Annotated in this window: 75 protein-coding genes and 2 tRNA genes (2 of these 77 running past the window's edge); 30 read left to right on the top strand and 47 right to left on the bottom strand. The window is 46.6% G+C overall.

The window, feature by feature from the left end; genetic code table 11:
* From GO493_RS08125 to GO493_RS08085, 9 genes are all read right to left on the bottom strand, one after another.
* Positions 1-345 carry the 5' portion of an eCIS core domain-containing protein gene (locus GO493_RS08125; protein WP_157305633.1) on the bottom strand. The gene continues 171 nt to the left of window position 1, outside the view, so only the first 345 of its 516 coding nucleotides appear in the window; it begins with the start codon at positions 343-345; its stop codon lies beyond the left edge, outside the window.
* Positions 346-484: 139 nt separating this feature from the next.
* Complete coding sequence (locus GO493_RS08120) at positions 485-784, bottom strand: hypothetical protein (protein ID WP_157305632.1); 300 nt, start codon at positions 782-784, stop codon at positions 485-487.
* Positions 785-892: 108 nt separating this feature from the next.
* Positions 893-2,032, bottom strand: a complete 1,140-nt coding sequence (locus GO493_RS08115) for a TlpA disulfide reductase family protein (protein WP_232538789.1) — start codon at positions 2,030-2,032, stop codon at positions 893-895.
* A gap of 1 nt (position 2,033) precedes the next feature.
* Positions 2,034-3,638 carry a S41 family peptidase gene (locus GO493_RS08110; RefSeq protein WP_157305631.1) on the bottom strand — a complete coding sequence of 535 codons (1,605 nt, stop codon included), beginning with the start codon at positions 3,636-3,638 and terminating at the stop codon, positions 2,034-2,036.
* Between the two features lie 3 nt (positions 3,639-3,641).
* The gene (locus tag GO493_RS08105) at positions 3,642-5,111 is read right to left on the bottom strand and encodes a TlpA family protein disulfide reductase (protein WP_157305630.1); all 1,470 of its coding nucleotides are present in this window, start codon (positions 5,109-5,111) and stop codon (positions 3,642-3,644) included.
* Positions 5,112-5,178: 67 nt separating this feature from the next.
* A complete protein-coding gene (locus tag GO493_RS08100) occupies positions 5,179-6,546 on the bottom strand; it encodes a RagB/SusD family nutrient uptake outer membrane protein (RefSeq protein ID WP_157305629.1) in 1,368 nt (455 codons plus the stop codon).
* 21 nt (positions 6,547-6,567) lie between these two features.
* Positions 6,568-10,134 carry a SusC/RagA family TonB-linked outer membrane protein gene (locus tag GO493_RS08095; RefSeq protein ID WP_157305628.1) on the bottom strand — a complete coding sequence of 1,189 codons (3,567 nt, stop codon included), beginning with the start codon at positions 10,132-10,134 and terminating at the stop codon, positions 6,568-6,570.
* Positions 10,131-11,177: a FecR family protein gene (locus GO493_RS08090; RefSeq protein ID WP_157305627.1), complete on the bottom strand. Its 1,047-nt coding sequence runs from the start codon at positions 11,175-11,177 to the stop codon at positions 10,131-10,133. The genes GO493_RS08095 and GO493_RS08090 overlap by 4 nt, the downstream gene beginning before the upstream one ends.
* Before the next feature lie 128 nt (positions 11,178-11,305).
* Positions 11,306-11,896, bottom strand: a complete 591-nt coding sequence (locus GO493_RS08085) for an RNA polymerase sigma factor (protein ID WP_157305626.1) — start codon at positions 11,894-11,896, stop codon at positions 11,306-11,308.
* A gap of 312 nt (positions 11,897-12,208) precedes the next feature.
* Here GO493_RS08085 and GO493_RS08080 point away from each other — a divergent pair, with 312 nt between their 5' ends.
* On the top strand, positions 12,209-13,813 hold the full coding sequence (locus tag GO493_RS08080) for a T9SS type A sorting domain-containing protein (RefSeq protein WP_157305625.1): 1,605 nt from the start codon (positions 12,209-12,211) through the stop codon (positions 13,811-13,813).
* Here GO493_RS08080 and GO493_RS08075 read toward each other — a convergent pair.
* Together GO493_RS08075 and GO493_RS08070 are read right to left on the bottom strand one after the other, a co-directional pair.
* Positions 13,785-14,531: a lysophospholipid acyltransferase family protein gene (locus GO493_RS08075; protein WP_157305624.1), complete on the bottom strand. Its 747-nt coding sequence runs from the start codon at positions 14,529-14,531 to the stop codon at positions 13,785-13,787. The two genes, GO493_RS08080 and GO493_RS08075, sit on opposite strands and share 29 nt — an antisense overlap.
* A gap of 98 nt (positions 14,532-14,629) precedes the next feature.
* Complete coding sequence (locus GO493_RS08070) at positions 14,630-15,667, bottom strand: succinylglutamate desuccinylase/aspartoacylase family protein (RefSeq protein WP_157305623.1); 1,038 nt, start codon at positions 15,665-15,667, stop codon at positions 14,630-14,632.
* A gap of 665 nt (positions 15,668-16,332) precedes the next feature.
* Between GO493_RS08070 and GO493_RS08065 the strand changes: the two genes are divergently transcribed.
* From GO493_RS08065 to GO493_RS08030, 8 genes are all read left to right on the top strand, one after another.
* Positions 16,333-19,818: a T9SS type B sorting domain-containing protein gene (locus tag GO493_RS08065; protein WP_157305622.1), complete on the top strand. Its 3,486-nt coding sequence runs from the start codon at positions 16,333-16,335 to the stop codon at positions 19,816-19,818.
* A gap of 28 nt (positions 19,819-19,846) precedes the next feature.
* Complete coding sequence (locus GO493_RS08060) at positions 19,847-20,824, top strand: PorP/SprF family type IX secretion system membrane protein (protein WP_157305621.1); 978 nt, start codon at positions 19,847-19,849, stop codon at positions 20,822-20,824.
* Between the two features lie 9 nt (positions 20,825-20,833).
* On the top strand, positions 20,834-22,813 hold the full coding sequence (locus GO493_RS08055; RefSeq protein WP_157305620.1) for an OmpA family protein: 1,980 nt from the start codon (positions 20,834-20,836) through the stop codon (positions 22,811-22,813).
* 207 nt (positions 22,814-23,020) lie between these two features.
* A complete protein-coding gene (locus GO493_RS08050; protein WP_157305619.1) occupies positions 23,021-25,477 on the top strand; it encodes a T9SS type A sorting domain-containing protein in 2,457 nt (818 codons plus the stop codon).
* A gap of 104 nt (positions 25,478-25,581) precedes the next feature.
* Positions 25,582-26,175, top strand: coding sequence for a Crp/Fnr family transcriptional regulator (locus tag GO493_RS08045; protein ID WP_157305618.1), 594 nt, complete (start codon positions 25,582-25,584; stop codon positions 26,173-26,175).
* Positions 26,176-26,257: 82 nt separating this feature from the next.
* The gene (locus GO493_RS08040) at positions 26,258-27,097 is read left to right on the top strand and encodes an MBL fold metallo-hydrolase (protein ID WP_157305617.1); all 840 of its coding nucleotides are present in this window, start codon (positions 26,258-26,260) and stop codon (positions 27,095-27,097) included.
* A gap of 1 nt (position 27,098) precedes the next feature.
* A complete protein-coding gene (locus tag GO493_RS08035; RefSeq protein WP_198315627.1) occupies positions 27,099-27,491 on the top strand; it encodes a nuclear transport factor 2 family protein in 393 nt (130 codons plus the stop codon).
* 128 nt (positions 27,492-27,619) lie between these two features.
* The gene (locus GO493_RS08030; RefSeq protein ID WP_157305616.1) at positions 27,620-27,997 is read left to right on the top strand and encodes a winged helix-turn-helix transcriptional regulator; all 378 of its coding nucleotides are present in this window, start codon (positions 27,620-27,622) and stop codon (positions 27,995-27,997) included.
* A gap of 3 nt (positions 27,998-28,000) precedes the next feature.
* On the opposite strand, the gene GO493_RS08025 is transcribed toward GO493_RS08030, so the two are convergent.
* Positions 28,001-28,876: an NAD(P)-dependent oxidoreductase gene (locus GO493_RS08025; protein ID WP_157305615.1), complete on the bottom strand. Its 876-nt coding sequence runs from the start codon at positions 28,874-28,876 to the stop codon at positions 28,001-28,003.
* Between the two features lie 455 nt (positions 28,877-29,331).
* On the opposite strand from GO493_RS08025, the gene GO493_RS08020 reads away from it, so the two are divergent.
* On the top strand, positions 29,332-30,330 hold the full coding sequence (locus GO493_RS08020; protein ID WP_157305614.1) for an RpnC/YadD family protein: 999 nt from the start codon (positions 29,332-29,334) through the stop codon (positions 30,328-30,330).
* Between the two features lie 52 nt (positions 30,331-30,382).
* Here GO493_RS08020 and GO493_RS08015 read toward each other — a convergent pair whose 3' ends face one another.
* The 8 genes from GO493_RS08015 to GO493_RS07980 all read right to left on the bottom strand — a co-directional run bounded on the left by GO493_RS08015 (position 30,383) and on the right by GO493_RS07980 (position 42,032).
* On the bottom strand, positions 30,383-31,633 hold the full coding sequence (locus GO493_RS08015; protein WP_157305613.1) for an RNA polymerase sigma factor: 1,251 nt from the start codon (positions 31,631-31,633) through the stop codon (positions 30,383-30,385).
* A gap of 6 nt (positions 31,634-31,639) precedes the next feature.
* A complete protein-coding gene (locus GO493_RS08010) occupies positions 31,640-31,987 on the bottom strand; it encodes a YciI family protein (RefSeq protein WP_157305612.1) in 348 nt (115 codons plus the stop codon).
* Positions 31,988-31,997: 10 nt separating this feature from the next.
* The gene (locus tag GO493_RS08005) at positions 31,998-32,351 is read right to left on the bottom strand and encodes a DoxX family protein (protein WP_157305611.1); all 354 of its coding nucleotides are present in this window, start codon (positions 32,349-32,351) and stop codon (positions 31,998-32,000) included.
* Between the two features lie 95 nt (positions 32,352-32,446).
* A complete protein-coding gene (locus GO493_RS08000; RefSeq protein ID WP_157305610.1) occupies positions 32,447-34,600 on the bottom strand; it encodes a hypothetical protein in 2,154 nt (717 codons plus the stop codon).
* A 12-nt stretch (positions 34,601-34,612) separates the two neighbouring features.
* A complete protein-coding gene (locus tag GO493_RS07995; protein WP_157305609.1) occupies positions 34,613-35,362 on the bottom strand; it encodes a DUF3823 domain-containing protein in 750 nt (249 codons plus the stop codon).
* 26 nt (positions 35,363-35,388) lie between these two features.
* Positions 35,389-37,329, bottom strand: a complete 1,941-nt coding sequence (locus GO493_RS07990) for a RagB/SusD family nutrient uptake outer membrane protein (protein WP_157305608.1) — start codon at positions 37,327-37,329, stop codon at positions 35,389-35,391.
* Positions 37,330-37,340: 11 nt separating this feature from the next.
* Positions 37,341-40,748 (bottom strand): SusC/RagA family TonB-linked outer membrane protein, encoded by a 3,408-nt coding sequence (locus GO493_RS07985; protein ID WP_157305607.1) that lies wholly within the window; start codon positions 40,746-40,748, stop codon positions 37,341-37,343.
* 132 nt (positions 40,749-40,880) lie between these two features.
* Positions 40,881-42,032, bottom strand: coding sequence for a FecR family protein (locus GO493_RS07980; protein ID WP_157305606.1), 1,152 nt, complete (start codon positions 42,030-42,032; stop codon positions 40,881-40,883).
* Positions 42,033-42,162: 130 nt separating this feature from the next.
* Here GO493_RS07980 and GO493_RS07975 point away from each other — a divergent pair, with 130 nt between their 5' ends.
* Positions 42,163-42,750, top strand: coding sequence for an RNA polymerase sigma factor (locus GO493_RS07975; RefSeq protein ID WP_157305605.1), 588 nt, complete (start codon positions 42,163-42,165; stop codon positions 42,748-42,750).
* 89 nt (positions 42,751-42,839) lie between these two features.
* Here the strand turns inward: GO493_RS07975 and GO493_RS07970 are convergent, their stop codons facing one another.
* The 8 genes from GO493_RS07970 to GO493_RS07935 all read right to left on the bottom strand — a co-directional run bounded on the left by GO493_RS07970 (position 42,840) and on the right by GO493_RS07935 (position 61,603).
* Positions 42,840-44,276 carry a TolC family protein gene (locus GO493_RS07970; protein ID WP_157305604.1) on the bottom strand — a complete coding sequence of 479 codons (1,437 nt, stop codon included), beginning with the start codon at positions 44,274-44,276 and terminating at the stop codon, positions 42,840-42,842.
* Positions 44,266-47,439: an efflux RND transporter permease subunit gene (locus GO493_RS07965; RefSeq protein WP_157305603.1), complete on the bottom strand. Its 3,174-nt coding sequence runs from the start codon at positions 47,437-47,439 to the stop codon at positions 44,266-44,268. Before GO493_RS07965 ends, GO493_RS07970 begins: the two co-directional genes overlap by 11 nt.
* A gap of 24 nt (positions 47,440-47,463) precedes the next feature.
* Positions 47,464-48,546, bottom strand: a complete 1,083-nt coding sequence (locus GO493_RS07960) for an efflux RND transporter periplasmic adaptor subunit (protein WP_157305602.1) — start codon at positions 48,544-48,546, stop codon at positions 47,464-47,466.
* A gap of 763 nt (positions 48,547-49,309) precedes the next feature.
* The gene (locus tag GO493_RS07955; RefSeq protein ID WP_157305601.1) at positions 49,310-51,052 is read right to left on the bottom strand and encodes an alpha-L-arabinofuranosidase; all 1,743 of its coding nucleotides are present in this window, start codon (positions 51,050-51,052) and stop codon (positions 49,310-49,312) included.
* 48 nt (positions 51,053-51,100) lie between these two features.
* Positions 51,101-52,348, bottom strand: coding sequence for a glycan-binding surface protein (locus tag GO493_RS07950; RefSeq protein ID WP_157305600.1), 1,248 nt, complete (start codon positions 52,346-52,348; stop codon positions 51,101-51,103).
* Positions 52,349-52,431: 83 nt separating this feature from the next.
* Entirely contained in the window at positions 52,432-54,078 is a 1,647-nt protein-coding gene (locus GO493_RS07945) for a RagB/SusD family nutrient uptake outer membrane protein (protein ID WP_157305599.1), read from the bottom strand.
* 20 nt (positions 54,079-54,098) lie between these two features.
* Positions 54,099-57,296, bottom strand: coding sequence for a SusC/RagA family TonB-linked outer membrane protein (locus tag GO493_RS07940; RefSeq protein WP_157305598.1), 3,198 nt, complete (start codon positions 57,294-57,296; stop codon positions 54,099-54,101).
* A gap of 221 nt (positions 57,297-57,517) precedes the next feature.
* On the bottom strand, positions 57,518-61,603 hold the full coding sequence (locus GO493_RS07935; protein WP_157305597.1) for a hybrid sensor histidine kinase/response regulator transcription factor: 4,086 nt from the start codon (positions 61,601-61,603) through the stop codon (positions 57,518-57,520).
* Between the two features lie 245 nt (positions 61,604-61,848).
* On the opposite strand from GO493_RS07935, the gene GO493_RS07930 reads away from it, so the two are divergent.
* Entirely contained in the window at positions 61,849-62,721 is an 873-nt protein-coding gene (locus GO493_RS07930; protein WP_157305596.1) for a helix-turn-helix domain-containing protein, read from the top strand.
* Between the two features lie 84 nt (positions 62,722-62,805).
* Positions 62,806-63,678 carry an MBL fold metallo-hydrolase gene (locus GO493_RS07925; protein ID WP_157305595.1) on the top strand — a complete coding sequence of 291 codons (873 nt, stop codon included), beginning with the start codon at positions 62,806-62,808 and terminating at the stop codon, positions 63,676-63,678.
* A 71-nt stretch (positions 63,679-63,749) separates the two neighbouring features.
* On the opposite strand, the gene GO493_RS07920 is transcribed toward GO493_RS07925, so the two are convergent.
* The 4 genes from GO493_RS07920 to GO493_RS07905 all read right to left on the bottom strand — a co-directional run bounded on the left by GO493_RS07920 (position 63,750) and on the right by GO493_RS07905 (position 71,346).
* Complete coding sequence (locus GO493_RS07920; protein ID WP_157305594.1) at positions 63,750-65,525, bottom strand: cellulase family glycosylhydrolase; 1,776 nt, start codon at positions 65,523-65,525, stop codon at positions 63,750-63,752.
* Between the two features lie 106 nt (positions 65,526-65,631).
* Positions 65,632-67,224 carry a GH39 family glycosyl hydrolase gene (locus GO493_RS07915; protein WP_157305593.1) on the bottom strand — a complete coding sequence of 531 codons (1,593 nt, stop codon included), beginning with the start codon at positions 67,222-67,224 and terminating at the stop codon, positions 65,632-65,634.
* A 30-nt stretch (positions 67,225-67,254) separates the two neighbouring features.
* Positions 67,255-69,342, bottom strand: a complete 2,088-nt coding sequence (locus tag GO493_RS07910) for a beta-galactosidase (RefSeq protein WP_157305592.1) — start codon at positions 69,340-69,342, stop codon at positions 67,255-67,257.
* Positions 69,343-69,690: 348 nt separating this feature from the next.
* Positions 69,691-71,346, bottom strand: coding sequence for an alpha-L-fucosidase (locus GO493_RS07905; RefSeq protein WP_157305591.1), 1,656 nt, complete (start codon positions 71,344-71,346; stop codon positions 69,691-69,693).
* Between the two features lie 149 nt (positions 71,347-71,495).
* Between GO493_RS07905 and GO493_RS07900 the strand changes: the two genes are divergently transcribed.
* A complete protein-coding gene (locus GO493_RS07900) occupies positions 71,496-72,368 on the top strand; it encodes a helix-turn-helix domain-containing protein (RefSeq protein WP_157305590.1) in 873 nt (290 codons plus the stop codon).
* Positions 72,369-72,385: 17 nt separating this feature from the next.
* On the opposite strand, the gene GO493_RS07895 is transcribed toward GO493_RS07900, so the two are convergent.
* From GO493_RS07895 to GO493_RS07885, 3 genes are all read right to left on the bottom strand, one after another.
* Positions 72,386-74,188, bottom strand: coding sequence for a serine hydrolase (locus GO493_RS07895; RefSeq protein ID WP_157305589.1), 1,803 nt, complete (start codon positions 74,186-74,188; stop codon positions 72,386-72,388).
* 75 nt (positions 74,189-74,263) lie between these two features.
* On the bottom strand, positions 74,264-75,322 hold the full coding sequence (locus GO493_RS07890; protein WP_157305588.1) for an AraC family transcriptional regulator: 1,059 nt from the start codon (positions 75,320-75,322) through the stop codon (positions 74,264-74,266).
* A gap of 102 nt (positions 75,323-75,424) precedes the next feature.
* On the bottom strand, positions 75,425-76,321 hold the full coding sequence (locus GO493_RS07885; protein ID WP_157305587.1) for a helix-turn-helix domain-containing protein: 897 nt from the start codon (positions 76,319-76,321) through the stop codon (positions 75,425-75,427).
* A gap of 246 nt (positions 76,322-76,567) precedes the next feature.
* Between GO493_RS07885 and GO493_RS07880 the strand changes: the two genes are divergently transcribed.
* Positions 76,568-77,569 carry a carboxymuconolactone decarboxylase family protein gene (locus tag GO493_RS07880; protein ID WP_198315624.1) on the top strand — a complete coding sequence of 334 codons (1,002 nt, stop codon included), beginning with the start codon at positions 76,568-76,570 and terminating at the stop codon, positions 77,567-77,569.
* Between the two features lie 97 nt (positions 77,570-77,666).
* Here the strand turns inward: GO493_RS07880 and GO493_RS07875 are convergent.
* Positions 77,667-77,740: transfer RNA gene (locus GO493_RS07875), tRNA-Arg, on the bottom strand.
* A 147-nt stretch (positions 77,741-77,887) separates the two neighbouring features.
* On the opposite strand from GO493_RS07875, the gene GO493_RS07870 reads away from it, so the two are divergent.
* Positions 77,888-78,172: a hypothetical protein gene (locus GO493_RS07870; protein WP_157305585.1), complete on the top strand. Its 285-nt coding sequence runs from the start codon at positions 77,888-77,890 to the stop codon at positions 78,170-78,172.
* Positions 78,173-78,247: 75 nt separating this feature from the next.
* On the opposite strand, the gene GO493_RS07865 is transcribed toward GO493_RS07870, so the two are convergent.
* Positions 78,248-79,177, bottom strand: coding sequence for a PorP/SprF family type IX secretion system membrane protein (locus GO493_RS07865; protein WP_157305584.1), 930 nt, complete (start codon positions 79,175-79,177; stop codon positions 78,248-78,250).
* A gap of 236 nt (positions 79,178-79,413) precedes the next feature.
* A complete protein-coding gene (locus tag GO493_RS07860; RefSeq protein ID WP_157305583.1) occupies positions 79,414-79,776 on the bottom strand; it encodes a winged helix-turn-helix transcriptional regulator in 363 nt (120 codons plus the stop codon).
* Between the two features lie 120 nt (positions 79,777-79,896).
* Here GO493_RS07860 and GO493_RS07855 point away from each other — a divergent pair, with 120 nt between their 5' ends.
* Positions 79,897-80,973 (top strand): alkene reductase, encoded by a 1,077-nt coding sequence (locus GO493_RS07855; RefSeq protein ID WP_157305582.1) that lies wholly within the window; start codon positions 79,897-79,899, stop codon positions 80,971-80,973.
* Between the two features lie 35 nt (positions 80,974-81,008).
* On the opposite strand, the gene GO493_RS07850 is transcribed toward GO493_RS07855, so the two are convergent.
* From GO493_RS07850 to GO493_RS07840, 3 genes are all read right to left on the bottom strand, one after another.
* Positions 81,009-81,926, bottom strand: coding sequence for a DUF1259 domain-containing protein (locus tag GO493_RS07850; protein WP_157305581.1), 918 nt, complete (start codon positions 81,924-81,926; stop codon positions 81,009-81,011).
* Positions 81,923-83,077 carry a chromate transporter gene (locus GO493_RS07845; protein ID WP_157305580.1) on the bottom strand — a complete coding sequence of 385 codons (1,155 nt, stop codon included), beginning with the start codon at positions 83,075-83,077 and terminating at the stop codon, positions 81,923-81,925. Before GO493_RS07845 ends, GO493_RS07850 begins: the two co-directional genes overlap by 4 nt.
* A 171-nt stretch (positions 83,078-83,248) precedes the next feature.
* A tRNA-Arg gene (locus tag GO493_RS07840) sits at positions 83,249-83,322 on the bottom strand.
* Between the two features lie 176 nt (positions 83,323-83,498).
* On the opposite strand from GO493_RS07840, the gene GO493_RS07835 reads away from it, so the two are divergent.
* From GO493_RS07835 to GO493_RS07825, 3 genes are all read left to right on the top strand, one after another.
* Positions 83,499-83,972, top strand: coding sequence for a 23S rRNA (pseudouridine(1915)-N(3))-methyltransferase RlmH (locus GO493_RS07835; RefSeq protein ID WP_317165410.1), 474 nt, complete (start codon positions 83,499-83,501; stop codon positions 83,970-83,972).
* A 41-nt stretch (positions 83,973-84,013) separates the two neighbouring features.
* Positions 84,014-84,637, top strand: a complete 624-nt coding sequence (locus GO493_RS07830; protein WP_232538786.1) for a rhomboid family intramembrane serine protease — start codon at positions 84,014-84,016, stop codon at positions 84,635-84,637.
* A gap of 245 nt (positions 84,638-84,882) precedes the next feature.
* Positions 84,883-85,335, top strand: coding sequence for a response regulator (locus GO493_RS07825; protein ID WP_157305579.1), 453 nt, complete (start codon positions 84,883-84,885; stop codon positions 85,333-85,335).
* A 1-nt stretch (position 85,336) separates the two neighbouring features.
* Here GO493_RS07825 and tilS read toward each other — a convergent pair whose 3' ends face one another.
* Positions 85,337-86,674: a tRNA lysidine(34) synthetase TilS gene (gene tilS / locus GO493_RS07820; RefSeq protein ID WP_157305578.1), complete on the bottom strand. Its 1,338-nt coding sequence runs from the start codon at positions 86,672-86,674 to the stop codon at positions 85,337-85,339.
* Positions 86,675-86,690: 16 nt separating this feature from the next.
* The gene (locus GO493_RS07815) at positions 86,691-86,999 is read right to left on the bottom strand and encodes a tetratricopeptide repeat protein (RefSeq protein WP_157305577.1); all 309 of its coding nucleotides are present in this window, start codon (positions 86,997-86,999) and stop codon (positions 86,691-86,693) included.
* Between the two features lie 52 nt (positions 87,000-87,051).
* On the opposite strand from GO493_RS07815, the gene GO493_RS07810 reads away from it, so the two are divergent.
* The 4 genes from GO493_RS07810 to ispE all read left to right on the top strand — a co-directional run bounded on the left by GO493_RS07810 (position 87,052) and on the right by ispE (position 90,534).
* Complete coding sequence (locus GO493_RS07810; RefSeq protein WP_157305576.1) at positions 87,052-87,792, top strand: electron transfer flavoprotein subunit beta/FixA family protein; 741 nt, start codon at positions 87,052-87,054, stop codon at positions 87,790-87,792.
* 54 nt (positions 87,793-87,846) lie between these two features.
* Entirely contained in the window at positions 87,847-88,812 is a 966-nt protein-coding gene (locus GO493_RS07805) for an electron transfer flavoprotein subunit alpha/FixB family protein (protein WP_157305575.1), read from the top strand.
* 104 nt (positions 88,813-88,916) lie between these two features.
* A complete protein-coding gene (locus tag GO493_RS07800; RefSeq protein ID WP_157305574.1) occupies positions 88,917-89,522 on the top strand; it encodes a bifunctional nuclease family protein in 606 nt (201 codons plus the stop codon).
* 205 nt (positions 89,523-89,727) lie between these two features.
* Positions 89,728-90,534, top strand: a complete 807-nt coding sequence (gene ispE / locus GO493_RS07795) for a 4-(cytidine 5'-diphospho)-2-C-methyl-D-erythritol kinase (protein WP_157305573.1) — start codon at positions 89,728-89,730, stop codon at positions 90,532-90,534.
* A gap of 219 nt (positions 90,535-90,753) precedes the next feature.
* On the opposite strand, the gene rplT is transcribed toward ispE, so the two are convergent.
* The gene (rplT, locus tag GO493_RS07790) at positions 90,754-91,098 is read right to left on the bottom strand and encodes a 50S ribosomal protein L20 (RefSeq protein ID WP_157305572.1); all 345 of its coding nucleotides are present in this window, start codon (positions 91,096-91,098) and stop codon (positions 90,754-90,756) included.
* 51 nt (positions 91,099-91,149) lie between these two features.
* Positions 91,150-91,347, bottom strand: a complete 198-nt coding sequence (gene rpmI, locus GO493_RS07785; protein ID WP_072357585.1) for a 50S ribosomal protein L35 — start codon at positions 91,345-91,347, stop codon at positions 91,150-91,152.
* Positions 91,348-91,785: 438 nt separating this feature from the next.
* On the opposite strand from rpmI, the gene GO493_RS07780 reads away from it, so the two are divergent.
* The gene (locus GO493_RS07780; RefSeq protein WP_157305571.1) at positions 91,786-104,631 is read left to right on the top strand and encodes a gliding motility-associated C-terminal domain-containing protein; all 12,846 of its coding nucleotides are present in this window, start codon (positions 91,786-91,788) and stop codon (positions 104,629-104,631) included.
* A 222-nt stretch (positions 104,632-104,853) separates the two neighbouring features.
* Here GO493_RS07780 and serA read toward each other — a convergent pair whose 3' ends face one another.
* A complete protein-coding gene (serA, locus tag GO493_RS07775) occupies positions 104,854-106,092 on the bottom strand; it encodes a phosphoglycerate dehydrogenase (RefSeq protein ID WP_157305570.1) in 1,239 nt (412 codons plus the stop codon).
* A 296-nt stretch (positions 106,093-106,388) separates the two neighbouring features.
* Here serA and GO493_RS07770 point away from each other — a divergent pair, with 296 nt between their 5' ends.
* Positions 106,389-107,579: a serine hydrolase domain-containing protein gene (locus tag GO493_RS07770; protein ID WP_157305569.1), complete on the top strand. Its 1,191-nt coding sequence runs from the start codon at positions 106,389-106,391 to the stop codon at positions 107,577-107,579.
* A 6-nt stretch (positions 107,580-107,585) separates the two neighbouring features.
* On the opposite strand, the gene GO493_RS07765 is transcribed toward GO493_RS07770, so the two are convergent.
* Entirely contained in the window at positions 107,586-108,566 is a 981-nt protein-coding gene (locus GO493_RS07765) for a cation diffusion facilitator family transporter (protein ID WP_157305568.1), read from the bottom strand.
* 279 nt (positions 108,567-108,845) lie between these two features.
* Between GO493_RS07765 and GO493_RS07760 the strand changes: the two genes are divergently transcribed.
* The 4 genes in view from GO493_RS07760 to GO493_RS07745 are tightly spaced (at most 26 nt apart) and all read left to right on the top strand, a layout consistent with a single transcriptional unit that may run on beyond the window.
* On the top strand, positions 108,846-112,232 hold the full coding sequence (locus tag GO493_RS07760; protein ID WP_157305567.1) for a SusC/RagA family TonB-linked outer membrane protein: 3,387 nt from the start codon (positions 108,846-108,848) through the stop codon (positions 112,230-112,232).
* Between the two features lie 26 nt (positions 112,233-112,258).
* A complete protein-coding gene (locus tag GO493_RS07755; RefSeq protein WP_157305566.1) occupies positions 112,259-113,722 on the top strand; it encodes a RagB/SusD family nutrient uptake outer membrane protein in 1,464 nt (487 codons plus the stop codon).
* A gap of 18 nt (positions 113,723-113,740) precedes the next feature.
* Positions 113,741-114,589 (top strand): zinc-binding metallopeptidase, encoded by an 849-nt coding sequence (locus GO493_RS07750; RefSeq protein ID WP_157305565.1) that lies wholly within the window; start codon positions 113,741-113,743, stop codon positions 114,587-114,589.
* A gap of 10 nt (positions 114,590-114,599) precedes the next feature.
* Positions 114,600-115,343, top strand: the 5' portion of a protein-coding gene (locus tag GO493_RS07745; RefSeq protein ID WP_157305564.1) for a DUF4302 domain-containing protein. 588 nt of this gene lie beyond the right edge of the window; only the first 744 of its 1,332 coding nucleotides appear in the window; the start codon lies at positions 114,600-114,602; its stop codon lies beyond the right edge, outside the window.

The following is a 115,343-nucleotide window of genomic DNA, read 5'->3' as shown; positions in this document are numbered from 1 at the left end:
CGGAGCTACATGAATATCGGTCCCCTGTGCATATGCCAGCGCATTCAGTTGGGCCGGCTGGGAAGAGTTGTAATGAACCTTCACATCAGACATATCCATACCGGAAAGCTGCTCAACACCCGATTTCAGCTGGTCTGACATACCAGTGTTATTTTCTTCCTTCTTTTGTACTATTGATTTGGTTTGTGCAGGAGCTTTGAGCTCTTCCTCTTCCAGGCCCGTTTCCCTTTGAGCAACATTGAAAGGGTCAATAGCCATACGTTGAATGCCATTTTGGGTGAAATTATCTGCAATAGACCGGCTGGATGTATTTTCTTCGTGAGAGGGTTTGTACGAACGTGACATAGTATAAGGGTTATTATTGTGTTAATATACAAAAAAAACTACAAAAAAAGCCTTTTATAGCCGGCGGCAGGCCCCTCTCAAAAAGATGGCTTGTACCGGAGGTGCAAGCCATCTTTTTGAGCAGTTAAAACCCCGGATATCAGGGAAATAATGTCCTTGCCTTACCTATCATATCCTTGATCCGCTGGTTATACGACTCACAACACGCACTGGTATGCTGATACAATACCACATCTCCTTCCTCAATTCTCGATTCTACCCTCAGCTCCACAACATGCTCCGGGTGAGACTTACAGTTCTCTCCGCCAAACTGGTGATGCAGGTAAGCTACTATCCTTTCGGCTTTTGAATTATTATACCTTGCCGGCAAATTGCTGATATAATCAGCCATAGTAGTGTCGGGGTGAAGATCTTTTTTAAATGCACTGAACTTTATCATAACGCAAGTATTAGAGGGGAAACAGTGCTACAAAGATACGCTGAATTTAGGGAACCGGCAGCAAATAGCTAACCGGTCCCCGGGGTTGGTTTATCACTCTTTACGCTCTTATTGTAACAGCGTTTTCAGCTTGTTATCAAGCTCTTCGCCGCGCAGGTATTTAGCAATGATCCTGCCCTGCGGATCTATAAGGAAATTCATAGGAATTGCATTTACATCGTATAGTTTGGCTGCCTCATTCTGCCATGCCTTCAGGTCAGAAACCTGCGTCCAGGTCAGACCATCTTTTTCAATAGCTCCCAGCCATTTCTCCCGGTCTGCCGGTTTGTCAAGAGATACGCCAAGAACAGTAAAACCCTTGTCCTTATAAGCGTTATAAGCTTTCACAACATTCGGGTTTTCACGGCGGCAGGGCCCGCACCAGCTTGCCCAGAAATCCAGCAGCACATATTTACCCCTGAAATCAGATAACTTAACAGGCTTGCCATTCACATCATTCTGTGTGAAATCAGGTGCAAGAGCGCCTTCCTGCGTTTTCTTCACCTTCAGGATCTTAGCCAGCACCTCCTCTCCAAAATCACTCTTCCTGACACTGCTGTCCAGCAGGCCGAAATTCTTCTCAGCTTCTACCGCATTGAACTCCGGAGGCAGCGTTGAATTAAACGCTAAAAGCGCCATATACTTACCCGGATTAGCCTTCACATATTTCATCTTAACAGCAATGATCTCTGCCTGTACAGCGTTAGCTCTGGTATCCAGGCTGGCCAGGTAAGCAGAATCATCTTTCTTTTCCTGTGGCTGCGCTTTAAACTCATCATTCAGCACCTGGTATTTATCATAGTAAGGTTTTAGCATGGCGGTAACCTTAGTATTTTCATCATTGGCAGGAGAACCCTTGATAATGGCATGCTTGACAGAATCTTTTGACACCAGCTCAATCGTCCTGTCCTCAATGAAAAGGGCAAGTATATCCTGCACAGGCCGCATCACCGGGTTATCGGGGGTATCACTGTGCTTAACAAGGATGTTCGCCTCTCTGATACCGCCGGATTGCCCCCTGAAAACAAACTGGCCTTTCCTGACATCAGCAGAATCCAGGAAGTCTTTCCCCTTTACTTTATAATAGAGGAACGCCTTCGCAGGCTTATCCAGCTTACCTACTTTTCCCTTTATGGTATAGGAACCCTGCGCATATCCCATCAACGGTGCGCATGCAACTGTAAATGCTATAATGTTCTTTATATTCATATCATTTCTTTTTAACACCTGCATCAGATTTTAAATAACCGGCATATTGCGCCGGGTTTTCCAGTATCTGCAGAGCGGTACGATAGCTGTCATTATCACTGTTCATTACCTGCAGGTAATAATCATTGCTGGCAAAGAGCTGACCCGCTATCTGCCCTTTTATATCAAGGGTGAGCAGGCTCAGCGTTCTGTCTTTACTGCCGGGTTGCAGCATAAGACCTGATTTCTCGGCAGTAGTAACGATTTCCTTTACCAGGTTGTCAGGAACAGTGAACTGCTTGTTGAAGGAATTGAAATCCTTGTATTGCTGCAACAGCATAGTGCGGTTGCTGTCCATATAATCGAACGTAACCTTGTTCACCAGTCCGCCGCCGGTAACTCTTTGCAGCCAGCCGGCGTATTCCGTGGTATCTATCGGAACATATTTGTCCGGCATGATCCCTCCCCCGCCGTAAACCGTACGTTTGCTTACCAGCGTAGTATACTTCAGGGAATCAGGAAAGTGAATAACATTGGCATCTGTCAGCTCCCCGCTGGCCAGTCGGGTATGCACATTATCCTCGTAATTTGCTCCCTTATAAGGCTTCTGGATAGACCTTCCGGAAGGAGTATAATAACGTGCACCTGTAAGCTCCAGCACTGAACCATCAAAGAGATTCACTGGTCGTTGCATCAGTCCCTTGCCAAAGCTCCTCCTGCCTACCACTACCGCACGGTCCCAGTCCTGCAAGGCGCCGGTAAGTATCTCACTGGCAGAAGCGGTATTCTGGTCAATAAGCACTACCAGCTTACCTGTCATAAAATTGCCGAACCCACCGGAGTAATAGTAGTCCTTGCCTTTATCCTTACCTACGCTGTAAAATACCAGCTGGTCCTTCTGCAGAAATTCATCTGCTACCCCAATGGCAGACTGTACCAGCCCACCGCCATTTCCCTGAAGGTCCAGTATCAGGTCTTCCATTCCCTGTTTCTTCAGGTCCTGGATAGCCTTGTCCATTTCTGTCCTGGTGGTCAGGTTGAAAATGCTCAGGGAAATATAACCGGTATGACTGTTCACCATATAAGCAGCCTTCACTGATTTATCAGGAATAGTACCCCGCTCAATCTCTTTGTTAATGACTCCCGCTATCAGCTTCCGCTGAATGGCAAGAGAAACAGTAGTACCTTTCTGCCCCCTGATCTTTTTCATGATACCATAGTTCCCTTCCGGTATGCTGGTCACAGGTTCATTGTCAATAGTGAGGATACGGTCACCCGCCAGCAACCCCGCTTTCTCAGCCGGCCCCCCGGCAATCACCTGCGTTACATAAAGGCTGTCATGCTGTAATATGAACTGTACGCCTATCCCCACAAAGCTCCCGCTCATAGCCTGCCGCATCCCGGCAGACTCTTCACGGCTGAAGTAACGTGAGTGAGGGTCAAGTTCCTTCATCATCCCTCTGATGGCAGCATCAGTCAGCCTCTCGTCTTCCATCGTGTCCACATAATTTTCCTGTATGGCTTTCAGCGCCTGCGCCAGCTTCTCGTTTGGATTCACCTGCGCACGTGCACTGAAGGACATGCCTATACAGGCGGCTATCACCGCAGAATATCTTATTCCTGACATACTTTACTTTTCAGCTTTTAAAAGTTCTATTGCATAGGAAAGCTCATCGGCCAGTTTACTGGGACTGCCGGAGTAACCTTCAGAAGTGTACCTCATTAAACCGTCTTTCAGGATGACCTTCCGTGGAATGGCGGACGACTGAAAGAAAGGCACAAATGTTTTGAACACCGCGTCCTGCCCGCCTGTTTCTTTATTAATACCATCATGCAGCAGGTTGAAACGATAACCTTCCTGCTTAATAAAACCGGTCGATTTCTGCTTGTAGTCACCCGTCTGCATAGTACCCACCAGGTAGATAGCCACCGCCGGGTCATTGGCATATTTATCCGTGATCATCTGCATGCCGGGGAACGCACTGATACAAGGCTTGCACCAGGTAGCCCAGAAATCCAGCACAACGATCTTCTCTCCCCACTCGCTGGACCTTACAAGCTCTCCGCTTGCATTCTCTATAGCAAAAGGCTTATATTCCTGGTTCACCAGATGCTCTTTCACATACTCCCTCAGCGCCTGCTGCTCCTCAGAAGAACGCAGGGAAGCCAGGTATGTGTCATACCCGCTCATATCCTTGTTCTTTGACTGGTAAATAGCCTTCAGCTTATCAAACATCACAGGCGTCATGGCATTGGCCTTTACACACATTTCCAGTATGGGTAGTATCTCCTTTTCCTGCCCCAGCTTTTCCAGTATGTTCAGATGAACATTGTTGAGATCAGCAGTAGCATATCTCCCCTTCTCAGACAGGTTTTTGAAATACTCCTTAGCCTCCGCATATTTCTGCAGGTCATTCAGCAGGGAGATGTGTACGGCAAGCTGGTTGTCCAGCTGCTCTCTTGCATTTTCCTTTGCCTGCTCCTGGTTAAACACCCCCTCTTCCTCATAAGACCTGTCGCCCGATTTTGCGATCAGCTCCTTTATCAGCGGAGAAGATATATTGTATAATGTATCCCTGCCCAGGGTTTTAAAAGTATAAGCCCTGAAGATATTCCACCGGTATACCTCATTCTCCGTTTTATAATCCAGTGGTGAAAGCATAGCAAGGAACTTGTTAAACTGCTTTGTTTCAAAATAGGCAGCACCCAGAGAACGATGAGTGTTGTAATAAATAAAACCCTGCTTTCTTTCGCCCTTCTGCCATTCCTCATATGGAAATTCTTTCAGGAACTTTTCCGAGCGTTCTATAACCTCATTATTGTCCTTCGCCCCCGAAATACGCTGAAATGCACTGAACCGGGCAAAACTGCCTTTTGGATTTTTCTGTATCAGCAGCTGCTCCAGTGTTGCCGCACGTTTAGCGTCTTTCACCTGGAACTGGTAATAGCGTTGTATAGACTCCAGCTCATCTTCGCTGATGTCTTTTCTCTTTATAAGCGCTGCCGGATCTGCATTCCTGTATTGCTCATATTTCTGTGCATGCACAGCCGACACGCTTAATAACAGGCATAATCCCAACCAACTGGATCTTTTGTACATATCTCGTGGTATTGATCATTAGATGGTCTTTCAGTCCGCCGCAGGCAGACTGAAAGACTGTTAATTATTATCTCTCATTTTGTTTTATCTCCGGGTTCATCACTATGTTTTTCGGACAGATAGGATAAACATAGCGGTTACCTGACAGTGTATAGGTAGTTCCCTTGAAAGTACGGCTGTCCGATTCGGCAAATACCGGGTCCTTACTAAGCCTGCGCTGGTCATACCAACGTATTCCCATTCCAAACAACTCTCTCCTTCTTTCATCCAGCACAACACGTGTAGCTTCCTCCGCTGTAGCGGCGCTCAGCGCCACATAATCCGCAGCTTTGAAACGCTTTTGCCTCAGCTTGTTCACCCATTCCATAGCAGCAGTTATATCATTCGCCCTGGCCAGCCCTTCTGCAGCGGTGAGCATCATTTCCCCTACAGATATGCCCATAGTGATATTATCTCCGGAAAAAAGACGGTGACGGTAAGAACCTCGTCCTGTATAAGATGGTGAGAAAGAGGTGCCCGCACGCATATAGAGCGTATACCTCAGGTCCGTTGCAGTAAATTTTCCCAGCAGCTTGTCACTCAACGGAAGGCTCAGATACCCGCTTGTTGGCAAACTTTGTTTGGCAAGTATAACCTCCGGGTTCAGGAAACGCCTGGGATAACTGGCCGGATTAGCAGCATAAACTGCCAGGTCAAGCAATGTGCTCTGGTACTCCAGTGAATGCAACGCATTTTCTGACGCCTCGCTGTAACGCTGCATATACAGGTAAGTACGCGCCAGCGTGGCATAAGCGGCAGCTTTTGCCGGATGTATGTTGTTACTCGGCTGATCAGGTAAAACCGGTATTGCTTCTGTAAGATCTTTGATGATCTGGTCATATACCGCCTGCACAGATGGTCTTGTCAGGTTGGCAAAAAGGTCCGGTGTAAGCAGCATGGGCACGCCCAGGTCTTTAGCTGCACTGGCTTCATTATACACCGGCGCATAGATATTCATCAATGTCAGGTAAGCATATGCCCTTTGTGCCTGTGCCTCCGCATATACTTTTTTCTTCTCTGCATCTGTTCCATTCTGGCTTCCCATCACACCCGCAATGATCACATTACAGTTGTAGATCTGGTCATACAGGAAATTCCAGTCTGCATCACTCTGATCAGCTGTATAGTAATCGGCCGCCCAGGTGTAGATATTCCCCAGCTCATTGGTCAGCAGGTTGTGCAAATTGGGGTTCTGGTCCAGGTTAATATCATCTGCAGATAAAAGCAGGTTACCCGGATCTTTTTCAAATGTACCGGTGTTATTTAAAAGATACTGGTAGTCTGAAGTATATTTTAACGTACGCTCACTGTACTGTTCAACTTCCACATATTTACGGCATGACGTTCCTGCAGCAAGCAGCAGGATCAGTGATATTTTAATATATTTTGAGATCATTGATTCAGATTTTAGCAGACATTAAAAGGACGCATTTACACTCAGGAAATAAGCTTTTGCCGGTGGCAGATTGCTATAGTTGTTTGTAACTATATAGTTAGGATCTACACCGGATTTATTCTTTCTCCAGATGATGCCCAGGTTCCTCGCAGAAAGGCTGATACTACCTGATTTCAGGAACAGACCGGACAGCATGCGGGATGGTATCTGGTAGCCCATTGATATCTGTTGCAGACGTACATGACTTCCGCTTTCAGTCAGCAGATCAGACCATTTATAACGGTTAAGATTGTTGGTAGACACATTCTCAAGACCTGGCACATTGGTAATTGCTTCATCACCGGGTTTCCGCCAACGGAGTGCAAGGTCCTTCTGCGTACCTACCATTCCCTGGTAAACGCCATTCCAGTCAGGATAGTTCTGTATGGAAGGACGACGGAAAACATGCCCCATTTCATAGGTGATACGTACCCCGAAAGTAAAGGCCTTGTAGTTAAAATTGTTGAGGAGCGCTCCGAAAAAAGGAGGAGTTGTACGACCTTCATATACCAGGTCCTCTGTTTTAATCTGGTTATTGCCTGCATCTGCATTAATGATCTTACCTTCTTTATCATATATCTGCGAACGGCCTTTATCATCCAGCCCCGCCCAACGGTAAGCATACATATAGTCAGTAGGCATACCAGCTATATAAGAGCCGCCATTCACTACCAGGACAGCATTCTCATTCTTTGTAAAACGGCTGTCTGTCACTTCATTGGTATTGTAAGAAAGATTGAATACGGAAGTCCATCCAAAGTTTTTACTACGTACAATTTCTCCCCTGATACTGAACTCATATCCATGACCTTTCATACTGGCAGCATTATATTGCAGCGAGCTCCATCCATAGGTTGTATTGATAGGGAATTGCCATAAGATATCAGTTGTTTTCTTCCCATACACGTCCGCACCTATACCCAGGCGGTTGTTCAGCAACGCAAAGTCAACACCAAGGTTCCAGCTCCTCGTCAGTTCCCAGCTAATCTTATCGTTAGCCGGACGTACAATATCCCCGTATGGCTCCATGGTAACAGAGTTAGGAGCATATATGCTCATTACAGCACTTTTACTGGCGCTGGTTGGAATAGAGCCTCCCGTACCATAAGTCAGGCGAAGGTTCAAAGCATCCAGCCAGTTCACGTGCTGCATGAAATCCTCAGATTTGATATCCCATTTCGCACCTGCACTCCATAATGGTTTTGCCCTTTGCGACCGGGAAGCGCCTACCAGTGTAAAATCATCAAAGCGCATGCTGCCGGAAACAGTATAACGGTTGCCAAATATGGATAAGGCTGCATTACCATAATAGGATAGCGCTCTGCTGATAGCATTCCTGATAGCGCCATCAGAATACCCCAAAGAGGAGCTCCATCCCTGCACGGTTTGATACGATGTCGTAGGGTTCCACGCAGCAGAAGTATAGGTCTCTTCATTGAAACCATAACGCGTCTGCTCGTAACGGCTCCCTTTCTCCTGCCTGATCTCTGTACCCGCCAGGGCGTTTAGATTGAAGATGCTTCCAAAAGATTTATTTAAGTTTACCTGCCCACGTAAAGAATAGCTGGTAGCAGTGCTGTTGGATGTCTGCATTTTGCCGCCAAAAGGAATACCATACACCAACCGGCCATTAGTGCCAACAGTAGTAGCTGTATTGAGCATAGTCCTGGTATCATAACTATTCGTTTCATTCAGAATGATCTCTTCCCCTGTGTTACGTTGCAGGGAACCGGAAAGATCTACATTCAGCCAGTTGGTAACTTTAGTATTGATAGCTGCATTGAAACGGAAACGGTTCTCCTTCGTATTGCTATTACCATAGTTCAGCTCCTGCAGCGGACTGTATGTCCAGGGCAGATAACCCTTGCTCAGGAAATCAGCCGCTACCTCATCACGGTAATCAATAGAACGGGCAATAGGATGGCCTGCCGCATCCTGCAGCATTTCGTATGGACGAAGCCCCAACCGGCTGCTGCCAATAGCATTCAGCGCCGCCTGGTTAGACGCACTGTTGGCAAAATTGTAATTTATACCGGTAGTAACCGTTACCCTGTTATTGAACAGATCGTTGGTAAGATTGGCAGTAACAAAGTAATTCTCACCCTTGTTATTTCTGAATACAGGAATGTCTTTGGAATAGTTGGTAGATACATAATAAGTGCTGTTCTGGCCTCCGCCGGAAAAAGACAGGTTGTATTGCTGCGTGATAGCATGCTGTAACAACAGGTCACGTATCTGCTTACGGTTATCCAGCTTACCCAGCGCTGATAATGCCGAATCCCGTTGCGCTGCTGTCGCCTGCCCCCTGTCAACCTTGAACATCCATTCAAGCGCTTCACTCACAGGCTTGTTCTGGTTAAACGTCATCCAGCTGTTATCCCAGTAATACGGATCAGAAAAATAACCTAGATCTTTCATTTCCCTTTCCAGGTCTATATAATCTGCACTGCTCATCCTGTCCAGGTGGCCCATATTGGCCGGAGCAGAAACACTGAGATTACTGCTGAAATTTATTTTTGATGAATTCTTCACCCCTTTCTTGGTAGTAATAACAATAACACCATTGGCTGCTTTAGCACCCCATATCGAAGTGGCGGCGGCATCTTTCAGTACCGTGATGGATTCTATGTCTTCCGGGTTATAACGGCTTAATATAGCGCCGGAAGAAGCATTGTCGTTCAGCCTTTCGGTCAGCTTTTGTTCTACTGCCGGAAAACCATCTATAACGATCAGCGGAGAACTGCCATCGGTTACACTAAGGGTATTCTTTCCCCTAATGCTGATTGTGTTATTCCTCACGTCAAAACGCACACCCGGAACAAGCCCTTCCAGCCTCTCCATCATGTTAGGCGCAGGCACCTCCTTTATCTGCTTTGCAGTGATCAGCTCAGCCGCACCTGTAGATCTTTCCTTAGGTAATACCTGGTAACCCGTAGATATCACATTCACCTGCTGCAACTGGCGAACATCACTTTGCATCCTCACATTGATCGTACTCCTTCCCTCCAGTGGTACTTTCTGCGGACTCATACCCACAAAACTGAACACCAGCGCCCCTGTAGCCTGCTCCAGCCTCAGTGTATACCTGCCATCACTGCTGGTAGTAACTCCATGCCGGATAGCATAGCCCTCCGGTATCACCGTAGCGCCTATCAGCGGCCGCCCATCAGCATCTGTTACTATACCCGTAATAGTCTGCACATAATTGGGGGCGGGAATATTCTCCGTCGCAATATCCGGCACAGGTACTGCTTCCTTGCGGTTGTCCTTAATGACAGTATAATAGTTCTCCTGCACATACAGGAACAGGTATCCACGTGCATATAATAATTCCTTTAATACTTTCTCCACAGACTCTTTCTTGTCCATGGGCGTTTTTACATTCACATATACGTTATCAAGAAGATGCTCTTCGTAAGAAAATTTTGTCCCATATACTTGTCTCACCTCATCCAGCGCCTTTTTTAAAGACATTTTCTGTTGACCGGAAACGGCCAGAGGAAACAGTGCGCACAGGAAACACATGACAATTAACCTTGTTCTGTTCATGGGTATTGGTTTGGACTGATAGTTAAATGATTAGATTTTTGATTGATCCTCAGATTAAATACTTTTTTCAGCACAAAAAGAATGTCTTCGGCATTATGCGCCGGTATTGTCCCGCTAAGTCTTTTTTGTGCCAGTTCAGGAGCCTGCAGGGTGATCTCGTACCCGTAAGTATCTTCCAGTATATGAAGGATATCTTCCAGCGTATAACCGTCCAGGTCTATTTCATTGTTTGTCCACGCTTTGTTGGCTACGGCCTTTCTCTCCAGGCTCTTCAGCTCATGGCTGGTGCTGTCATAAATAAATGCGTCCCCCGGTTTCAGCACCTTTAATAAGGCTCCGGTAGCTGTCTGGTTGATTCTCAGGCTGCCCTCCACAAGAGATATCTCCGTTGTAGTGCGCCTGTTCCTTACATTGAACCTCGTACCCAGTACTGTAATGTCCAGGTCCTGTACATGCACACGGAAGGAGTCCGATTGTTGCAGCCTGTTCTTCAACGCAACATGTTTGACCGTGAAGTAGGCTTCCCCCTGAAGCCAGATCTCACGCGGCTTATCAGACTTCCAGGTGCGCGCATAGCGGATAGTTGAGTTGCCATTGAGCGTCACAACAGATTCATCAGGTAACACTATCTCCTGCTGTGCGCCATAACCGGCATAGTGTTCCTTCTCTCCCTGCTGCGAATACTCATGTAGCATCCAACCCAGTATAAAGATGGCTGCTGCACTGCCTATCCACCTGGCTGCCCGCTTTATAGGCCTGATATACCTTAGCTGACGCCGGTCATGCGCTTGGATCTCTGCAGCGATCTTCTGCCATAATTCCGGTTTACCTGCTGAAGGCCTGTAGGCAGACTGCCCGTTAAGCGCCAGTATCCAATGACGTGCTTCTTCCATTTCCGGGACTATCCCCGGGAAGTTCTTTCCTATCAATTCCCAATAGGCCATATTCTCTTCATCCGGATGCAGTACATAACTGATGAACAGATCGTCCGTGAAAAAATCGATTTTGGTATATTGACTGTAGTCTTTCTGCTGTTTTTCCATTGGTCGTTGCTATTAAATACACACGTAAATCCGCTTTTATCCCAGGAAGCGGACAAAAAAGTTAAAATTCAATTTTTAGGGTTAAAATTGAATAAAATGCAAAACAGGAATCTTTTGATGGCTGGTTTTTATACTTTTTTCAAAGAAAGCAGGGATAGTAACAGCAGGAAGTCTGTGTTCGACAGGTTATTCCTTAGGGTTTCAATTGCTCTGTACAGCAATTTATAGGTACTGGAAACAGATAATTGCATAATGTCCGCAATCTCCTCATATTCCATCTCTTCGTAATAACGAAGATGAATGATCTCTCTCTGGCGGGGCGTCATCTTTTTAAGCGCGTCAGACAAGCTCTGACGTATCTGCTGTAAACGCTCCTGGCTGATCAGTGTATGGTCATGCCCCAGCTGGAAGTTGAAATCCAGCTTATCTTCCGGGCTGGAAAATCCCACTACCTGCGGGGCATAAGAAAGCTTACGCAGTAATACCCGCCGGAAGGCTTTGTAAAGGTAATTTTTGACGGAGGATGTTTCCCTGATACTGTCTTTGTTCTTCCATAGCTTTACAAAAAGGTCCTGTAAAGCGTCTTCAATAATGTGATCGTCAACCGTAAATTTATGTCCGTAGTTAAATAGTGGGGTGTAAAATTGCTCAAAGATCAGTTTGAAAGATGATTCATCACCATAGCGAAAAGTGTCCCATATATTTTTTTCATCAAACATTATTGCCCCTTGGTTGATACATTCTATTCGGGAACGAATGTGCGGAATTTTTTTAAAAATTTCATGCTTTAAGACTTTTTAGCCGCACTTTACGCAAAAATCAGCTTCCTGTAAAGCCATTTTTAATCCTCTGTCCGCGCATTGTCAAAGAAAAACTCCCCCGAAAAATGACTCTCCCTTCAGCTATAACAATTTTTCCATGAATTTCTTCTGATATGTACAATAATACAGGTCTTTTATCCGGTACAACGCAGTTAAACCAGGTATATTTGATAACCCTGAATATCTGTTACCCATAAAACCCACGTTACAATGAAAACATTTACACTTTTAACCCTTTCTCTTTTCCTTTCAGTAACTGTTCACTCCCAAATCCCCGCTTTTCCAGGTGCAGATGGCTTCGGCAAATACACCACAGGCGGCAGGACAGGCAACGTCTACATCGTCACAAACCTGAACGACGCCGGCGCTGGTTCCTTCAGAGACGCCGTCAGCCAACCTAACCGCATAGTCGTGTTTGAAGTAGGCGGCATCATCAGGATCAGCTCCCGGGTCGTCGTCTCCCCGAATATCACTATCGCCGGACAAACAGCCCCCGGAGACGGTATCGTGATCTACGGCAACGGCGTTTCCTTCTCAGCCGCCAATAACAGCATCTGCCGCTATCTGCGTGTCAGGATGGGCATAAACGGAGACAGCGGCAAAGACGCCTTCGGCCTTGCCAACGGCGCCAATCTCATTTTCGACCACGTTTCCATATCCTGGGGTAGAGATGAGAACTTCTCCATCAGCTGGGATAATAAAGGCAATGAACCAGCTAATATCACCATTCAGAACTCTATTATCGGACAGGGACTCTGGAGCCACTCCTGCGGCGGATTGATACAAACCAACGGCGGCGTATCACTATACCGCAACCTGTATATCGATAATAAGACCCGCAACCCTAAAGTAAAAGGGAAAAATGAGTTCGTAAATAATATCGTCTACAACTGGGGGGATGGCGGCGCCTACATCCAGGGAGATTCTGAAGGCGCCTCAGAAGCGAATATGATCAACAATTACTTTATTGCCGGCCCCGCTGTGAATAATAATACCGCCCCTTTCACAAGAGGGAATAGCAACTTCAGCGCCTATGCCTCAGGTAATTATTATGACAGCAACAGGGACGGCTCACTGAATGGTGTCTTACTGACACAGGCCGACTATGGCACAGGTGACAGGGCCATAAACTGGAAAACCACTCCATATGCCTACCCCCTCGCTCCCGGCAACCCGGATATATTGACTGCGGCACAAACCTATCAGTCTATATTACAGCACGTTGGCGCAAGCTATCCCCACAGGGACCAGGTAGATCAATTTATGATCAATGAACTGACATCTCTCGGTACCCAGGGTATCACCATCAGCACCTTCACTAACGAAAATCTCTTACCCACCGGCGGCCCCGGTAATGTATCCGGAGGTACCGCTCCAACAGATACAGACAGGGATGGTATGCCCGATCAGTGGGAACAGGCTAATAATCTGAACCCTGCCAACGCTGCCGATGGAAAGACAGTACGTTCAGACGGCTACACTAACCTGGAACACTACATCAATTCCATCGTATCTTCCAATGCCCTGAAAACCGTTGCTCCACACCGGCACGGCAAAGCCACACTGAAGCTATTTCCCAACCCCGTAAAAGGCCAGGGCGTTCTGCAATGTATGCTGCCTGAAGGAGGTTCTTACAGGATAGAAGTGTTCAATGCCGGCGCACAACCAGTAAAGATCATCACAGACAGCAAAGCTCCCGAAGGCGCCCTGCTGACTCACAGACTTGATCTGACCGGACTGCCCTCAGGTGTATATACGGTCCGGATGACCACCGCCAATGGAACTATCAGCAGGAAGCTGGTGGTACAGCAGTGAATGCAATAGCACTCTCTGCTTCCTTCAGCACTTCTTCCGCCGTACGTCCTGCCGGTTCAATGGGCTTCAATACTGTCCAGCTCATTTTTTCACCAAAGCTCAGAGGAAATGAACCATACCGGGTCAGTTCCCATGAGCCTTTAATAACTATGGGCACCAGCAGGACGTCCGGTACCTTTTTCAGGATAATACCTGTCCCACCGGCAGCAAAGCGTTTCATATGCCCATCCTTTGAACGTGTACCTTCAGGGAAGATGATCGCAGACCATTTCTGTTCCCTCATCTTTTGAGCCAGCTTCAGTATTTCGCCTGTAGACTGCTTGGCATCCTTACGATCTATATTCGCAGCGCCACCATGTTTCAGGTTAAACGAAATACTGGGAATACCCCTGGTCAGTTCCAGCTTTGATATAAACTTCGCATGATACCTCCGCAGGTTCCATACCAGCGGAGGAATATCATACATGCTCTGATGATTGGCCACAAACAATATCGGCCTCCCTTCAGGAAGGTTTTCATTGTTGATGAACCTGGCTCTGCTACCCATAACACAATAAGTACCCGTAAGCAGGTAATTCAGTATATCCACAGATCTTTTATGAGCATGATAACCGCCCAGTTTCAGGCATAGCCATTGAATGGGATGGAATAACAGTAAAAGGAGCCCAAAAAATAAATAATGAACAGGGGTAAAGATATATCCAGCCAGTTTTCTCATTCGTCATTCTTTCAGTAAAAACTGGTGTAAAATAAACTGGCATGGTCATCATAGTAATGATCTTCGTCAATTTTATACTTCAACAGGAATGATTGTGATCAATCCGGGTATTGACCCAGGTTAAACAACAGCTCGCCCTTACTAATAGGCGGCGTGCTGACCTTATAAACAACAAAACCATCCACAGGGGAAATAACATCCTGCAAATGCTTGCCAAAGAAATCAGTAACATAGCCTATTTTCATCCCTTTCCTCACCAGTTGCCCGGCTTTATAATCACTGTAAAAAATACCGGTATATTCACTGTTTACAGTTACCCGTTTGGTAATTTCGATCGGAGCATTAGCTGGTGATGGTGCCCCGGACATCAGTCGCAGCGTGCGCATAACGTTTATAAGGCCACTGTTGATCTTCTCTGTTTCTGCCTGTGTGACTATACCCATCTTACCGCATTCAATGGCAAGCGCCGGAATATCCTGTGCTACAGCCTCGCTGGTAGCATATTGTGTAGGCAGGCTGTCTGCAATGCTTCTCTCAGAACGCATGATCCAGTCAAAACCCATAGCTTCAGCCATTTCTTTGGCACTTGCGGTCTGATTCCCATGTACAACATAGCCTACATAAGAATGAAGGTCCTCATTTGCATCTCCTGCATGCACGTCAATGAAATAGTTGAACCGGGGAAACAGCTCATGAGAAATAGTCCATGCAATACAGTCAGTGATCGTACCATTTTTATTACCGGGAAATACCCTGTTCAGGTTCTTATGGTCCACAGGATTATAATAAACGCTTCTGCCAAGGAAAGCGCTTACATTGGCAATATGCACCAGCACTATAGTACCGCTTATCCGTGTCGGGTCAAGTAATGCCGGCAATTGTTGCAATGCAATGATTGGTGGGTACTCATAACCATGGATGCCTGCCAGTATCCCTAGAACAGGACCGGGTTTACTACCGCGAATAACAGTAACAGGTATATAAGTGCTATCTCCCGAAGATGCCCTTATCTGCATATTAAAGGAAAGCTTCTCTCCCGCCTTCACCTTATGACCATCTAAAAGAAAAACTGGCTGCTGTGCAGAAACAAAAGAGTAACAGGTGCAAAGAATGATCAACAATATAACCTTCGTCATTTATCCGCAATTATGGTTAGCTGCTAATATCTGTTATATTTTTATATTTTGCAACAATATTGCATATTTGCAGGCGCTATTGTTTTTAATTGCTCCCTCTCTTAGAAGGGGGGTATGGTTCCTTCTCCTCAACTTCCCCTTTGAAGTATGTTTAAAGCATGTTTAAAGCATGTTTAAAGCATGTCTTAAGCATGTTTAGTGTATGTATTGCGGTACCTAAAGTGCCCCACGTCACCACGGCTATCTGCAGGCCCCAGATTCCCTTTATTGAAGAATAATCAGCCGCACGCAGCGAAAAGAAAATCTCCCTCTCAAAATGGGTTTTGCCGAAGGCGAAACCCATTTTGAGAGCAGCTATATTATCAAAAAAGAAATTTCAACTAATTCCCTGCTCCTTAAAGTATTTTTATAATATATAACATTAATTTTCATATATTTGCCTCACACAAAGCAGTTTGCTAACCGCGTTGCATTGAATAAGCGTAATCAGAATGAGGGGACCCATGCTATATCAATTAGAACTGCCTGTACTGTGAAACCTGAGGGAGAAGACAATAAGGACAATTAATTAAGAACCTCTATACGACTATGAACACACAGAACACTCCATTTGTGAAGAACTGTCACGTGTCTGATAATTCCATTAACAAGATCATTTAAGACCTATGAATAAGTTCTATAGAAGAGCTCTGCTCTCCTGTCTGGCATTAATGGGACTTCTTATATACCATTACAGTCATGCAGACGGCTCAAAAACCAGGAGAGCCGGCAATGCAGACATCGTCACTGTTAAGAGCCTGAAAAACAGCGCTCAAACCAGCTTCACTCCCGGTCAGGCCATTATCTACACCATCACCATAACGAATAACGGCCCCGACGATGCTACCGATGTACAGGTAAAGGACAACGCTCCTGTCAACACAACCATCAGCGCATGGAAAGCAACCGTCACAAACGGAACAGTCACCCTACCCGCCACAACCGGCACAGGTAACCTGGACCAGGTCATCTCCCTTATACCCAACGGCGCAGCCGTAACCTACGAAGTAACAATACAGACACCATCAAATTATACAGGTAGCCTCATCAACACTGCCACTGTCACCAGCACTTCTACAGATCCCAACCCAGGTTGTTCTGGCTGTACAGCTCCTGCCTTGCCGGCAGTACCAAGAGCAGATATCGTGACAGTCAAGAACCTGAAAGACCCTGCAAAAGCGAGCTTTGCTCCAGGTGAGGTGGTCGAATATACCATCACCGTTACCAATAACGGTCCAAGTGATGCACAGAACGTGGTTGTGAGAGATAATGCTCCGGCAGGTACAATTATCAACGGATGGACAGCCTCCGTAACAGCAGGATCTGTCTCCCTGCCAGCTACCAGCGGAACAGGAGACCTGAACCAGGGCATAGCTGTATTACCCAACGGCGCTTCCGTCACTTACGAAGTAGCCGTAAAAACACCCGGCAACTACGCAGGTACATTAACCAACGTAGTAGCCGTAACCAGTACCACCCCCGACCCCCGACCGGTATGTACTACCTGCGCCGTGGCCGATCTGCCGCCTTCTTCCTACGCTGATATCGTAACTTCCAAAGTGCTCAGAGATCCTGCGAAGACCGTCTTCTCTCCCGGCGATGCAGTTGTATATCTCATCACCGTCACCAACTTCGGTCCCAGTGAAGCTACAGACGTTCGCATAACAGACCTCGCTCCCACCGGTACTACCATCAGCGGATGGACAGCCTCCGTTGCAAGTGGAACAGTCACCCTACCCGCCACCAGCGGAACGGGAGACCTGGACGAGACCATCGCCGTCTTCCCCGACGGGGCGGTTGTGATCTACGAAGTGACAGTACAAACGCCACCGGATTATACAGGTACATTACGTAACTCAGCAACAGTTGTCAGCGTTACACCTGACCCAACTCCCGGCGGACCCGGTTGCCCTGGCTGTACAGCTCCACCCCTGCCTTCCATCCCAACAGCAGATGTGACAGCGGCAAAAACACTGAAAGACTCAGCTCAGAAAGACTTTGCTCCCGGCGAAGAAGTAGTATATACCATCGTGGTAACCAACCATGGCCCCAGCAACGCGCGTAACGTAAACGTGCGTGATGATGCCCCGTCAGGTACTACCATCAGCGGATGGACCGCCAGGGTAGATTCCGGCACAGTCACCCTGCCCGCTACCAGCGGCGCCGGTAACCTGGACGAAGTGATTGCATTGCTGCCCAACGGCGCCGTTGTAACCTACGAGGTAACAGTCAAAACACCGCCGGATTACACAGGGACTTTAGCAAATACCGCCGCCGTAACCAGCTCCACTGCAGATCCTGACCCAGGCTGCCCCATGTGTACTACTCCCGGCGTACCAGCTGTTCCGGAAGCAGATATCGTAACGGTAAAAACACTCAAAGACCCTTCCCTGACCATCTTTACACCGGGAGACGCCATCGTATATACCATAACCGTAACCAATAACGGCCCCAGCAATGCAGCAAACGTACAGGTAAAAGATGACGCTCCAGCCGGTACCACTATCAGCGGATGGACAGCCACCGTCACCACCGGCACAGTTACACTACCTGCCGCCAGCGGCACCGGTAACCTCGACCAGACCATTGCCGTACTGCCATATGGCGCCGTTGTAACTTATGAGGTAACAGTGCAGACGCCTGTTTCCTTCCCCGGCGGACCACTCAACAACGTGGCTGTAGTGACCAGCGGCACACCCGACCCATCACCGGATTGTATGGATTGCGGTACCACCATTCCTTCTATACCCACCGCCGACGTTGTCTCTGCAAAAACACTGAAAGACCCTTCACAAACCACCTTCGCTGCAGGTGAAGCGGTAACATATATCATTACAGTAAGAAATGCTGGCCCCGACGACGCTGCTGATGTACACGTACAGGACATTGCTCCTGCAGGTACCATCATCGGCAGCTGGACCGCCACCGTAGAAGCGGGGGCCGTTACCCTGCCCAACATGGGCGGTATAGGAGACCTGGATGAAACCATCCCTCTGCTGCCAAATGGTGCCGTTGTAACCTATGAAGTGACAGTGGTCACTCCGCCGGATTTCACCGGCACATTGAGCAACGTCGCCACTGTGACCAGCAGCACCAACGATCCCTCTCCTGACTGCCCCTCGTGTACTACTCCTGCCATGCCCGGAGGTACCAGCGCAGATATTGTGACCGTCAAGAAACTGAAAGACGATACACAGAATTTTTACAGGCCCGGCGAAGCCGTAGTATACCAGATCGTTGTTACCAATAACGGACCAAGTAACGCCGCCGATGTACACATCACAGACATCGCTCCGGCCGGAACAACTATCAGCTCCTGGACAGCCGCAGTAACGGCAGGTGCAATTACCTTACCTGCCACCAGCGGCGCCGGTAATCTTGACCAGGTGATCGGCGTATTTCCCAATGCGGCAAGTGTAACCTACGAGGTAACAATACAGACAGAAGCCAACTTTACAGGCAGCATCGAAAATGTTGCCACAGTGACCAGCCCAACACCTGATCCCGTACCAGCCTGCGATTCATGCACCGCTCCCGTGATCGTACCTGGCTCCCGGATACCGCCAACAGCTGTGAACGACAGCGCAGATGTAAAAGAAGCGCATACCGTTACCATTCCCTTTGTTGACAATGACGTACCAGGCGATCCTGTATGGGGAGAAATAGTGCCCGGCACAGTAAAGATCATAACACAACCGGAACATGGTACCGTGATAGTGAATACAGACGGTACTGTGACCTACACTCCCGAACCCGGATACATCGGTACAGATTCATTTACCTACCAGGTACAGGATGAATCAGGCAACTGGAGCAATGAAGCCACCATAACAGTAACTATACAGAAACTGGACCTGGAAATACCTAACATGATCACACCTAATGGCGATGGAGCAAATGATAAATGGGTGATCAAAGGACTGGAAAAGTATACTCAGCATGAAATAGTGATCTTCAACCGCTGGAACAATATGCTTTACAAGAGCAAAAATTACCATGGAGAATGGGATGGCCAGGGCCTGAATGCCGGAACTTATTACTATACACTGAGAATCCTGGACATCTACGGAAAATGGCATACCGTCAACGGATATATCATGTTACTGAAATAGCCGTTGCTTACAACCAAAACTAAGTTTTATGTATAAAAACTTTAAGAGGATCATTGTACTGTTGCCGTGTATGCTGGCATATGTGAATGGGTACTGTCAGCAGGACGTACAGTTCAGCCAGTACCTGTTCAACGGGTTATATATTAACCCCGCCTATGCAGGTTACCGGGAACAATGGAATGTGAATGTATTCTACCGTCAGCAGTGGGCCGGGTTTCCAGGAGCGCCCAAAACATTCTCTGCCGCGGCAGACGGTACTATCATTAATGATCGTGTGGGATTGGGCCTGCAACTGATGAACGATCAGCTGGGCGCACAGAAAAGCACTGCTTTATATCTCAGTTACGCCTACCGTATCCGCATGGATGAATCAGGCAATAAAACACTGGCATTAGGCCTGAGCGGCGGCTTTATGCAGCAACGGCTGAACGTGGAAGCGCTGGACCCTGCCACACAGAACGATATCTTCTACTCCAACGTAAAGAAGACGGCCATGATGCCGGATGTTCGTGTGGGTGTCTACTATAACAGCGATCGCTTCTTCGCCGGGTTATCGGCCGATAACCTTACCACCGGCAGCTTCCAGGATGAGACAATACTGAAGAACTATATCCCGCTAAAACCTCACTTGTACTTAACTGCCGGCGGACTGATACCTTTAACGGAAGATGTTTTGCTGAAACCTTCTCTCCTGCTGAAAGAAGATTTTGCCGGACCAACAAGTGTGGACATAAATGCCTTCGTCTTACTGGCACAGAAAGTATGGATAGGTGGCGCTTACCGTACTGCAGTATTTAACCGGAGCAATATTGATAAATCGGTCACTAAATCCGGCGCTGTTGTAGGACTGGTACAGATCTTCATCAACGAAAAACTACGGTTCGGGTATGCTTATGACCAGACCGTGAACAAAACAGGAGCTACCAGTTACAGCACGCACGAATTCTCTTTAGGCTACTTCTTTGCCCGCCCTAAAGCCAGGATGTTATCACCAAGATATTTTTAAAGCTGACCTATGTTCAACAAAAAATATACACTACCTGTATTGCTTACATTCCTGATGACTGCCGGAGCTGCACAGGGCCAATATATCATCAAACAGGCAGACACTGAAGCTGCTCTTTACAACTATGCAAAAGCAATCCCACTATACGAAAAAGCCTATAGCCGAAAACCTACGGCTAATGCTGCAAGGGGTCTGGCTGATAGCTACCGGAAAATGAACAACTACCAGCAGGCAGACGCCTGGTATGAAAAACTACTGGCAATGCCTGATCATACTGCAGCAGACGAAGTGCACTACGCACAGATACTGATCAGCAACGGTAAACACGCAGCTGCCAGAACTATTCTGGATGCTTACCTGCTCAAAATGCCGGGCGATAAGGTTGCTGAGAACCTGCGGCAGGGCTGTGACAGCACCATCCAATGGCAATCCGTTTCTCCTGTTGGCGGAGACTTTGAGAACCTGCAATACCTGAACAGCGAATGGTCTGACTGGAGCACAGCATTTAACAGCGGCAGGATAGTATTTGCGTCCGACCGCCCCTACGATTCTCTCAGGCACAATCCTATATTCAACACCAGCAACATCAAAAAGAAATACTACGGCTGGACAGGCAACAGCTATCTCCATCTTTATGAAGGAGTTGCTGAAGACAGCAACAGCACCCGGCTTCTGCCCCGCACCATCAACGGCGATTATCACAGCGCCAATGCCAGTTACACGGCTGATGGCCAGAAAGTATATTATGCTATCACCGACCTCAAAAAGAAAGGACATACTTTCCTGGGCAGGGAAGGCACATATACACTGCATGTTGAAATCATGGAACAGGCATGGGACACCGCCCGTAATACCTGGAAACAAGCCTCTCCTTTCCCCTACAATGGCATCTTTAATTATGCCGTAGGAGATCCCTGGATCTCTCCAGACGGGAAAACATTATATTTTGTAGCCGACTATGGCGAAAAAGGACTGGGAGGTACAGATATTTATTATAGCCGCCGGGATGATAACGGTCAATGGCTGGAGCCTGTAAATATGGGCCCGGAAATCAATACTTCCGGCAACGAACGTACACCCGTATTTGATAAAGAAGGAACATTTTACTTTGCTACGGATGGCCGCCCCGGTATCGGCGGACTGGATATCTTCAAAGCTGTTAAGCAGCAGGACCACTGGACATGCCGCAACATGGGCCTACCCATGAATAGCGCCCAGGACGATCTTGGCCCTGCACCAGACAATACCACCCTGTATTTCTCTTCCAACCGCCCCGGAGGCAAAGGCAGTGATGATATTTACCGTTTCACACCTTACCGCGTTCTCCTCTTCAATCTTTACGGAACCATTGTTGACAGGAAAACAGGTAAACCTTTACATGATGCCGCAATAAAGCTTGTCCATAAAGAAACCGGAGCATCTGCCAATACACTGACAGCGGCAGATGGTACATACCATTTCAGACTGGATAGCCTTTCTTCTTATGACCTGAACGTCACAAAAGCCGGTTATGATACCGCCAGCGGATTGAACGTAACTACCCGCGGACTGACAACCTCCGCCAACCTGCGCCAGGATGCCAGCCTGGGAACGCCTGAGCTCATAACAGGAACAGGAACCCCTGATCTTGTCAATACCTTCAAACTACAGAATATCTATTTTGATCTTGCTAAATGGGACATCAAACCCACATCCCTTCCTGAGCTGAACAGACTGGTGACTATCCTGAATAACAATAGAGGGTGGAAAGTAGAAATAGCTACGCATACCGACGCCCGGTCCAGCGAAAGTTATAACATGAAATTATCACAGAAGCGCGCAGAGTCTATTGTTTCATACCTGATTTCCAAGGGTATAGCCAGGGAAAGACTGGTGGCAAAAGGTTACGGCGAAAGCCGGCTGATAAACCGCTGTGCTGATGGTGTGAGCTGTTCTGAAGAAGAGCATCAGGCAAACAGAAGAACAGAATTTACAATTCTTGAAAGATAATTTAGTTAGGCTGGCCCCAGGCCAGCCTAACTCCTCACTCCCAGGAAAAACTCTTTTTTATCCCAATTCCTGACTAATCAATAGATTAGTGTCATAATTTTCTTCCCCCCTGTCTTGGCTGTATCATTTCATATACTAATTTGATATTTTTGATACCCATTACTTGTCTCTGCCCACGTTATTTTTAACCCATAATTATATATTCATATGAAAACCATCAGTGAACTTCTGAAAGGCAAGACCATATGCCTTCAGTCCCTCTTAATTGGAACCCTTTCCCTCTCTATTGCAGGCAATTCTGTAAAAGCTCAGACCTATGGCAGCGTAGCCATAGGCGGTGGCGGCTTCGTATCTGGCATTATTCCCAGTAAAACAGAAGCCAATCTCATTTATGCCCGTACAGATGTAGGCGGAGCCTACCGCTGGGATAACGCCAACAGCAGATGGATACCCTTGCTGGATTGGGTCTCTTCCGGTCAGACCAGCTATCTCGGCGTGGAATCCCTGGCCATAGACCCCATAAATTCCAATAACGTCTACATGCTGGTTGGTACCTCCTATTTCAACGGAGGCATAACCGCCATTCTCCGTTCCTCCGATAAGGGGAACTCCTTTTCAGTTACGGACGTAACCTCCCAGTTTAAAACCAATGGCAATGGTATGGGCCGCCAGAATGGTGAGAAATTACAGGTAGATCCCAACAACAACACTATTCTGTATTGTGGTACCCGTGCCAATGGTTTGTTTAAAAGCACCAATTCTGGTGTCAGCTGGAGCCGGCTCACCAGCCTGAATGTCACTACTACAGCCAACGGGAACGGGGTCAGCTTTGTAGTGCTGGATAAATCCTCCGTTTCCGGTGGCGCAACACAAAGGATCTTTGTCGGCGTATCACAGACCGGCACAAACTTCTACAGAAGTAATAACGGCGGCAGCTCTTTTACAGCAGTATCCGGCGCACCAACTTCGTTAATGCCCCAACGTGCTGTTTTAGCCAGCGATGGTAATCTGTATATCACTTATGCAGATAAAGAAGGCCCCTGGAACCCTTCAACAGGACAGGTCTGGAAATACAATGTCTCGTCAGGTGCATGGACAAATGTGACGCCTTCGGGAATCACTTCTCCCTTTAGCGGGATAAGTGTTGATCCCAATAACGCCTCGCGTTTAATGCTTTCAACCATCAACGTTTATAATTCACAGGGAGGCGCCTGGGGAGACCAGTTCTATTACAGCACTAATGGCGGCTCCAGCTGGACCAACGTGGTATCCAGGGGATTTACCCTGAACAGCAACGGTGTTCCCTGGTTGAATAGCAGCCAGTCTATTCACTGGGCCGGTTGTATTGAATTCGATCCCTTTTCTACCAGCAAGGTATGGGTTACCTCAGGTAACGGCGTTTTCAGAAATGATGCTATAGAAACCTCAGGTACCTGGAATGCAATGGTGAAGAACCTCGAAGAAACCGTTCCTCTGGATATGGTCAGCATACCAGGAGGCCCCATTATGTCAGCCATCGGAGACTACGACGGGTTTAAACAGACGTCCCCATCAGCCTATGGTACACAACACGCACCAACAATGGGCTCGAATTCAGGTATCGCCTATGCCGCCGCCAGTACCAGCAAACTGGTACGCGTAGGCTCTTCCATTTATTATACTACTAACCAGGGCTCCAGCTGGACACAAACCAACCTGCCTCCCGCCAATGGCAGTACTGCCAGTAATTCCGGTTATGTAGCACTTTCCACTTCAGGCGGAAGGATCTTATATTCTCCTGCCAACGGCAATAATACCACCATGTATTATTCTACCAATAACGGAAGCAGCTGGACAACCGTAGGTGGTATCAGCTTCAACACCAGGCCTGTTTCTGACCTTGTGACAGACAACAGGTTCTATGCCTATAACCAGGCTAATGGCTATTTATATTATTCTACCAATGGCACTTCCTTTTCGCAAGGTGCTTATACCGGAGGTACTTATGGCTCTGTACATGTCAGAGCAGTGCCCGGTTTCACAGGTCATGTATGGGTAGCTTTATATGGCGGTGGATTGGCTTATACCACCAATGGTATTAGTTCCGGCACGGCCTTTACAAAGCTCTCTAACGTGAGCGCCTGTTCTGCCGTAGGTTTTGGCGCCACTGCATCAGGGGCCAGCTACCCCACTGTCTATATCTGGGGTACTGTAAACGGTGTGGAAGGGGTTTACCGCTCTGTCAACAGGGGAACTTCCTGGACCCGTATCAACGATAATGATCATGAATGGGGAGGTCCCGGAAACGGGCAGTTTGTAATTGGCGATATGAATACCTACGGCCGCGTGTATATAAGCACAGCAGGAAGAGGTATTGCTTATATCGAGTCCGGCAGCGTTTCTTCTGCCAGAACAGCCAATTCCATATTGGAAGAGCCGGCTGTTACGAAATCCAAAGTGTCTGCATTCCCTAACCCCGTAACAGACATGCTTAAAGTTCAGCTGACCGACGATCAGAAGGAAAGCAGGATCTTCCTGCTTAACTCCAATGGACAGGTAGTGTTCTTTGGCAGGACTGTTAATTCACTGTACAATATCAGTATGAGTGAACTTCCCACTGGCATTTATTATCTGAAAATTGAGAAAGAAGGAAAATCTACTGTAACCAAAGTAGTGAAGAGATAGACTGTCAGTTTAAATTTTTACCCGGACGCCGGCGGCATCCCAGCCACAAGAAAACGATTTCGCCGAAGGTGAAATCGTTTTCTTCTTTTTATATATTTGTAAGCATGACAGCCTCAGCTAAACAATTACTTAAAAAGAACATAAGCAAACACATTTTACTTACAGAAGAAAAAGCGGACGAGTTTTGTGAACTGTTTGAGAGCAGATTTGTTAAGAAAAAAGAATCCCTGTTAAAAGCAGGTGAAATATGCAGGTTTGAAGGCTTCGTCAACAAAGGATTGTTTCGCGTATATCATATTGACAGGGACGGGGTTGATCAGGTCCTTTATTTCGCTGCTGAAGATTGGTGGGTAACTGATATTGATAGTTTCACAAATGAAAGACCTTCCTGGCTTTATATTGAGGCATTGGAAGACGCCGAAATATTACTCATTTCTAAAGAGAATAAAGAGTTCGCTTACCGGAACATCCCTGAAATTGAAAAACTGTTCAGGATAATGACGCAGAAAACCCATGTGTTTCTGCAACGAAGAATAATAGATAATATGAGTAAAACTGCTGATGAGAGATATATTGAATTTATTGAAAGATATCCTCAACTCTTCCATCGTCTCTCTAATCTGCAAATAGCCGCTTACCTGGGTATAAGCCATGAGTTCCTTAGTAAGATAAGAAAGAAGATTTCCCAAAAGAAGTAATTGATCTCTCCATTTATTGAACTTGTTCAACTTTTTACTATTGATTTAAGTGCATTTTTGTATTCCAAAAACTCCAATAAAGATGGGAACGAATGCAAATAACTTCAAAGTGATTGAAACAAACCCACTGGCGCTTAAAGTGTACAATGCTTCTGAGAATAGTTTTGGTGTAGCCTCAGTAATTGTTTACGGCAAACAGGGTGCTGTATTGATAGATGCCCAGTTTACCCTGGCAGATGCTGAAATAGTGGCACAGGAAATTAAAAGCTCAGGTAAAAAACTAACCACCATCTACGTTTCTCACGGAGATCCCGATTTCTATTTCGGATTAGAAATATTTAAGAAATACTTCCCGGAAGTAACAGCTTACGCTTCCCCTGCCACAGTAGAACATATTAAAGCAACAGCCCAGAAGAAGCTGGAAGTCTGGGGCGAGAGGCTGGGTAAGAACATCACATCAAATGCAATTCTCCCACAGATATTAAAAGGAAATTCAATAGAACTGGAAGGACAGCAGCTGGAGATCATCGGGTTGCAGGAATTTCCGTCAAAGACTTTTGTATGGATTCCCTCCACTAAGACGGTTGTAGGTGGCATCAATGTTTTTGGTAACACCTTCCACCTATGGATGGCCGATGCACAGAGCACAGAAGCCCGTAAGAGCTGGATTTCAGTATTGGATAAAATAGAGAGCCTCCATCCTGCAGTTGTCATCCCCGCTCATGCTAAAGAAGACGCAGCTTTTGATCTTACCTCAGTAAGGCATACAAGAGAATATATATTATTCTACGAAGAAGCCTTGAAAACAAATAGGACTTCTGAAGAGCTCATCAAAACCCTGAAGGAAAAATATCCTGCAGCTACTTTCGAAACTGCATTACAGATCGGGGCAAAAGTTAATACAGGGGAAATGAAATGGTGATATGATGACTAATTTAGAGATAGTAAAGAGCACATACGAAGGAAAGACTTCCGAAGAGAACGGAAAGAACCTTGCCGTATACCTGGCAGAGAATGCTACATGGACAGAAGCAAAGGGATTCCCTTACGGAGGCACTTATATTGGCTTTGAGGAAGTAACCAGTAACGTTTTCATGCGCCTGGGCAGTGAATGGATAGATTATAAATTCACCGTAGAGGACTATGTAACAGATGACGATAAAGTTGTTGCCTACGGCACATACAGCGGTACTTATAAAAAGACCGGCAGACCATTTACTGCAAGAGTGGCACATCTCTGGAAATTGCAAGATGGCAGGATAATCAGCTTTGAACAATTTGTAGATAGCCAGACAGTAAATAACGCGATATATTAATAAACAGGAACAATGAAAAAGTTAACAGGCGGAGTTTTTAAAAACTCCGCCTGTTTTTTATAGGGATAAATTTTTCCCTGTCTCCCTATTAACGGTTACCCCTTACCTTTGGGAAAATATTTTCCTGTATGTACGAAAAGAAAATTCCCGAATTGTTGGATTGTGGCCTTGCAATCTCTGTAAAAGTGATAGGCGGTAAATGGAAAGCCTGGATCATTGACTGTATCAAACGGGATGTTAAACGTCCAAGTGCTATTCACAGGGAGATGAATATAGTTAACCCGAGAATTATCAATCTGCACCTAAAAGAACTGGAAGAGTACGGAATCATCTGTAAAAAAGTATATGCTGAGGTCCCTGCCCGTGTAGAGTACTGTTTCACTCCCGTAGGCGAAAGCATTTTACCGGTCATCCAGGTATTGGAGGATTGGGGTAACCAGCACAGGGAGTATATTCAGCATAATCAGGCTGAATATAGGGAAGACGCTGTGCCGGTGCTCAGATGATCCTTATGCATTCTTTCTCAGTACCTTGATAATGGCTGCATGTTCTTCCTGACCATATCCTGCATCCATTGCCCTTTTGAACAGGCTGGCAGCAAATACTGGCAGCTCAGTACTGATACCGGCTTCTTTTGCTTGTTGCACCAGTAGCTGAAGGTCATCTCCGGTTGTTTTAACGGTGCTCTCCGGATCACTGAAGCGGTTATGCTGGATCACCTCTCCCATATTCCTTGACTCGATAGCCAGGATAGGTGAGATCCCTTCTATTAGCCTGCCGAAATCATCTGCCCGTAGCCCTTCATTTTCACACACCAGCGCACCATGACAAAAGCCTATCCAGCTTCCGGCCAGGTAAGCCAGTACTGCGGCAAAAAGTGCTCCTGATGCTCCCGGTTCTTCTCCCACAAAGCTGAGATTACCTGCCAGGGCACGGAGTTGTGCTTCCATCTGGTTATACTTGTCTTTATTGCCCGAAATGGTAACAGTTGCCTGCTCAGTACCTACCTGGCTTGGCCAGGCGAGGATATCACCGTTCAGGCACACAGCGCCTTGCTGCTTCGCCCATTTTTCCAGCAACCGTGCATCATTCGGCGTACCTGTGCTTAATTGCACCAGCACGCGGCCTGATAAAGCAGTTGCTACTCCCTCGTTATCAAATATCTTTTTTGTTGCCTGGTAGTCAGATACACATACCACCACCAGCGGGCTCGCTTCAATCGCCGCCGCAGGACTATCTGCCAGCTGCGCGCCTTTCTCTTTAAGAGGAATTGCTTTAGCGGTATCCCGGTTCCATACGGTTACATTGAATCCTTTTACCAGCAGCGCCCGGGCTATAGCTGCTCCCATCGATCCCAGGCCTATTACGGTTACTCTCTCTTTCATAACTTCATTTTAATGTTTAACGATGCTGCAAGTTACCCACCCTGAAAACGGCCGGCAATACGGGATAAAAGATTCAGATAGGGGAAAAATTTATCCGTCAGATGACGGTAGTTTCTCTTGAAAGCTTCTGATACTTTCTTAATCCACAAGGTGGTACTTCAGCTTGAATTTTTTAGCCGGCCGCAGGCCAAACTCTTCTCTCTCAAAAAAGGGTTTCGCCGAAGGCGAAACCCTTTTTTGAGCAGTTTTTCCTGATTGTACATCAAAAAGGAATTTAAACTGTTGCACTACTTTCCTCAACACTTTTTGTTTATTTACTTTAATTCCCATAAACTTGTAACTCAATAGGATTCCTATCTCTCACTCTGTTATTTAACTCCTCCTTTTTTATTAATCAATTCAGCTACTCGGCCGCATGGCTGGGAAGCCATTCATTCATTGTAATGTTAATCCATATGGTACAACGTGAAGATATTCTCTGGAAGGGAGTTTTAGAGGAAGTATTTGATGATTTTTTACGGTTTTTTTATTTGCCGCAGACGGTGAGCGATAACGTGTTTGATCTGAGCAGAGGTGTTGTTTTTCTGGACAAAGAACTGGCCCAGCTGTCTCCGCAGGTTAAAGATGAAACTAAAGAAAAAGGTTTATCAACTAAAATAGTTGATAAACTGGTGAAAATATATACTCATAACGGGGAAGAAAAGTGGATATTATTGCATCTTGAAATACAGGGAACATTCAGGAAAGATTTTGCATTCCGGATGTTCACCTATTACTACAAGATACTTGATAAATATCAGCGGCCCGTTGCGGCCTGCGCTATCCTTACAGAGGCTGTTCTTAAGCCTAGAACCGGCATTTATGAGCAGGAGATTATGGGTACCAGTATCCGCTACCAGTTTAAAATTTGTAAGATCGCAGAACAGGATGATGCAGCGTTATGGGCATCTGATAATCTGTTTGCATTAGTGGTATTAATTGCGAAATCCAAGTTTATAGGAAAGAATATTAAGGATCCTGACGAGCGGGATAAAGCTTTATTAACCTTCAAATGTGAATTGCTACAGGTGTTAGATTCGCGGTCAATACCCGAACGGAAAGCCAATGCATTGCTCAAGTTCCTGGTGCATTATGTTCAATTTGAAACTATAGAGTATAGTAAGATTTTTAATAACAAAATACAAAACAATAGAACTATGACTTCAGACGATTATTTTAAGCTTTATGTAAGGCTGCAAGGCAGGGATGAAGGCAGAAAAGAAGGCAGAAAGGAAGGTAAAAAGGAAGGTCGTCAGCTGGCAAAGACAGAAGACATTAGACGTCTTTTGACCCTTACTGATTTCAGCGGGGAAAAAATCGCTGAATTGGTGAATATGCCAATTAGCTTTGTTCAAAAGATACATGAAGAGCTTCAGAAGGAAACTAAAGAGGCTTACCATGAAGCAGGTAAATGAAAATCTTAATTTGTTTACAACGTGCCATAGACAGAAAATGAATGCCGCACTCTCACTGAGAGGCGGCTTTTTCCAGTAGTTCCTTTTCCCTTAATAGAGTTCTCCTTTCAGCAGCAGACGTTACAAGCGCAATAGCCGCATCATAATGCTTCACCGCCATAGAAAGGGATGTTGAAGCATACAAATACCCCAATAAAGCATGATAAGCACTATTCCCCTCCAACCCCAGTTTCTCCGCTTCTACCCTCCCCTGTTCATACCCATAAACCTTTGCAAAAGCAAAAGTCCTGTTCAACGCAGTAACAGCAGAATATTCCATCACAATCAGCTCATTATACAACTGCAGGATATACTCCCATTTCCTCTCATTCTCCGGCGCAATATGCCAGTAAGCAATCCCCGCTTCAAGATGATACTTAGAAACCTCGTTCCCGGAACATGCATTCACCAGGTAATAATTCCCTTTATCAATTAGATCCTGGTCCCAGAGCCCTTTATCCTGCTGCTCAAACAGGACAGTCTCTCCCTCATCATTGGTCCTGGCATCAAGCCTGGAACTTTGATAACACATCAGCGCCAGCAAAGCATTGACGGAGGTCGTATTGGTACTGGCATGTTGAGTAAGAATAAGCGTTAACCGGATAGCTTCCAGGCAAAGATCTTTCCTGATCATCTGGTCATAGGTCTTTGAAAAATATCCCTCATTAAAAAGAAGGTACAGGGTCGTCAATACCACATCCAGGCGCGATTGAATGACGGTATCACTCATACTGACAATCTTAAACTGATCATTCCGCAATTTAGCCCTCGCCCTGAGCAGGCGTTTTTTAATGGTCTCTTTACCGGTTAAGAAAGCATTAGCTATTTCCTCCACACTAAAACCACATAACGCCTGGAGCGCCAGGCAAACCTGTGACTCTGCTGAATTTACAGGATCACAGATGGCAAATATCATAGCCAGCTGACTATCCGAAATATGCTGCTCTGTAAAAAAGATATCAGTCTCTTGCTGCTCTTCTGTTTTCAGCGCTTCAGCAATTTTCGTCTCAAACGTTTTTGCCCGTTTAAGGTAGTCCTTTGTTTTGTTGCTGGCAACTGTATACAACCATGCCGCCGGATTCTCCGGCACACCACTCCTGTTCCATGTCTCCACTGCCTTCAAGAAAGTTTCACTGACAAGATCTTCCGCCAGCTGCATTTGCTGTAACCCAAAATGACGGCACAGAACTGCCGTCATTTTGTTATATTCTGACCTGAACAGATGTTGCAGAAGAGGATGATGTGATGAGCTGAATTCCTTCATGCAGCGTCAATTATATTTGCGCTTTGATACCTCTCTTACTTCAATATTCCCGTTCAGCTTGAAAATAGGGTTCTCTTTCGCTATTGCTACAGCTTCATCTATATCTTCTGTTTTAACTATCACATAGCCGGCAATAAACTCCTTTGTCTCTGTAAACGGACCGTCTGTCACCACGTTACCAGGCCTCACTGTTTTAGCACTATCTGTATCCGGTAAAAGGGCATTCCCTTTGTCAGCAAGTTTATTCCGGGAAGCGATACTTGCCAGCCAGTTCATTCTTTCCTGCATCTGTTCCGGAGTAGGCTTGCAGTGGGCAACATCATCTACTCTGAAAATTAACATAAACTCCTTCATATACTGAATTTTACTGCTTTTTATGATAATAAATATAAGAAATAACCAGCGCCGCTGCGGCCACGCCGGGGGCAATAAAACTACCAAAAGATGCCTGGATGACAATAAAGGAAATGATAGCTGCTGTTACATTAATACCCGTGCCTGCATAAGCCCATTCTTTTATATTCACGGGTAACGGAGATAATAATACTATTCCGCCGGCAATTTTAAAAAAGGCCAGCATGATCCCGAAATAATGAGGATAGCCCATAGCGGTAAGCGTACTGGCAAAATCCGGCGAAGCAAAAAGCCCCCAGGCTCCATAAAAGGATATTGCGGAAATAATGCCTGTTGAAGACCAATAGATTAACTTGTTTGTCATAATAATTACATTTTCATTGCTATGACGAACGAAAGTTAAAAAGGGGGACATATTAATATGCCCCCCTCAAAATTATTTTTAACCAGCCAGCCTCATCACCATTTTATCAGCACCTGAACTCCCTCAGGAGCATTCTCAAAGCCGAGAAAACAGGTTTTAGAACTTTCATCCCATGAAGTCTTTACATCTTTTATCTCCTCCCCTTTACTATTTTTCACAATAGTCTCTACAGGCGCCTTTGGCAGCAATACCCGCATGGCATTAGTCGTCTTCGCCGGGCTTTTCGTAATAAAACTATAGCTGCCGGAAGTCACCTGCTCATCATAAACCCTCGCTGCTGCCGCCAGCACTTTCGGCTCTTTCCTGTCCGTTATCCTGTTCATGTCATACAGCAAAGCCTGTGTCCCCGGAGAAACTACCTTTTCTCTTAACACAGGCAATTCCGGGTTAAAGAGGTCAATTACAGGACCTTTAACAACATACGGTTGATTATCCGTGCCTTCATCCATCACAGCAACAACATCATAAGGTCCTCTTTCCAGGTACAGGCTGTTCTTCACTACCAGCTTCCCTGCCTTCGCACCATTTTCATATGCTTTCTTTATCAGGCTGACATAGCGGTCGCCTGGGCCCATTACAAACTCTTTAGGATGCTGACGCATCACATATACCATCCCTTTTCCGACTTTAAAGGAATTATCCGCATCCGGTTTTACCCCCAGCAGCTTAAACAGGTGTTCTGAAGGCGCTTTATATTGATTCCCCCTGGTATTCCACCATTCCATGACAGATTGATACGGATCATCATCCCGGCCGCAATAAACCAGCACACCGCCTTTTTTTACCCATGCGGCCAGCTGCTCATGCACATGAGCACTTATAGGCTTCATGTTTGAATAACTCATGACCAGCACCTTAATATCCTTCAGTGAGGCTGCAAAGCCAAGATTCTCCATATGTACCGTCTGCACTGGTATACCCAGCTTTAATAAGGGTAACGTCTGTCCATAGAAATTGGAAAACTGCGGGTCCTCAAAGCCATTATGTGTAGGGAAACGCTGGAACATCAGGGAATTCCCCATCAGTACGCCTATGCCATTCACACCGGAAACACGGTTGGCAGACAATGGCATGTCGTTCAACGCATTCACCATCACCTGCATCTGCGTGGAATAATATCTGGGGATCAGCACACTGCTGTCACTGTTGGCAATCTTATATGGCCGCGTGTAAATGCGTTCCGGCCAGGGCATTACCTCATAATCAGCTACCATAGGGTATAACAGCTTTGCAGTGAAGGTCGCTTCATAATTGCGCTTATAGTCACTCCAGTCCCGGGGCCAGTCTTCTATAGGATCTGTAAGAAAGAATAGCTTCCTGTGTGTAGGGGCCGTCATAGATACCATAGAACCATATTCCAGGAAAGCATTCTCAAAAACCCTTTCTTTCCGCAGGCCATTGTAATAAACAGGCTCCCGGGAAGTCCCCGTCCAGACCTGCGCAATATAGCCGTCAATTCCGGGTAGTGAAGCCAGGCTGGCTTCCGGGCTGACAATCATCCAGGAAGAGTAATTCACCAGGGAGTGCGTAGGAATATATACTTTCACATTCATTCCCTTACTTTTACCATATGCTTTTGCATACCCGGATACCTCCTTAATGGCATTATAATACAGATGATATTTCAGCTTATTGGAGAGATAAGTATTCTCTGCCGATTCATGCTGCGGTCGCCACGGAAAACCATAATAAGCCTGCCATTCTTTTTTAAACACAGCGCTGTAACCCGCCCGGGCCCAGAATTCAGGTTCTTCCAGGTAGATAGCGCTGATACCTGCATCTATCACTTTTTTGATCACAGCCGTTTTCATGTATTCCACAAACGATTTCTCTGGCACTATATAGGGCATATTCCTTCCATGCCAGATTGTATCCCCATCTCTCTCCACTTGCCCCACACCAAGGTGTTGCTGCCCATCCCATCTGCCCAGGAAATAATCCTCATACTGCCCCCAGGCAATACCGGTCATAAAATGTGTATTATAACCATGATCTTTCCATGAGCGCACACGCTCTTCAAACGTGATGTTCTTCCGGTCATTGGCGCCATAGATAATGGCAATATCTGACCTTACATCTATCTCAGGCATCCAGGAACTGCTTGTCTGGAAAGCGGTTTTTTCGCTCTGCTGAGCGTTAACGCTATAAACAATACAGAAGCAATAGAAAATGATCAACACTTTTTTCATCAGTCAGATAATTTAAGGAACATCCACAGCTATAGCCTCATTGTAATTATACCTGTTGGTGCCTTCCACACTGTAGTTGATACGGGCGCCGGCACGCAGATAGTACTTAGTGCCGCTATAAGGCAGTATAGGCGTCGTTACAGTAAGCGTTTGCCCCAGCACACTATTGGGATTGCTGACAGAGACCGTATACCGGGAATCATAATTGTTGTCTCCTACATTATAGCTTGAAGAATTTACATACAGGTAGATATTGGTACATTCCTGCTGAAATGCCGGGTCCGTAGTCCCCCTTTCCACTTTGAACTGCACCGTTATTGTTTTATCCGCATTGACAACAGGAGTACCTACCCATGACAAAACGAGGAAAGGAACAACTGTAAAGTCCTGCGTTACTGTCCCGTTAATATCGGCAGTAACGCTTCCGTTACGGGTAGTATCCCCGTTACTGTCAGTCAGCACAAGTGGAACAAAAGCTCCCAGCGGAAGTACATTGTAGGTGCCACGGGGCACCATGGAACATTCATATTCGCCATTTTGCTTACTGGTAAAATACCATGCTGTAGGATGGGTGGTATAACTAAGGTCCAGCATCCTGAAACGCACCCCATTATCCCCCACTTCAGTTTCCAACCCTTTTCCCGTAATAGAATCTGTCAGCACTCCTTTCAGCGTCATACCGGGCTTTTCGTAGTTGTCGTATTTCTTACAGGCTGCGAGAGATAACAACCCCAGTATAAAAGTTATATAATGTATTTTCATCTTCCTGGTTTGAATTAATGAAAAGATCAGTACCCTGCATTCTGAACCACCTTGGTACTTGTTGATATAGCGGCTGATGGTATCTCCTGGTAATACCACCTTGTATCAAATGTATAAGTATCACCACTTTCGTCGTACCGTGAATCAAAGAAGTATTTTCCTGCAAGATCTGCATAGAAAGGCATTAACGTACGCCAGCGGGTGTTTGATTGCTCACCGGCTATTATCCTCCAGCGTTTCAGATCCCACCACGTCTTGTTCTCAAAGGCCAGTTCTTTACGGCGCTCTTTACGCACTGCCTTTATGAAATTATCTGTGGATCCCTTTTCTTCACCCGAAAGAAGCGTTGCACCAGCTCTTGACCTTATTTTATCTATAGCACTGTAGGCATCGCTCAGGTAAGATGAGTTACCTAAGGAGGCCAGTTCTGCGGCAGCCTCGGCGCGTGTCAGCAATACTTCCGCATAACGCATCTCTATCCATGGCTGATCTGACCTGTTCTCCAGCACCTGGTCCTGGGTCAGGCTTTCATTCAGCCACTTCCTTATAGTGAATCCTGTCATGGCACACGTTTCATCACCATAGAAAATACCACTTGCCCCGGCGGGGTTCATCTTTGTGCCATTATGAAGGGTATAGGCGGTCTGACTGCCGCTGGACGAAGTAACGAGCACTCCTGCGCTGCCGGAATTCTCATATTTTACCGTGCTGCCTTCGGGGATTAGCCTGCTGATGGATGTAGTGGACGTACCCTTGTAGATACCCCGCCATATCTGGCAGGATACGCCCTTGAACATATCGCCCGGCAGGATCACCGTGGCCCTTAACCTTGGCTCTGCATTGGCAAAGAACTGCATTGTGCTGTCATACAGTTTATACGTTCCGTCAGCGTTATATACATTTAAATGCCCGTTGGCATCCTTGTCCATACCGTCAAACATCTCAACGAAGTTTAGAGTGGGATTGGTTTCGGAAGAGTACCCGTTAGCACCCTTGTATTGGGCTGGTACGTTATAGGCATCATACCCGTGCACAGATTCCGGATAACCGTACTGCTTTACAAAAATGGCTTCAGAACTGGTTAACCTGGAAAAGAGGTTCAGGTAGTTTTTATACTGGGCATCCCGGTCATTGGCGGCCCACTCATTCATATATAATGAATATCCTCCGCCATCTGCGGCAACTGCTGCTTCATATGCCTTAATAAAGAAATCAGGGGCCAGATCAGCGCTCATCCCGCATAAACGTATGCCTCCGTTATTCAGCGTATTTGTATTGTATTTGGCTATAGAACCGGCATGCAGCATTGCACGGGCCTTGAAGGCATAGGCGGCATATCTACTGGCGCGGCCGGTCTGGTTGGTGGCAGGTAATAAAGCAATAGCACTGTCAAAATCAACGGCAACCTGCTTCCAGGTATCTTCTTCTGAAGATCGGGCAATATCCACGTCCTTGATAGTCTCTTCAGGATAGTTAAGCACATTCGTCACCAGCGGTACGCCTCCATAACGCTTCACTAACGCATAATAGGTAAATGCACGGATAAAATAGCATTCCCCTTTATACATGTTCACCGCCGTTGCAGAATACCTGTCTGCATAACCATCAATATGCTGCAGGAAATAATTACATTCTCTTATCAGTGTATAAAAATCACTCCAGGTATCCCCATAATCGGAAGAAGTAGATTCTGAGATAGAAGAGCTCACCTCCCGGCATAACGCCTCTCCGGTCATAGAAGCGGGTACTCTGAGAACATAAAAGCGGTGAAAGAGATACTGGGGCCCATACCGGAAATCTTCTATTGGCATTTCGCTGTATATACGGGCCATATATGATGTGATACCTGCTTCAGAGCCAAATATATCCTCATCCTGTATGATGTTGGTAGGTGAGATATCCAGCCTGGTACATGAAACGAACCAGACACCGGCTACGAACAATATGATATATTTAAATGTTTTCATGGTCGTTTTTATTAGAAGTCGATGTTAAAGCCCAGGTTATATGATCTGTTCAGCGGATATACATTCCCATAACTATCATTAGGATGTTCCGGATCAATGAACTTCATCCCGGACCATGTATGCGCATTATATTCATTGATATATATCCTGGCCCCTCTTATCCCTATTCTTTTCAACAGGGCTGAAGGAACAGTATATCCTATTTCAACTGTTTTCAGACGCAGATAGCTGGCGTTATTATATGCAGCGGTCGAGTTAGACCTGGGTACCGTACCGGTATAAGCATACTTTCCCTTCACCCATTGCGTATTTGGATCATAAGGATTCGCTGTAGGATCAACCGGGTGCCACCTGTCCATGAACATCTCCAGCGCGTTTGAATAGTTGGAGCCCCATATCGGTTCTGCCAGTATTTCCACATAGTTTACATACACTTTTGCCGCTCCCTGGAACAGCAGGCTGGCATCAAACCCCTTCCACGAAAAATTCATGGTCAAACCAAATGTCATCATCGGCCTGCCACTATAACTGATAGGCTGCAGGTCTTTGTCAGAAATGATACCATCATGATTGGTATCCTCGTATTTATAGTCGCCGGGCAAGGTTCCATCGTCATATTTAACGGGACTATTGGCTATTTCCTCGTACGACTGGAACTGCCCTATGGCCTTATATCCCCATACAATATCTGAATACCGGTTATTGTTATTGCTCAGCCATTCAGCATAGCTGCTGCCATACGACCCGATTTCCTGGTGAGTATATTTCGTACGCGTATATCCGAACGTCCCCCTTAACGAATAATTTACCTCCCCGATACGATACTGGTGATTTACCTCCAGGTCAATACCCCGGGTCAGGTCGCCATTCAGGTTCTCCTCAGGCAGATCGGCTCCTACTACAGAAGGCAGGCTTATACTACGGGTAGCTAACAACCCGTCACGCTTACGCTGAAAGTAATCCACCGTTAACCCCAGTATGCCATTCTTTGCATTAAGGTCCAGGCCAACATCAAACGTTTTAGCTGTGTACCATGTAATATTCTTGTTCGCTATGCCCTTGCTGACAGAACTGTTCACGAAAGTTCCGCCAAAGTATGATCCACCCGGCAATTCATTGGAGTTACCATCAGCCGGGTAGTTATAACCATTTAAATACTGGTACGTAGAAGCATTGTCATCACCCAGCACACCATATGAAGCCCTGAACTTCGCATTGTCAATGAACGGGATATTTAGAGCCTTCCAGAAACTCTCATCAGTAAACCGCCACCCGATAGAACCGGACGGAAAAAAGCCCCAGCGCTGGGATGCAGCGAACCGTGAAGATCCGTCATACCGGAAGCTGAACTCCGCCAGGTATTTCCCTTTAAAGTTGTAATTGAGCCTGCCCACATAACCTATATTGGCGTAATCATAGAGATCGTTTGCATCGGTGGACATATACCCTTCCTGGTTATTACTGTTCCCGGCAGAGATCTGGTCCAGCTGCAGTGCTAATTCCCTTTGGGCATACAGGTTATCCCCCTTCCTGGATTGTCCTTCATATAGTACTAGGGCACTCACATTATGTACATTATTGAAGGTCCTGTTATAATTCAGGGAGTATTGTGTCAGCACTGACTGTTTGGTATAGTACTCCCGGCGCACAGTACTGGGACTCTGATTGGTTACCGGTTTATAACTGTCAGCAGCATCGTCGTAGTCGTACAGGTTATAAGTCCTTTTATATGCTTTATTATCCAGTATCTGGTAATCATAACCGAACATACCTTTTGCTCTTAACCCCGGGATGAAAGGAACATCGTATTCAAGGCTGGCGGCCGACTGAAACCACTTATTGTTATACTTCCTGTACCCACTCTTGCTGGCATCCGCCATAGCAACAGGATTAGAACCATCAACAAAACCATTCTGCAGGTAATTGGGATTGTTGTTCGCATAGATAGGTTGAATGGCGGCAGATCTTTCCATAGAACGTATGATCCAGTCCGTACTTTCATAGTTTTTGTCAGACTGGTCATAGATGCCGTTCATCTGCACATTGATCTTGAGATTGTTTGATATCTGGCCGGTCACATTTGATCGTAAGTTGTAACGGTCATAATTATTACTGTTGCTGCGGATGAAAGATTTCTGTGTCAGGTAACCTATAGAAGCATAGTATTGCACTTTATCAGACCCGCCGCTTGTACTCAGGGTATGCTGCATTTGCGGGGCCGTCTTTCTCAAAACGGCATCATACCAGTCTGTGCCCGTTTTCGAACCGTTCCTGTATGCCTCTATCTCATCAGGTAAATAACGGAGAGTACCCCCGCTTTGATTGTGCATGGATTTCTCATTCGCAAGCGTCATCCAGTCAGCAGCACTGGTGCTCTTGGGAGAACCGATAGGGGTCTGAAGCCCGAAATTCGCACTGTAGCTTATCTGGGTGGCGCCAACCTTACCACGCTTGGTGGTGATCAGCACTACGCCGTTTGCCGCACGAACACCGTATACAGATGCTGCAGCATCTTTCAGTACAGATATACTCTCAATATCTTCCGGGTTTAACCTCGACATATTAGTACGGGGTATACCATCAATGATAACCAACGCATCACCAAGGCCCCTGATGTCGAATGTATTATTGAACTCCCCGGGCTCGGACGATTTCTGCACCACACGCACTCCTGCCAGCTTACCGGTTAGCATATTCATCACGTTCTCATTTTTGGTAACGATGATGTCCGCACCCTTTATAGATGTTACGGCCCCGGTAACAGTTGCCTTCGTCTGCAGACCATAACCCACCACCACCACCTCGCTTAATGCCTTGTTCTCTGAAGAAAGCTGTACGTCAATCACACCTCTGTTATTTACAGGTACCTCTTTGGTGGTAAACCCAATAAAGGTGAACACTAATGTAGCATTGCCATCAGGTACGTTCAGGGTATAACTCCCGCTTGCATCCGTGGTGGTTCCTTTACCCGTTCCCTTAATACCGATGCTGACACCAGGAAGGGGCTCATTATTTTCATTGGTGACCTTACCCTTTACCGTTATAGCCTGAGCCGGCGCCGGAGGCATTATCGCCTTCTGCTTTATAATGATAGTTTTCTTTTTGATCGTATAATCCAGTGGCTGGTCCTTAAAGCAAAGCTTCAGCGCCTCTTCAAGAGGAAGATTGCGAACTGCAATGCTTATAGGTCTTGCCTCCGCCAGCATAAGTGTATTATACAGGAAATTGTACCCGCTTTGCTTTTTAAGCGCTGCCAGGACTTTTTCAAGTGGCGCGTCATTTTCATTCAGCGTAATGCTCTGCGCAAATCCTGACGCGCTTACCTGCAGGAGGGCCGCCATAAAAAAGAGGAATGTGAACCGTAGCCTGAGTGGAACGCGGAATCCCCATTCTTCCCGGAAGTGTAGGTAGAATTGCATACATTGTTCGGTTTTGGAATTTTTAAGTATTGATTATGTGGTAAACTGACCGGCTTTCTGTGCATGCAGGTCCCCTTACGGAGCGCCTGTGCGTTCCGGCATATTTAATCCTGGCTGATTGTTAATGTAAACTCAGGGCTTCACTGTTATACGTCTGCCCTGTAAATTAAAGTGGATAGTTTCTGTGAGCTCCAGCATGTCAAGTACCTCCGAGACATCTTCAAACCGCGATATGGTTCCCGAAAACTCCTTGCCTGTCATATTCCCCTGGTATACCACTGTTACGTCATACCAGCGCGTTACTTTCCGCATGATGCTTTGTATGTTTTCATTCTCAAATACAAAGTATCCGTTTTTCCATGCCACTGCTTCCTCCAGGTTGGCCTTACGTGTAGTTATTATACTGTTTGAATCTCCGACAAGTGCCTGCATACCAGGCTTCAGCAAATTTTGTCCTGTATGATTGCTTATCCTTATGGCTCCTTCCAGCAGCGTCACTTTACTCTTTGCCTCATCATTATATGCCATCACATTAAAATGAGTGCCCAGCACAGTTACCGTATTGCCGTTAAAAGATACTTTAAATGGTTTTTCCTTGTTTTTTGCCACTTCAAAATATACTTCACCACTTACTTCCACAGCTCTCTCATCACCATCAAACCTTACAGGAAATCGCAGGGACGAGGCGGCGTTGAGCCAGACCCTGGTACCATCATCCAGCACGATCTGGTATTGCCCGCCAACAGGGGTTGAAATAGTGTTCCTGGAAACGCCGGCTTTTGATGAGGACAGCATGCAGGAATACAATACCTGCCCCTGTTTTGTTTGTTTTACCTCTACCCCGTTCCTGCTGCTGAGTATACCATTCTTCGTACTGTCCAGCACGATTTCAGAACCATCGGCCAGTGTCAATACAGCCTTATTGCCTCCCGGGTTTACGACTTTACCGGAACGCTGCACAACTTTTTTTTCAGAAGATATATCTGGAGATGGATGAAAGAAAAACCTGTAAAAACCGACCGTTACAACTGCAGATATGATGGCAGCGGCCACTGCCACCTTTACTACAGGGCGCAGCCACACCCGTTTCCGGGGCCGCATTTCGTCCTGCAGTCTTTTATATATTTCTGATCTGATCTCCCCTTTATCTCCCATCTCCTCTTTCCACGGGTGTTCTTTTAATTCAAACCCGTCAGCATAACCGGCCAGCAACTCCTTTTCCTGCTCAGTACAATTCCCGGCTAAAAACTTCTCATATAATAAAAGATATTCCTCGGTTGTCATTCAGGTAGTTTATAGATCGTCTGATTAATAAGAGCCTTTTTTTCAGGAGCACACACATAAAATTCAAAAAAAAATTCTTGCCGCAAAATATTTCATTATCTAAATCAAAGTTTTTACCTTTCAATCACGTATGTTTCCACGTATATCATCTGACCACGAATTATGGACTGCTATCCGGCATGGAGATCATGCCGCCTTCTCCATCCTTTTTGACAGATATTGGACCAGCATTTACACAACCGCATACAGCTACCTCAAAGATGAAGCCGCCAGCAAAGAGATCACACACGACATATTCCTGAACATCTGGCTGAAACGGGACCACCTGGAAATACTTTCCTTCCCCGCTTACCTGCGTACAGCAGCAAGGTATCATGTATATAAATATATAAAGCAGGCAAAGGCGTTGCCTGTTCTCTATAGCGCAGAACTGGAAGAATCAGGCAATCATGTTTGCCGCAATGAAGGAGACGAAAACCTGCAATACCAGGAACTCAGAGATAGCATTGACGAACACCTGATGGCATTACCCAGGCGTTGCAGGGAGGTCTTCATCATGAGCCGGCAACAGCATTTAACGAACGACCAGATAGCCGGAAAACTGGGTATCTCCAAAAGGACAGTAGAGAATCAGCTGACACATGCGTTACACCATTTAAGAGGCTTACTGAAGGATATTTCAATAGGGGTACTGATCTGGCTATTTATAAATTCTTAGGCGGCCTGCGGCCGCCCCCCTCCCCTTCAAAAAAAAACGATTTTGCCGAAGGCAAAATCGTTTTTTTTTGAGCAATTCCCACCTTCCTCTTAATTCCATCCACCACCCAATGCCTTGTATATATTCACCATGGCATTCATCTGCTGCTTCTTCGTTTCAATCAGCTCAAACTTTGATTCCAGGGCATCACGCTGCGTCATCAGCACTTCCATATAATCCGCTCTCGCTGATTTGAACAGGTCTCCTGAAATATCGATAGACTGTGTCAATGCCTCTACCTGCTTGGCTTTAAGGTCATAGCTTTTCTCCAGGTTATCGATCTTTGATAGCTGGTTCGCAACCTCTACATATGCATTTAAGATAGTACGCTCATAATTATAAACCGCCTGTATCTGTTTAGCATTGGCAGTGTAATAAGTAGCCTTGATCGCGTTCTTATTGATCAGCGGGGCCATCAGGTCTCCTGCCAGTGAATACAGCAGGGACTTTGGAGTATTTAACAGGTAAGACGGATTAAACGCCTGGTAACCGATAGCCGCAGAAATACCCAGTGAAGGATAGAACTGTGCTTTCGCTGCCTTGATATCCAGGTTAGCTGCTGTTACTTCCAGTTCTGCCTGTTTAATATCAGGACGGTTGGCCAATAACTGTGATGGAATACCGGCATGAACAACAGCAGGCATCGAATTGCCAAAACTTTGCAGATTCCTGGCAATTGGCTGCGGATAACGGCCCAGCAGAAAGTTGATCCTGTTCTCAGTTTCTATGATCTGCTGCTGAATGTCAAACTGCAGACTTTTGGTTTTTAATACTTCCGCCTCAAATTTACGTACTGCCAGCTCCGTTACCCTGGTTGCCTCCTTTTGCAGCTTTACTATCTCAAGGGCATTGGTCTGGATCTCTATGTTCTTCTTCACAATATCCAGCTGATTATCCAATGCCAGCAGCTCATAGTAAGAATTTGCAATTTCCGCTATCAGGTTAGTGATAACAAAGTTCCTCCCTTCAACAGAAGAAAGATACCTGGCAACAGCCGCTTTTTTAGCATTATGCAGCTTATGCCATATATCCACCTCCCAGCTGGCATATGCAGCTATCAGGTAGTCCGGCAACGGGTCAGGCATTTCCTTCCCGGGCTTGATCTCAGTATTCTCTTCCATAGCGCCCTGGGCGGTATACCTCGCGGTCTTGTCAATACCGGCAGCAGCCCTGACACCTACAAACGGTAGATACTCCCCTTTCCTGGCCCTTATTTCATTGCTGGCAATCTCAATTTCCTGCAAAGTAATATTAAGCTCCTGGTTGTTTTTCAGGGCCGTATCAATCAGGGCATTCAGATATGGATCGGTAAAATACTCCTTCCATTTCATCTTTGCCATGTTGGTACTGTCCTGCGAGTTGTTATAACTCGCAGGCACCGCTTTATTCTCTGTCTTTCCGGTTAAATTGGGAACTTTACAAGCTGCATATGCTATAGAAATACAACCCAGTCCTATATATCTGTATATTCTTTTTCTAATAACCATTGTGTTCAATTTCTTCAGATAATGGATTTTCTGCTTCATCTTTAATGATCTTCCGTTTGGACGCTATAGTGCCAAATATGAAGTACAATCCGGGAATGATGATCACACCGAACACCGTTCCGAAAAGCATACCTCCGGCTGCCGCAGTACCTATGGTACGGTTACCGATAGCACCCGGGCCGGTAGCAAATACCAGCGGCAGCAAACCGGCAACAAAGGCAAAGGAGGTCATTAATATCGGACGGAAACGCACCTTGGCTCCTTCTATAGCAGAGTTGAGTATCGTCTCGCCTGACCTGTGCTTCTGCGCAGCAAACTCCACGATCAGTACCGCGTTCTTACCCAGCAAACCAATCAGCATCACCAATCCCACCTGCGCATAGATATTGTTTTCCAGTCCCATGAGATAAAGCAACAGGAATGCGCCACAAATACCTATCGGTAGTGAGAAGATCACTGACAGTGGCAATATGAAACTTTCATACTGGGCAGCAAGCACCATGTATACGAACGCCAGACAGATAAGGAAGATGTAAAGCGCTTCATTACCACGGCCCACCTCATCTTTGGTAATACCACCCCAGTCAATATCATAACCCCTTGGCAGCGTCTGTTTAGCCACTTCCCTGATAGCCTCAATAGCTTCAGCACTGCTGTAACCTGGTGCCGGCGCACCTTTGATGGCCGATGAAGTGAACATGTTATACCTGGTGATCTCATTCAGGCCATAGTATTTATCCAGTCTCATGAAGTCTGAAATAGGCACCATCTCTTCCTTATCATTTTTCACATACAGCTTCATGATGTCTTCAGGCAACGCACGGTACTGCGGAGCAGACTGTACCATCACCTTATACATACGACCATACTTGATAAAGGAAGTTTCATAGTTACTACCTACCAGAATATTGATGGTCTGCATAGCATTGGCAATGGTCACCCCTTTCTGCATCGCTATATCATTGTCAATGCTCAGCTTGAATTGCGGATAGCTGGCGCTGTAGAAACTGAATATAGCGGTCAGCTCCTTGCGTTTCTCCAATGCTGCCACAAATTCCTTGTTCACCGCTTCCATCTTTTTATAGTCCCCGCTACCGGTCTTATCCAGCAGGCGAAGGTCAAAACCACCCGCAGCACCATAACCGGGTACGGCTGGCGGCTGGAAGAACTCTATGGTAGCACCTGGAATATCCTTGGCTTTTTCCTCCAGTTCACGTATAATTTCATCAGCAGAATGCTTACGCTTTTCCCACTCTTCCAGGTCAATCAGACAAGTACCTGCGTTAGACCCCGTACCTTCAGTCAACACTTCATAACCTGCCAGCGCAGAAACAGATTTGATACCCTCTATCTTTTCAGCAATTTTCTGCAGACGTTCAGATATTTCGTTGGTCCTTTCCAGTGAAGATCCCGGCGGCGCCTGGATAATAGCATAGATCATACCCTGGTCTTCCGCAGGAATGAAACCGGAAGGAACTTTACCGCTTAATACCCATGTACCGGCACAGAAGATTATCAGGACGCCGAAAGTAACCAGCCTGCGGTTAGCGATCCGCGTCAGCAGGTTTGTATACCTTCCTGTAAGTTTCTCAAACCTGTTATTGAAAGCATCCAGGAACTTATCTACAGGAGATTTCTTTTTCGGCGTACCATGACTGTGTGGCTTTAATATCATGGCGCAAAGAGCCGGGGTCAGCGTCAATGCCACAATACCGGAAAGGATAATGGCAGTGGCCATAGTGATGGAGAACTGGCGGTAGAATATACCTACAGGGCCCGACATGAAGGCTACCGGAATAAACACCGCAGCCATCAGGAAGGTAATAGCCACAACGGCGCCGCTGATCTCACGGATCACCTTCCTGGTGGCGTTATATGGCGATAGATGCTCCTCCGCCATCTTGGCATGCACCGCCTCGATCACCACTATCGCATCATCCACCACAACCCCGATAGCCAGTACCAGTGCAAACAACGTGATAAGGTTCAGTGTCAGCCCAAAGAACTGCATGAATATAAAGGTCCCTATCAACGATACCGGAACAGCCAGTGCCGGAATAAGGGTAGAACGCCAGTCGCCCAGGAACAGGAATACCACCAGGCCTACAAGAACAAACGCTTCACCCAATGTATGGAGCACTTTCTCAATAGAGGCGTCCAGGAATTTGGAAACGTCATAGCTGATCTCATAATCCATTCCCTTAGGGAAAGATGTACGCTTGATCTCTTCCAGCTTCTCCTTTACCTCCTTGATCACCTGGCTGGCATTACTGCCGTAATACTGTTTCAATACTATAGCTGCCGAAGGCTTTCCGTTCAGGTTGGAGTAGATGTCATAGAAAGAGCTCCCGAATTCAATATCAGCCACATCTTTCAGACGAAGTATCTCCCCGTTGGGGTTTGACCGTAAGATCACACTCCGGTACTCATCTTCCGTAGAGAACCTGCCCGAATATTTGATAGTGTATTCAAAGGCCTGCGACCGCTTACCGGATGCCTCACCGGTTTTACCGGGAGAAGCTTCCAGGCTCTGGTCTGCCAGCGATTTCATCACTTCCTCTGCCGATATTTTATATGCCAGCATCTTGTCCGGTTTCAGCCATATACGCATGGCATACTCACGGGTACCAAGTATACGGGCATTACCTATACCCTGCAACCTTCTCAGCTCCGGCAGGATGTTGATGTCTGCATAGTTGTACAGGAACCTTTCATCCGTTTTCGGATCGGTACTGTAAAGGTTTACATACATCAACATGGCTGGCTGCTCAAGGCTGGTCAGAATACCCTCACGGATAACCAGCGGCGGCAGCTTGTTCAGCACCTTCGCAATACGGTTCTGCACATTCAGCGATGCCTGGTTCGGATCGGTTCCCAGGTCAAACATAACCTGTATGTTAGCCTCCCCTGTGTTGGTAGCGTCAGAGGTCATGTACTTCATACCGGGAACACCGTTGATGGCTCTTTCCAGCGGAATGATAACTGTTTTTACCAGCAACTCGCCATTGGCGCCCGGGTACTCTGCCATCACCTTTACCGTTGGCGGTGAAATAGCAGGGAACTGCGTCACAGGAAGCTGGGTAATACCCAATATCCCCAGGAAAACAATGAGGACGGATATGATTATAGAAAGGACAGGCCTTTTAATAAAGTTACTAAACATGTAATCTGCTTTTTGGTGCTTATACTATTCCGCTTTCAGTCTTAAATGATGGATCACTTCCACCGGTTCTTTGTACTCATAATTGATCTTCTCGTTTTCTTTGGCCTTTTGTACACCTTCAAGCAATATTCTTTCGCCGGCAGCCAGCCCCTCGCTTACTACGAACAGGTCAGGCATTTCAGCGCCAACAGTAATTTCTCTCGATTGTACCACATGATCCTTGTTAACCACATAGACATATCTTTTATCCTGGATCTCATAGGTAGCTTTCTGCGGAATAACCAGCGCATCTTTCAGCGGAACGGCCATCTGCACTTTACCTGTTTCTCCATGTCTCAGCAAACTTTGAGGATTAGGGAACTTTGCCCTGAAAGCAATGTTTCCTGTCTCATTGTTAAACTCACTTTCAATGGTCTCTACTATCCCGGGAAATTTAAATACCTGGTTGTTAGCCATTAACAAGGTTACTTTCGTCTTTTCATTTGCATTGGCACTGGCTTTATAATTCAGGTATTCAGGTTCTGAAACGTTGAAATAAGCAAACATCTGGCTGTTGTCACTCAGACTGGTCAGTAATTCACCTTCATCTATAAGACTGCCCAGCTTTTTTGGCAGACGGTCTATGATACCGTCAAACGGTGCCCTGATCTCAGTGAACGCCAGGTGTACCTTAGCCAGCGCCAGTTCAGCCTTCGCCTTATCAAGCCTGGCATTGGCCATAGCCAGCTCATTCTTGGACACAACATTTTTATCCGCCAGGGCTTTGGTATTCTGCATTTCAATTTCTGCCGCCTTAGCCTCAGCTTCAGCTTTCAGCATTTCTGCCTCGTAGATCTTGGGCATGATCTTGAATAAGAGCTGGCCTGTATGTACAAACTGCCCCTCATCTACAAAAATGTTCTCCAGGTAACCTTTTTCCTGCGCCCTTAGTTCAATGTTACGTACAGAACGGATCTGGGATACATATTCCTTGGTAAATGAAGTGTCCATCTTGATAGGACTGGTAACGAAAAACTTGGTTTCGGCTTCCTTTTCTTCTTTTTTTGTTTTACAGCTTGTATGGCACAGCAAGGCGTACAAGCCCATGAGCATGAGAATTCTCTTCATAGTATATAATGTGTTCTTAATGCAATTCCTGTCTGGTGATACTGGTATGTCAGCATGGTCGCTACAGCGGCCAGACTACTATCAGAATAATAATGATGACGTGGAGTAATAAAGGCAGGAAATACCTATCATACCCGTATAGACCGGTGTACGATATATTTAAATGAGGAGTAATAGGATAAATGTATACAGCAAGGTAAGTCGTTCAGGCTCAGGTTGGAATGTCCAGGAAGCTCAGAGGTTAAAAAGTCAAGGTAAAAGCCCGGAATAATATATTTCCGGAAAGAGGTGTCTTCGTCTTCATCTTCCTCAATATCAGCAATTTCACGTTTAGGACTTCCATTTTCTTTGCCGGACTGCACGATCCTTGTTGGAATAGGCTGCCTGATCTGGCAGGTCCGGCTTTGCGATGCTCGGACATCCCAATGGCCATATCCCCTCAGGAGAAGAAAGCACAGTGTAAGAAAAAGTCTGATTAGCCACCTCATCGTCTTGCCTCCAAAATGATATGAAGTCGATAGAACCCCAAATTGTGATTTGTTAGAATATTACGATTTCGGGGGCTAAAATGGTTATTTTTTTGAAAATGATAAATTAAAAGTCGCTTAAAATCAAGAATCCATGGTGAAAGTGTTGTACCAGCTTGACTTTTAGCCGATCCTTCTTCGCATCTCAGAATCTTTCTCCCTCAAAAATTTCCCTCCCCAACAAAAAAAACGGGTTTGGCTTTCGGCCAAACCCGTTTTTTAAGCAGTTTTCTCTCCTACTTCTCTTCAATAGCCACATTAACAACAGACATGGGTGGTAACGATACCTTTATCCCATTACTGGTACTGGCGCCATAAGGATTCAACGCCGTATAATTCTCCGGCCCGCCAGCTATTCCCGTTGGCCCTGAACCATTTACAAACACCTTCCTTGAAAAACCGGTAACACCTTCCCCTCCCGTCAGCACATACCAGTAATAACGGGCCCCCGGATTAAAGTTCTTAAAAGCCACAGTCACATTCTGCGTAATACTGGCCCTGTTCACCAGGGTCAGCCCTACCTCGCCTGAGTTAAAAGTAGAGGCATAAGCATTGATATTGGCATTACTGTCTGATACAGTGGCGTTTATACTCCTGTCTCCCAGGAACTTCCGGAAGAAATACTGGTAATAGAAAGCAGGTCTCGGCGCCCACCTGGCTTCACCGGAAGCACTTTCCCCCTGGCTGAAAAGCCCATGGTCATTACCATTCTCCCACGAATTGGCAAGGTCCCACCTGCTGGCCATACCAAATTTATTCCTGATCAGCTCTCCCCAAACCATTACAGCATGCATCCCCGCCACCTGCGATACCATCTGCTGGGAACCCACAGCAAAGATATTCCACTCCGTCAATGCCACAGGCTTCGCAGTAGCGCCGCTTGCAGAAAATGAGGAACTGAGATGGGAAGATATTGTTTTCGTTACAGTAGCAGCAGAAGCCAGTATTTCCTGCGGATTGGAATTGGTATTGTAAGGTGTAAAATAGCTGTGCACAATATAGAAATCAGTTACTCCGCCAACCTGCTGCAATACACCGCTATTCCATTTTTTATCTGTCTCTGTAGCCCAGGATGCAGGTTCCACCTCCAGCAGCTGTGCGCCTATGTAAATGGTCTTTCCCTTCTCCGCTGCCGCCTTACGCATAGAATCAGCAAATACCTTGTAATGACGGCCATACAGATCCCCGCTTACAAATTCAGACTGACCATCCTTATTCTGGCTCACATCTATCCTGTAGCCCGTCTGCCAGGTACCATTGCTCTCATTCCCTATTTCCCAGTACTTCGTACGGCCATTATCATATCTTACCCAGTCTGCGGCCAGGTGGGCAGCAGCTGCAACCGGATCAGCCGCTGTTCCATACCTGGCATAACCATAATTCACTGTAATAATGCCTTCATTCCCGGTCTGCTGCAACATACTGTAATAGTTATCTACAGACAGTGTCCAGTCGGCAGTATTACCTCCATACCAATATCCTGGATCTACTTTATTCCCGTCAGCATTTACCACCTGCGCAGGAGCATCTGCCGGAGCATTACCTGGCTGCCTGTTCCAGAAATACACGCTGCTGATGTTACCACCAGGGAAACGTATAATGCCGGGATGCAGGTTGGTCAGATGAGTGATCAGCTGCGGCTGATTCACCATCTGGCTCATATACGGATTACTGTTATTACCAAACAGCGCAGGAGAGATCTTCGTTACAATGCTGGACGCATCAACAGTAACAGTGTATTTCGTTGTTGCCGGTGGCGCTGCCTCTGTAAATGAGCTTACCTTAAGTGTCTTCCCTGACCATGGCGACAGAAAGAACCCTATGCTGGCAGCCACCGGTGGGTCCGATGGCACAAAAACAGAACCCGTGGTATCAATGCTGTCAGGCCCTTCATTATATTTCCCGTTACCGTTCTTATTACAGGAAGCCGACAGCAATATCTCCATTGACAATAAAACTAGAATTGTGATTTTCTTCATTCGTCACTTATTTATTATTAGTCGTCAAAACCAGTGCGTTGTATCACGTTACTTTATCTTCACAATCCTGAAGTTATCAAACGCTGCATTGTACACATCAACCGGGTCGTCTTCAGTAATAAAGCGATATCCAAAAGCAACAACACCGTTTGCTTTCAGGAGATTACCCATAGTTGCTGCAGGAGCGCCCGTACCTTCAACATTATCAGCTTTTGTCTTGAAAGCAGACAACGGTATAGTGACAGTTCTCCATTCATCATTTGTATCAAACTTGCCGTCAGCAGCGGTAGCCCATGGCATATACCTGTACGCATATTCTTCTCCGAAACGTATCAGGTCAATACCCGCGGTCCATGGCTCTTTGGTGTTTATCTCAAACTTCAACGCGTAATTAGATGCTTGCTGAGTCATGATATCCGCTGTAAATATAGTGGTCACATCACTGAAGTTGCCGGAACGGTTGCCATTCCACCATCCGCCATCATTAGCGCCTACGCCGCCAAAAACATTCTGCAGATAACCACCTCTTGTACCGGGGAACAGGGTAGCGTCATTTGTCCTGTTGGCTCCCCACCAGCCCCAGTTAAATACCGCTACTTCTCCTGTTTCTCCGTTATCTGTCAGGTTACTGATCACATCGCCGCTCTGATGGTCATTCAACGGTCCGTCAGACATTGCCATTCCATATTTTGCATGAATAACCAACCGGCCGGTATCATCTCCCACGTTCGGCATAATCATGCCTAACCTGGTGCCCGCTTCATTTGCAATGAAATCAGTCACTTCCCTTCCTCCGGGAAACACCACCTTGCTGATCAGCCACAGACTGGAACCATACACTATCAGAGAGTCGCCGGGCAGCGCATTCTCGTTGGATATAGCCGAAATTGACGGCGGAGGAATAGAGATGGTAAAAGTATAAGAAGTCTCCCCATGTTTGGTGACAACACGTATCGTATTGGGCACATCCGGATCTGTCGCTTCTGTAGGCGTATTCTCCGGTATGTTAATGATCAGGTGCGTGTTGGTATTGTACGTAGGATTAAAGTACGCAGCCTGCCCGTTAAAAGAAACAGTTACAGCGCCACCCAGGTTTTGCCCCGTAATCAGTATCAACGTTCCGGGCAACGCTTCAGTGAAACTACTATCCACCTTTGTGGAATCCAGCAGGCTAACGGCCGATATCATAGGCACGCCGCCTCCGCTATCCTCTTTGGAACAGGCAGTGAACAGTGAAAAGGCCAATGGCAGCACGAATAACAGCAGCCATCTTTTATTTAAAATATGTTTAATCATGGCAAGTCGTTTTTAAAGTTTATCTCAGTTGCCCAGCCCCTGGCAGGCAAACTATTATAGCTTCCAATTGATACATTACTGCTTTAATCAAATTTGTAAGCTACCGGAGGCTTTCTTAAATTAGGCGCCGCCGTCAGTTCTGCCGCAGGCAGTGGCAGCAGGAAATTGCTCTCCGTAACAGGATAGTATGCCGGAACATCTGAGGTGACGGTCCAGGAAGTAGCATTAGTCTCAGCATTCGGTACTATCCTGTAAGTGCCTCTGTCCTGTGCATTCAGGATGGCAATAGCCTTTTCAGGATTGTAATAATGCAGCCTGACAAGATCATACCACGCCTGTCCTTCCATAGCTAATTCAAGCCGCCTTTCAGTATAGATATCATCCCAGGTGATCGACGTTTTCTCAGGCACCCCTGCCCTTTTACGTACCTTATTGAAATACAGCAACGCCTGCCCGTCTGATGTTGAAGCGGCATTGCCAAGTACAGCTTCTGCATAAACAAGATAAACATCCGCAAGACGAAGCATATAGGTGTTGTTCTCCGTATGCTGTTGTGTTACCTTGCCATCATTATCTTCCGGCCTGCCAACAACATATTTCTTTACCCATGCTCTTGTATTATACCTTTCAGTACCAACATATCTCCAGGGTACCTGCAATTCCTGTATGATCTTTTTACCGGGGTTATTAGGATCATCAACAGACTGATGTATATAAGAGTAGTGATCGCCAGGATACATGAACGTTCCTTTACGGCGCTTATCCTGCTGAGTATATAATCTCAGCTGATCAAGAGAAGCGCCCAGATCGCCTCCCCAGCCATCTCCGAAACCTGTTATCTCAGAACCAAATGCAAGGAATGCCTGCACACTGTTCTGCGTTCCCCAGTCGCCATCATATTTCCATTGCAATGCAAAAAGGCTTTCAGAGTTGTTATTGTTCTTCGTGAGGAAGAGATCTTCATAATTGTCCATCAACGCAGCGCCACTGTTCACAATCACATCATTGGCATACCAGGCGGCGCTGTCCAGGTCCTGCTGGTTGCGTGTGCCTGAAATGCCCGCACGGGTAAGGAACATCTTCGCCAGCATACCTTCCGCCGCCCATTTGGTCAGCCGGCCTTTCTGCATCGGTGAGGATGGCAAATGCTGCGCAGCAAAACGGATATCCCGGATAATGAACTCCCATACTGATTCAACCGTATTGCGTGAAATAGATGTATCAGTCAGCAATACATTGTTGTCTGCAATGATAGGCACCGGTCCCCAGTTCTGCACCAGGTAAGCATAAGCCACCCCTCTCATAAAACGGCCCTCTGCAATACCTGCCTGCTTCACACTTTCAGACACACTGGAAGCAGTATATTTTGTTACATTATTGATAACCTGGTTAGACTGGGCCACCACGTTAAAGAACGAAGTCCACGAGCTATACACCTCCGGCGTAACATCCGTGGTCTGCATACGTATATTGCTTACCTGGTAAGATCCTGACATCAGCACACCAGCCCTTCCATCTCCTATACCATGAGATGCTTTATCGTTATAGGCAAACCATACTATATTATACAAAGGCGCAGTTCCCGCCAGTATCTGGTCTGTTGTCTTATAAAAATTCGCATCCACAATGCCATCTTCCGGAGGCCTGTTCAGAAAATCCTTGCTGCAGCCTGACATGGCTAAAATGCAGGTGAAAGCGATGATATATATATGATAATTTATCTTTTTCATACTGTTAGTTTAAAAGCTCATTAAAAATCAACCGCTACGCTTGCACTATATAGGCGGGTTAATGGATAACGTCCTGCGTCAACGCCAAACAGCTGACTGTTTAACTGTACCTCCTTGCCCAGGTAAGCACCCACTTCAGGATCATATCCCTTGTATTTCGTAAAAGTGGCCAGGTTCTGTACTCCGGCCGTGAGCCTGATATTTTTAATGATAGACTGCTGCCTGATCAGCGTATGTGGAATGTTATATCCCAGCTGCACATTCTTTATCCTGATATAAGAACCATCTTCAACAAAGAGATTGGTAAAGCGGCTGCCATTACCGTTAACATCAGTACCAACAATCCTAGGCACCGTTGTACCCGGGTTCTGTAAAACAGTTTTTCCTCCTTCTTCTGTAAGACGGGCATAGTTGAATGATTCCTGCAGCAGGTTCCTTCCCAGGTTCACATTACTTGGATTAGTATTGTCATAACGCAGGTAATTGTAGATATCATTACCCTGCGCTCCCGTTAACAGGATGCTGAGATCAAATCCTTTATAAGAGAAGGTATTGGTAAGACCAAAAGTTAACTTAGGCCACGGATTGCCAATAAATGTCTGATCACGTGAATCAATGATATTATCTCCATTCAGATCTTTATATTTTACGTCACCTACCCATACGCCACCGTCTTTAGCCACAGGTAAACGGGTTCCGTCGGCCTGTGCAGGAATGGCGCTGCTGTTAATTTCATCAACAGATTTGAACAACCCCTCAGCAACATAACCGTAAAACTGCCATGGCGCCTGTCCTATCACAGAACGGGAGGTGAAGTTATTCATATACCAGGCAGACCTTGAAAGGAAAGCTGCATCAGAATAGAACTTGGTGATCTTAGTCTTGAAGGAAGAAATATTGAAATTGGTCCTCCAGCTGAAACCACTCTTATTATCTATGTTTACCGTGTTCAACGTAATACCAAAACCCTTGTTCTGCATAGCGCCAATGTTCACTATTGGTGCATTGATAGCGCCTTCACCCTGAGTACCCATATAAGCAGGCAGTGGGTTAGGCATTAACAGGTTGTTCGTCTTCTTGATATAGAAATCACCTTCCAGTTGCACACGGTCTTTCAGTACACTCAGGTTAAAACCAATATTCTTTGTCTCGGTCGATTCCCACTTGAGCCCCGCATTACCATACTGCCCCGTACGGAAACCCGCACCCCACGGCGTTGTAACGGATGTTAATGAAGAATACTGCGCACCGCCGCTACCATTATTACCGGTAGTACCATATTCAGCACGGATCTTCAGCTCATTGATGAAAGGCAGGTCCTTCATGAACTCTTCGCCTGTCAGCCTCCATGCTGCAGAAATAGAAGGAAAATAACCCCACCTGTTCTCAGGTCCGAAGTTGGAAGAACCGTCAGCTCTGCCGGCCAGCTGAAGAATATATCTATTATCATAGGTATAATTTATACGGCCCAGGTAAGATTCCAATGCCCCGGAACTTTTATAACTACCTGTTGTCTGACCCAACGCATCGCCAAGGTTCAGGGAAGGTATCTCATTGCTGGCAAAGCCTGTACGCTGCGCAGAAAAGCCCTGGGAATTCCAGGCCTGCGCCTCATGGCTCAGCATCACCCCAAAACTATGCTTACCGATCTCCTTGTTGTATTGCAACAATTCATTCAGGTTCCAGTAGAAATTCTTCCCTGTCGTAATAGCAAGAGAAGCCTTTTCATTCACAGCATAACCCAGCTGGTAAGTAGGAATGAATTTAGCCCCGTCAGTATACTCAAAATTACCATTGAAGCTGGTGCGGAATGTCAGCCCGGGAATAATACCTACTTCTGCTGATACGCCTCCCAGGCCGCCGGTACGCTTGTAGGTATTGCTCACCAGATTGGCAATGGCCACAGGGTTAAGAGGTGCATATTTTGCATTGGCTCCATACTCGTTCTCTGTAGCGCCACCCCAGGTGCCGTCAGCATTTTTTACCGGAACATTAGGGGCCAGGTTAATGGCATTCCTGATCACATCTTCACTGGTAGAAGCCAGCTTCTCCCTGGTCTGGTAGAAATTCAGGGAGGTGCTCAGCTTTAACCATTTGAAAGCCTGGTTGTCCAGGTTCAGACGGAAAGAGTAACGATTGAAGTCAGACCCAATGGCTACACCATCCTGGGCCAGGTACTCACCTGACATGTAATAAGTGGTATTGCTGGCGCCTCCGCTCAGGTTTACCTGGTGCTTCTGCAAAGGAGCCCTCAGGAACAACGCCTTCTGCCAGTTAGTACCCTGGCCTAATACACCGGGGTTCTGAAATTCCGGTGTAGGGGTACGATTCAGCAGTACCGCTATCTCATTGTTCATCTGCGCATACTGCGCCAGGCTCATTGTGTTGATGGATTCAGGCTTGTCCTGAAGGGTATAGAGATAATTGTAGGACAGCTTTACCTGGCCGGCCTTCCCTCTTTTGGTGGTGACCAGTATAACCCCGTTCGTAGCCCTTGAACCGTATACGGCTGTTGCGGAAGGGCCCTGTAATATTTCAAGAGATTCTATATCGGAAGGATTGATGCCCGCCAGCGCATTCACAGAACTGGTGGCGCCATAAGAAACGGTTGCGGGTTGCATTTGCACACCATCTATTACATACAGCGGCTCATTCGTGCCACTCAGGGTGTTAACCCCACGGATGTTAACAGAAATACCGCCCCCTGGCTGACCGGAGTTCTGTGTCACATAAACACCAGCGGCACGTCCCTGTATGGCCTGGTCCATTGTGGTGTTGATAGTGCGGTTTATGTCAGTGGAAGTAAGAGATACCTGCGCACTGCTCTGATCAGTCTTTTTCATCTTACCATAACCAACTACCACCACATCATTCAGCTTGCGGTAGTCTTCCTGCAAAATAACGTTCACATTCTCTGATGCGCCTACCTTCACTTCTCTGGGCATAAACCCCATAGAGGCAATACGTATCACCTCACCAGGAGCCGCCTGGATCGTGAAATTGCCCCTGTCATCTGTAGTGGTCATTTTTTTTGTCCCTTTGATGCTGATGGATGCTCCCGGAACCGGGCTGCCTGATTCCCCGGCAACGATGCTGCCGGACACTTTCTTTTCCGGGCCGGGTTGGTTCTGTGCATGTACAGGCATAGTGAAAGCCCATAAGAAAATCATTACCCATACCGTCAGGTACGATTTTCCAGTAATACTGGCTCTTTTCATAGCGTGGAGAAATTAAGGTTTAATTAATGTGCGATACTTCTGATTTTGGTCAATAGTTTAAAAGATCAATGCTGGATAAAAGTATTATCCCTTATTCAGAAACAGGGCATCAGAATGTTTATTAAATAGGATAAAATGTTGCAGGAGGGGTATCAAATGTAGCATTGTTCCCGTTTTTTTAATTTATGACCGGCCACAGGCCGGCCACCTGCAAAAAATCGCTACTTACCCCTCATCGTAGCTACATAGGCAGAAGGAAGCATATTATAAGCTATCTTAAAATACTTCGTAAAATATTTGGGATTATTAAAACCCACCTCATACGCCACCTCCGTCACATTCATTTCCGTCTTTGACAGCAACTGCGCGGCCTTTTTAATCCTTACCATCCGTATAAATTCCACAGGCGTCTGCCCCGTCAGGTTGAAAATACGCCGGTAAACAGACACCCGGTTCATAAACAGCTCCCGGCTCAGCTCCTCCACGGAAAAATCTGCATTGGAAAGGTTTCGTTCCACAATAGCAAGGGCCCTTTGCAGGAATTTTTCATTGGGAGAAGGCTCCTGTGCAGATTCCGGCACTGCCGGCAAAGTAACCTGGTGCCTGGCAGGTGCAGGCCTGGTCAGTAGATTACGTACCCTGGACAACATGATCTCAAAGTTGAACGGTTTCACCAGGTAATCAGCTGCACCGGCCTCCAGCCCCCGAAGCTGCTCATGCTCCCCTGCCGAAGCTGTTACCAGCAGTACAGGAATATGCCTGGTACGGCTGTCATTCTTTATTTTACGGCAAAGCTCAATGCCATTCATACCCGGCATATTAATATCACTCATCACCAGGTCAGGATGCCCCGATAAGGTCTTCTGCCAGCCGGTGGCGCCATCTGCAGCTTCCAGTATATTATAGCAGTCCTTCAGGTTTTCCTTCAGGTAAAACCGGAAATCACTGTTATCTTCTATGAGGAGAATAGTTGACCTGCCCGCCTGCATCTCTGTGACGGCTGCTATTGCTTCCATCTCCGGCTCCCGGAGGTCAGTTTCTTCCCCTGCTGCCTGCTCAACCTCCATCCCGGCCTCCGGCCGTTCACATATTTCCAGTGGCAGCCTTACGGTAAAACAGCTTCCCTGGTTAACCTGGCTGTCCACAGTAATAGTGCCGTTGCTCAGCTTCACAAACTCTTTTGTTATTGCCAGCCCAATCCCGCTTCCCCTGCTCATAAACCCTCCCGGCATATCACTATGGAAGAACTGCTCAAATATTTTCTCATGCCTTTCCGGGGGAATGCCAATACCGGTATCCCTTACCTTTATCTCAAGCCATGTCCTTTCGCCTTCCTCAGAGGTAGTAACCTCGACACTCACCGTGCCCCCCTGTGGAGTAAATTTGAAGGCATTGGATAAAAGATTGAATAATATCCGCTCTGTTTTATCGTGGTCAAACCAGGTGTAGATATGTTCAGAATTGCTTTCATAGGAGAATGTTACCTGCTTCCTTTCCGCCAGGTCTGCAAACGAACCGGCTACTTCCTCAATAAATACAGCTATATCTCCCCTGCTTGGGGCCAGCCGTAACTCCTGCATCTCCATTTTCCTGAAGTCCATCAACTGGTTCACCAGTATCAGCAGCCGTTTGGCATTCCGGTAAATCAGCTGGAACTTATTTTTCTCCTTCTGGTCGCCCCCATGCTGCATGATCTCCTCCAACGGCGAAAGTATCAGGGAAACAGGTGTTCTGAACTCATGGCTCAGGTTCGTGAACAGCTTGATCTTCATCATGTCCAGCTCATGCATACGCCGGGCCTCCTGCCTCTCCTGCTCCAGCACAAACCGCTTACGCGCCCGCCTGATCACATTTTCCCTTAACAACAGCAATACCACAACAATTAAGACTACATAAGTGATATAGGCCAGCGGAGTTTTCCAGAAAGGGGGCTTTACCCTGATCTTCAGCGAAATACCTTCCTCATTCCATAAACCGTCATCATTGGCGGCCTTCAGCTGCAGGGTATATGTCCCCGGACCGATATTCGTATAAGTGATACGCTTCGTTGCCCCATCAGCTATCTGCCAGTCAGTATTAAACCCCTCCAGCTTGTAGGCATATTTATTTTTCCTGGCATTAATGAAATTCAGTGCGGCAAAATCAATCGAAAAATCATTCTCATTATGCCTGAGCGCTATTTCCTTTATTTCAGACAATGCTTCCGGCAATAAGACCCGGTTATGCACCTTTGCGTTGACCTCAATATCCCGGTCAAATAACCGTAGACCGGTAAACACAACTGCCGGACGCGTTTTATTCCGCGGAAGAGACGAAGGCGTAAAGATGTTAAACCCATCAGCGCCCCCGAAGATCAGTTCTCCCGTGCTCAGCTTACAGGCTGCATTCACATTAAATGCCTTCCCCTGCAATCCATCTTTGTCATCGTAGTTTCGGCAGCTGATTGTTATTGCCTCAGTCCCTTCATTTACAGTTATTTTACTGAGACCATTGGAAGTGCTGACCCAGATAAAGCCCTCATTATCTTCCAGTATGCTGATAATGTTATTGTCCGGCAAACCGTCTTTTACCGTGAACGACCTGAAAAGCTGTGTCTTCTCATCAAATACATTCAATCCAGCCCTCGTGCCAGCCCACATATGCCCACGCTTGTCGTAGAGCAGTGAGCTGACATTGTCATTGCTAAGCTGGTGAGTGGAATTCAGGTAATGCACAAAAATGCCTTTGGAATTGTCCAGTACATCTATCCCATAAGCGGTAGATATCCAGAGGTTCCCCCTGCTGTCTTCCGCAAAGGCAGTAATAAAATTGGAATGAACAGATGCCGGCAGGTTCACATTGTTATGGTAGAAGATGCCATTCCCGGGGTCAAACCTGTCCAGTCCTCCCCCCAGTGTACCTACCCAGAAGTTATTTCTCTTGTCCTTATATATTTTCCAGACAGATTTATTGGCAAGACTGTTCGGGTCATTGTCTTCATGCCGGTAATGCGTGAAACGCCCGTTGCTGTAATAATCCATCCCGCCAAAATAGTAGCCTATCCACAGGTCATTACGGTCATTTACATACAGGCTTAGTATAACATCCTTACTGATACTGTTATCATCAGACGGGTTATGCTGGAAACGCTTAAATGTCTGGTCGGAACGGTCATAATAAATAAGGCCGCCTCCATTGGTGCCTATCCAGATATTGCCCTTTTTATCCTCTGCAAAACAGTTCACATCATCATAACTGAGACTGTGGCCATCTGAAGGATTATGTTTATACAAGGGGAATTTCAGCAGGTTCTCGGTAAAATAGCTGATCCCTCTCTTGTACGTGCCACACCATACTATACCGAAATCATCCTTGAAAAGCGCATAAATAGCATCTTCTGCCACACTCTTAGGGTCTCCTTCCTTATTCAGCAGAAACCGGGACCTGAAATTATCTTTTTTGTCGATCAGGTTTATACCACCATGGTCTGTCCCTATCCATATTAAATGCTTATCGTCTTCTACAACACTGTTAACGATATCATTATTAAGATATCCCGTCTTGTTCGACAGCTTTTTCAGGGTATCGCCCGATTGACTGAGATATACCGCGCCAAAATCGGTCTCCGGCATGTATACCCACATATCTTCCTGGCTGTCAATGAAAATACGGAGCGACAAAGGACGTTTTGTAATAAACTGGCGGATACTTGTATTACGGTAAACAACCCTGTTCCTGGCAATGTCAAGTTTCTCCACATCCCCGTTCAGGTAAAGAATAACAAGCCTGCCATGCCGGTCTTTTTTAAGATCTGCGATATTCGCACCGGCCCTGCCTGGTATTTTTATTTTTGTAGCTTTTCCGGTACTGTCCATCTTATACAGGCCGGCATCAGTATAGGCTATCCACCATATATTCCCTGTCTGCGTAATACTGCTAATGCCATATTCCGGTAAACCTCTTTTTCTGAGCCATAATGTTGCATCAGAGAACCGTTCCCTGACAGGGTCGTAGATATTGTCCCCATTCCGCGTCCGGATAAATAGCTGGTTGCCCGGCGCAGGATAAATGCCGGAAATATAGTCATCCCTGAGCGCATGTGGATCAGTAATATCGTTTCTGAATATTTTGAAAGAGTATCCGTCATAGCGGTTCAATCCGCTCATCGTGCCAAACCACATAAACCCTTTTGCATCTTTATAAATGCAGTTTACCTGGTTGTTGGATAAACCATCGTTAACGTTTAGGGAAGAAAACTGGTAAGATGGTTGTGCATAGGTATAGCCCACCAGGAGCAGTAATGGTAGCAGCAAGCTTTTCTTTAACATGGAATAATACGTAGAATTAAATAACATTTCCCCGGCCGTTTATGGCTCGTCAATCCCTTCATTGTTCCCACTGTGTTTTGCGATTATCTTCGCGATTTCGTTACGTCCGACTGGACATAATTTATGACAAATATTCGATAGATTCGTAAATAATAATAATTGGTATATTTCCTCAGATTTTGTATATTATGGGGATCGGGGTGTCAATTCATTACCCCCGTACCGCTCCTTTTCTCGCTACAATTATGTTGAATTTTCATTTTCACAAGTATAAATATGGAAAAGAACTGCTGGTAGACTGTTTTAAGCTCTCAGAAATAGCCGGCCGCAGTATATCAATGAAAGAACTGCATGCTACTACCTTCTACGAGATCTTTTTCTTCCTGGAAGGTAATGGTTCAATAATATTCGAAGGCAGCCAGCTCGATTTTGAAAGCCCTGCTGTTCTGTTTTTACCCCCTGCCCGCCCAAGACGATGGAACATGCCTGGCATACCTGATTGCAGCCTGATCATATTTGAGGGAGAATTTATGGAGAGCTTTCTGAAAGATCATCTCTTTCTCCATCGGTTGTACTATTTCGGAAACTTCGACTGCGCACCAGTACTGCCATTACAAAGTAAAGATGTAAGCTATTTCCGGGACCTGTCTGACAGGATAAAGGACGAGATCAGGAATCAGTCCTCCGACAGCCAGCATTTATTAAGAGCCTACCTCTACCAGTTGCTTATTTTACTTAATCGCAATTATGCTGATTACTATCAGTTAAAAGGAAACCTATATCAGAATACCAATATACTGAAGTTTAAAGACCTGCTGAGGAAACACATACGGGAAAAACAAACCGTCAAGGAGTATGCAGAATTACTCGGAATAAACCGCAACCGCTTAAACCAGTTATGCCATGAGTCATTTGGCAAAGACGCTAATATGGTTATACGTAACGAACTCCTGCAATCCTGTAAGAATGAATTGCTGACAGGCAATAAAACTATCGCAGAGATCAGCTACGAACATAACTTTTCCGCCCCCTCCAATTTTGTTCGCTTCTTCAAGTCCCTGACTAAAATCTCACCTGCTGTCTACAGAACAGAGTATATGCAGATTGATAACGACTGATGCACATTGATAACATTGTCCGCCCAGCTTAGGAATACCTTTGTGTCATAATCAATTAAATACAATATTTAAATGAAAAAGATCATGACAGTACTAACGCTCGGACTTGCAATGTCAAACCAGGCTATGTCACAGGAATTGCCTAAGGCATCCGTACAATTGGCAACACAGACGCAGAAGTTGAAAATATACACACTGGTCGCTCCACCTGAAATGTTTGCTAACACAACCCATGTCATTGAGTTGCCGCATGAGTTAATTATTGTTGACGGACAGTTTTTTGCGCCCTACGCGCAGCAGGTGAAAGCCCTGGCAGATAGCCTGAAAAAACCGGTTACAAGATTTTATATATCCCACGGCCACCCTGATCACTATATCGGGTTTGGCGATGCTTTCCCCGACGTACCGGTTTACGCACTCGAAGAAACAAAGAAAGAAATTGAGAAAGAAGGTCCTGAAACCCTGAAAAAAAGACAGGAACAATTCGGAGGCATTATCGCCAGGTCATTGCATATACCCGAACACGTGCAACAACCGGGTAAAGAGATAATAGACGGAGTGACATTTATTTTCGAAAAATCACAGGATAATGAAGCCGCAGTATCATTGGTGATCAAGGTCCCGGAAGCAAAGACCTATATTACCCAGGATATTGTTTACAATAAAGTGCATCTTTTTATATCCGGGAATTCCGACGGCTGGCGTAAAGCATTGAAAAAGGTAGCGGGTGAGCACCAGTATACACTGATACTTCCAGGCCACGGTAACCCTTCCAATCCTTCCGTTATAGAAGAAGATTTGAAGTACCTGGACTTTGTCGACAAAACTTTGGCGGGTTCTAAATCCAAAGAAGAATATAAGTCTAAGATACTGGCAGCCTATCCTGACTACGGAGGTGTACATCTCATAGATATTTACCTGGCTTACTATCTGAAAAAAGATTGGGCGGAGAAATAGAGAAATAAGTTAAATGAGCACAAATCAAGACTTTTAAAAGTCTTGATTTGTGCATTATTGTGGTATACAGCTTACTCTTTAATAATTTTAAAGGATTTTGTCCAGGTCTCGCCGCTAACCTTTACAACATAGGCCTTTGGTTGAAGAGCAGCTCCGAACTCAAGCCTGTTGCCAACCGCCGCAGGTCTTATCGTTTCAACTAATCTGCCTGCTACATCAAAGATCTCCAGAAGTACTATCTTTTCAGAATTGTTAACCTTGATATTGAATGTTGTTGAAGATGGATTGGGATATAACGTAACCTGCGCCCCGGCTTCATCAGGCGAATTGATACTGCTGTTTTTTGATTCAACGGTCTGCATGGTCCGTGCACCTGCCAGCGTACTGATACTCCATTGCTGATTAAAGCTGCTGCTCGTATTCCACTGGCCCAGATCTGAGCCATTAGCTGTCTGGCCCAACCCGTCAAGATATAACCCGGTAGCTCTGTTCTTAAACTTGACATAACTACCTGTTGTTTCTCTCGTCCATTGCTGGTTATTACTCGTGCTGCCGGCCCATTGCCCTGCAACTGAATTATTGGAAGCTCTGCCCATGCCATCAAGATACAAGCCAGTGGCCCTGTTTTTTAACTTTACATAACTGCCGGCAGTTTCTATGACCCATTGTTGATTATTGCTTCCGCTATTACTCCATTGTGAACAGTTGCAACCATTAGCCGTCCGGCCCATACCATCAATTAACAGCCCGGTAGCGCGATTTGTCAAAGTAACATAAGTGGTCCCTGAGCCGCCGCTTCCCTGCATAATTGCGTTTACAACGCCCTGGTCGGTTATTGCTCCTGTATTGCGGTTAAATATCGCAAAATCACTGGCCCCATTGTCCCAGTAAACAGGAATAATTCCTTTGGCAATAGCAGAGCCTGTAACATATCTGTTGAAATATTCCCTTGAAGCCTGGTGAAGTGACGGATCTGAAGGATTGGTACGTTTTATTGTACCAAATTCACCCATCAACACCGGGATACCATTGTTTGTATACTTTGATTTCATTAATCCTAACGCCCGTTCCACTTCGCTTTCCTCTCCCCACGTAGCATTACGGGATGTTTCTGTTGCAGAGTGATAACCATTCCCCCAATAATAGAACATACTGCCCCAGGAGGCATCCTCTGTCAAACCACAGAATTGCCAGGGTGTATAATAATGCACTTCAACCATCAGTCGGTTTGCAATTGGGTCTGTAGGCAACGTGTTCATCAGGGTATTCGTATTATCTATATTCGTTCCGGGACCCTGGATAATAAGAGTACGGGAACTATTATTTCCTCCCGTAGCTCGAACCGCATTTACAAAGGTCTGATGGTAGGATAACAACACAGACATTCCCGTTGCATCACTGACACTGGGTTCATTGGCACTGGCAAAAAGCAGATGCTCATTGTAATTTTTAAAATAATTTGCGATCTGGGTCCAGTAATTCTGCTGTTTTGCATTTACAGCGCTCTGCGCGCTTGTAGTACAGTTGTTTTCCAGCCAGCCGCCATCCCAGTGAATATTAATAATAGCATACATGTTGTTATTAATACAATAATCCACTACCGTCTTCACACGGGCAAGCCAGGCAGCATCTATAACACCGTTAGTGGTATGACAGTCCCAGGCGCAGGGAATACGTACAGTATTAAATCCCGCAGCTTTAACAGCATTGATAAGAGCCTGGCTGGTATTGGGGTTCCCCCAGGCATTCTCTCCACAGATCGCTTCCAGCGTATTGCCAAGGTTCCAGCCAACCTTCATCTGGCTTGCAACCTGCTGCGCTGTCGGTAACTGTGCCCGTGTTAACATTGGCATTAAAATACCTGATGTGATTAACAGGATTATAAATCCGGATTTAGCATGTGCTAACAAACGTAAAAGGTATTTCATAGCATAAATCATTTTTTTTGGGTGATTAAAAAACCTTAACTAAATTCAGAAAATAGACATCGTTCTCCCGGAGCTCCACTTCCTTCAAAAAAGGAACTCCCTTTTTTACCGTTATGATCTCTTTTGAAATCGGTGAACCGTCGTTCTGTTTCTTTATCTGCTCTACCTGTTGTTTTGTAAGCTGTGATGGTTTGCCCATCAGAAGATAGGTTGAATAGGCATCATTACTGTGATAACCTGTTTTATAAATTTCAAGGGCATAGTTGCCGTCCGGCATATTTGCAATATTGATCTTTAACTTCCCCTTAGACTTTGAAGGAAGATCGCGGATATAATATTCCTGGTTATGTACTGAATCCCCGGGATGGGTATTTGTAAAGTCCCAGGCCAATACCTGTACATTTCCTGCAGAATCTCTGCAAACCCATGAAGCGGCATCTTTATTTTCCAGTTCAATATCTCCCAGGTGGTTCATGAATTGGTAAGAGTAAAATACAGGCTTATTAATCCCTTGTGTGTTGAGCATTCCAAAACCACCGTGAAACGGTGTGAATCTTGGGCCTGCCTCTTCGAAAATATCTGTAAATACCCAGTATGACATGGAATTGGCGGCATTGCCCACCTGCTTCAGCTTTTGCAGCACGTATGCTGCTTCATGATAGCTGTCATGGATAGGATCTGCAGGGGTATAGGAAGCGCTCCATTCAGTGTAATGCAATTCCAGGCCAGGCATGGAAGAACCGGCAATTTCCTTTCTTGACTGAAGTACCTCACCGCTTACACTCATAGGGTTCTTATCAAGCACAGTACCGGAGTTCCCGAATTCATCAAGATATCCCTGCTTTACGCCATAAGCATGCGTACTGATGAAATCTATTGGTACATTATTCTTCTGGCAATACGCTATCATTTCAGGTTCCCATGCAGCTCCTGCTGTTCCGGGGCCTCCTGCACGATAGGCAGGATTAACACTTTTAATAGCTTTGACACTGTAAGAGTACAGCTTAAAATATTCTTCCTGGCTACCTGCCCAGAACCCATCTAAATTTGGCTCATTCCAGACTTCAAAATACCAGCTCTTCACCTCTTCAGCACCGTAACGTTCTGTAAAATGTTGCACCAGGTTGCGTACCAGCCCAGCCCATTTATTGTAGTCTTTCGGCGGCGTCACATTCCCCCTCCACCAGAAAATGGTTTTGTTACCACTTGCCAGCGCAGGAGGCATAAAACCCAGTTCAACAAAAGGCTTTATACCTATACTGTGTAGAAAGTCAAACAAAACATCTACATACATGTAGTTGTATTCAGGATGCCCGTCCTTATCTTCTTTATAAACAGCCATGTCCTCGTTAAACAACCCATGCATGCGTATGTATTTGAAGCCACACTCCTTTTTTACATAAGCAAGCTGCTGCTGCCAGTCGGCCCTTAATCCCTCGTTTGCCCTGCCGGCGCCAACACATTCATTAAACATAGTGTTGAGTTTTCCCGATGTATTGTTAAAATCAACACTTATTATCCGCTCGGAAGATTGTTTGCTACGATCGGCATTTTGACCTTTAACTCCTGTGCAAACACATGCAAACAGGATTACTGCTAATAATAGATCCTTTTTCATCTCTGATTAAATTGTTTTTTTTCCTGGCTGTTATTCATTCCATACAGTTACTCCGGCAGGCTTCAATAACCTTTCCCCTACCAGTATTTTCGCCGTCGCAGGAATATTTATTGTATAATCGTTAGAAGAGTAGTTGACCGCAACATAGAACCCATCCCGCCAATAGACATATACGCCCTTCGGATAATTTTCAGTCGTTGCCCCGCATTCAATATAGCTTTCGCGTAACAGGTCCTTTTCCAGGACAGATTCATCGGTGTCTGCTCCAATGTATGTCACAGAACCTTTACCAATTTTTCGTTTTACTACTGCTGCGCTGCCTTTATAGAATTGGTCCTCAAATGTTGCAAGTACTTCAGTATTCTTATCAGGTATAAGGAGGTCTGCCCAGTTGTTCCAGCTGTAATGGACTGACCTCATTAGAATATTCCCTTTGGCATTACCGGAAAGCATATCAGTTGCTTTTACATGAGCGCCTGTAAGACCGGAAATAGGCGCCGCTGTTTCTCCTTCCCAGAAATGCCCCATGCGGTCTTTGGTAGCCGTCCGGCAGGTAATGATCAAACGCCCGCCACCGGCAACATAGTCATTCCACCTTTGTACTAAAGCAGGATCTGCCATTTCATATGCAGGAACAATAACAAGCTTGTATTTCGAAAAGTCAGCCTGCTCAGAAATGATATCAACAGGAGCGCCTAATGATTTTGCTATTTCCAGGAATTTGATAGGATAGTTCCACGCATCCCATTGCCAGGTCTGTTTCTGCCTGTCAATAGTCCAGTAGTTTTCAAGATTCCAGAGAATGGCTGTAGACCGTGCTGCCAGCTTTGCCGGCATCTTCGCATCCGGGTTGTATTGCCTGCGCAGCTGCTTTATTTCCTGCATGAACTGCACATATTCCTCTCCACCGGGAGAAGGAGTTACCCCATCCGTCTTCATTATACCGGCATGGTACTGCTCAGCGCTGTAGTTTATCTGACGGAAGCGATAAGAGCAGACAAGCTTCCCCCCTGCTGCAAAAGTGTGGTACAGCCACATACGCACTGTGCCTGGCAAAAGCAGCGGATTATAACTGCCCCAGTTTACAGGGCCAGGCTGAATCTCCATACCACCAGATACACCACCAACCTGTTTATAATATTCAGCTGCAAAAAGAATCAATCTGCTATTGCCCAGCCTGAAGCCAAGCTCGCCGATATTATCACTGCCTCCATTAGGATAGGCTGTATACGTCGCAAAATCAAGTTTCTTTGTCCGTCTTGGGTCAGCGCCTGGAGAAACTGCTGTATAATTGGTAGTAATGTATTGATCTTTTGAAACGTAATTACGTAATATGTCTGCCTGGAAATCCAGGAATTCAGCCTGTGCGTCAGCTGAATACCTCTTGAAATCAAGCAAAGCATGAGGGTTATTTCCCCACCAGCCTACCAGGACCGTATTCGGAATAATGATCTGATCAAAATTATTATACCACTGGCTCCAGAAAGCCGTTCCCCACATCGCATTTAACGCATCGATAGTTTTATATTTGTTCTTTAACCATTGCCTGAATGCCTCCTGCGAAGAGGGACTGTAATCCGGCTTTGCATCAGGTTCATTATCAAGTTGCCATCCTGTTACATTACTGTTCTGGCCATAACGCCTGGCCATTTCCGTTATAATCCTTTTTACAAATTCCCGGTACCTGGCAGTAACAACAGAACCTAACCCGCGTGTGCCATGCTCCCCGCGTATATAATGGCCATCCATAATAAAAGTTTCAGGATAGGTAGCACGCATCCACGCAGGAGTAGTGGCAGAAGGGGTACACATAAGCACCTTTAAATGGTATTTCGCACAGAGATTTACCACTTTATCAAGCCAGGCAAAGTCAAACTTTCCTTCCTCCGGTTCCATTTTAAACCAGGCAAACTCTGCCAGGTGTACGAACTCGTACCCCATATCGGCTATTTTCTTAATATCACGCTCCCATTGGTTTTCGTTCCAGTGCTCAGGATAATAATAAATGCCGGGAGTTATCAGCTCTTTTTGAGGGAAGAAATGGCTGACCTCCTGCGACTTTCCATTCAATGCAAAAAACTCAATAACAATAATTAAAAACGCTGCATATTTCTTCATCTGTATTTTTTTGATATCTAACCTGTAACGCTGCCTGATGAAGGCTCGCACTAAAAAGGGATGCTCTGTCAATAAGTCATTAATTGAAAATGAAAGAGAAAGACTGTGCAACAGTCGTGGAATTTTCATACTAAAAGCTGTTCAGTGGAATCAATAACTGTTGTAAAGTTATTGTTGCAGGGCTTAAAACGAGGGCTATAAATGTTACAAACTAGGGTAGGATTTGTTACAATTGGAAGTTTTCATTTTGTTTTTTGGGACGATAGCTCCTCTATATCATAAAAGATATGCTCCCGCTTAAAAAAGAGGGAGCATATGTCCGGATAGAGGTATTAAATGTTATAAGCCTTATGCTGGTAAAATTTTCAGACATAACGCATCCTTATTAGGCAAATTTTCCGGCAGTTGAACTATCAACCCTCCATTTCCTCTTTCAACCTTTACCTCCCCATGGCCCAGTAATTCAACCCGCCCTATTGCCGCAGTATAATGAGCATTACCAACTGCGAGAGATTTGATATTGACTTTCCCGTCGCCAGGTGTCCCAAGTACTATCGCATACAGGCTGTCTCCTTTGGTCGTAAACCGGATGTCCTCCGGCCCGAAGGGCTTCCCTTTCCCCTCATTGAAACCCTGGGCGCTAAGCGGAGCTGCAGCCTCCATGGCAGGGCCTTCACCATATACCTTCCAGGGGCGGGTACCAAATATAGCTTCACTGTTCTGCTGCATCCAGGTTGCGATGCCTTCCACCACCGCCAGTTCGGCAGAATCAATAGTACCGTCGCCACGTACAGGAACACTAAGCAGAAGGTTCCCATTCTTGCTCACAACATCTGCCAGGGTATGAATCACAGTTCTGGCAGATTTATACCCTCTATTATCATACACCCTGCGGTCATAATGCCAGCTGCCAATGCAGGTATCTGTCTGCCACACAAAAGGTTCAATATTGTTACTCTGCCCTCTTTCAATATCCCAGACCATACATTTCCGCTGTTCTTCATTCAGTATTTTTCCGTTAAGCACAGCTTGCAGCTTACCATGCTTTTTGATACTGCTATTATAAAAATGGGCCGCTATACGTAATCCCGCATCACTTACCGGCCACAAAGGCAATACAGTATCATCGAAATATATCAGGTCCGGCTCATAACGGTTGATAAGGTCAACAGTACGGTTAAAGAATTTTTCACAGTAACTCTTACTGGGCACACTTGCCCCGGCTCCCCACTCCCATTGCTTATGTATACTGCCACTATTCTCTGCTTTTTCACTTAACGGATGGTTTTGCTCATACAGGTCCCCGGCATCATATCCATTCCACCATTTATTCTTCCCTTCCTCTTTTCTGATCTTCCCATCATAAGGAACACCCGCAAGAGGCCCATTTTTATCAGCCATTTGGGAAGGCTCATACCAGCTCCAGGCATGCGCGGCATGCACACTCACCCCAAAGAACAACCCCTGCTTCCTGGCTGCTTTTGCCCAGCCGCCGATCAGGTCCTTTTTCGGGCCCATATTTACGGAATTCCATGGCTGGTATTTGCTTTTATAATTGTCGAAATTGTCATGATGATTGGCCAATGCCACAAAATATTGGGCACCTGCTTTTTTATACAATGAAAGCAGCTGATCAGGGTCCCACTTCTCCGCTTTCCATTCGTTTATTACATCCTTAAAACCAAACTTTGAAGGATGCCCATATTTCTGAACATGATACTTATAAGCGTCGCTTCCCTCCTGGTACATACCCCTGGCATACCAGTCTCCGTGCTCAGGCTGGCATTGAGGCCCCCAGTGCGCCCATATACCGAATTTGGCATCCCGGAACCAGTCAGGTACCTGGTATTGCTTTAACGATTCCCATGACGGTTGAAATGGCCCTTTGGCTATCTGCTCTCCGAGCGGTAAGCTTTCTACAAAGGAAGCCGCATTAGCATAACGGGCAGTCCATAACGCGGGTATCACTCCTGCTAATCTCCTGATTACAGCACGACGTTTCATCAAATGGTTTTTATGTAAATGATAATTTAATTGTTTCCCATAACCTTTCAAAAATACCCATAGTATCTTTTTAATATTTTACCCATATCGATTAAAAAGTAGCACTTTATCGATATTTAATCTCTACATTTATTGCAATTCCCTTGTATATGAGCAAAGAACGGATATATCCGGATTTCATTTTATTGAACGTTGGGCATGCCGTCCACAACGCGGACTGGAACTGGAAGAACATATGCAGCCCTTTTGCCAGGATACACCTGGTAGAAGACGGGACAGCCAGGATAATACGGGAAGACAAAACGTACAAACTGAAAAAAGATCATCTGTACCTCACCCCTTCTTACATCAATCATGGATATGAATGTGAAGGCCCCCTGTCCTTGTACTATATCCACATTTATGAAGAAATAGGTACCCGGCCCGGTATTTTCGACCTGGTAGACTTCCCTGTGGAAATCGAAGCAGACCCGCTCATCATTCAACTGATAAAACGCCTTGCCATTATCAACCCGGACCGGGAATTACAGTACTACGATCCCGGTGCTTACGATAATTCCCCCACGCTTATTAAAAACATAGCTCTTCACAAGACCATGCCCCTGGCTTTTGAAATGGAAGCCCAGGGTATCATTAAACAGGTCTTTTCACGTTTTCTGGCCCAGGCATCCGATAAGAACCTCGATATCGATGAACGGATACTGAGATCTCTGCATTACATTCATACCAACATAGATAAACTCATTAATGTAGAAGACCTGACCGCCAAAAGCTTTCTCACAAAGGATCACTTTATCCGCCTGTTTAAAAAGAATATGGGATGTACACCCGGAAAGTACATAAACCAGAAGAAGATCGAAAAGGCGCAGCAGATAATAATGACAAGAGACCTGTCCATCAGGGACCTGGCCTATAGCCTGGGGTTTGAGAATATTTCCTACTTCAACCGCCTCTTCAAAAAGATAACAGGAATGAGCCCCGGAAGTTATAAAAAACAGATCTCATTGCTACTTTCTGCCTGACATCTTCTTGCACCCGTTTACTTCACTTTCACAAATTTTAAATCCTTTACCCCAAAATTCGAGATCGCAAAGCCGGTCACATCATGCTTTTCATTTTCCAGGAACTCCATTTCAAATGCAAAGGTCTCCGGGCCTGAGCCTGAAAATTTATTCTCACCCACCCGCTTCAATTCAATATTTTCCAGCTTCAGGTGGGTCATGATAAGTGCATCCCCGCGCACAACGAACCTGTAGCTGGTACTGAGCTCATCGCTGTAATACTCACCTGTAAAGTCCTTTAAGTTATCAGTGTATTTTACAACAGGTTTAACTGTTGGTTGGCCTGGTGTAATTGCAGATGGCTTTTCCTCTTTCAGCTTGTCCTTTATATAAAAATTTGCCATCTGCCACCGGGCATTCAGCTTTTCATTATGTTCATCGTTACTGAGTGCAATAATGGCAAGACGCTCACCGGGAGAGCGGCCCATAAAAGTACGGAAGGCCGCCGCATGTCCCCCGTGCGAGATCACATCCACCCCTTTATAATTCCATAGGTTCTGCCCTTTTGCATGAAAGACCGTGTCACCATCGCCAGATATCCTCAATATCACTTTCCGGCCATCGTTCAGGTAAGATGCTTCGTTGAACGCCTTTATCAGTTCCGGCGTTCCAACCACCGGGTGCTCAAAATTCAACACCCATTTGGTTAAATCCTCCACCGTGGTCAGAAGATTGGAAGGACCGGGATTGGAAACATTCAACGGCTGATGGTAATAAATTCCATTTATCAGCTCGTAAGACTCAGCTTTATTTTTTACCACTTTCCCATAATTATCACAAAACTGCGTACTGGTCATCCCCAGCGGCCTGAATATCTTCTCTTCCGTATAGGCGGTAAACGATTTGCCGGTTACACGGTGTATGATCTCTGCAAGCAAGGTGTAGCCGGTATTGCAATAGCCAAATGCAGTGCCCGGCATAAAATTCAGATTCTTTTGCCTTGCCGTTAATTGCAGGATCTGTTCGGTTGTAGAGATGTCACCCAACCTGTTCCCTGCTAATGACATAGTTGCCGCCTGGTCCCTCAAACCACTCGTATGGCCAAGCAAATGCTTTACCCTGATCACTGCATGGTAATCCGGCAGTTCAGTGATATATTTCCGGACATCATCCTCAAGAGAGATCCTGCCCTCACTGGCCAGCAGGTATATGGCGAAAGCAGTAAATTGCTTTGATACCGAAGCAATATTAAAAACGGTCTGCGGCGTAATTGGTATATCATGGTCCAGGTCGGCCATACCATATCCCTTCTGGAAAACAACTTTACCATCCTTAACAATGGCTACAGCAGCACCGGGAGTCTGCCAATTATAAGAGGCATACATTGAATCAACCTTCCTCCCTGCCTCCACATCTTCCACAATATAGGGTGTCCTGGTAGATACCTTGTCTGCAATCACCCACCCTTCATTCGTTTTCATCAGGTTGAAGTAGTCCGTGAACAGCTCCTTTGCGGTACTGATCTCCACTTTCGCACTACCCATATTGTTGGTAATATTCAGGCTGACAATCCGGGTCTGCAGGCTTTGAGGCCTCGGATGGGGCTTGAACAGGGCAAGGTACTGGTTTCTCGTATACTCCGTAAATTTCCCGTCACGGTAGTTTTTCAGGTGACAGGAAACATGCATGGCCTTCCCTATCCTGGTCGTATCGCCGGTGGCCCAGCCGTCAAAGTAAAGTTCGATCGTCTTTTCGATCTGTTGTCGCTCAGTGGAAATATCCTGGCAAAATGCCGGAAAACAATAGGATGATAAGCTCAGTAACAGGGCTATCTTTTTCATTTAAAAAAGAGTTTAGCCAAAGATGCAGTTTCCTCTGTTTTCTGAGTGCCAAAGCCTTAAAATATTAGTACGGATTTATAAATCCGGAGTAGTTTCCCGGATATAAGCATTGGGAGTCAATCCTTTAATTTTTTTGAAGGCGGCGAAGAAAGTGGACTTTGAATTAAATCCCACTTCGTCCCCCACAGCCTCTATTGTTAAATTTGTCTGGTAAGACAGCATCTTACAGGCAGCGTTAACCCGGTATTCATTCACAAAAAGAGTGAAGTTTTTCTGCAGACTGTCATTCAGGATCCTGGACAACTGGTGACTGGGAACTTTAATCTCACGGGCCAGGTCTCCCACCTTTAAGTTAGGGTTCCGGAAAAGTTCTTTCCCGTTCATGACCTCCTGCAGCCTGGCAACAATCAGGCTGGCCTCATCTTCATTCAGCTTTCTGTCGCCATATTTCTGACCGGCAAAAGAAGATAGATCATTTGCTTTTTTCCGGTGTAACAGTATTATTATAACGAAATAAATTACCAGGGAAAAGTACAAAGGCCCCATAATATAACTGCCTTTGGTGATGTTAGTATAAGCCCATACATAGGCAGTAAATATCAGGAATATCGTCGCGCAGATCGTCAGGACCCACTTTTCGAAAGGTTTCAGCTTCTCCTTAGCCCGGATCTTTTTAAAAAGCGGTTTGACCGGAATTATCGTAAGTCCAATGTAAATACCCCATTGCAGATAAATCGCCGGGACAATGTAATGTGTCCAGAGTCGCGGGAAGTTCTCATAAGGGAAAACTAAACCTGCCAGGATCACTGCCAGCCAGGCTGCCAGTTGTATGCCCCAGGATAATGGTAGCTTCCTGACCTGCTCTATTTCCGTTTTCACGAAAAAGTATAAAAATGGCCCGATAAACAGGCAGGCTGCCAGACCAAATTGCAGGATTGCTCTCGGTATATCATGGTCAAAAAAATAGACGACAGACTTTCCTATACGGATGCTCAGCACAATCAACAGGGCGCCCAGGAAATAATTAGACAGGTTTTTCTTCGGAGTGAAGCAAAGGAAGTATATGCCGGCGATGAGACCGTTAAATGCTCCCAGCGCGCTAAAGAAAAAGAGTAAGTTGTTTCCAGAGGTCATGGCCGTTATTATTACCGGCTCAAAGTTAACAGGTTTCTTTGTTCAAATGTAAGGATAATAGGCAGGTATCCTGTAACAGGCTACATCTGCTCCAGCCATCGCCTAGTTCTGATTCCTGTATTCATTGGGAGCAACACCTACCTTTTGCTTGAATAGGCGGGTGAAGTGCTGTTGATACCTGAACCCCAGTTCATTTGCAATTTCATTAATGGATTTGTTGGGTTCAAAGATTTTCCCCTTGGCCTCGTCAATCACTTTTAACTGAATGTGGTCCAGCGCAGTATTGCCCGTTTCTTTTTTGATAAGGTCGCCAAAGTAATTGGCAGATAAATGCAGCTGCTCCGCGCAATAAGTAACTGTTGGCAAACCTAAAGTCCGTGCCTCACCCGATTTAAAATAATCGTTCAGGAGGTTCTCAAAGCGTACCAGGATATCCTTATTGACATGGCTTCTGGTAATAAACTGCCTGTCGTAAAACCGCATACAGTAATTTAAAAATAGCTCAATATTGGAGATAATAAGCGTCTTGCTATGTTTATCAATGTTCAGATCGATCTCCGCATCGATCTTATCAAGACAGTCTTTGACCGTAGCCCTTTCTTTCTTCGATAAATGCAGGGCCTCGTTAACTTCGTATGAAAAAAAAGTATATTCTCTTATCCGCTTCCCGAGTTGCGTTCCCACAATCAGGTCCGGATGGAAAACCAATGCCCTTCCTGATGGTTTTATGATCTTCCCGCTGTTGTCAATCCCATAAACCTGCCCGGGCGATATGAATACCAGGGTGCCCTCTTCATAATCATAGGGTTGACAGCCATACCTCATATCACCACATTTTATGTTCTTCAGGAAAATGGCATATATACCCATATACCTGCGGAAATACTGATAGGTGGGTATCTCGTCAAAGTTGACCACGCTCACCAGCGGATGCCTTGTTTCCACCCCCATAGCATCATTATACTGTTTAACAGTATCGATCCTTTCCACTTTTTCCATGATAAAATTCTTTTCATACAAATTTAGAAAACCTTTTAGTACAGCCTGCGTACATAGCCCCCAATCCGTAAAAGTGGTAAATACATCTGTATCCTGTATAAATGCAGTATAGACATAAAACAGAACTTTGTAAAAGTAACCAGGTTATAATGAGCGAAACAAATAACCAAAAACAATAATACAATGGGCAGCCCCGGGATTTTAAAATTGATTTTTCTCTTTTTGTTTGCAATGAATGTAAAGACTATGAAGGCACAGAACAATAGCAACAGTAATACGGCACTGAATACACACCAGCAAGCCTTGGCCGCAATTGCGTCCTTAACGGCAACAGGAGATCTCGACGGACTGAAACCTGCACTGAACAACGGGCTGGACGCAGGCCTCACCATCAGCGAAATAAAAGAAGCACTCGTCCAGTTATATGCGTACTGCGGCTTTCCCCGAAGCCTCAATAGTATCAATACACTAATGGCGGTGCTGGAAGAAAGAAAGGCCAGGGGTATAAAGGATATGGAAGGAAAAGATGCCACGCCGGTAAATGACAGCAACAAGTACGCAACCGGGAAAAAAACGTTACAGCAGCTAACAGAAATTGAAGAGAACGGCCCCAAAACAGGAGCCTGCGCTTTTGCTCCCGTCATAGACACTTTTTTGAAGGAACATTTGTTTGCTGATATCTTTAGCCGTGACGTTTTAAACTACCGCCAGCGGGAGCTTGTGACCATTTCCGCACTGGCTGCAATGCCCGGCGTAGAACCTCAGCTTAAAGCCCATATATTCATGGGCAGGAACACAGGTATAACCGATGCCCAATTAACAGAACTTACAGACTTGATAGAAAGAACTGCCGGCAGGATACAGGCCAACGTTTTAAGAAAGTTGGTCTCTCTGGCAGAACTGCCCGTTATTCAACCTGATATGTTGGTACGGTTATCTGAAATAGAGATAGTTCCGGAGTACCTGGAAGAATACAAAACTATCCTTCATGAGGAATCATCGCAATCCATAAAAATTGAGCCAGGTGTTATTTCTATTTTCCCAATGTACCAGAAGCAAAACCCAACGCAGTTCAGGCTCGTAGAGATCTATGCCAGCAAGGATGCTTATCAGTCTCACTTACAGTCAGCGCATTTTAAGCATTATAAAACGGCAACACTGAAAATGGTCAGATCGCTGAAACTTGTTGACATGAATACCCTGGATCCGGATGCAATGAAATTGATATTTGAGAAGATTGGTAAGTAAGAGAAATGTTGTCCGTTCCGTAAATTCAATAACATTAAAAGGATGCTGTTTTCTACAATAAAAAAAGGTTGGTTCAGTAATGAACCAACCTTTTTTGTGACCCCGTCTGGATTCAAACCAGAAACCTTCTGATCCGTAGTCAGATGCTCTATTCAGTTGAGCTACGGAGCCATTCCCTTGAATGGGATTGCAAATGTAGGAAACTTTTTTACAATTAGCAAAATATCTTATTCCATTGCATGAAAAATTTCGCAAATACCTTTCGTATCTTTAGTAGGATATACCCTCAGTTTTTGTTAATCGTTAAACACAACCCAAATGAAAAACGCGAAAGCCCTCCTCACCCTCCCATTATTTGCCATGCTATTACTGTTCAGCTCATTTACATCTAAACAGCATACGCGTACCGCCATAATAAACTATGCCTGGTATAATCCTGCCGGCCAGTTTATAGCCTGGAGCACATTGGCAAACGCAGAAGTAGTGAGCGATGCAGACACTAATCCCGTTAATGGTACACTGGTCCTGGAAGGATACACTGATGGCGGTCCGGGCTTACCTCCCTCCGGAACACTCGTATACCGTTTGTATACGCATCCCTAAAATGGACATAGCCCTTTATAAAAATGCCTGTGCCATTTGGCGCAGGCATTTTTATAAAAAGTTTCTTCGCCAATTCTATCTGAACAAATTCACCGTAGCTCCTATCTCATAACTCCCATCCACATACGTTTTAATCCCCTCCGTCTGCGTCGTATACAACGCCTGCACAGTCACCATTTTCTTAATATTCACTCCAATACCCGCAGTCACACTACCTGAAGTATGATACATCGCCATCACATTAGCTACATTGTCCAGGAACCCGACATTCACCCCTGCATCCAGGATATTATCATACCCTTTAACTCCCCGGTAACAAAGCTTAGGCGCAACAGAGCTGATAGCGCCCTCCTGTATAAAACGGTAAGATGCAGCAGTAAAAAAGATACCGCCGCCATCTACACCTTTATTATCGCCGGTAAACAGGCTGCGCACATTCGGTAAAGCCCCTTGCAGGGTCCAGTGCGCATCCGTATATGCCATACCGTATTCTGCTTCAAAATAATTATCCCTGCGGTTAAATGCACTCAGCGAAGGATCGTTAGGATCTCCCGTCACGTGAGAATAATCCAGCCGCTGGAAATTCATTGCCAGCGATAATCCAAAATGTAACTGCCGGCCATTATTATCCAGCGGGATACGATAGGCATAAGTACCCGCTATACGTGTACGGTTAATTAATCCTGCCTTGTCATTGAAAATATGAAGACCTGCTCCCACTCTGTTTGTAATAAAACCATCTGCTGTAAAATACCCGGTAACAGGTGCCCCGTCAATACCTGTCCATTGCCGGCGATAGGCGCCATTGATATGCAACCCGCTGTCAATACCTGCCATAGCAGGGTTGGCAAGATACTGGTTCTGGAAATACTGGGTGCCGGAAGGTTCCAGCAACGCCTGGGAATTACCCGCCTGCTGGGCTTTTACCACTGTGAAAACTGCTGTCATCGTAAAGATCAGCAACAGTATTTTAAAAGATTGAGTTGGGATAAAGATCTTCTTCATCGTTATCAGTTAAATATAGAGACGCAAGGTTATATATTGGCAGATCAGTAGCTGATATAGGTATCGTTTCTGGTTGAAATGGGTCAAATGCACAAAATCGGCGTAAATGTAAATGATTATTACCTAAAGAATTAACTTTTTTTACTGATTATAGTAAGGACGAATGTGATCTTTCCCTAATAAAAAAAGTTGACCCGATCAACGGACCAACTTCACTTACTTTCAGCAGAGGCTTTTCAGACTCTCTCTATAATTCTCTTGCGATGCTGTACGCCCCATTTATGCATAGCTATGATCACTTCCGACAATGTTTCGCTATAAGGAGTAAGAGCATATTCTACTGTAACCGGCTTGGTATTACACACGGTCCGCGTAACCAGGCCGTTCATCTCCATCTCCTGCAATTCCTTTGATAATATCCTTGGAGATATTTCCGCCTGCCTGGATAACTCCCTGAACCGCATTTTGCCGTCCCTGAGCATAGAAATAAGAACAAGTTTCCACTTGCCGCCAACCACATCCAACGTGTCCCTGATGGCCAGGCCAGCTTTGGAACAGGCGGACTCATCTCCTACTATGCATTTATGTACTTTAACCATATAGTATCCTTTTTGTAACCGGTATTCTTTATGTAACAGATAACAAAGATATACTATACCTCGAATAATTTTGTATGTAATTACAGATTGGCAACAAATACATAACATAAAATTACAGGCATGAAATTATTTGAGAAAAAAGTACTGGGCGGCCAGACGCTTAAAAACAGCATGGCCATGGCCCCTATGACGAGAAGCCGTGCAAATACATCCGGCATAGTTGGCGATTTAACAGTATTGTATTACACACAAAGAGCAAGCGCCGGCCTTATTATTACGGAAGGGATCAACATCTCAGAACAGGCCCTGGGTAGTGCGTTGACGCCAGGCCTGTACACACAGGAGCAGATTGAGGCATGGAGAAAAGTAACCAACGCAGTTCATAACGAAGGAGGCGTGATCTACGCCCAGCTTTGGCACACCGGCCGTGTCGGGCACTCGTCTGACAGGAACGGGAAACTTCCGGTGGCGCCATCAGCTATTGCTATTGAAGGTCAGCGGCATTTTACAATGAAGGGAATGCAGGACTATGAAACACCACATGCGCTGAGCGCTGAAGAAATAAAACAGATCGTACAGGATTACAGGCAGGCTGCCCTGAATGCAATAGCAGCAGGCTTTGACGGCGTAGAGCTGCATGCCGCCTTCGGCTATCTGCCCAACCAGTTCCTGGCAGACAGTGCTAACAAAAGGAATGATGAATACGGAGGAAGCATAGAAAACAGGAGCCGGTTTACACTGGAAGTCATGAAAGGACTTGTTCAGGCGATCGGTAGCAATAAAGTAGGTATCCGGCTATCCCCCACCATTCCTTACAATAGCATCTTTTCAACCGATCCCGTTGCACAGTTCAGCCACCTGGTCGGTGAGCTGGATAAAATGCCGCTGGCATATATACACCTGATGTCTTCCTTATTTCCTTTGGATAAACTGCCGCATTATCCCAAAGATCCTGTTGGAACATTCAGCAAACTTACCCGTCATACCATTATCGCTAATGGCGGTTACACCCGGGAAACCGGCGAGGCTGCACTGGCAGAAGGTATGGCAGACATTATTTCTTATGGTGCATTATTCCTGGCAAATCCCGATCTGCCAAAACGGTTTGAATTGAACAGTGAACTTAATCAGGCTGACAGAGCTACTATGTTTGGAGGAGGTGAACAAGGATACACAGATTATCCGTTCTTAGCATAGTGAACAGGCCGGAGAATTCCCCGGCCTGTTTGCTTTTAATGTCCTGTCTCATCCAGCGCCGCCTTCAAGCCCTTTGCCAGCTTATCTGCCGGCCCTACTCCCCAGTAATGCAGGAAGAATATCCTCGGCTCTTCATGTACCATATGATTATGCACGGCCACCACCTCAATACCATTTTCTACCAGGGCCTTTATAACAGGTTCCACTTCATTCTCCAGCATAGTAAAATCACCCGCCACAGCTGCTCTTTCAGGCGTTCCCTGCCAGGCCGCCCAGGTATTGAAACCCATAAATGCGCTCACCTGTATACCATGCTCCTGCAGCAATACGTCAGACCGGCCAATAGTATATTTATACACCCCTTTACTCATTTCACCTTTATGGCCGGTAATAGAATCCAGCCGGGCAATATCGATCGTGTTATTTACACTATCAGGTTTAGCTGCCTTAGGATCATGGCCTCTTACCTCCTTCACCTTATCAAAAATGGCTTTCACACTGGCTGATAACCTCTCCACTTTACCCTTACCATCGATATGCATATACACCACATTCGGATGATTACGCACAAAGTGATTATGAATGGCCGATATCATAAATCCCTGCCGTACCACTTCCTGCTGCACAGGCGCCAGGTCTGTTTCAGTAAGGATAATATCTCCCATTACCATGGCGCTGTCCCGGCAGGGAGTAAACGCCGCCCAGCTGCCAAGCCCCATCGGAGGAATGATCTTAAAACTATCAACTACAACGTTAAGATCATTCTGAGGCACAGTGATCTTATATTCTCCATTTTTTTCCACACCCTTCATTCCCGTGATCTGCTCAATTTTCTGTATGTCCAGCCTGCTTCCCGGCGGACAAAGAACATTGTTACGTACGGAGGGCTTGTCCTGATAATTACAGGCAGTGGTAACTATCAGAAAAGGCAGCATAATGTACCTGATGTTCATAACTGATGATATATTGTTTTGATGAGAAGTCCCAGTAACGCAGCTCCCAGGATAATAAAAGGTTCCTGGAGCTTTTTGAATCTTAATAATAAAAGAACAGTAACTATTGCTATAATAACAGTTGTGACGTCAGTTAGTTGCCTTTTGGCAAGAACAGCCACTGCTCCTGCAATTGCCCCTATCGCTGCAACCGTTACCCCGTCTACAAAAGCTTTGATCCCCGGATTTCCGCCATATTTCCTGAAATACGGTGCAGGTATTACCGTAAAGAAATAACACGGCAGGAATGTAGCTAATGCAGCAACACAGGCCCCCGGAAAACCAGCCACCAGGTAACCGATAAATCCTACTGTAATCACCACTGGTCCCGGAGTGATCATCGCAACAGCTACTGCATCCATAAACTGCTGGTCATTCAGCCATTGATATTCTTTAACCACCCCGCCATACAGGAACGGTACTATAGCCAGCCCGCTGCCAAACACAAATGCTCCTGCTTTCAGGAAGAACCAGCATATCTGCGCTATCTTGCCATTCACCGCCACCGACCCGGCTGCCTGCAACAGAACAGGGAGCCCGAAAATACTATTAGCTGTTTTAAATGTCTTCGGTGGCGCTTTCACCAGCCATACAACAATACCAGCCGCCAGCACCAGCCAGAGGATCTCCTTCTCAGTAACAAATGTGGCTACAGCTGATAATGCAAAAAGACCCCAGTATAACCAGTCTTTCTGCACGGTCTTTTTCACAAGCTTGTAACTGCCCATAGCAATGATCCCGATCACAGCCGCGCCAATACCATAAAATACAGCCTGCATCCAGGGAATACCTCCTGATGCTACATAAAAATATCCCAGGGCCAGCACCATTAAGAAGGATGGTAAGACAAATGCAAGCCCAACCAGCGTTGCTCCCGGTATTTTATAATGAACATATCCCAGGTAAATAGATAGCTGCGCTGCCAGCGGACCAGGAGCCAGCTGCGCCAGCGCAAGCCCTTCCCTGTATTCATCTTCACTTATCCATTTCCGTTGTTCCACCAGGTCCCTGTGCATATAACCTACCAACGCCACAGGACCGCCAAAACCAACAGTACCCAGTTTCAGAAAGTATACAATAAGCTGACGGAGTGTATAAGCAGGCTGAGACATACAATGAAGTTTTTATACACTGTAAGTTCAGAAAGCTTCCAGAATTGAAATAGAACAAAATTGACTTTTGGGATATAAATTACTTTTACGGATGAGGGGTAATTCATCTCCTGCGTAAAACAAAATAGGCTGATTCAATTACTGAACCAGCCTTTAAATATTTCATTTTTGTGACCTCGTCTGGATTCAAACCAGAAACCTTCTGATCCGTAGTCAGATGCTCTATTCAGTTGAGCTACGAAGCCATTCCCGCGATTGGGATTGCAAAAGTAGGAAAAAAATCAGAATCACCAAATTTTTAAATATATTTTTAAAACTATTTTATCTCATCTGCCAGCCGCTCCCCTCAAAAATTTCACTCAACAGCCTGCCCACTCTTACTATTTCCGTACTTTTACCCCGGTTTTTATACGATAAACAGGTGAAAATATTACTTTGGAGCATAGGAAAGGACAACGATTCCTATATAAGGGACGGTATTGCCATTTTTCAGAAACGGTTACAACATTATGTAGATTTTGATATCCGGCTTATTCCCACTGTAAAACAGGCTGCGAGTTTATCCATACCGGAATTGAAAAAACAGGAAGGGAAAATGGTCCTGGACCTCCTGCAACCCCAGGATTATCTTGTAGCACTGGACGAATATGGAAAGATGCAAACCACCATCCAGCTGGCCGATTTCCTGCAGCAAAGGGCCAACGCCGGAACAAGACAGGTTGTTTTCCTGATAGGTGGCGCTTTCGGACTGGACACAGCTGTACTGGAAAGAGCCCAGCTGAAGTTATCCCTGTCTCCCCTCACCTTCCCCCATCAGCTGGTACGCCTTATCATGACAGAACAATTGTACCGGGCGTATACAGTTTTGAACAGGGAAAAATACCATCATCAATAAAAAAGTTATATTATTACACCCAACAATTCATTAGTTAGGATATGATGACTATCTCGATTATCACGGTAAGTATTATTGTTCTCACCTGTCTGGTATCTGTTACGTCTTTTAACCATGCTCAACGTATTGATGATCTGAGCATGTGGCCTTACATGATAAAGGAAAAGAAACAATTCTACAGGTTTGTTACCGGCGGATTTGTACATGCGGATTTCATGCACCTCGGATTCAATATGCTGTCCCTCTTCTTCTTTGGTAGCTTTATAGAAGAGGTATTTCTTCAGATCTTTCAGAGTAAATTATACTACCCCCTTTTTTATCTCCTGGCCCTCATAATGTCTTCCATACCTACTTACCTGAAGCATCAGAATAACTACGGTTACAGAGCCATTGGTGCGTCCGGTGCCGTATCAGCAGTGGTATTTGCCGCTATTCTTTTCAACCCCTGGGCAAGGATCTATGTATTTGTGATCCCTATGCCGGCTGTACTGTATGGTATACTATACCTGGTAGGTACCTTTTATATGGCCCGTCGTGATATGGGTGATGGTATTAACCATGATGCACACTTATGGGGCGCGCTTTTCGGCCTTATCTGCCCGTTAATCTTCGAACCTAAGATAGGCCCTTACTTTCTGGACCAGCTGTTGCACGGCTACAGGTAATCACAAACGAATTTACTTCCGGTTTGCTTTTTGCGTATTGTATAGTACTAGACTCTGTACAACGGTGAGAAAAAGCCATGGCATGAGAATTTACTTCATAACGGGCTTACAGGCAAAGTAGAAAACCAGTTGCAGAACTGTAGAGGAAAATCCAGAACAGGGGATTTTTCTCTACGGGAATTTCTGCTATCAGACTATAGATGCGGCCGTTGATTATTTACCATTCAGAAAGATTTCGACTTGCTATGGAACAGCGTGTTAAGATATTACTGGCCGATGACGACCCTGAGGACCGTTTTATTATGCAGGACGCCTTTAGCACCATTGGCCTTCCCGATGTACCAATGCTTGTCGAAGACGGAGAAAAGGCCCTGGAAGTACTCGCATGCATGAGAGACAATGGAGAAGATTTTCCTTCATTGATTGTTCTTGACCTGAATATGCCCCGCCTGAGCGGAACAGAAGCACTGCGTGAACTGAAAAACATAATAGCTTACCGGGATATTCCGGCAATTATTTTCTCATCTTCTTTCAACGTAATAGAAATGCACGAATGTAAACAGCTGGGGGCATTGGCTTACATGGTAAAACCATTTACGTACGACGAGTATCTTTTATCAGCGCAGCATTTCTACGACTTCTGCATGAAGAAACACGCCTTTCCCGAGTTCAATACAGTGATCAACAGTTTGAGGTAATTTATTTTTCTTCCCACTCCAGCACCAGCATCCGGGTAGTATTGTCTGTTATCCTGAAACGGTCGTCTATACGCATTCCCGCTATCCACACAATACGTTTTCCTGACTCCAGCACCCATACTTTTTCCTTCTGCGGAAGCGATAGCTTCTGATCAATAAAGAACCTGCTTAATTTCTTTTTTTTACGCATGCCCAGCGGATAGAAATAATCCCCCTGCCGCCATTTTCTTAAAACCAGCGGATAATGTATTTCCTGTTTATCCAGGCAGGCAATATTGGACGATGTTGGAATAACAGTGGCAGGCGTTCTTTCAGCTTCCCTGATCTTCAGCTGGCCATTGGTTACAGGAACGAAAGTCCGCTCCTTTTCTATTACAATAACAGCTGCATCCTGCACTTCAACAGGAATGATCAGTAACCATTGACGGTCCCGTATAATGCGGTGACTGGCGGTTTCCACCAGTTTGCCGGATCCGCTGTTCAGCAACTCCAGTACCTGCGGCAGCTGCGCGGAAGAACATCCATAATCCTTGAATATCTCCCATGCAACTGTGTGCAAAGGCCGTGTTTTCTGTAGTTTAAGCACAGGGATCATAATGGTATTCCCCTTTTGCTCGACCAGCCGTTTTTTATGCCGTTGCAGCGCCTCCTCATACAACTCCTCCGCTTCCCTGAAACGGTCAATACTGCCGGCTATATTGGCAGTTACAGCCGGGTAGATCTCCTGCATGACAGGTATTACCTTATGCCTGAAAAAATTACGTGTATATTTTACAGTGATATTGGAACTGTCTTCTGCAAAACCGGTACTATATTCTGTTGCATAGGCCAGCAGCTGCTCCTTTTGGGTAAACAGCAGCGGACGTATAATATGCCCCTGTTTAGGTAATATACCGTGTAAACCGGCTATGCCCGTGCCTTTACACAGGTTCATCAGCACTGTTTCAACATTGTCCTGCATATGATGGGCTGTAGCTATAAAAGCGCTGCCTGATTGCCGCCGTATATTTTCCAGCCACCCATAACGCAATTCCCTTGCTGCTACCTGGATGGATACACGATTGCTGTCCGCATACACAGCCGTATCAAAACGCACTGTATGCAGCATCACTCCTAATTTATCCGCCAGTGCCGTCACAAAAGCAGCATCTCTTTCAGATTCCTCGCCCCGTAACTGGAAATTGCAATGCGCAATCGTAAAACGGAAACCCGCTTCTTTGAAGAGATGCGCCATTACCACAGAATCTACACCTCCACTCACCGCCAGCAGTATCTGCTGGTCGGTTGTAAAAAGCTGTTCCTGCTTTGTATATGAAATAAAACCTTTCAGTAGGTCCATAGTGTAACATTAATTATCAGATCAGATCATCCAGTGCGGCCTGCAGTTCATTGTAGGCATGCCTGTCCTGTGCCGCTTTTGCCATTTCCATGCCTTTTTCATAAATAGCAATGGCCGCTTCCGGTTGGGCATTGCGTTCCAGCAGCCGGCCCAGGTGATAGTAGGAACCTACATACCCCGGTTCATGCGCCAGCAGCTCCTCAAACAGCCTGCGGGCCTCCCCGTCATCATTCAGCTTGATGTACTCAAGCGCCAATGCATGCTTCAGAAAGCTGTCATTGGGGCTGGTTTTAAGAAATTCCTTGATCCTGGCTATTCTATCCATTATTTAAATATATTTGCTCATACCGCTTTATAAAAACAAAACAGTTAAGGCCATGAAGATTTTAGTTTGTATCAGTAAAACTCCGGACACAACTGCAAAAATAGCTTTCACAGACAACAACACGAAATTCAATGAAGCAGGTGTACAGTTCATCATTAATCCTTATGATGAATGGTATGCCCTGGTAAGAGCACTTGAATTGAAAGAAACCCTGGGAGCAACCGTGCATCTTGTTACAGTAGGCGGAGCAGATACTGAACCCGTTATCCGCAAGGCGCTGGCGCTGGGTGGAGATGAAGCTTTCCGTATCAATACAGATAGCCAGGACAGCTTTTACATCGCTTCCCAGATAGCGGCACACGCAAAACAACAGGGTTATGACCTCATATTTACCGGCAAGGAAACCATAGACTATAACGGTTCCGCTATCGGCGGAATGGTGGCTGAACTGCTTGACCTGCCTTACGTTTCCATCGCAGCAAAATTTGAGCTGAGCGGTACCCAGGCCACCATCAACCGCGAAATAGAAGGTGGTGAAGAGATCGTAACAGTTGCACTTCCCGTTGTAGTGTCCTGCCAGAAAGGAATGGCCGAGGCACGTATCCCCAATATGAGAGGCATTATGGCTGCACGTACCAAGCCCCTGGCGGTGATAGAACCCGTAGCGGCAGACTCTCTGACAGCGGTATCCACATATGAACTCCCTCCCGCAAAGGCCGGTGTTAAACTGATCAGTGCCGATAATGTGGACGAACTGGTTAAACTCCTGCACGAAGAAGCTAAAGTGATCTGAAACATCCCACGCTCAGCTTTCTCCATTCCAAGAACTTAAACTCTACGTTAAATCATGTCAGTTATAATATTCGCAGATCAGGCTCAGGGCAAGATCAAAAAAGTAGCTTTCGAAGCAGTACAATATGGTGCCAAAGTAGCACAGCAGCTGGGAACCAGCGCTACAGCACTGGTATTAGGCCAGGTAGATAATGCAGAACTGGAGGCGTTAGGTAATTACGGCGCAGCTAAAGTATTGCATGTAGCAGATGCCCGCTTAAATGAAGTGGAAAGCACTGTATTTACAAAGATAGTAGCTGCAGCAGCAGAACAGGAAGCTGCTCAGGTCATCGTTTTCCCCCACAATTTTGACGGCAAGGCCATCGCTCCCCGTGTAGCCGCCCGGTTGAAAGCCGGTTTTGTATCAGGCGCCATCTCCCTGCCGGATACGGCCAACGGCTTTGTAGTGAAGAAAAGCGTATTTTCCGGCAAAGCTTTTGCCAATATTAATATAACATCAGAGAAGAAAGTGATTGCGGTCATGCCCAACACTTTCCCGGTAGAAAAGACAGATGCCAAAGCTACTGTGACTGCCTTCTCCCCCGCTATCAGCGATGCTGATTTCAAAGTGAAAGTAAGCAAGGTCGAAACCGTTACCGGTGAAGTTCCACTCACAGAAGCAGAGATCGTAGTAAGCGGGGGCCGCGGTTTAAAAGGCCCCGAGAACTGGGGACTGGTAGAAGACCTGGCCAAAGCGCTGGGAGCTGCTACAGCCTGCTCCCGCCCTGTTGCCGATACCGGCTGGCGCCCACATCATGAACACGTCGGACAAACCGGTCTTACCGTACGTCCCAACCTGTATGTAGCCATCGGTATTTCCGGCGCTATCCAGCACCTGGCGGGCGTAAACGGTAGTAAAGTGATCGTGGTCATCAATAAAGATCCCGAAGCGCCATTCTTCAAAGCAGCAGATTACGGTATAGTCGGAGATGCCTTCGAAGTAGTACCAAAGTTGACGGCAGCAATAAAGCAACTGAAGTAAGTACTTAGCGATTTTGCTATTACTTATTATCTGTTTTTTAGATAAGGAATATTTTTTCTAACTTCACGTTCTTACAAAATATTCAGCGACAACGCAGGACAGATATGAGAAAAATAGAACTGGAAATAGTTGCTTTATCGCACAGCATTACGCAAACACATTCGTACGCCGTAGTATTGGGAGAGGTGAACGGCTTGCGCCGCTTACCGATCGTGATCGGCGGCTTTGAAGCGCAGGCTATCGCTGTTGCGTTGGAGAAAATGCAACCCAGCCGCCCTCTGACACATGATTTGATGAAAAACTTCATGAACGCTTTCAATATAGAACTTCATGAAGTCGTGATCAGTAACCTGCAGGAAGGGATCTTTTATTCCAAGTTGATCTGTTACAGCAATGAAGAAACCATAGAGATAGACTCACGTACCTCCGATGCCCTGGCATTAGCCGTACGCTTTGGCTGCCCTATTTTCACATACGAGAACATCCTCAACAGCGCAGGTATCCTCCTGGACGATCCTGCCGGAAAGAAAAGCGGTGTCAAACCCGTCACTCCTACCATTTCAGAACATGAGAAAGGTGCTGAAGATGATCTTAAAGTCCTCAATCTGGATGAACTGACACAACTGCTCCAGGAAGTACTGGAACAGGAAGATTACATCAGGGCCATCGCCATCCGTGATGAGATCAACAGCCGTAAAGGCCGTGTATAAAAGGTTTTACTGTAATACCAATATAACGATCCGGTAGATCATCAGATAAGGAGTTTCCTTATGTATGGTTTACCGGATCGTTAAAATTGGGTAATATCACTCTTACGTTCGATAGCGTCTCAATGATACACTACCTTACGTTTTCTCATTTTAAATATTAAACTTTGCACTTATAAAATACCTCCTTTAAAAGTGCTCCTCTCCCATGATCGTTTTTCCGAATTGTAAAATAAACCTGGGCCTGCACGTAATCAGTAAACGTCCGGATGGTTTTCATGAACTGGAAACCGTATTTTATCCGTTACCACTCACTGACGCACTGGAAGTACTCAGTCCCGGTCAGCTGCAATTCTCCTCTTCCGGTATAGCTGTTCCCGGTAATCCTGCAGATAACCTCTGCCTGAAAGCATGGCATCTGCTGAAACAGGATTATCCCTCACTGCCGGAGGTGAACATACATCTTCACAAACATATTCCTATCGGCGCAGGACTGGGCGGTGGTTCCTCAGATGCAGCCTTTATGCTGCAATTGCTGAACAGCCGTTTTCAGTTAGGTATCTCTGCAGAACAATTACGGGAATATGCAGCCAGACTGGGTAGCGACTGCGCTTTCTTCATCAGTAACAAACCCTGCTTCGCCACTGGCCGTGGAGAGATCATGACGCCGGTCGGACTGGATCTTTCTGCTTACTCTTTTGTCCTGGTCTATCCCGCAGTGCATATCAACACAGGTTGGGCCTTTGGTCGCATTACACCCAAAGCGCCCGCGCTTTCTCTCCATGAAAGCATTCTGCAACCGATAGAAGACTGGAAGGAAATTATTACAAACGATTTTGAAGCGCCCGTATTTGAAGCACATCCCCATCTAAAAGAGATCAAGGAAAAGTTATACAGATATGGTGCGGTTTACGCTACCATGAGTGGCAGCGGCTCTGCTTTTGTCGGAATATTTCCCAAAAACAGCACAGCAGGGATTTCTTTCAATCCCGATTATAAAGTATTTATTCTCTGAGCCGCGCATAATACAACGTCTTGCCTCCCGGCTCAACTCTTCTTTTCTCAATCAAGCCGCGCGCAGCGCAAAATTCCCCTCAAAAAATTGCCTTCGCATCCTTCTCCTAACCTCTCCTCACCCTCCCTAAAAACACAAAAGCCGGCATACGCCGGCTTCAAAACAGCATAGCCGGCATCATAACAACACCGGCTACAAACTATTTATTCGGAACTCCGCTTATTTAACGGAAGCTACCAGGTTCTTGAAAGTTTCAGGCTCATTCATTGCCAGATCAGCCAATACCTTCCTGTTCAGGTCGATATTCTTTTCAGACAATTTGTGGATCAGCTCAGAGTAAGTGATACCTTCAGCGCGGGCAGCAGCGTTGATACGCGCAATCCACAACTGACGATAGTTTCTTTTCTTCAGCTTACGGCCTACATAGCTGTATGTAAGACCTTTCTCTAATACGTTTTTGGCTACGGTATATACATTTTTCCTTTTACCGTAGAAGCCTTTGGCCTGCTTTAATATCTTCTTCCTGCGGGCCCTGGAAGCTACTGCATTTACTGAACGAGGCATATAGTGCTTTTTTGATCAGGTTAATAATTAATTACACAACACCACATCTCATTATCTGAGAGCAAGCATTCTTTTTACCAGGTCCAGGTTAGCTGAACTAACAAGGCTGCTACCTCTCAGGTGGCGCTTTCTTTTGGTAGCCTTCTTGGTCAGCAAGTGACTTTTGAAAGCATTATACCTCTTAATCTGTCCGCTCCCGGTAACCTTGAAGGTCTTCTTCGCCCGGGAATGAGTCTTTACTTTGGGCATCTTACATCAAATTTGGTCTGCAAAGGTAGAAAATTATTTTAAACAACGAACTAGTAATATAAAATATTTATTCACCCCCAAGATATGTGGATAACTTTCTAAGACCTTTTTTAAACTTTTTTTCATCCCGTTAAGATACTGAATATCAAATTTAAATCCCCCTGTCACTTACAGTACTCCTTCTATTTATCGATTTAGAATATATACACATTTTTTATATTTCCTATATTAGTCATAATTTTAATTTTAAAATAGTAACATCTTTAGCCATATCAGTTAAACAAAGATCAAGCCTATGGAAACACTTTACACTTCTCAAAATGCCATCCCGGTGTGGGGTTGGAAGCTTTTTCGATCGGTAAAACATTGTAACTCATTGAGTATTCAGGACGTCTGAAAGACCCGCGAACTGATGCTTTTTTCACAAAACACCTACTGATGAAAAAGATTCTAATACTATTATGTGTACTGTTGTACGGCACACTTAGTATGGTGCGGGCTCAAACCCCAACTGCATACTTCAATGTGCCTGATACGGTCTGCATGTCCACCAATAACAGTACGGCCGATCAGCTCAAGTTTACAAGTATAAACGCCCAGCTGAACGGAGCCACTATTGTAGAGCAGCCCACCTGGAGTATCAAAAGGAATGGTACCGGTACAACTGCCGATTATGAGATCCTCTATTCTGCCAACACTACTACAGTGAAGGACGATAAATTAAAGAGGACCAAATCGCTGACCCTCCAGTTCCTCACACCTGGTACCTACGATGTTAGCTTCACCGTCCCTTATTATAGATGGAACGGAACTACAGCAACATATACCTCAGTCACCAAGAAACTCGTGGTGGTTGACTGTACAATTAATACCTGTAGCGGTGGTAATGCGACCATGCCTGGCTTCTTCGAAAACTTTGGCACTATGGCCTCCGGAGTAAACAGGAGGAAATACCCCGTAGACGGTGTGGTAACGTACACCTACCAGTCCAGCGGCGATTTGAATGATGAATACTATGTGATCGGAAGTAACACCCAGTTCAGATCAGAATGGGTAAGTACAGGAGACCACACAGGAGGTACCCGCGGAGCAATGCTGATAGCCAACTCGGCTTATCAGCCTAACCTGTTTTACCAGAAAACTGTAACCGGCCTTTGTAAAGGTTCCGTGTATAACTTTAGCGCCTGGTTCATGAACGTGAACACACAGGGCGTATTTGAAAGCAATTGCGTATCCGATTATAAATATTCAGGCGTAACATTCCGGGTCGTGAACGCTGCTAACGTAAATCAGAAGCTGGCAGAGTTCAAGACCTACTCCGTATCCATGATGCTTGGGTCCACAGGACCGACCTGGCAACGGTACGGAGGGTCCTTCACGGTACCTTCCAATATAGATTCCGTCAAGGTATATATTATTAATGACAAACCTGGTGGTTGTGGTAACGATATCGCCGTAGACGATATCGAATTTCAGTATTGTAGCCCTATCATTACCGCATCTATTCAAGGTAACAGCTCCAGCCTGAAAGAAGTATTGTGCGAAGGCGCCCCTGTTACCATTAATTCAAACTATGTTCCGGTAACCTACTTCACCAATCCCGCCTATCAATGGGAAATGAGTGACGATAATGGAGTTACCTGGACAAATGTACCTTTCGGTTCAGCTACCAGCAAAGACCTGGTAATTCCCGCCGGACAACTGAAAGGAACACGCACGGTGCAGGCTGATTACCTGTTCCGCGTCCGCATTTATGAGGTTGGCAGTGACGCCACCACCTGTGCGGCGCCCTCCTCCCCTATTAAGATCACCATCCTGCCAATGCCTACCCTCTACCTCACCAAGAGTATGGTGTGCGTCGGGGCGGATGTGCAGCTCGTAGCCTCCGGCGGATTTGATTATTACACATGGAAAGACCTTCCAGGGTATACAGGAGACCAGAGAACCATCCAGGTGGTAACACCAGATACTACTATCACCGTTTACGGTACCATAGAATATGGCAGCGGCGGTAGTATGTACACCTGCGTGGACTCAAACTATGCCTATATTACATCACTGGACCTGCCCACAGTTGAAGTGGCAGCTTCCTCTACAAATGTATGTGCCGGTACACAGGTCGAGCTCCGCATCAATAGTACCCTCATGGGAAACACTATCAGATGGGAGAAAGGTCCTGATGCTTTAGGTAATAAAACACCTATACCGGAAGGTAACGACCTTACATCTATATTTGTACAGACCATAAATCCAGCAGACTCTGTCTATACCGTCACGGTAACTGACCCGACAGGGACCTGTACGGCGGCCTCCGCTCCATTTAAGATCAAGATAACACCTCAACCGGTTGTAAACCCCGGTACTAGCCAGGTATTGTGTGCTTCTGCTAATCCGAGCGGCGACTTCAAAATGAACGCTGTTCTTCAGTCAGGCACCACCGGCTCATGGTCATTACAATCAGTATATGGCCCTGGTGTTGATCTGAGTGGTAGCATGACCATGGAAGATTATGTGACCATCGCCAACCCTAACAACCCGACAACAAGAGTTGTTATTAATAACCCTGGCGTCAGCGCAGTATTTGCATGGATAGTGAAGAGCACCGCGAATCCTAACTGTACCGCTTCAGGTCTGGATACCCTTACCCTGCTGTATGATCCGTCCTACAGCGATGCTGGCCCGGATTCTACTATCTGCGGCCCTGGTATGGTATTCACTATGCACGCCAGCGCACCAAATGATACGCTGACAGGCCCCGCTGCTGAAACAGGCACCTGGAGACTGATCTCCGGCAACGCAACCATTGCGGATATTCACGACCCGAACACCACCGTTACTTCTTTACAAATGGTGGGCGATATCGTACTGGGTTGGTCTATCACTAACGTAAGAGGTTGTGCGGCTAACGAAGATACCGTAGTACTGCACAAAACCGCACGTCCTACTGTAACACTGGCGGGCCCTGTTATCAGTTGTAACGCTGACGGTAGCTTTGTAATAGATACAGTGGCTACTACCGGCAACCCTGATACTTATAGCCTGTCATCTGTTGGCGCTAACCCGCTGCCAGGTTTCACACCTATAGTTGAAGACACTATCATCTGGCCGCTTACCATCACTTATCCTGCTGGTACAGCTCCAGGTATATATAACTTCAGATTGTCTTACAGGAATAAGGCAAACGCAGGTTGTGACTCCCTCACAAACTTCACCGTTGAAGTACAGACTCCTCCCGTTGCCGCCACCGGCATCGCAGTAGGATCTCCGAATATCTGCGTAACCGGTTCCACTACCCTTACCGTTGTTGGCGGTAACCTTGGCCAGAAAGCTAATGGTACCCCTAATGGACAATGGGTTTGGTACGCAGGCAGCTGTGGCGGTACACCAATAGGTATTGGCGCCACCATCACTGTCAGCTTAACCGCTACTACCACTTATTATGTAAGAGCAGAAGGCCTGGGCGCCTGTGACACTACTGCCTGTGTAAGCACAACAGTAACAGTGTTCGACGCTCCTGCTCCTGCTGACGCTGGTCCCGACCAGGCGCAGTGTATGAACCCTGCGTTCACCGTAACAGGCAACACACCAACTGTAGGTACTGGTGTATGGAGCCTGGCTTCCGGTTTTGGTTCAGGTACTGCTACCATTGCAAGTCCGAATACAGTAACCACCGGCGTAACCGTTCCCAACGGCGATTCCGCTAAACTGATCTGGACTATCACCAATGGCGTATGCGTTACCAGCGATACAGTAATACTCCGTAACTACCAGCAACCAGCTAACGCCAATGCAGGTCCTGACCAGGCACATTGTAACGTTCCTAACTTTACTATGGCTGCAACAGCGCCCAGTATCGGCACCGGTAAATGGTATGTGATCTCTGGCCCTGTAACTATCCCTGCTACAGATTCCAGCCTCACCAACCTGGCGGTTACCCTGGCTGCCGGCAACACAGCTACCCTCCAATGGGTGATCACCAACGGTGTCTGCGAAACAAGAGACACTGTTGTATTAAACAACTATGTACAACCTGCTAATGCCCAGGCAGGTCCGGATCAGCAACATTGCGATGTTGCCGCCTTCACCCTTGCCGCAACTGCACCAACTGTAGGTACCGGTAAATGGTATGTGATCTCCGGCCCTGTAACCATCGGCACTACAGATTCTACCAATATCAATGCTCCGGTTACTTTAGCTGCCGGCAACACAGCTACCCTCCAGTGGGTAATTACAAATGGTGTCTGCGAAACAAGAGACACTGTTGTTCTGACCAACTTCGTAGCTCCTGCTCAGGCTAACGCAGGCCCTGATCAGCAACATTGTAATGTTGCCGCCTTTACCCTTGGTGCAACTGCACCAACCGCAGGTACCGGTAAATGGTATGTGATCTCCGGCCCTGTAACCATCGGTACTACAGATTCTACCAACATCAACGCACCAATCACCCTGGCGGCTGGTAACACAGCTACCCTCCAGTGGGTGATCACCAACGGTGTTTGTCAAACAAGAGATACTGTAGTTCTGAATAACTATGTAGCTCCTGCTCAGGCAAACGCAGGTCCTGACCAGGCTCAGTGTAATGTTCCTAACTTTACCATGGCTGCCACAGCACCAACTGTAGGCACCGGTAAATGGTACGTTATCTCCGGCCCTGTAACTATTCCTGCTACAGATTCCAGCCTTACTAATCTGGCTGTTACCCTGGCGGCTGGTAACACAGCTACCCTCCAGTGGGTAATTACTAATGGTGTATGTGAGACAAGAGACACTGTTGTTCTGAATAACTATGTACAACCTGCTAATGCCAATGCAGGTCCTGATCAGGCTCATTGTAATGTTGCCGCCTTTACCCTTGGTGCAACTGCACCAACCGCAGGTACCGGTAAATGGTATGTGATCTCCGGTCCGGTAACCATCGGCACTACAGATTCTACCAACATCAACGCTCCGATCACGCTGGCGGCTGGTAACACAGCTACCCTCCAGTGGGTGATCACCAACGGCGTGTGCGTGACAAGAGATACAGTTGTTTTAACTAACTACGTAGCTCCTGCTCAGGCAAACGCAGGGCCTGACCAGGCTCAGTGTAACGTTCCTAACTTTACCATGGCTGCCGCAGCTCCAACTGTAGGTACCGGTAAATGGTACGTTATCTCCGGCCCTGTAACTATTCCTGCTACAGACTCCAGCCTCACCAACTTGGCGGTTACCCTGGCTGCTGGTAATACAGCTACCCTCCAGTGGGTAATTACCAACGGTGTCTGCGAAACAAGAGACACTGTTGTATTAAACAACTATGTACAACCTGCTAATGCCCAGGCAGGCCCGGATCAGCAACATTGCGATGTTGCCGCCTTCACCCTTGCCGCAACTGCACCAACTGTAGGTACCGGTAAATGGTATGTGATCTCCGGCCCTGTAACCATCGGCACTACAGATTCTACCAATATCAATGCTCCGGTTACTTTAGCTGCCGGCAACACAGCTACTCTCCAGTGGGTAATTACCAACGGTGTCTGCGAAACAAGAGACACTGTTGTTCTGACCAACTTCGTCGCTCCTGCTCAGGCTAACGCAGGCCCTGACCAGGCTCATTGTAATGTTGCCGCCTTTACCCTTGGTGCAACTGCACCAACCGCAGGTACCGGTAAATGGTATGTGATCTCCGGCCCTGTAACCATCGGCACTACAGATTCTACCAACATCAACGCACCAATCACCCTGGCGGCTGGTAACACAGCTACCCTCCAGTGGGTGATCACCAACGGTGTGTGTCAAACAAGAGACACTGTAGTTCTGAATAACTATGTAGCTCCTGCTCAGGCAAACGCAGGTCCTGACCAGGCTCAGTGTAATGTTCCTAACTTTACCATGGCTGCCACAGCACCAACTGTAGGCACCGGTAAATGGTATGTGATCTCCGGCCCTGTAACTATCCCTGCTACAGATTCCAGCCTCACCAACCTGGCTGTTACCCTGGCGGCTGGTAACACAGCTACCCTCCAGTGGGTAATCACTAATGGTGTCTGCGAAACAAGAGATACTGTTGTTCTGAATAACTATGTACAACCTGCTAATGCCAATGCAGGTCCTGATCAGGCTCATTGTAATGTTGCCGCCTTTACCCTTGGTGCAACTGCACCAACCGCAGGTACCGGTAAATGGTATGTGATCTCTGGTCCGGTAACCATCGGCACTACAGATTCTACCAACATCAACGCACCGATCACGCTGGCGGCTGGTAACACAGCTACCCTCCAGTGGGTGATCACCAATGGCGTGTGCGTGACAAGAGACACTGTAGTTCTGAATAACTACGTAGCTCCTGCTCAGGCAAACGCAGGTCCTGACCAGGCTCAGTGTAACGTTCCTAACTTTACCATGGCTGCCGCAGCTCCAACTGTAGGTACCGGTAAATGGTACGTTATCTCCGGCCCTGTAACTATTCCTGCTACAGATTCCAGCCTCACCAACCTGGCGGTTACCCTGGCTGCTGGTAACACAGCTACCCTCCAGTGGGTAATCACCAACGGTGTCTGCGAAACAAGAGACACTGTTGTATTAAACAACTATGTACAACCTGCTAATGCCCAGGCAGGCCCGGATCAGCAACATTGCGATGTTGCCGCCTTCACCCTTGCCGCAACTGCACCAACTGTAGGTACCGGTAAATGGTATGTGATCTCCGGCCCTGTAACCATCGGCACTACAGATTCTACCAATATCAATGCTCCGGTTACTTTAGCTGCCGGCAACACAGCTACTCTCCAGTGGGTAATTACCAACGGTGTCTGCGAAACAAGAGACACTGTTGTTCTGACCAACTTCGTAGCTCCTGCCAAAGCTAATGCGGGTCCTGATCAGGAACATTGTAATGTTCCAAACTTCACCCTTTCCGCAACTGCACCAACCGCAGGTACCGGTAAATGGTATGTGATCTCCGGCCCTGTAACCATCGGCACTACAGATTCTACCAACATCAACGCACCAATCACCCTGGCGGCTGGTAACACAGCTATCCTCCAGTGGGTGATCACAAATGGTGTCTGCGAAACAAGAGACACTGTAGTTCTGAGTAACTATGTAGCTCCTGCTCAGGCAAACGCAGGCCCTGACCAGGCTCAGTGTGATAATCAAAACTTCACCCTGGCTGCCACGGCACCAACTGTAGGCACCGGTAAATGGTACGTTATCTCTGGTCCTGTAACCATCGGCACTACAGATTCTACCAATATCAACGCTCCGATCACCCTGACGGCTGGTAACACAGCTACTCTCCAGTGGGTGATCACCAATGGTGTCTGTGAAACAAGAGACACTGTTGTTCTGAATAACTATATACAACCGGCCAAAGCCAACGCAGGCCCTGATCAGGAACATTGTAATGTTGCAAACTTTACCCTGGCTGCCACAGTACCAACTGTAGGCACCGGTAAATGGTATGTGATCTCCGGTCCGGTAACCATCGGCACTACAGATTCTACCAACATCAACGCTCCGATCACCCTGGCGGCTGGTAACACGGCTACCCTCCAGTGGGTAATTACAAACGGTGTTTGTGAAACAAGAGACACTGTTGTTCTGACCAACTTCGCACAACCAACCGCTGCTGACGCAGGTCCTGACCAGTCACAGTGTAACGTTGCTAACTTCACTATGAATGGCAGCACACCATCTGTAGGTGCCGGTAAATGGACAGTAGCATTTGGTACTGCAACTATCGCAGCTACAGACTCTACACTGAGCAACGCTCCTGTAACAGTTGCTGCCGGCGATACCGCCGTACTGGTATGGACAATCACCAACGGTCAGTGTTCTACTAACGACACCGTGATCCTGCGCAACTACCAGCAACCGCTGACTGCCAACGCAGGCCCAGACCAGGAAATGTGTCTGAACACAGCCGGCTTCACCATGGCTGCCGTTGCTCCGACAGAACGCGGCGCTATCGGTACCTGGACTGTAGTATCCGGCCCTGCAACCATCCCGGCAGGTCAGGAACACAACCCGAACGTTAATATTGTTCTTCCGAACGACGCAACAGCAATACTGCGCTGGACCGTAACCAACGGTAACTGTCCGCCGGTATCTGACGACGTTCAGATCACCAACTACCTCACTCCTGCCGATGCTAACGCCGGCCCCGACCAGGATCACTGTAACGACGCCAACTTCACAATGGCAGGCAGCACTCCTGACGTAACAGGCGCTGTTGGTACCTGGACAGTAGTAATGGGTAACGGAACGATCGCTGCTTCCGATGTCAACCTGCCTAACGCAGCAGTAACAGTACCACAGGGCGATACCGCAATGCTGGTATGGACAATCGCTAACCCTACATGTACCTCTAAACCAGATACTGTAATCCTGCGCAACTTCCAGGCTCCGGCTCCGGCAGCTGCAGGTGCAGATCAGGAACACTGTAACGACGCCAACTTCACGATGGCAGCTAATGTTCCTTCTGTAGGTACAGGTAAATGGAATGTGATTTCCGGCACAGCTACCATCGCTCCTGCTGATATAAACAATCCTGCCGCAGTTGTAGTAGTGCCTGTAGGCAACACCGCAACCCTTGAATGGCAGATCACTAACGGAGTTTGTGATACAAGAGACCAGGTTGTGCTGACTAACTACCAGCCACCTGCTAAAGCAACAGCAGGCCCTGACCAGGACCACTGTGATGACGCAAACTTCACAGTTGCAGGTAACACTCCAACTGTAGGAACAGGTACCTGGAGCATCCTGAATGGTACAGGTACAATCGATCCAACAACTATAAACACTCCTACTGCCCTTGTTGGCGTAAATGCCGGAGATACAGTATCCCTGGTATGGACCATCACCAACGGTGTATGTGTGGAAAAAGATACCGTGATCCTGCGCAACTACATAGCTCCTGCCGCTTCAAACGCAGGCGCAGATCAGGAACACTGTAACGACGCCAACTTCACAATGAATGGCAGCACACCGTCCGTTGGAACAGGTAAATGGACCCTGGTAACTGGTAAAGCCACTATCGCTTCTACAGACTCTACACTGAGCAACGCTCCTGTGATCGTAGCTGCAGGCGATACAGCAATACTGGCCTGGACCATCACCAACGGCGTCTGCCAGACAACAGATATGGTAACACTGCGTAACTTCATGCAACCAACTCAGGCCAACGCTGGCGCTGATGTGGAACATTGTAACGACGCAAACTTCACAATGAACGGTAGCACACCATCTGTAGGTGCAGGTCTGTGGACAGTTCACTCAGGTACTGCAACAATCGCAGCATCAACCGCCACCCTGCCAAATGCTACCGTAACAGTAGCTCCCGGCGATACCGCCGTACTGTACTGGACCATCACAAACGGTCTTTGTACAACGGTAGACAGCGTGATCCTGCGCAACTACATGCTGCCTTCAACCGCAGCAGCAGGCCCTGACCAGGACCACTGTATGGATCCGAACTTCACCCTGGCTGCCAACACACCAGCTGTAGGCACCGGTAGATGGACAGTGATCCAGGGCGCAGCCGTTATCGCTAACGTAGCAAGCCCAACTTCAACAGTAACAGTACCTAACGGCGATTCTGCTACCCTGGTATGGACCATTTCAAATGGTACTTGTACCGCCACCACAGACACAGTGAAACTGCGTAACTACCTGATGCCGGCTAACGCGAACGCAGGTGCTGACCAGACCAACTGTGACAATGTGAACTTTACCATGAACGCTACTCCGGTTAGCCCGGCATACGCGATCGGTACATGGACTATCATCAGCGGTTCACCAACCATCACTGATATCCATAACCCGTCAACAACCGTACAGGTACCTGCCGGCACCAGCGCAACATTGCAATGGACCATCACCAACGGTATATGTACTTCAACACCAGACCAGGTAACGCTGACCAACCAGCCGGCTATCCTGGGTAATACTATCACGGCCGATCAGCTCCTCTGTGCTAACGAAACTCCTGCCATGCTGCAGGGCGGCACAGTAAGCGGTGGCAACGGTACCTTCACCTACCAGTGGCAGGTAAGTACCACCAGCGCAACTACAGGTTTCGTGAACGTAGCTACAGGAGGCACCAATGCTACCTATAGCCCCGCTAACATTACCCAGAACACCTGGTACAGAAGAGTGGTAATGTCCGGTGCTTGTACCGGCAACATCAGCAACGCAGTAATGCTGACCCTGATGAACACACCTCCGGTTGTAATCTCCGTACCGCCAGCTGTAACAACAGATTGTGTACAGGGTAAAGATTACACCACACTGTTCGGCACACCGGTATTCAGCCACGCGCCTTATACCAACGAACCGCTGACAGTCACTTATAATGATGTAACAACAGTAGTAAACGCTTGCACAACCACGATCATGCGTACCTGGACTGCGACAGACCGTTGCGGACTGACCACCCAGGCACAGCAGACCATCACAGTGGTTGACAGAACAGCTCCTGTATTCAGTAGTGCAGCTCCTGCCAGCGTAACTGTAGAATGTAACAACGTACCAGCCGCTGTAAACCTCACCGCTATCGACGCATGTAACGGCACCATGACCATTACTCCGATCGAAGTACGTGTAGACCAGCCAGGTGCATGTGCAAGCAACTACCAGCTGATCCGCAAATGGGTGGCAGTAGACGCCTGTGGCAACGCCAGCGATACCCTGAGACAAACGATCACCGTAAGGGATATGACAGCTCCGGTATTCGACAACCCTGCTCCAGCCAACATCACAGTAGATTGTGATAAGGTGCCTGCAGGTGCTCCGCTCACAGCGACAGACAACTGTACTCCTGGCGTGATCACAGTAAATCCTGTAGATACACGTAAGAATATCTCTAACAGCGCGTGTGCGGATAACTACCAGATCATCCGTACCTGGACCGCTACAGACCTTTGCGGTAACAAAACCGTACTGACCCAGACCATCACAGTACAGGATACCATCCGCCCTGTGTTCTCTATGACAGTACCGTCAAGCCTGACCGTAGATTGTGATAAAGTACCAACAGTACCGGCTATCACAGCCACAGACAACTGTACTGCTACAATAGCAGTAAAAGTATCTGAGAAGAAAGAGTTCCTGTCCACCACCTGTCTGAGCAGCTATCGCCTGACACGTACCTGGACAGCAACCGATAACTGTGGTAATAAGAACACCATGCAACAGGTGATCCTCGTCCAGGATACTACCCGTCCAACCTTCACAGTAGTTCCACCAGCGGATACCACTGTAAGCTGCGACGCAATACCTGATGCACCGGCCAACATCAGCGCAACAGACAACTGTGGCAGCGTGAAGATCTCTTACACCCAGAGCCGCGAAAGCATCACCGGTGCCTGCGCAAGCAACTACCGCCTGATCCGCACCTGGACCGCTAAGGATAATTGCAGCAACACAGCCGTTGTTCGCCAGGTGATCACCGTAGTAGACACTACCCGTCCGGTGATCGACCCTGCTCCTGCTGATGTTACATTGACCTGTGGTCAATCCATTCCAGTGGCAGCTACCCTGTATGCAAAAGATAATTGTGACGGTACCTTCCCTAAAAAGGTAACGATGACAACAGATCCTTATACAGTGGATGTGTGCGCAGGTTACACCATCATCAGAAGATGGAATATCACGGATGCCTGTGGCAATGCTGCCTTCGAGCGTGTGCAGACCATCACGGTAAGCCCATGTCCGAAACCACAGCTGGACCCGAACATGGCAGCTAACTGTTCAAACAACACCAAATTTGCGCTGATGCTGCTGAATAAAGTAAGCAAGCCTAAATTTACCCTGGTAGGCATTGTGCCAGCTGGAACCGTAAGCACTCCGCTCACTCAGACCAGCAACGTGTTTGACCTGAAAGGCGCCACACAGGCTACCTTCACAGTGACAGACGGCGTAACAGGTTGCGTATCCGATCCGGTTACATACAACCTGCAGTACATTCCGAAACCAGTAGTGAACCTGGGCAACGACACCGCCATCTGTGTTGGTGATAACATCACCCTCGATGCAGGTGCAGCTAACGCAGCATACACTATCCGCTGGTCAACCGGCGCCACTACCCAGACAATCACAGTAAATGCTGCAGGTACTTACTATGCAACTGTCAGCAACGGTATCTGCTCTACTACAGATTCTATCAAAGTGAGCGTGAATAATCCGCCGGTAGTGAACCTCCGTGACACAGCTATCTGTGAAGGCCAGTCAGTTAAACTGAATGCTTATGTACAAGGCGCCAGCTACGTATGGAGCACAGGTGAAACAACAGCCTCCATCACCGTGAACATGTCAGGTACATATGGAGTGGATGTAACGCTGAAAGGCTGTACCACCCACAAAGATGTAACTGTAACTGTGAACCCTGCTCCGCAGATCACATTGACTGACGACATCACCATCTGTCCTGATGCTACTACCATGCTGACTGTAAATCCTGACGGCGGTACAGTACGCTGGAGCACCGGTGAAACATCCAGCTCTATCGTAGTATCCAAAGCTGGTAACTACGTAGTAACAGTATCACGTGGCGGTTGCGTAATCAAAGATTCCGTAGAAGTAAGCCTCAGACCTGATCTCACCATCGATCTGGGCCCTGACAGGGAATTCTGTACCGGAGGCCGCGTAACAGTAGACGCCACTCATCCGGATGCTGTATCCTACATGTGGAACGATGGTTATACCACACCGCAGAGAGAGATCACTCAGCCTGGTAAATACATCGTATCCGTGATGGACCGCTTCTGCTCACGTATCACAATGGATAGCATTAACGTAACAGTAGCTGGTATCCCAGGCACAATACTACCAAACGACACCATCATCTGTATCGGTCAGACCCTCACCCTGAAACCAAACGTTGGTACTGCAAACAGTATCCGCTGGCAGGATGGTTCTACTAACAGCACATATGTTGTAAGCACAGCTGGTACATACACCGTGACTGTTTCCAACGAGTGCGGAACCGCAACAGATGATATAACAGTCGGCTACAAACAATGTGAAGCCAAACCACAATTCCCGAATGCGTTCACACCGAATAATGACGGTCATAACGATAACTTCAAACCAATTGTGGATGGACCAATGTACGACTATGACTTACGCATCTACAACCGCTGGGGTGAACTGATCTTCCTGAGCAAGGACGCCCAGAAAGGATGGGATGGTAAGTATAAAGGTAAATTGGTTGAGGTAGGTACATATGTGTGGATGCTGACCTATAAGAAAGTGTTAGGTGGTGCTGTGAATGTGGTGAAAGGTGAAGTAACCGCAATCCGATAAGAGAAGTGTAAAACCAAATAGGCAAAGCGTCCCGGGAGAATATCCCGGGGCGCTTTTTTTATATGTTCAAAATAAAACACCCTCTCCGAAAACGATCTTCCTCTCTCTCAAAAAGAAAATTCCCTCGGAAAAAATGGGGTTTTGCAGGCGAAACCCCATTTTTCAGCAAAAAAAAAACGGCAGGAAAAACTCCCGCCGTTCTCTATAAAAACTAACTTTTAATTAATACAACAACCTCGCCTTAATCGTATGCTTCACATCCTTCAGCAACGAAAACGCCTCCTTGGACAACTTCGTATCCACATCCAGAACAACATATCCAATCGCATCATTCGTCTTCAGATACTGCCCCAGGATATTGATCTTATTATGAGACAACACCGTATTGATCTCAGACAACACCCCCGGTACATTCTGATGAATATGCAGTATCCTGTGCGTATGCTCAATAGCAGGAACACTGATAGCCGGAACAGTATGAGAGCCAAAGCTCGCTCCCTTCTCCAGGTAATTCAGCATCTTACTGCTCACATCCAACCCGATATTATGCTGCGCCTCTTCTGTACTGCCACCAATGTGTGGAGTAAGTATCACATTCGGCAATTTCTGCAACGGAGTAGAGAATGCTGCACCATTCTTCTCTGGTTCAACAGGGAACACATCTATCGCCGCGCCGGACAACTGACCTTTTTCCAGCGCTTCTTTCAGCGCATCCAGGTCAACCACCTCACCACGTGCATAGTTGATGAAGATAGCGCCTTTCTTCGCATGCTTCAATGCCTGTTTATTGATCATATTGGCAGTAGCCTGTGTGGAAGGTACATGCAGAGAGACGATATCAGCCTGCTCAAACAGCGCTTTCAATGATCTCAGCTGTACCGCATTACCAAGTGGCAGCTTGGTCTCTACATCATAATAGAACACGTTCATACCCATTGCCTCTGCCAGCACGCTTACCTGGCTGCCAATGTTACCATATCCTACAATACCCAGAGACTTGCCACGCAGCTCATAACTGCCTTTCGCTTCCTTCATCCAGATACCCTCATGCGCAGCCGTATTCTTGTCAGGAATGCGCCTGATCAGCATGATAGATAAACCTATCACCAGTTCAGCCACAGAGCGGGTATTGGAATATGGAGCATTAAATACGGCCACACCCAGTTCGCGGGCGCTCTTCAGATCCACCTGGTTGGTCCCTATACAGAAACAGCCTATAGCCTGCAGCTTCTGCGCCGCTTCCAGCACCTTACGGGTAACCTGCGTTTTCGAACGGATACCCAGCAGATGTACGTCCTTCACTTCACGGATCAGATCTTCCTCGCTAAGCGCGCCTGAAAGCTTTTTTACGTTGGCATACCCTGCGGTTGTAAACTCTGCTACCGCAGCATCGCTGATATTTTCCAACAATAAAATGTTAATCTTCTCCTTCGGATAACTTGTCAACTTTTGCTGATCCATGACTAAAATTTATATGTTACCAACTGCAAAACAATTGGCTTAATTGTTGATATAAGGGCAAACGAGGCACAAACCTAAAAGATGTTAAGCAGAAATCAAACAGTAAGGTCGTCAAATTTGATTTCGTCAAAAAATATACTGCATTTAGGCTCGTTTATCGGATTTTGCGCCTCAAATCTTAAAATACCTTTAAAATCGTCTTTTTTTGGCCTGTTTTTTTGTGTAAAACATCATTAGGGGCTAATTTTAGCGCTTTTACAAAATTTAGCACAACACGAATCGACTCGAACTTGCAGATGAAAGCAGCTTATCTCGTATTAACCTTGTCCGGTATTACCTTTTATGCCATGTCCTCCTGCCAGAGCAATGCTGCTTATAACAGGGAACGCAGGAACCGTATGGCGGATACGTCTCAGAATGAAGTCCTCAGCGAACACGCCAGGACAATACTCAACTCTCCTTCAACAAAAGCACAGCAACAGGAACTGACCGCCTTTTACAGGCAGAACCTGCTCAGATCAGGATTCAACGGCGCCGTTATCGTAGCTAAAAAAGGTGTGATCATCTTTGAACAGTATCATGGCCTGGAAAGTTTCCAGAGCAGGTCCCTTATTACAGACAGCTCCTCTTTCCAGCTGGCTTCCGTTTCCAAAACTTTCACCGCCATGGGCATTCTCTGGCTGATGGAAAAACAGAAACTCAGCCTGACAGACAGTGTACAGAAATATTATCCGGAATTTCCATATAAAGGCATCACTCTGCAGATGTTACTCTCTCATCGCAGCGGCCTGCCCAATTACCTCTATTTCTGCGACAGCATCTGGCCGGATAAAGACAAGTTCCTTTCCAACGATGATGTGATCCAGCTCATGGTCAGACATAAACCACGCGTTCAGCATCAGCCAGGTACACATTTCCAGTATTGTAATACTAACTATATGCTCCTCGGAGCCATAATAGAGAAGGTCAGCGGCGAAAAATATGCCGATTTCCTTCAGCATACCTTCTTTGGTCCCCTGGAAATGAACAATACCTTCGTTTATGACCCTGTCACCGCTCCACGCTCCCATCAGACCAAAAGTCATAAATACAACGGACAGCTGGAACCGGATACCTATTTTGACGGTGTAATAGGCGACAAAGGCATTTACAGTACAGCCAGAGACATGCTGAAATGGGACCAGGCCCTGTACAATGGTACACTGTTCTCTCCCGCTACATTAAAGGCTGCCTACGAACCTTACAGCCACGAAAAACCAGGTATCCGCAATTATGGTCTTGGCTGGAGGCTGATGGTATATCCTGACAGCAGCAAGATCGTTTATCACAATGGATGGTGGCACGGAAATAATACCGTTTTTAACCGTATCGTAAAAGATACCTCCACAATTATCATTCTTGGCAATAAATATAACAGGAATATTTACCATGCAGTAAAGCCCATCAGCGCTATACTGGGACATGGTACAGAAGAGGGAGAAGAATAGGGCACCCTACTCCCCATGTTTTCTGTTGGGCAGCACGTTTTCTTCCCGCCAGGGTATCAACCCGGTAAATTCGTGCTGCCTGACAGGACAATCAGCCAGCTGGCAATAATGACAACAGGCCGGTATACAGGGGTCTGTATGAATAAAGAATTCCACATCTCCCGAGGTAAAGGATTTATTCACCACCTGCTCTATCACTTTCAGCTCATCATGCGCTTCACTCAGTTCCAGGTAATAAGGTAATGTCAGATGGCAATCTATATGATAATTATTACCATATTGCTGTACCCGCATATTATGCACATCTATCCATTTAGGCCGGCGATGAACTGACATCACCTCTATCACTTTCTCTACAACCTGCATATCTGTCTCATCCATAAGCCCCGAAATAGATTTTCTTAACAGCTGATATCCCTGCCGGAGTATCAGTATCCCCATCAATGCTGATACCAGCGGGTCAACCCAGCTCCAGCCCGTAAAATGGATCAGCAGCAGGGCAGCTATCAGGGCGCCGCTGCTGTATACATCCGTCATGATATGTTTGCCATTACCGGAGATGGTGAGCGATGACAGCTTCTTCCCCTCACGTAACAGGAACATGCCCAGCAACAGGTTGGCCGCTGTTGTAGCTGCTATCAGCCATAATCCCTTATCTATCTTTTCCAGTTGCGATGGTACAAAGAAGAACTGCCCCGCCTTGAACAGGATAAGACAACCGGCAATGAAGATCATCGCTCCTTCAAAACCAATGGAAAAGAATTCGATCTTTCCATGTCCATAAGGATGGTTCTCATCTTTAGGTTTCCCGGTAAGGTAAACACTGTAACAGGCAAAGCCTCCGGCTACTACATTGATAATGGATTCGAGGGCGTCTGACAGGATAGCGACTGAATGGGTGAGAAACCATGCCGCAAACTTTATCCCTGTCAGTATAAAACTTACTATCAGCGAAATTAGTATGACGCGTAATTCTCTTCTCTGCAAAACGTGAATGATTGATGTACAAAGAAAAGGAAAATAATGCGTAAGTTAGTACTACAAGTGTAGCAATGTAATTGCTTTCATGAGCCGGCCGCAGGTCTGAGCCCGATCCCGGAAAAATCGCTTTCGCCGAAGGCGAAAGCGATTTTTCCGGCAATTTTCTTCGCGCTGCGCCCTCCCGGAAAGCAACCTGAATGTAGCATATAACGTATATATTCTGAAATAGCACCGTAATTAATCCTTTATCTGTATATCCCCCCAGGGACAACCAAAATCTGTAGTATGTACATTCACTACCCAAAAACAAAGTGGCTATGCCTGCTCATCTGCCTGGCATTCGCCTCTCCCTCCTACGCAATCCCGCTGAGCACAGCATCCCTGTTCCAGCAACAACCCGGCGACCAGCTTATCACAGGCATCATCCGTGTATACGGCAAAAACGGACGCCCTGAAGCAGTCCCCGGCATCAACGTCATCGAAAAAGGAACCCGCAACGGTACCGTCACCGATGCTGCCGGCGCCTACACGCTCCGCGTAAAACCAGGCGCCACTATCACCTTCTCCATGGTCGGATACAAAACCCGCGAAGTAAAGGTCCAGCCAGGCCAGCCCATCAGCATCATCCTCGATGAAGACGTAAGCAGCCTGAAAGAAGTAGTGGTAACCGGCTACCAGACCATAGACCGTAAGCTCTTCACCGGCGCCGCCGCTTCCGTAAAAGCCTCCGACGTAAAAAGAGACGGTATCGCAGACGTAAGCCGCATGCTGGAAGGCCAGGTGGCGGGCGTATCCGTCCAGAACGTTTCCGGTACCTTCGGCGCCGCCCCCAAGATCCGCATCCGCGGCGCTACTTCCATTACAGGCGATAACAAACCCCTCTGGGTAGTAGACGGCGTAGTACTGGAAGACGTAATCAACGTCTCGAACGAACAGCTCTCTACCGGCAACCCCGCTACCCTGCTCGGTTCCTCAGTGGCAGGCCTCAACCCTGACGATATTGAAAGTTTCCAGATCCTGAAAGACGCCGCAGCTACAGCATTATACGGCGCCCGCGCCATGAATGGCGTAGTAGTTATCACCACCAAAAAAGGCCGTATAGGCAAACCGGTGATCTCCTACACAGGCAACTTCTCTACTTACCTCAAACCTACATACGATCAGTTTGATATTATGAACTCGGACGATCAGATGGCCCTCTACAATGAACTGGCCCTGAAAGGCTGGCTCAACCATTCAGATGCCACACGTGCAGAGAACGGAGGCGTATACACTAAAATGTACCAGCTCATAGATACCTACGATGCTACCAGCGGTCAGTTCGGTCTTCCCAACACCCCCGAAAGCAGGCGGCAATTCCTGGAACGTTATGCCAAAGCCAACACAAACTGGTTTGATGTGCTGTTTAAGAACTCCTTTATGCAGGAACATTCCCTCAGCGTATCTTCCGGTACTGACAGGTCCCAGCTGTATATGTCCACCAGCTTCCTGCAGGACAACGGCTGGACGCTGGCAGACAAACTCAAACGCTTCACCGGCAACGTAAGGGCTAACTATAACGTAAGCGATAAGGTCTCCTTCGGCCTTATCACCCAGGCAGTTATCCGCGATCAGCGTGTACCCGGTACATTGAACCGTAACAGCAACCCGGTAAGCGGACAGTTTGACCGCGACTTTGACATCAACCCCTACAGCTATTCCCTCAACGCCAGCCGTACGCTTACAGCATATGACGAAAAAGGAAAGCTCGAATACTTCACACGCAACTTCGCTCCCTTTAACATAGTGAACGAAATGAGCAATAACTATATCGACCTCAGTCAGCTGGATATCAAGCTGCAGGGCGATTTCTCCTACAAGATCCTCAAAAACCTTAAATACACTTTCCTGGGTAATATCCGATATGTGAAATCCAGCCAGGAACACAAGATCAAGGAGAATTCCAACATGCCCCAGGCCTACCGCGCTGCCGGAGATGCCACTATCAGATCGCGCAACAGGTTCCTCTACCGCAATCCCGACGATCCGGAAGCTGAACCCGTAGTCGTACTGCCATACGGCGGTATTTATACCACAGAAGATGATTACCTGGTAAGCTACTACCTGCGTAACACCGTTGAATGGAGCAAGACCTGGAATGATAAGCATATGGTCAATTTCCTCGGTTCCCAGGAACTGCGTTACGCCAACCGCCAGAACAGGCAGTTTGATGGCTACGGCTACCAGTTTGACAAAGGTGGGGTACCCTATATAGACCCCAACATCATCAAACAGAACGTGGAAAATAACTTCAACTATTACAGCATGAGCATGAACTATGACCGCTATCTGGCATACCTCGCGAATGCTGCTTACTCCTATAAAGGAAAATATAACCTCAATGCCAGTATCCGTTACGATGGCTCCAACCTGTTGGGCGAGTCCCGCACGGCCCGTTGGCTGCCCACCTGGAACGTCAGCGGCTCCTGGAATGTGGATACGGAAGATTTTATGCGTAGCCTGCCGGACCTGAACAGGCTCACCCTCCGTGCTACGTATGGCCTTACCGGTAGTATGGGCAACGCCAGGAACTCCGCTATAGTACTGCAGAACCGCAGTGCCAACAGGCCATACCTCTCAGAGATAGAATCGGTGATCTATATCCAGAGCCTCGAAAACTCAGAGCTGACATGGGAAAAACAATATGAAACCAACGTGGGAATAGATGCAGGCCTCTTCCAGGATAAGCTGAGCATTACAGTAGATGGCTACCTGCGCAAAGGCTTTGATCTCATCGGACCTATCCGCACAGGCGGCATCGGAGGCGAAGAGATCAAAATAGCCAACTACGGAGATATGAAATCCCACGGAGTAGAAGCGACCATCGGCTATAATATCATCAATAAAACTGACTGGGGATTGAGAACTCAGCTTACCCTGGGTTACAATAAAGGCAAGATCACCAACCTGAAGAATATGCCCATCATATGGGATCTGGTAGTGGCCGAAGGCGGCGCCCAGGTAGGCAGGCCTGTCCGCGGATTGTATTCCATTCCTTTCGCAGGATTAGACCCCAAAGATGGCACGCCCCTGTTCATCAACCAGGATAGCGCAAAAAGCGGTAATGTATACCTCCAGAGCGATAAAACAGGCAACCTTCATTATGACGGGCCTGTAGATCCTACTCTCACCGGCGGCTGGTACAACACCCTTCGCTATAAGAACCTTTCCCTGTCGGCACTGGTTACCTACAGTACAGGTAACAAGGTGCGCCTCAACCCCGGGTTCAAACAACAGTACTCAGACCTGGATGCCAGCTCCAACGATTTCCTGAACCGCTGGACGCTGCCGGGAGATGAGCTGCTTACCAACGTACCCTCTATTCTCGACAAACTGGGTGAATCCCGCCTGGATGGCGCATTCCCCTATAACAATTATAACTATTCCACCGCCCGCGTGGCAGACGGTAGCTTCATCCGGCTCAAACAGGTGTCGCTTTCCTATAACCTGCCGCCTAAAACGCTGACCAGGGCCGGGTTCAATAATCTTTCAGTCAGCCTGGTAGCTAATAACGTATGGCTGATCTACTCAGATAAAAAGCTGAACGGACAGGACCCTGAGTTCTTTAATGCGGGAGGTGTGGCACTGCCTATCCCCCGTCAGTTCACCCTTTCCCTGAAAGCAGGTTTATAATTGTCCAGATAGTAAAATTCAAACAGATGAAAAAAACTACCAGCTATATATTAACCATCACCCTGCTGCTTTCCACCAGCTGCAGGAAATACCTCGAACAGGCGCCAGACCAGCGCACGCAACTCAACTCCGTAGAGAAAGTTGCAGAGCTGCTGGCCACAGCATACCCACAGGCAGACTTCGCCACCTTCACAGAAGCGGCTTCAGACAATGCAGCAGATAAAGGCAACGGCGCAGGTATGGTGAGTGAACAGATCAACACCAATCCCTTCTATTTCCGCGATGTGACAGAAAGGGCCCAGGGCTCGCCTATCAATTACTGGAATGCCTGTTACAAAGCCATCGCTGCAGCCAACCAGGCGCTGGATGCCATCAGTAAGGCTGATGCTCCGGAAGATTACAATGCCCAGAAAGGTGAAGCCCTCGTAGCACGTGCCTATGCGCACTTCATGCTGGTTACCCTCTTTTCGAAAGTATACAATCCCGCCACAGCAACTTCAGATCCCGGCATCCCATATGTTACCACCCCGGAGAAAGTAGTGTTTGGCCAGTACGATAGAAAAACCGTGGCTTATGTATATGAACAGATCGAAAAAGACCTGCTGGAAGGATTGCCGCTCATAGATAATACCTCCTACAAAGTGCCCAAATATCACTTTAACAAAGCTGCAGCCAATGCCTTCGCTTCCCGCTTTTATCTCTTCAAACAGGATTATGAAAAAGTGGTCAGCTACGCCAACAGCGTATTTCCCGGCGGCAGCATTGCCTCCAATCTCAGGCCCTGGGTCACCGTATATGCAAACCTCACGGGTAATGAAGCTTCCGCTATCTACACCCAGGCAACAGAAACAGCTAACCTGCTACTGGTAGAAGCGCCGTCAGACTGGGCCAGGAACTATGCCGTATACCGCTACGGACTGAACACCAATATTGTCTATTCAATTTTTGTCTATAACAACGTAACTGGTGGCTCCTGGGTACAACCGCTCTATTACTTTGGTAGCAACACTGATAACTGGGGCATCCTGAAATGGAGAGAACACTTTGTGCGCTCCAGCGCCAATGCAGATATAGGAATACCCTATACCATCTTCCCGCTTTTCTCTGCCGAAGAAGTTCTGTTCAACCGCGCAGAAGCCAACATCTACCTGAACAACTATGCGGCAGTACGCCAGGACCTGAACGACTATGCGGCCAAACGCATAGACGGCTACAGCGTTGGGCTTTATGGCATTACCAACACCAAAGTAACATCCTTCTACGGCACCAGCGATCTGAAGAACGCCTATCTTGCCACACTGCTGGACTTCAAACAGGCAGAGTTCATGCAGGAAGGCATGCGCTGGTTTGACATCCTCCGTTATCATATCCCCGTCATGCATACCGGCACCAGCGGAGAAACAGAGTTACTGGGCCCTGACGATCCACGACGGCTTTTCCAGCTACCTCCTGAAGTGAGACAGTCAGGTATTGAACTCAATCCCCGTTAACCTGTAAAACAATTGATCATGAAACAACTGCATTTAAAATTCATATTGGCTTTTATACTCATCAGCAGCCTGATGGCCTGCTCTAAGGATGACACTATAAATGATGTGAATATCCCAGGACTGGGCGGTGAAACATGGGAAAAAGGGCCGCTGGACTTCTGGCTGGACTCCGTTTACACAAAGCCTTACAACATAGAAGTAAAATATCGCTTTGAACGTTATGAACTGGCGCTGGATAAAGACCTGGTGCCGGTAAGAGAAGATAAGGTGATACCCGTAATGTCTACTATCTATAAAACATGGGTACAACCCTATATCGCAGAAGCCGGGGAAGTCTTCTTCAAAAAATACTGCCAGAAACAGTTTGTACTGGTCGGCAGCCCGGAATTTAATTCCAACAATACCATCACCCTGGGCACCGCAGAAGGCGGCCGTAAAATTGTACTGTTCTGGCTCAATGATTTCAGCCTTTCAGACAAACCAGGCGTACGGCAGATGCTGCACACCATCCACCACGAATTTGCCCACATCATGCACCAGACCATTATGTACCCGGTCGACTATAAACGGATCTCCACCGGCTACACCGGTAACTGGAACGACTATACACTGGCCGAAGCACTGGAAAGAGGCTTCATCACTCAATACGCCCGCAGTGCGCCTGACGAGGACTTTGTAGAGATGGTGTCTACCATGCTGGTAGAAGGAAAAAGCGGTTATGAAGCCATCATCGCCCAGGCGCCGGACGATGCACAGTTACTGTTCCGTAAAAAAGAAGAGATCATTGTACGCTACTTCAAGGAAAACTGGAATATCAATTTCTCCCAGTTACAATCCCGCGTACAGACTGCCATTAACAACCTGTAAAATGAAGATCATGCATCAGTATATAAGACTATCTGTTATTCTGTTGGCACTGTTTTTTGTGGGATGCTCCCGCGACAAGACAGAGTCCATCTTTGGAGAAAAGCCCGAAGAACGCATCGCCAGGGTACTGGCAGAACACAAGACCACGCTCACCGGTGCACAGTTTGGCTGGAAAACAGTGATCTATCCGCCGGATGGTGGTGGTTACGGTTTCTTTTTCATTTTTGGTTCCAATGACAGGGTCACCATGTATGGAGACGTTACCATGGAAGCAGCAGGTACAGCCAATCAAAGTACCTACCGGCTCAAAGCAGTACAACGCCCCTCCCTCCTGTTTGATACCTACTCTTACCTGCACCTGCTCTCTGATCCGGACCCTAATGTTTTTGGCGGAAACGCAGGAGAAGGTTATAAAGTTGACTTTGAATTTTCTATAGATAGTGTGCAGACAGATAGCATTAAACTGACCGGCATTACCTATGGAACCAAAATAGTGATGACCAGGGCCACCCAGGCGGAATATAATGCCTATACTACCGGTGGTTATGAAGACCTGATCACTGATATAGAAAACTATATCACGGAATTTCCCTGGCAGTACCTGCAGTTTTCTGACGGGCGTAAGGTCCAGGTTAGCCTCGATCCGATACGGAAGAAATTCAGTCTCAGCTATCTTGACGATGCCGGTAATGTACAGTTGCTCTCTACCGCTTACTCCTATACGCTGAACGGCGTCCTTCTGCAAGCACCGCTC

This window comes from Chitinophaga tropicalis, assembly GCF_009758205.1.
Taxonomy (GTDB): Bacteria; Bacteroidota; Bacteroidia; order Chitinophagales; family Chitinophagaceae; genus Chitinophaga; species Chitinophaga tropicalis.
This window is presented reverse-complemented; position numbering and strand designations above follow the sequence as displayed.

Coding starts and splice junctions, on each gene's coding strand:
- rplT (WP_157305572.1), bottom strand. CDS start 91,098: ATGCCTCGTTCAGTAAATGCAGTAGCTTCCAGGGCCCGCAGGAAGAAG.
- GO493_RS08025 (WP_157305615.1), bottom strand. CDS start 28,876: ATGAAAGAGAGAGTAACCGTAATAGGCCTGGGATCGATGGGAGCAGCT.
- GO493_RS08035 (WP_198315627.1), top strand. CDS start 27,099: ATGATGACTAATTTAGAGATAGTAAAGAGCACATACGAAGGAAAGACT.
- GO493_RS08045 (WP_157305618.1), top strand. CDS start 25,582: ATGACAGCCTCAGCTAAACAATTACTTAAAAAGAACATAAGCAAACAC.
- GO493_RS07880 (WP_198315624.1), top strand. CDS start 76,568: ATGAAGGCACAGAACAATAGCAACAGTAATACGGCACTGAATACACAC.
- GO493_RS07980 (WP_157305606.1), bottom strand. CDS start 42,032: ATGACAACCGAGGAATATCTTTTATTATATGAGAAGTTTTTAGCCGGG.
- GO493_RS08015 (WP_157305613.1), bottom strand. CDS start 31,633: ATGAAGGAATTCAGCTCATCACATCATCCTCTTCTGCAACATCTGTTC.
- GO493_RS07990 (WP_157305608.1), bottom strand. CDS start 37,329: ATGAAAACATTTAAATATATCATATTGTTCGTAGCCGGTGTCTGGTTC.
- GO493_RS08070 (WP_157305623.1), bottom strand. CDS start 15,667: ATGACGAAGGTTATATTGTTGATCATTCTTTGCACCTGTTACTCTTTT.
- GO493_RS07900 (WP_157305590.1), top strand. CDS start 71,496: ATGAGCAAAGAACGGATATATCCGGATTTCATTTTATTGAACGTTGGG.
- GO493_RS07995 (WP_157305609.1), bottom strand. CDS start 35,362: ATGAAAATACATTATATAACTTTTATACTGGGGTTGTTATCTCTCGCA.
- GO493_RS07830 (WP_232538786.1), top strand. CDS start 84,014: ATGATGACTATCTCGATTATCACGGTAAGTATTATTGTTCTCACCTGT.
- GO493_RS07930 (WP_157305596.1), top strand. CDS start 61,849: ATGTTGAATTTTCATTTTCACAAGTATAAATATGGAAAAGAACTGCTG.
- GO493_RS08100 (WP_157305629.1), bottom strand. CDS start 6,546: ATGATCTCAAAATATATTAAAATATCACTGATCCTGCTGCTTGCTGCA.
- GO493_RS08085 (WP_157305626.1), bottom strand. CDS start 11,896: ATGTTTGATGAAAAAAATATATGGGACACTTTTCGCTATGGTGATGAA.
- GO493_RS07750 (WP_157305565.1), top strand. CDS start 113,741: ATGAAACAACTGCATTTAAAATTCATATTGGCTTTTATACTCATCAGC.
- GO493_RS08110 (WP_157305631.1), bottom strand. CDS start 3,638: ATGTCAGGAATAAGATATTCTGCGGTGATAGCCGCCTGTATAGGCATG.
- GO493_RS07985 (WP_157305607.1), bottom strand. CDS start 40,748: ATGCAATTCTACCTACACTTCCGGGAAGAATGGGGATTCCGCGTTCCA.
- GO493_RS07920 (WP_157305594.1), bottom strand. CDS start 65,525: ATGTTAACACGGGCACAGTTACCGACAGCGCAGCAGGTTGCAAGCCAG.
- GO493_RS08010 (WP_157305612.1), bottom strand. CDS start 31,987: ATGAAGGAGTTTATGTTAATTTTCAGAGTAGATGATGTTGCCCACTGC.
- GO493_RS08115 (WP_232538789.1), bottom strand. CDS start 2,032: ATGAATATAAAGAACATTATAGCATTTACAGTTGCATGCGCACCGTTG.
- GO493_RS07915 (WP_157305593.1), bottom strand. CDS start 67,224: ATGAAAAAGGATCTATTATTAGCAGTAATCCTGTTTGCATGTGTTTGC.
- GO493_RS07895 (WP_157305589.1), bottom strand. CDS start 74,188: ATGAAAAAGATAGCCCTGTTACTGAGCTTATCATCCTATTGTTTTCCG.
- GO493_RS07955 (WP_157305601.1), bottom strand. CDS start 51,052: ATGAAGAAAATCACAATTCTAGTTTTATTGTCAATGGAGATATTGCTG.
- GO493_RS07890 (WP_157305588.1), bottom strand. CDS start 75,322: ATGACCTCTGGAAACAACTTACTCTTTTTCTTTAGCGCGCTGGGAGCA.
- GO493_RS07925 (WP_157305595.1), top strand. CDS start 62,806: ATGACAGTACTAACGCTCGGACTTGCAATGTCAAACCAGGCTATGTCA.
- GO493_RS07860 (WP_157305583.1), bottom strand. CDS start 79,776: ATGGTTAAAGTACATAAATGCATAGTAGGAGATGAGTCCGCCTGTTCC.
- GO493_RS08105 (WP_157305630.1), bottom strand. CDS start 5,111: ATGTACAAAAGATCCAGTTGGTTGGGATTATGCCTGTTATTAAGCGTG.
- GO493_RS07970 (WP_157305604.1), bottom strand. CDS start 44,276: ATGGTTATTAGAAAAAGAATATACAGATATATAGGACTGGGTTGTATT.
- GO493_RS07870 (WP_157305585.1), top strand. CDS start 77,888: ATGAAAAACGCGAAAGCCCTCCTCACCCTCCCATTATTTGCCATGCTA.
- GO493_RS07810 (WP_157305576.1), top strand. CDS start 87,052: ATGAAGATTTTAGTTTGTATCAGTAAAACTCCGGACACAACTGCAAAA.
- GO493_RS07945 (WP_157305599.1), bottom strand. CDS start 54,078: ATGAAAAAGATAAATTATCATATATATATCATCGCTTTCACCTGCATT.
- GO493_RS08055 (WP_157305620.1), top strand. CDS start 20,834: ATGTTCAACAAAAAATATACACTACCTGTATTGCTTACATTCCTGATG.
- GO493_RS07950 (WP_157305600.1), bottom strand. CDS start 52,348: ATGATTAAACATATTTTAAATAAAAGATGGCTGCTGTTATTCGTGCTG.
- GO493_RS08095 (WP_157305628.1), bottom strand. CDS start 10,134: ATGAACAGAACAAGGTTAATTGTCATGTGTTTCCTGTGCGCACTGTTT.
- GO493_RS07855 (WP_157305582.1), top strand. CDS start 79,897: ATGAAATTATTTGAGAAAAAAGTACTGGGCGGCCAGACGCTTAAAAAC.
- GO493_RS07885 (WP_157305587.1), bottom strand. CDS start 76,321: ATGGAAAAAGTGGAAAGGATCGATACTGTTAAACAGTATAATGATGCT.
- GO493_RS08000 (WP_157305610.1), bottom strand. CDS start 34,600: ATGAAAAAAGTGTTGATCATTTTCTATTGCTTCTGTATTGTTTATAGC.
- GO493_RS08075 (WP_157305624.1), bottom strand. CDS start 14,531: ATGAGAAAACTGGCTGGATATATCTTTACCCCTGTTCATTATTTATTT.
- GO493_RS08080 (WP_157305625.1), top strand. CDS start 12,209: ATGAAAACATTTACACTTTTAACCCTTTCTCTTTTCCTTTCAGTAACT.
- GO493_RS07965 (WP_157305603.1), bottom strand. CDS start 47,439: ATGTTTAGTAACTTTATTAAAAGGCCTGTCCTTTCTATAATCATATCC.
- GO493_RS07905 (WP_157305591.1), bottom strand. CDS start 71,346: ATGAAACGTCGTGCTGTAATCAGGAGATTAGCAGGAGTGATACCCGCG.
- GO493_RS08030 (WP_157305616.1), top strand. CDS start 27,620: ATGTACGAAAAGAAAATTCCCGAATTGTTGGATTGTGGCCTTGCAATC.
- GO493_RS07805 (WP_157305575.1), top strand. CDS start 87,847: ATGTCAGTTATAATATTCGCAGATCAGGCTCAGGGCAAGATCAAAAAA.
- GO493_RS07845 (WP_157305580.1), bottom strand. CDS start 83,077: ATGTCTCAGCCTGCTTATACACTCCGTCAGCTTATTGTATACTTTCTG.
- rpmI (WP_072357585.1), bottom strand. CDS start 91,347: ATGCCCAAAGTAAAGACTCATTCCCGGGCGAAGAAGACCTTCAAGGTT.
- GO493_RS07825 (WP_157305579.1), top strand. CDS start 84,883: ATGGAACAGCGTGTTAAGATATTACTGGCCGATGACGACCCTGAGGAC.
- GO493_RS07940 (WP_157305598.1), bottom strand. CDS start 57,296: ATGAAAAGAGCCAGTATTACTGGAAAATCGTACCTGACGGTATGGGTA.
- GO493_RS07760 (WP_157305567.1), top strand. CDS start 108,846: ATGTACATTCACTACCCAAAAACAAAGTGGCTATGCCTGCTCATCTGC.
- GO493_RS08065 (WP_157305622.1), top strand. CDS start 16,333: ATGAATAAGTTCTATAGAAGAGCTCTGCTCTCCTGTCTGGCATTAATG.
- GO493_RS08120 (WP_157305632.1), bottom strand. CDS start 784: ATGATAAAGTTCAGTGCATTTAAAAAAGATCTTCACCCCGACACTACT.
- GO493_RS08020 (WP_157305614.1), top strand. CDS start 29,332: ATGGTACAACGTGAAGATATTCTCTGGAAGGGAGTTTTAGAGGAAGTA.
- GO493_RS08040 (WP_157305617.1), top strand. CDS start 26,258: ATGGGAACGAATGCAAATAACTTCAAAGTGATTGAAACAAACCCACTG.
- GO493_RS08090 (WP_157305627.1), bottom strand. CDS start 11,177: ATGGAAAAACAGCAGAAAGACTACAGTCAATATACCAAAATCGATTTT.
- GO493_RS07975 (WP_157305605.1), top strand. CDS start 42,163: ATGTTTCCACGTATATCATCTGACCACGAATTATGGACTGCTATCCGG.
- GO493_RS07865 (WP_157305584.1), bottom strand. CDS start 79,177: ATGAAGAAGATCTTTATCCCAACTCAATCTTTTAAAATACTGTTGCTG.
- GO493_RS07780 (WP_157305571.1), top strand. CDS start 91,786: ATGAAAAAGATTCTAATACTATTATGTGTACTGTTGTACGGCACACTT.
- GO493_RS08050 (WP_157305619.1), top strand. CDS start 23,021: ATGAAAACCATCAGTGAACTTCTGAAAGGCAAGACCATATGCCTTCAG.
- GO493_RS07850 (WP_157305581.1), bottom strand. CDS start 81,926: ATGAACATCAGGTACATTATGCTGCCTTTTCTGATAGTTACCACTGCC.
- GO493_RS07755 (WP_157305566.1), top strand. CDS start 112,259: ATGAAAAAAACTACCAGCTATATATTAACCATCACCCTGCTGCTTTCC.
- GO493_RS07910 (WP_157305592.1), bottom strand. CDS start 69,342: ATGAAGAAATATGCAGCGTTTTTAATTATTGTTATTGAGTTTTTTGCA.
- GO493_RS08060 (WP_157305621.1), top strand. CDS start 19,847: ATGTATAAAAACTTTAAGAGGATCATTGTACTGTTGCCGTGTATGCTG.
- GO493_RS07770 (WP_157305569.1), top strand. CDS start 106,389: ATGAAAGCAGCTTATCTCGTATTAACCTTGTCCGGTATTACCTTTTAT.
- GO493_RS07960 (WP_157305602.1), bottom strand. CDS start 48,546: ATGAAGAGAATTCTCATGCTCATGGGCTTGTACGCCTTGCTGTGCCAT.
- ispE (WP_157305573.1), top strand. CDS start 89,728: ATGATCGTTTTTCCGAATTGTAAAATAAACCTGGGCCTGCACGTAATC.
- GO493_RS07935 (WP_157305597.1), bottom strand. CDS start 61,603: ATGTTAAAGAAAAGCTTGCTGCTACCATTACTGCTCCTGGTGGGCTAT.
- GO493_RS07815 (WP_157305577.1), bottom strand. CDS start 86,999: ATGGATAGAATAGCCAGGATCAAGGAATTTCTTAAAACCAGCCCCAAT.
- serA (WP_157305570.1), bottom strand. CDS start 106,092: ATGGATCAGCAAAAGTTGACAAGTTATCCGAAGGAGAAGATTAACATT.
- GO493_RS08005 (WP_157305611.1), bottom strand. CDS start 32,351: ATGACAAACAAGTTAATCTATTGGTCTTCAACAGGCATTATTTCCGCA.
- tilS (WP_157305578.1), bottom strand. CDS start 86,674: ATGGACCTACTGAAAGGTTTTATTTCATATACAAAGCAGGAACAGCTT.
- GO493_RS07800 (WP_157305574.1), top strand. CDS start 88,917: ATGAGAAAAATAGAACTGGAAATAGTTGCTTTATCGCACAGCATTACG.